Annotated in this window: 92 protein-coding genes, 1 tRNA gene and 1 pseudogene (2 of these 94 only partly in view); 50 read left to right on the plus strand and 44 right to left on the minus strand. The window is 63.0% G+C overall.

Annotation, left to right across the window (positions count from 1 at the left end; translation table 11 throughout):
• On the plus strand, window positions 1-539 hold the final stretch of the coding sequence (locus ACIOVF_RS10280; protein ID WP_401289207.1) for an aldehyde dehydrogenase family protein. The gene continues 895 nt to the left of window position 1, outside the view; only the last 539 of its 1,434 coding nucleotides appear in the window; its start codon lies off the left edge, out of view; its stop codon occupies window positions 537-539.
• Window positions 540-631: 92 nt separating this feature from the next.
• Here the strand turns inward: ACIOVF_RS10280 and ACIOVF_RS10285 are convergent, their stop codons facing one another.
• Window positions 632-1,561: an AraC family transcriptional regulator gene (locus ACIOVF_RS10285; protein WP_045197533.1), complete on the minus strand. Its 930-nt coding sequence runs from the start codon at window positions 1,559-1,561 to the stop codon at window positions 632-634.
• A gap of 203 nt (window positions 1,562-1,764) precedes the next feature.
• Between ACIOVF_RS10285 and ACIOVF_RS10290 the strand changes: the two genes are divergently transcribed.
• Window positions 1,765-2,073: an antibiotic biosynthesis monooxygenase family protein gene (locus ACIOVF_RS10290; RefSeq protein ID WP_045197535.1), complete on the plus strand. Its 309-nt coding sequence runs from the start codon at window positions 1,765-1,767 to the stop codon at window positions 2,071-2,073.
• A gap of 38 nt (window positions 2,074-2,111) precedes the next feature.
• Window positions 2,112-2,354 carry a hypothetical protein gene (locus ACIOVF_RS10295; protein ID WP_045197538.1) on the plus strand — a complete coding sequence of 81 codons (243 nt, stop codon included), beginning with the start codon at window positions 2,112-2,114 and terminating at the stop codon, window positions 2,352-2,354.
• Here ACIOVF_RS10295 and ACIOVF_RS10300 read toward each other — a convergent pair.
• A complete protein-coding gene (locus tag ACIOVF_RS10300; protein WP_401289212.1) occupies window positions 2,344-2,955 on the minus strand; it encodes a flavin reductase family protein in 612 nt (203 codons plus the stop codon). The two genes, ACIOVF_RS10295 and ACIOVF_RS10300, sit on opposite strands and share 11 nt — an antisense overlap.
• Window positions 2,956-3,071: 116 nt before the next feature.
• Window positions 3,072-3,317: pseudogene (locus ACIOVF_RS10305) on the minus strand (hypothetical protein); the annotation flags it as partial.
• A 322-nt stretch (window positions 3,318-3,639) separates the two neighbouring features.
• On the opposite strand from ACIOVF_RS10305, the gene ACIOVF_RS10310 reads away from it, so the two are divergent.
• On the plus strand, window positions 3,640-4,395 hold the full coding sequence (locus ACIOVF_RS10310; protein WP_045197544.1) for a membrane protein: 756 nt from the start codon (window positions 3,640-3,642) through the stop codon (window positions 4,393-4,395).
• 69 nt (window positions 4,396-4,464) lie between these two features.
• Here ACIOVF_RS10310 and ACIOVF_RS10315 read toward each other — a convergent pair whose 3' ends face one another.
• The 4 genes from ACIOVF_RS10315 to bglX form a co-directional block, all read right to left on the minus strand.
• Window positions 4,465-5,784, minus strand: coding sequence for an MFS transporter (locus ACIOVF_RS10315; RefSeq protein WP_045197546.1), 1,320 nt, complete (start codon window positions 5,782-5,784; stop codon window positions 4,465-4,467).
• A gap of 184 nt (window positions 5,785-5,968) precedes the next feature.
• Window positions 5,969-7,303, minus strand: coding sequence for a sigma-54-dependent transcriptional regulator (locus ACIOVF_RS10320; protein ID WP_401289216.1), 1,335 nt, complete (start codon window positions 7,301-7,303; stop codon window positions 5,969-5,971).
• Window positions 7,297-9,054: an ATP-binding protein gene (locus ACIOVF_RS10325; RefSeq protein WP_093379981.1), complete on the minus strand. Its 1,758-nt coding sequence runs from the start codon at window positions 9,052-9,054 to the stop codon at window positions 7,297-7,299. The genes ACIOVF_RS10320 and ACIOVF_RS10325 overlap by 7 nt, the downstream gene beginning before the upstream one ends.
• Before the next feature lie 60 nt (window positions 9,055-9,114).
• The gene (gene bglX / locus ACIOVF_RS10330) at window positions 9,115-11,406 is read right to left on the minus strand and encodes a beta-glucosidase BglX (RefSeq protein WP_401289220.1); all 2,292 of its coding nucleotides are present in this window, start codon (window positions 11,404-11,406) and stop codon (window positions 9,115-9,117) included.
• A 182-nt stretch (window positions 11,407-11,588) separates the two neighbouring features.
• Here bglX and ACIOVF_RS10335 point away from each other — a divergent pair, with 182 nt between their 5' ends.
• From ACIOVF_RS10335 to ACIOVF_RS10350, 4 genes are all read left to right on the plus strand, one after another.
• Window positions 11,589-12,191 (plus strand): LemA family protein, encoded by a 603-nt coding sequence (locus ACIOVF_RS10335; RefSeq protein ID WP_045197554.1) that lies wholly within the window; start codon window positions 11,589-11,591, stop codon window positions 12,189-12,191.
• A complete protein-coding gene (locus ACIOVF_RS10340; RefSeq protein WP_045197556.1) occupies window positions 12,191-12,928 on the plus strand; it encodes a YgcG family protein in 738 nt (245 codons plus the stop codon). Before ACIOVF_RS10335 ends, ACIOVF_RS10340 begins: the two co-directional genes overlap by 1 nt.
• A gap of 26 nt (window positions 12,929-12,954) precedes the next feature.
• Window positions 12,955-13,572 (plus strand): TPM domain-containing protein, encoded by a 618-nt coding sequence (locus ACIOVF_RS10345; protein ID WP_045197558.1) that lies wholly within the window; start codon window positions 12,955-12,957, stop codon window positions 13,570-13,572.
• 109 nt (window positions 13,573-13,681) lie between these two features.
• Window positions 13,682-14,899, plus strand: a complete 1,218-nt coding sequence (locus tag ACIOVF_RS10350) for an SAM-dependent methyltransferase (RefSeq protein ID WP_045197560.1) — start codon at window positions 13,682-13,684, stop codon at window positions 14,897-14,899.
• A 24-nt stretch (window positions 14,900-14,923) separates the two neighbouring features.
• Here ACIOVF_RS10350 and ACIOVF_RS10355 read toward each other — a convergent pair whose 3' ends face one another.
• The 5 genes from ACIOVF_RS10355 to ACIOVF_RS10375 form a co-directional block, all read right to left on the minus strand.
• Window positions 14,924-15,817 (minus strand): DMT family transporter, encoded by an 894-nt coding sequence (locus tag ACIOVF_RS10355; RefSeq protein WP_045197562.1) that lies wholly within the window; start codon window positions 15,815-15,817, stop codon window positions 14,924-14,926.
• Between the two features lie 95 nt (window positions 15,818-15,912).
• A complete protein-coding gene (locus ACIOVF_RS10360; RefSeq protein ID WP_371128669.1) occupies window positions 15,913-18,468 on the minus strand; it encodes a TonB-dependent hemoglobin/transferrin/lactoferrin family receptor in 2,556 nt (851 codons plus the stop codon).
• A gap of 114 nt (window positions 18,469-18,582) precedes the next feature.
• On the minus strand, window positions 18,583-19,536 hold the full coding sequence (locus tag ACIOVF_RS10365; protein ID WP_195884914.1) for a FecR domain-containing protein: 954 nt from the start codon (window positions 19,534-19,536) through the stop codon (window positions 18,583-18,585).
• Window positions 19,533-20,072 carry an RNA polymerase sigma factor gene (locus ACIOVF_RS10370; protein ID WP_045197566.1) on the minus strand — a complete coding sequence of 180 codons (540 nt, stop codon included), beginning with the start codon at window positions 20,070-20,072 and terminating at the stop codon, window positions 19,533-19,535. The genes ACIOVF_RS10365 and ACIOVF_RS10370 overlap by 4 nt, the downstream gene beginning before the upstream one ends.
• 86 nt (window positions 20,073-20,158) lie before the next feature.
• Window positions 20,159-21,181 carry a DUF4917 family protein gene (locus ACIOVF_RS10375; RefSeq protein ID WP_045197568.1) on the minus strand — a complete coding sequence of 341 codons (1,023 nt, stop codon included), beginning with the start codon at window positions 21,179-21,181 and terminating at the stop codon, window positions 20,159-20,161.
• A gap of 112 nt (window positions 21,182-21,293) precedes the next feature.
• Between ACIOVF_RS10375 and ACIOVF_RS10380 the strand changes: the two genes are divergently transcribed.
• From ACIOVF_RS10380 to ACIOVF_RS10405, 6 genes are all read left to right on the plus strand, one after another.
• Window positions 21,294-22,364: a glycerophosphodiester phosphodiesterase gene (locus tag ACIOVF_RS10380; RefSeq protein ID WP_401289228.1), complete on the plus strand. Its 1,071-nt coding sequence runs from the start codon at window positions 21,294-21,296 to the stop codon at window positions 22,362-22,364.
• Between the two features lie 69 nt (window positions 22,365-22,433).
• Window positions 22,434-23,072: a LysE family translocator gene (locus ACIOVF_RS10385; protein WP_045197570.1), complete on the plus strand. Its 639-nt coding sequence runs from the start codon at window positions 22,434-22,436 to the stop codon at window positions 23,070-23,072.
• A 77-nt stretch (window positions 23,073-23,149) separates the two neighbouring features.
• Entirely contained in the window at window positions 23,150-23,689 is a 540-nt protein-coding gene (locus ACIOVF_RS10390) for an RNA polymerase sigma factor (RefSeq protein ID WP_045197572.1), read from the plus strand.
• Window positions 23,682-24,650: a FecR domain-containing protein gene (locus tag ACIOVF_RS10395; protein ID WP_045197575.1), complete on the plus strand. Its 969-nt coding sequence runs from the start codon at window positions 23,682-23,684 to the stop codon at window positions 24,648-24,650. Before ACIOVF_RS10390 ends, ACIOVF_RS10395 begins: the two co-directional genes overlap by 8 nt.
• A gap of 70 nt (window positions 24,651-24,720) precedes the next feature.
• Window positions 24,721-27,135: a TonB-dependent siderophore receptor gene (locus tag ACIOVF_RS10400; protein WP_401289233.1), complete on the plus strand. Its 2,415-nt coding sequence runs from the start codon at window positions 24,721-24,723 to the stop codon at window positions 27,133-27,135.
• A gap of 7 nt (window positions 27,136-27,142) precedes the next feature.
• The gene (locus ACIOVF_RS10405; protein WP_401289236.1) at window positions 27,143-28,738 is read left to right on the plus strand and encodes an alpha/beta hydrolase-fold protein; all 1,596 of its coding nucleotides are present in this window, start codon (window positions 27,143-27,145) and stop codon (window positions 28,736-28,738) included.
• A gap of 27 nt (window positions 28,739-28,765) precedes the next feature.
• Here the strand turns inward: ACIOVF_RS10405 and ACIOVF_RS10410 are convergent, their stop codons facing one another.
• A complete protein-coding gene (locus tag ACIOVF_RS10410) occupies window positions 28,766-30,508 on the minus strand; it encodes a SulP family inorganic anion transporter (protein ID WP_401289239.1) in 1,743 nt (580 codons plus the stop codon).
• Between the two features lie 148 nt (window positions 30,509-30,656).
• On the opposite strand from ACIOVF_RS10410, the gene ACIOVF_RS10415 reads away from it, so the two are divergent.
• A complete protein-coding gene (locus ACIOVF_RS10415) occupies window positions 30,657-31,061 on the plus strand; it encodes a DUF2388 domain-containing protein (RefSeq protein ID WP_401289242.1) in 405 nt (134 codons plus the stop codon).
• Window positions 31,062-31,119: 58 nt separating this feature from the next.
• On the opposite strand, the gene ACIOVF_RS10420 is transcribed toward ACIOVF_RS10415, so the two are convergent.
• From ACIOVF_RS10420 to ACIOVF_RS10440, 5 genes are all read right to left on the minus strand, one after another.
• Window positions 31,120-31,193 (minus strand) — tRNA-Gly (locus ACIOVF_RS10420).
• 157 nt (window positions 31,194-31,350) lie between these two features.
• A complete protein-coding gene (locus ACIOVF_RS10425) occupies window positions 31,351-32,235 on the minus strand; it encodes an alpha/beta fold hydrolase (protein ID WP_045197581.1) in 885 nt (294 codons plus the stop codon).
• A gap of 322 nt (window positions 32,236-32,557) precedes the next feature.
• Window positions 32,558-33,250 (minus strand): pseudouridine synthase, encoded by a 693-nt coding sequence (locus tag ACIOVF_RS10430; RefSeq protein WP_401289246.1) that lies wholly within the window; start codon window positions 33,248-33,250, stop codon window positions 32,558-32,560.
• 27 nt (window positions 33,251-33,277) lie between these two features.
• Window positions 33,278-33,499, minus strand: coding sequence for a cysteine-rich CWC family protein (locus tag ACIOVF_RS10435; RefSeq protein ID WP_045197585.1), 222 nt, complete (start codon window positions 33,497-33,499; stop codon window positions 33,278-33,280).
• Window positions 33,496-34,986 carry a sensor domain-containing diguanylate cyclase gene (locus tag ACIOVF_RS10440; protein ID WP_045197587.1) on the minus strand — a complete coding sequence of 497 codons (1,491 nt, stop codon included), beginning with the start codon at window positions 34,984-34,986 and terminating at the stop codon, window positions 33,496-33,498. Before ACIOVF_RS10440 ends, ACIOVF_RS10435 begins: the two co-directional genes overlap by 4 nt.
• A 213-nt stretch (window positions 34,987-35,199) precedes the next feature.
• Between ACIOVF_RS10440 and ACIOVF_RS10445 the strand changes: the two genes are divergently transcribed.
• On the plus strand, window positions 35,200-35,577 hold the full coding sequence (locus ACIOVF_RS10445) for a hypothetical protein (protein WP_195884905.1): 378 nt from the start codon (window positions 35,200-35,202) through the stop codon (window positions 35,575-35,577).
• 8 nt (window positions 35,578-35,585) lie between these two features.
• Here the strand turns inward: ACIOVF_RS10445 and ACIOVF_RS10450 are convergent, their stop codons facing one another.
• Window positions 35,586-36,695: an enoyl-CoA hydratase/isomerase family protein gene (locus ACIOVF_RS10450; protein ID WP_045197589.1), complete on the minus strand. Its 1,110-nt coding sequence runs from the start codon at window positions 36,693-36,695 to the stop codon at window positions 35,586-35,588.
• 126 nt (window positions 36,696-36,821) lie between these two features.
• Between ACIOVF_RS10450 and ung the strand changes: the two genes are divergently transcribed.
• The 4 genes from ung to ACIOVF_RS10470 all read left to right on the plus strand — a co-directional run bounded on the left by ung (window position 36,822) and on the right by ACIOVF_RS10470 (window position 44,138).
• The gene (gene ung / locus ACIOVF_RS10455; RefSeq protein ID WP_401289251.1) at window positions 36,822-37,514 is read left to right on the plus strand and encodes a uracil-DNA glycosylase; all 693 of its coding nucleotides are present in this window, start codon (window positions 36,822-36,824) and stop codon (window positions 37,512-37,514) included.
• Between the two features lie 128 nt (window positions 37,515-37,642).
• Window positions 37,643-39,451, plus strand: a complete 1,809-nt coding sequence (locus ACIOVF_RS10460) for a hypothetical protein (protein WP_401289254.1) — start codon at window positions 37,643-37,645, stop codon at window positions 39,449-39,451.
• A 308-nt stretch (window positions 39,452-39,759) separates the two neighbouring features.
• On the plus strand, window positions 39,760-41,652 hold the full coding sequence (locus ACIOVF_RS10465) for a hypothetical protein (protein ID WP_401289257.1): 1,893 nt from the start codon (window positions 39,760-39,762) through the stop codon (window positions 41,650-41,652).
• 221 nt (window positions 41,653-41,873) lie between these two features.
• On the plus strand, window positions 41,874-44,138 hold the full coding sequence (locus ACIOVF_RS10470; RefSeq protein ID WP_401289260.1) for an autotransporter outer membrane beta-barrel domain-containing protein: 2,265 nt from the start codon (window positions 41,874-41,876) through the stop codon (window positions 44,136-44,138).
• A gap of 45 nt (window positions 44,139-44,183) precedes the next feature.
• Here ACIOVF_RS10470 and ACIOVF_RS10475 read toward each other — a convergent pair whose 3' ends face one another.
• From ACIOVF_RS10475 to ACIOVF_RS10495, 5 genes are all read right to left on the minus strand, one after another.
• Window positions 44,184-45,215, minus strand: a complete 1,032-nt coding sequence (locus tag ACIOVF_RS10475) for an AbrB family transcriptional regulator (RefSeq protein ID WP_401289263.1) — start codon at window positions 45,213-45,215, stop codon at window positions 44,184-44,186.
• Entirely contained in the window at window positions 45,208-46,722 is a 1,515-nt protein-coding gene (locus ACIOVF_RS10480; protein WP_258715674.1) for a tripartite tricarboxylate transporter permease, read from the minus strand. Before ACIOVF_RS10480 ends, ACIOVF_RS10475 begins: the two co-directional genes overlap by 8 nt.
• A gap of 1 nt (window position 46,723) precedes the next feature.
• Window positions 46,724-47,182 (minus strand): tripartite tricarboxylate transporter TctB family protein, encoded by a 459-nt coding sequence (locus tag ACIOVF_RS10485; RefSeq protein WP_045197606.1) that lies wholly within the window; start codon window positions 47,180-47,182, stop codon window positions 46,724-46,726.
• 70 nt (window positions 47,183-47,252) lie between these two features.
• The gene (locus ACIOVF_RS10490) at window positions 47,253-48,233 is read right to left on the minus strand and encodes a tripartite tricarboxylate transporter substrate binding protein (protein WP_045197609.1); all 981 of its coding nucleotides are present in this window, start codon (window positions 48,231-48,233) and stop codon (window positions 47,253-47,255) included.
• A gap of 34 nt (window positions 48,234-48,267) precedes the next feature.
• Entirely contained in the window at window positions 48,268-49,557 is a 1,290-nt protein-coding gene (locus ACIOVF_RS10495; RefSeq protein ID WP_258607877.1) for an OprD family porin, read from the minus strand.
• 201 nt (window positions 49,558-49,758) lie between these two features.
• Between ACIOVF_RS10495 and ACIOVF_RS10500 the strand changes: the two genes are divergently transcribed.
• Together ACIOVF_RS10500 and ACIOVF_RS10505 are read left to right on the plus strand one after the other, a co-directional pair.
• Window positions 49,759-50,430: a response regulator gene (locus ACIOVF_RS10500; RefSeq protein WP_045197613.1), complete on the plus strand. Its 672-nt coding sequence runs from the start codon at window positions 49,759-49,761 to the stop codon at window positions 50,428-50,430.
• Entirely contained in the window at window positions 50,423-51,802 is a 1,380-nt protein-coding gene (locus tag ACIOVF_RS10505; RefSeq protein WP_045197615.1) for a sensor histidine kinase, read from the plus strand. The genes ACIOVF_RS10500 and ACIOVF_RS10505 overlap by 8 nt, the downstream gene beginning before the upstream one ends.
• Here the strand turns inward: ACIOVF_RS10505 and ACIOVF_RS10510 are convergent.
• Complete coding sequence (locus tag ACIOVF_RS10510; RefSeq protein WP_123564656.1) at window positions 51,799-52,605, minus strand: HDOD domain-containing protein; 807 nt, start codon at window positions 52,603-52,605, stop codon at window positions 51,799-51,801. The two genes, ACIOVF_RS10505 and ACIOVF_RS10510, sit on opposite strands and share 4 nt — an antisense overlap.
• Before the next feature lie 55 nt (window positions 52,606-52,660).
• Window positions 52,661-53,602: a YgfZ/GcvT domain-containing protein gene (locus tag ACIOVF_RS10515; RefSeq protein WP_401289270.1), complete on the minus strand. Its 942-nt coding sequence runs from the start codon at window positions 53,600-53,602 to the stop codon at window positions 52,661-52,663.
• A gap of 165 nt (window positions 53,603-53,767) precedes the next feature.
• Here ACIOVF_RS10515 and ACIOVF_RS10520 point away from each other — a divergent pair, with 165 nt between their 5' ends.
• Window positions 53,768-54,022 (plus strand): succinate dehydrogenase assembly factor 2, encoded by a 255-nt coding sequence (locus ACIOVF_RS10520; RefSeq protein ID WP_038607607.1) that lies wholly within the window; start codon window positions 53,768-53,770, stop codon window positions 54,020-54,022.
• Window positions 54,006-54,458, plus strand: coding sequence for a protein YgfX (locus tag ACIOVF_RS10525; protein ID WP_401289273.1), 453 nt, complete (start codon window positions 54,006-54,008; stop codon window positions 54,456-54,458). The genes ACIOVF_RS10520 and ACIOVF_RS10525 overlap by 17 nt, the downstream gene beginning before the upstream one ends.
• Here ACIOVF_RS10525 and nadB read toward each other — a convergent pair.
• Window positions 54,427-56,043 (minus strand): L-aspartate oxidase, encoded by a 1,617-nt coding sequence (gene nadB / locus ACIOVF_RS10530; RefSeq protein WP_045197623.1) that lies wholly within the window; start codon window positions 56,041-56,043, stop codon window positions 54,427-54,429. The genes ACIOVF_RS10525 and nadB overlap by 32 nt on opposite strands.
• 432 nt (window positions 56,044-56,475) lie before the next feature.
• On the opposite strand from nadB, the gene rpoE reads away from it, so the two are divergent.
• The 10 genes from rpoE to pdxJ all read left to right on the plus strand — a co-directional run bounded on the left by rpoE (window position 56,476) and on the right by pdxJ (window position 66,474).
• The gene (rpoE, locus tag ACIOVF_RS10535; protein ID WP_010220971.1) at window positions 56,476-57,057 is read left to right on the plus strand and encodes an RNA polymerase sigma factor RpoE; all 582 of its coding nucleotides are present in this window, start codon (window positions 56,476-56,478) and stop codon (window positions 57,055-57,057) included.
• Window positions 57,058-57,088: 31 nt separating this feature from the next.
• Window positions 57,089-57,679 (plus strand): sigma-E factor negative regulatory protein, encoded by a 591-nt coding sequence (locus ACIOVF_RS10540; RefSeq protein ID WP_401289276.1) that lies wholly within the window; start codon window positions 57,089-57,091, stop codon window positions 57,677-57,679.
• 12 nt (window positions 57,680-57,691) lie between these two features.
• Window positions 57,692-58,657, plus strand: coding sequence for a MucB/RseB C-terminal domain-containing protein (locus ACIOVF_RS10545; RefSeq protein WP_045197627.1), 966 nt, complete (start codon window positions 57,692-57,694; stop codon window positions 58,655-58,657).
• 204 nt (window positions 58,658-58,861) lie between these two features.
• Window positions 58,862-60,259, plus strand: coding sequence for a DegQ family serine endoprotease (locus tag ACIOVF_RS10550; RefSeq protein ID WP_176794323.1), 1,398 nt, complete (start codon window positions 58,862-58,864; stop codon window positions 60,257-60,259).
• 192 nt (window positions 60,260-60,451) lie between these two features.
• Window positions 60,452-62,251, plus strand: coding sequence for a translation elongation factor 4 (gene lepA / locus ACIOVF_RS10555; RefSeq protein WP_045197631.1), 1,800 nt, complete (start codon window positions 60,452-60,454; stop codon window positions 62,249-62,251).
• A 5-nt stretch (window positions 62,252-62,256) separates the two neighbouring features.
• The gene (lepB, locus tag ACIOVF_RS10560; protein ID WP_045197633.1) at window positions 62,257-63,111 is read left to right on the plus strand and encodes a signal peptidase I; all 855 of its coding nucleotides are present in this window, start codon (window positions 62,257-62,259) and stop codon (window positions 63,109-63,111) included.
• 248 nt (window positions 63,112-63,359) lie between these two features.
• On the plus strand, window positions 63,360-64,049 hold the full coding sequence (gene rnc / locus ACIOVF_RS10565) for a ribonuclease III (RefSeq protein WP_010220977.1): 690 nt from the start codon (window positions 63,360-63,362) through the stop codon (window positions 64,047-64,049).
• Window positions 64,042-64,944 (plus strand): GTPase Era, encoded by a 903-nt coding sequence (era, locus tag ACIOVF_RS10570; protein WP_045197636.1) that lies wholly within the window; start codon window positions 64,042-64,044, stop codon window positions 64,942-64,944. The genes rnc and era overlap by 8 nt, the downstream gene beginning before the upstream one ends.
• A gap of 57 nt (window positions 64,945-65,001) precedes the next feature.
• Entirely contained in the window at window positions 65,002-65,685 is a 684-nt protein-coding gene (recO, locus tag ACIOVF_RS10575; RefSeq protein WP_195884894.1) for a DNA repair protein RecO, read from the plus strand.
• Window positions 65,686-65,748: 63 nt separating this feature from the next.
• A complete protein-coding gene (gene pdxJ / locus ACIOVF_RS10580) occupies window positions 65,749-66,474 on the plus strand; it encodes a pyridoxine 5'-phosphate synthase (protein ID WP_401289442.1) in 726 nt (241 codons plus the stop codon).
• 81 nt (window positions 66,475-66,555) lie between these two features.
• On the opposite strand, the gene ACIOVF_RS10585 is transcribed toward pdxJ, so the two are convergent.
• Together ACIOVF_RS10585 and ACIOVF_RS10590 are read right to left on the minus strand one after the other, a co-directional pair.
• The gene (locus tag ACIOVF_RS10585) at window positions 66,556-67,947 is read right to left on the minus strand and encodes a heavy metal sensor histidine kinase (protein WP_045197643.1); all 1,392 of its coding nucleotides are present in this window, start codon (window positions 67,945-67,947) and stop codon (window positions 66,556-66,558) included.
• Window positions 67,944-68,618, minus strand: coding sequence for a heavy metal response regulator transcription factor (locus ACIOVF_RS10590; RefSeq protein ID WP_045197646.1), 675 nt, complete (start codon window positions 68,616-68,618; stop codon window positions 67,944-67,946). The genes ACIOVF_RS10585 and ACIOVF_RS10590 overlap by 4 nt, the downstream gene beginning before the upstream one ends.
• Before the next feature lie 204 nt (window positions 68,619-68,822).
• Between ACIOVF_RS10590 and ACIOVF_RS10595 the strand changes: the two genes are divergently transcribed.
• From ACIOVF_RS10595 to ACIOVF_RS10615, 5 genes are all read left to right on the plus strand, one after another.
• Window positions 68,823-70,076, plus strand: a complete 1,254-nt coding sequence (locus ACIOVF_RS10595; RefSeq protein WP_093380056.1) for a TolC family protein — start codon at window positions 68,823-68,825, stop codon at window positions 70,074-70,076.
• Between the two features lie 37 nt (window positions 70,077-70,113).
• Complete coding sequence (locus ACIOVF_RS10600) at window positions 70,114-71,328, plus strand: efflux RND transporter periplasmic adaptor subunit (RefSeq protein ID WP_093380059.1); 1,215 nt, start codon at window positions 70,114-70,116, stop codon at window positions 71,326-71,328.
• Between the two features lie 13 nt (window positions 71,329-71,341).
• On the plus strand, window positions 71,342-74,506 hold the full coding sequence (locus ACIOVF_RS10605; RefSeq protein ID WP_258594684.1) for a CusA/CzcA family heavy metal efflux RND transporter: 3,165 nt from the start codon (window positions 71,342-71,344) through the stop codon (window positions 74,504-74,506).
• 100 nt (window positions 74,507-74,606) lie between these two features.
• Window positions 74,607-75,935 (plus strand): OprD family porin, encoded by a 1,329-nt coding sequence (locus tag ACIOVF_RS10610; protein WP_401289286.1) that lies wholly within the window; start codon window positions 74,607-74,609, stop codon window positions 75,933-75,935.
• A gap of 98 nt (window positions 75,936-76,033) precedes the next feature.
• Window positions 76,034-76,231: a hypothetical protein gene (locus ACIOVF_RS10615; protein ID WP_045197655.1), complete on the plus strand. Its 198-nt coding sequence runs from the start codon at window positions 76,034-76,036 to the stop codon at window positions 76,229-76,231.
• Between the two features lie 72 nt (window positions 76,232-76,303).
• On the opposite strand, the gene cmoB is transcribed toward ACIOVF_RS10615, so the two are convergent.
• The 7 genes from cmoB to ACIOVF_RS10650 form a co-directional block, all read right to left on the minus strand.
• Window positions 76,304-77,260, minus strand: a complete 957-nt coding sequence (cmoB, locus tag ACIOVF_RS10620) for a tRNA 5-methoxyuridine(34)/uridine 5-oxyacetic acid(34) synthase CmoB (RefSeq protein ID WP_093380066.1) — start codon at window positions 77,258-77,260, stop codon at window positions 76,304-76,306.
• Window positions 77,257-78,000 carry a carboxy-S-adenosyl-L-methionine synthase CmoA gene (gene cmoA / locus ACIOVF_RS10625; protein WP_093380069.1) on the minus strand — a complete coding sequence of 248 codons (744 nt, stop codon included), beginning with the start codon at window positions 77,998-78,000 and terminating at the stop codon, window positions 77,257-77,259. Before cmoA ends, cmoB begins: the two co-directional genes overlap by 4 nt.
• An 85-nt stretch (window positions 78,001-78,085) precedes the next feature.
• On the minus strand, window positions 78,086-78,478 hold the full coding sequence (locus ACIOVF_RS10630; RefSeq protein WP_045197660.1) for a protease inhibitor I42 family protein: 393 nt from the start codon (window positions 78,476-78,478) through the stop codon (window positions 78,086-78,088).
• A gap of 191 nt (window positions 78,479-78,669) precedes the next feature.
• Window positions 78,670-81,090, minus strand: a complete 2,421-nt coding sequence (gene lon / locus ACIOVF_RS10635) for an endopeptidase La (protein ID WP_045197662.1) — start codon at window positions 81,088-81,090, stop codon at window positions 78,670-78,672.
• A 128-nt stretch (window positions 81,091-81,218) separates the two neighbouring features.
• On the minus strand, window positions 81,219-83,627 hold the full coding sequence (locus ACIOVF_RS10640; protein WP_045197663.1) for a glucose/quinate/shikimate family membrane-bound PQQ-dependent dehydrogenase: 2,409 nt from the start codon (window positions 83,625-83,627) through the stop codon (window positions 81,219-81,221).
• Window positions 83,628-83,657: 30 nt separating this feature from the next.
• Window positions 83,658-85,016, minus strand: coding sequence for a carbohydrate porin (locus tag ACIOVF_RS10645; RefSeq protein WP_045197666.1), 1,359 nt, complete (start codon window positions 85,014-85,016; stop codon window positions 83,658-83,660).
• 253 nt (window positions 85,017-85,269) lie between these two features.
• Entirely contained in the window at window positions 85,270-87,330 is a 2,061-nt protein-coding gene (locus tag ACIOVF_RS10650; protein ID WP_258594679.1) for a TonB-dependent receptor, read from the minus strand.
• A gap of 197 nt (window positions 87,331-87,527) precedes the next feature.
• Here ACIOVF_RS10650 and ACIOVF_RS10655 point away from each other — a divergent pair, with 197 nt between their 5' ends.
• Together ACIOVF_RS10655 and ACIOVF_RS10660 are read left to right on the plus strand one after the other, a co-directional pair.
• Window positions 87,528-87,749 carry a VF530 family DNA-binding protein gene (locus ACIOVF_RS10655; protein ID WP_045197670.1) on the plus strand — a complete coding sequence of 74 codons (222 nt, stop codon included), beginning with the start codon at window positions 87,528-87,530 and terminating at the stop codon, window positions 87,747-87,749.
• Window positions 87,750-87,753: 4 nt separating this feature from the next.
• The gene (locus ACIOVF_RS10660; protein WP_401289293.1) at window positions 87,754-88,407 is read left to right on the plus strand and encodes a Pr6Pr family membrane protein; all 654 of its coding nucleotides are present in this window, start codon (window positions 87,754-87,756) and stop codon (window positions 88,405-88,407) included.
• A 9-nt stretch (window positions 88,408-88,416) separates the two neighbouring features.
• On the opposite strand, the gene ACIOVF_RS10665 is transcribed toward ACIOVF_RS10660, so the two are convergent.
• Both ACIOVF_RS10665 and ACIOVF_RS10670 read right to left on the minus strand, forming a co-directional pair.
• Window positions 88,417-89,184: a siderophore-interacting protein gene (locus ACIOVF_RS10665; RefSeq protein ID WP_401289296.1), complete on the minus strand. Its 768-nt coding sequence runs from the start codon at window positions 89,182-89,184 to the stop codon at window positions 88,417-88,419.
• The gene (locus tag ACIOVF_RS10670) at window positions 89,181-89,750 is read right to left on the minus strand and encodes a PadR family transcriptional regulator (RefSeq protein WP_045197676.1); all 570 of its coding nucleotides are present in this window, start codon (window positions 89,748-89,750) and stop codon (window positions 89,181-89,183) included. The genes ACIOVF_RS10665 and ACIOVF_RS10670 overlap by 4 nt, the downstream gene beginning before the upstream one ends.
• A gap of 224 nt (window positions 89,751-89,974) precedes the next feature.
• Here ACIOVF_RS10670 and ACIOVF_RS10675 point away from each other — a divergent pair, with 224 nt between their 5' ends.
• The gene (locus ACIOVF_RS10675) at window positions 89,975-90,469 is read left to right on the plus strand and encodes a C40 family peptidase (protein ID WP_123564633.1); all 495 of its coding nucleotides are present in this window, start codon (window positions 89,975-89,977) and stop codon (window positions 90,467-90,469) included.
• Here ACIOVF_RS10675 and ACIOVF_RS10680 read toward each other — a convergent pair.
• Entirely contained in the window at window positions 90,466-93,600 is a 3,135-nt protein-coding gene (locus ACIOVF_RS10680; protein WP_213603419.1) for a transglycosylase domain-containing protein, read from the minus strand. The two genes, ACIOVF_RS10675 and ACIOVF_RS10680, sit on opposite strands and share 4 nt — an antisense overlap.
• A gap of 437 nt (window positions 93,601-94,037) precedes the next feature.
• On the opposite strand from ACIOVF_RS10680, the gene ACIOVF_RS10685 reads away from it, so the two are divergent.
• Window positions 94,038-95,459 carry an amino acid permease gene (locus ACIOVF_RS10685; RefSeq protein ID WP_401289301.1) on the plus strand — a complete coding sequence of 474 codons (1,422 nt, stop codon included), beginning with the start codon at window positions 94,038-94,040 and terminating at the stop codon, window positions 95,457-95,459.
• A 60-nt stretch (window positions 95,460-95,519) separates the two neighbouring features.
• Here ACIOVF_RS10685 and ACIOVF_RS10690 read toward each other — a convergent pair whose 3' ends face one another.
• Window positions 95,520-96,644 (minus strand): OpgC family protein, encoded by a 1,125-nt coding sequence (locus ACIOVF_RS10690; RefSeq protein WP_213603425.1) that lies wholly within the window; start codon window positions 96,642-96,644, stop codon window positions 95,520-95,522.
• A 261-nt stretch (window positions 96,645-96,905) separates the two neighbouring features.
• Between ACIOVF_RS10690 and ACIOVF_RS10695 the strand changes: the two genes are divergently transcribed.
• The 3 genes from ACIOVF_RS10695 to ACIOVF_RS10705 are packed head-to-tail and all read left to right on the plus strand — an operon-like array spanning window position 96,906 to window position 99,755.
• Entirely contained in the window at window positions 96,906-97,280 is a 375-nt protein-coding gene (locus ACIOVF_RS10695) for a GtrA family protein (RefSeq protein WP_045197682.1), read from the plus strand.
• On the plus strand, window positions 97,277-98,242 hold the full coding sequence (locus ACIOVF_RS10700; RefSeq protein WP_045197683.1) for a glycosyltransferase family 2 protein: 966 nt from the start codon (window positions 97,277-97,279) through the stop codon (window positions 98,240-98,242). The genes ACIOVF_RS10695 and ACIOVF_RS10700 overlap by 4 nt, the downstream gene beginning before the upstream one ends.
• A complete protein-coding gene (locus tag ACIOVF_RS10705; protein WP_401289306.1) occupies window positions 98,229-99,755 on the plus strand; it encodes a glucosyltransferase domain-containing protein in 1,527 nt (508 codons plus the stop codon). Before ACIOVF_RS10700 ends, ACIOVF_RS10705 begins: the two co-directional genes overlap by 14 nt.
• A gap of 12 nt (window positions 99,756-99,767) precedes the next feature.
• Here ACIOVF_RS10705 and ACIOVF_RS10710 read toward each other — a convergent pair whose 3' ends face one another.
• Window positions 99,768-101,387 (minus strand): FMN-binding glutamate synthase family protein, encoded by a 1,620-nt coding sequence (locus tag ACIOVF_RS10710; RefSeq protein WP_401289309.1) that lies wholly within the window; start codon window positions 101,385-101,387, stop codon window positions 99,768-99,770.
• A 201-nt stretch (window positions 101,388-101,588) separates the two neighbouring features.
• Between ACIOVF_RS10710 and ACIOVF_RS10715 the strand changes: the two genes are divergently transcribed.
• A complete protein-coding gene (locus ACIOVF_RS10715; RefSeq protein WP_045197685.1) occupies window positions 101,589-101,852 on the plus strand; it encodes a type B 50S ribosomal protein L31 in 264 nt (87 codons plus the stop codon).
• Here the strand turns inward: ACIOVF_RS10715 and ACIOVF_RS10720 are convergent.
• On the minus strand, window positions 101,845-106,161 hold the full coding sequence (locus ACIOVF_RS10720; protein WP_401289312.1) for a DEAD/DEAH box helicase: 4,317 nt from the start codon (window positions 106,159-106,161) through the stop codon (window positions 101,845-101,847). The two genes, ACIOVF_RS10715 and ACIOVF_RS10720, sit on opposite strands and share 8 nt — an antisense overlap.
• A gap of 118 nt (window positions 106,162-106,279) precedes the next feature.
• On the opposite strand from ACIOVF_RS10720, the gene ACIOVF_RS10725 reads away from it, so the two are divergent.
• Both ACIOVF_RS10725 and ACIOVF_RS10730 read left to right on the plus strand, forming a co-directional pair.
• Window positions 106,280-106,693 (plus strand): NUDIX domain-containing protein, encoded by a 414-nt coding sequence (locus ACIOVF_RS10725; RefSeq protein WP_045197688.1) that lies wholly within the window; start codon window positions 106,280-106,282, stop codon window positions 106,691-106,693.
• 22 nt (window positions 106,694-106,715) lie between these two features.
• Window positions 106,716-107,354, plus strand: coding sequence for a LysE family translocator (locus ACIOVF_RS10730; RefSeq protein ID WP_045197690.1), 639 nt, complete (start codon window positions 106,716-106,718; stop codon window positions 107,352-107,354).
• 3 nt (window positions 107,355-107,357) lie between these two features.
• On the opposite strand, the gene metR is transcribed toward ACIOVF_RS10730, so the two are convergent.
• Complete coding sequence (gene metR / locus ACIOVF_RS10735; protein ID WP_045197692.1) at window positions 107,358-108,275, minus strand: transcriptional regulator MetR; 918 nt, start codon at window positions 108,273-108,275, stop codon at window positions 107,358-107,360.
• 110 nt (window positions 108,276-108,385) lie between these two features.
• Between metR and metE the strand changes: the two genes are divergently transcribed.
• Window positions 108,386-110,695, plus strand: a complete 2,310-nt coding sequence (gene metE, locus ACIOVF_RS10740; protein WP_401289317.1) for a 5-methyltetrahydropteroyltriglutamate--homocysteine S-methyltransferase — start codon at window positions 108,386-108,388, stop codon at window positions 110,693-110,695.
• Window positions 110,696-110,737: 42 nt separating this feature from the next.
• Here the strand turns inward: metE and ACIOVF_RS10745 are convergent, their stop codons facing one another.
• Window positions 110,738-114,386, minus strand: partial view of a dermonecrotic toxin domain-containing protein gene (locus ACIOVF_RS10745; protein ID WP_401289320.1) — the 3' portion only. 1,763 nt of this gene lie beyond the right edge of the window; only the last 3,649 of its 5,412 coding nucleotides appear in the window; its start codon lies off the right edge, out of view — the gene reads right to left on this strand; its stop codon occupies window positions 110,738-110,740.

The following is a 114,386-nucleotide window of genomic DNA, read 5'->3' on the forward strand; positions in this document are numbered from 1 at the left end:
TCGACGCCTTGAAGGCCCGTGCCGAATCGATTCGCGTCGGCGAGCCGTTCAGCGGCGACAGCGAAATGGGGCCGCTGGTCAACCAGGCCCAGTACCAAAGGGTGCAGGCGCATATCGCCGCAGGCCTGCAAGCAGGGGCGCAGTTGCTGTGTGGCGGCTCACGGCCGGCGCAGCTGCCTTGCGGCTATTTTGTCAGCCCGACGGTGTTCACCGAGGTGCCACTGGACAGCGCCTTGTGGCGAGAGGAAATCTTCGGTCCGGTGCTGTGTGTGCGCTCGTTTGCCACCGAAGCCGAGGCGCTGGCGCTGGCCAACGACACCGAGTTCGGCTTGGTGGCCAGTGTACTCAGCCGGGACTTGCAGGCGGCTGAACGGGTCGCCAATGCCTTGCAGGCAGGGCTGGTGTGGATCAACGCGCCGCAAGTGATTTTCCCGCAGACGGCCTGGGGTGGCTACAAGCAGAGCAGCCTGGGACGGGAGCTGGGGCCTTGGGGCTTGAGTGCGTTTCAGGAGATCAAGCACGTAGTCAGGGCGGTGTAAAAGCGGGGCTGCGTTGCAACCCATCGCTGGCAAGCCAGCTCCCACAGGTTTGATGGTGAACCGGTGGGAGCTGGCTTGCCAGCGATAGCTATCTAGAGCGCACTGCGCAACCTGGCCAAATCCCGCACCGGCGGCGCCCCATACAAGCGGCTGTACTCGCGGCTGAACTGCGAGGGGCTTTCATAGCCCACCCGATAACCCGCCACTGCCGCCTCCAGCCCGTCATTAAGCATCAGCCGCCGCGCTTCCTGCAGGCGCAGCTGCTTCTGGTACTGCAGCGGGCTCATGGACGTCACCGCCTTGAACCGGTGATGCAGGGTCGAAGTACTGAGGTTGACCTCGCGCGCCAGTTCGTCGATGCGCAATGGCCGATCAAAGTGCTGGTTGAGCCATTCGATGGCCTGGCACACCCGGTGGGTCTGGCTGTTGGCCATGGCAATTTCATACAGCCGGTAACCCTGCGGCCCTCGGAGCAGCCGATAGAGAATCTCGCGCTGGATCAGCGGTGCGAGGATCGGGATGTCCTTGGGTGAATCGAGCAAACGAATCAGCCGCAGCAACGCATCGAGCAACAGCGGATCGGTCCGTTCCACATACAGCCCGCGCCCCGACGGCAAGCTCGGTACGCCCAGCGGGCCGGCATCGGCCAGCAGGTTGTTGATCTGCGCCGGGTCGATGTTCAGGCGTACGCCCAGGCTGGGGTTTTCCGGGCTGGCCTCGAGCAGTACGCCGCTGATCGGTAGTGCCACCGACACCACCATGTAATGCAACGGGTCGTACATATAGCGCTCGTCGCCCAGGCACACCTCCTTGCTGCCATGGGCCAGGATGCACAGCGCAGGCTCCGCCAGGGCCGGCATGGAGCGCACGCTTTCTTCGTAGCGCACCAGAAACAGGTCTTCAACCGCCGACTCGACGCCAGCCTGGCGTGGTGCATGGCGCTGGATGAGATCGGCCAGCTCCTGGCGCTGGCGCTCCAGGGCAGGGTCGAGGATCAAGCGGTTGGGGTCGGTAGCGGACATGGGAGCGATTCCTCGGAGAACAACTGCAGGATAGGTTTGTGCAAGCCACGGCGCTAGTCGAAAGCTGCCGCCTGCTTGCCTGATCCTGCAAGGCGCGCAGGATCAGGCAAGCGCTCGACAGGAATCGCCTAACCGCCGCGCAGGCGCGTGGCCTAACCTGTGCAGCCTGGCAATTTCATCTGGCTGCACATGGAGAAACGCTCATGACCTCGGCACAATCGGTCACCCACCTTGCTTTTATCCGCGCCAGCAGTGGTCGTTCAGACGAACTGGGCGAGCGCCTGCGTGATCTGCTGGAACCCTCGCGCCAGGCCCCCGGCTGCCTGAAATTCAGCCTGCAACGCTCCCAGGCCGACGCCGACCTGTGGCTGCTCAGCGGCTTCTGGCGCGATCAGCAATCGATGAGTGGCTACTTCGCTTCACCGACCCTCGAGCTGTTCGGCGAGTTGGTCCAGGCGCGGGTGGTCGACAGCCTCGACCTGCATACCTTCGGCGAACCATCGGCAGGTTAGAATGGCGGCTTTCGGCAATTGATGTGGATTCAAGGCACATGGCACGTAAAGAGTTTTCCCAGTTCGAAGCAGTATCGGCAGCCGTGCGCGGCGACGACGGCTACCACGCCGCCATCGCCGTCAAAGGCCTGGGCGCCTCCGGGGCGCCGCGCTTTCACAAGGTTTTGCTCGAGCAGACCTTCAAGACCGCATTGGCCGCTGATGAAGCAGCCTGCGCCGAACTTGAACGCCTGCAGGGCGTCGATGACGACGCCGAGCTGCTCTGGCAACTCAGCTGTTGACCTGCGGGCGGGCCATCTTGAACAGGTTGCCCAGCTCGAAGTAATCCGCCGGGCCGCCGCCACGCAGGATCGGCTGGCCTGCAGCGGTATCGTAGATACCGTCCTTGAGCAGATGCTCGGCGATATGCACTGCCACCACTTCACCCAGCACCAGCCAGCTTGGCAACAGCGTCTGGTCGGCACTTTGCAGCTGGATAATCTGGGTCACCTTGCACTCGAACGACACCGGGCTTTCTTGCACCCGCGGCACCGCAATCACCTTTGACGCGACGGGCGTCAGCCCGCTCAGGGCGAACTCGTCGACCTGCGGCGCAACCGCAGCGCAGCTCTGGTTCATGGCCTCGGCCAGCGGCAGGGTGGCCAGGTTCCAGGCGAACTCGCCGGTCTGCTCGATGTTGTTCAGGCTGTCTTTACGCCCGACGCTGGAAAAACCAATGATCGGCGGAATGTAGTTGAAGGCGTTGAAGAAGCTGTAGGGCGCAAGGTTCAGGCGACCTTCGGCGTCCTGGGAGGAAATCCAGCCAATCGGGCGGGGGCCGACGATGGCATTGAACGGATCGTGGGGCAGGCCGTGGCCTTTTGCCGGTTCGTAGTAATACATCTGCGCTGGCCCGAAGGCCTTCCCTGTGAGTAAGCCTCTAGTGTGCCAAGGCTTGGCCTTGCTGAAAATGACTAAGCCCGGCCGAAGCCGGGCTGACTGCGTCGCAGCAGGGGTTAGCTGATGCGGTGGGCCTGGGTGCGATCGAAGCCGTCTTCAGCGAATTTGGCGCCGCCAGTGCGATCGAAACCGTCTTCGGCAAATTTGGCCGCGCCGGTGCGATAGAAACCATCTTCTGCATAAGAGGCCGACTGGCTTTGCACGGCGCTGAAGTTGTGGCCGTTGGTGCGGTCGAAGCCGTCTTCGGCGAATGCGTTGGCAGCCAGTACCGAGAAGGCCAGGGTCAGGATCAGTTTGCTTTTCATGGTCGTTGCTCCGAGGTGGTGAGGAGTTGTTTGTTTCTATGGGTTTAATGCTACGCCGATTAAATTGATTAAAAAGCGCAAAAAATAGCGTATAAAAATCGAATAACTAGATGTATTTGGCGACAGTCCCGCCTTTATCGCGCACCTGTGGGAGCGGGCTTGACCCGCGATGCAGGCAACCCGATCTCCCATGGGTGAACAATGCCCCCCCAGGATTAATCAGTCGTTAAACCGGCCAAAACACTTTTTTCATCAGCCCACTACCGATTTTTCATCGGCGCTTGCGCAGTCTCTGCCGCACCTGACACTGGAGCGCTACCCGATGAATAAACTCCCCCAGATCACCTTGGCCTTCTGGGTCATGAAGATCTGCGCCACCACCCTCGGCGAGACCGCCGGCGACCTGCTTTCAATGACATTGAACGTGGGCTACGCCATGAGCTCGCTGATCCTGATCAGCGTGTTTCTCGCCACCCTGGTCACCCAACTGTTTTCCAGGGCCTACCACCCAGTGCTGTACTGGCTGGTAATCCTTTCCACCAGCACCGCCGGCACGACCATGTCCGACTTCATGGACCGCACGCTGGGCCTGGGCTACGCCACCGGCTCGGCGATCCTGATCGGCATTTTGTTGCTGACCTTTGCCCTCTGGCGCCTGAGCGGCAATCCGCTCAACGTCAATCACATCAAGACGCGCAAGGGCGAGCTGTTTTACTGGGTGGCGATCCTGTTCTCCAACACCCTGGGCACGGCGCTGGGCGACTACCTGGCAGACGATTCGGGCCTGGGCTTTGCCGGTGGCGCCTTGCTGATCGGCAGTGCCATCGGTTTGGTGGTGCTGGCCCGGTACTGGACCCGGCTGTCCGGCGTGGTGTTGTTCTGGATCGCCTTCGTGTTGACCCGGCCGTTTGGTGCGACTTTGGGCGACTTCCTCACCAAACCCCATGAAAAGGGCGGCCTGGACTTCGGCACGGTAGGCTCATCGGCGGTATTGGGCGGTATCTTGCTGGCGATGATCGGCCTGGCCTATTACTACAACAATCGCAATCAGCGCCAGGCACTGGCCGAGTTGTCCTGAACCGGGTCATGCAAAAAAGGGGCGTCCATTGCTGGACGCCCCTTTTCATTTACAGCGCAAAGTTGGCTGTCAGTCAGTGGTGATCCGCGAATGCTTGCGGGTGTCCTTCATGAACACATACACCAGCAACGAGCAGGCGATACAGGCAGTCACATACCAGTAGTAGCCGGTCTCCATGCCGATGCTCTTGAACCACAGCGCGACGTATTCAGCCGTACCGCCGAAGATCGACACGGTCAGGGCGTACGGCAGGCCAACGCCCAGGGCGCGGATTTCGGTCGGGAACAGCTCGGCTTTGACCACGGCGTTGATCGAGGTGTAGCCGCTGACGATGATCAGCGCCGCCATGATCAGGAAGAACGCGCCCCACCAGGTTTCGATGGTGTGCAGGGTGGTCAGGATCGGGACCGTGCACAGGGTGCCGAGCACGCCGAAGGCGATCAGGATCGGGCGTCGGCCGATCTTGTCGGAGAGGCTGCCGATGACCGGCTGCAGGCACATGAACAGGAATAGGGTGGCCGCCGAAATGGTGGTCGAGTCGGAGATGCTCATGCCCACCGTGTTCACCAGGTACTTCTGCATGTAGGTGGTGTAGGTGTAGAAGGCCAGGGTGCCGCCCATGGTCAGGCCGACCACGGTAGCCAGCTCTTTCGGATGGCGCATCAGGGTGCGCATCAGGCTTTCCTTGGACTTTTCCTTCTTGGTGAAGGAGGCGGTTTCTTCCATGCCGCGACGCAGGTACAGGGCAACCACCGCGCACAGTGCGCCGATCACGAAGGGTACGCGCCAGCCCCAGGCATACAGCTGCTCGGTGGTCAGAGTCTGCTGCAGGATGATCAGCACCGCCAGGGCGATGAGCTGGCCGGAGATCAGCGTCACGTACTGGAAGCTGGAGAAGAAGCCACGGCGTTCCTTGGTGGCCATCTCGCTGAGGTAGGTGGCGGAGGTGCCGTACTCACCGCCTACCGACAGGCCTTGCATCAGGCGGGCGATGACCAGCAGTACCGGTGCGGCGACGCCGATGGTTTCATAACCCGGGGTCAGGGCAATGACCAGCGAGCCTGCGCACATCAGCAGTACCGAGGCCATCAGTGCGGCCTTGCGGCCCTTGCGGTCGGCGTAGATACCCATCAGCCAGCCGCCGATCGGGCGCATCAAAAAGCCCACGGCGAAGATCGCAGCGGTGTTGAGCAACTGGGCAGTGGTGTCGCCAGCAGGGAAGAAGGCTTTGGCGAAGTACAGGGAAAACGCGGCGTAAACGTACCAGTCGTACCATTCGACCATGTTGCCGATCGAACCGCTGAAAATCGACTTGAGTCGGCTTCGGGTGGTTTTTTCCGCGGCGGGCGCAACGGCCGCCCCGGCGGGCAGGGTGGTGGAGTTATCCATCGAAGGGACCTTCATAGTTGTTTTTGTGGAGCGCGCCGAAACGCAGCCTGCCAGGGCTATAGCAGAAGCTGTGCCAGGTGCTGGAAGCCCGGTCTAGAAGGGTTGTATGGATGTGGTGAGCGGAAATCCGCCTATTCAAACGGGTGGGTCGGCGAAAATCCGCTTATGTTGATCGGCGTTTCGATCAAGCAGGGCCGAGAAAATCTTCACGCAACAGGCCGTGGCGTTGCATCTTCTCGTTGAGGGTGCGCCGCGGCAGTTGCAGCTCTTCCATGACCGCCTTGATCTCGCCCTTGTGCCGGCTCAAGGCGGCGCGCAGGCACTGGGCCTCGAAGGCCTCCTGCTGGGCGGCCAGCGACTGCCCGGCTTCGATGGGCGCCGCTGCCGGCTCGCCCAGGCCCAGGGCATGGCGTTCGGCGGCGTTGGCCAGTTCACGGACGTTGCCCGGCCAGTCGTGCCCCAGCAGCTTGCCCAGGTGCGCGCCACTGAGTAACGGCGCGTTGCGGCCAACGCGCTCGGCGGCCAGGCGGGCGAAGTGGTTGAACAGCAGCGGAATGTCTTCACGGCGCTCGCGCAACGGCGCCAGGCGCAATTCGGCGACGTTCAGGCGGTACGCGAGGTCTTCGCGAAAGCGTCCGGCGCGGGCTTCTTCGAGCAGGTCGGGCTTGGTTGCGGCGATGATCCGCAGGTCGACGCTGATGCTCTGGTTGGCGCCCAGGCGTTCGAGCTTCTGCTCCTGCAGCACGCGCAGCAGCTTGGCCTGCTGGGCCAGCGGCATGCTTTCGATTTCGTCGAGGAACACCGTGCCGCCGTTGGCGTATTCAAGCTTGCCGATGCGCTTGCCCTGGGCGCCGGTGAAGGCGCCGCTTTCATGGCCGAACAGCTCGGCTTCGAACAGCTGCTCGGGGATTGCCGCGCAGTTGAGGGCAACGAAAGGCTTGCCGGCGCGCGGGCCGAAGTCGTGCAGGCAGCGTGCGACCTGCTCCTTGCCGCTGCCGGTTTCGCCGCGAATCAGCACATTGACCGGCAGGCTGGCGAGGTCCAGCACCTGCTTGCGCAACTGCTGCATGCCCTGGGACACACCCAGCAGGTTCGCCTCCAGGCGCACCTTGAAATCGGCCTGCTCATGCAGGCGGCGGTTCTCCAGCACCAGCTGGCGTTTTTCCAGGGCGCGGCGCAGGCTGCCGAGCAGGGCTTCGGGGCTGAAGGGTTTTTCCAGAAAGTCGTAGGCGCCGTTGCGCATGGCTTCGACCGCCATCGGCACATCGCCGTGCCCGGTGAGCAGGATCACCGGCAGGTCGGCATCGCTGGCCTGCAGCTTTCCAAGCAACTGCAGGCCGTCCATGCCGGGCATGCGCACGTCACTGAGGATCACCCCGGGGAAGTGCCCGGGCAGTTGCTCAAGGCAGTCTTCGGCGCGGCTGAACAGTTGCACGTTGAAGCCCGACAGGCTCAGCCACTGCTCTACGGCGGTGCGGATGCTGGCTTCATCGTCGACGACCATTACTGAGTTCAACATGCAGGTTCCGGGTCCATAGGCAGGGTCAGGCTGAAACGGGCGCCGCCGGGCTGGTTTTCAACCTGCAGGCGGCCACCGGCTTCGTGAATGATGCCATAGGAAATCGCCAGGCCCAGGCCCAATCCTTCGCCCACCGGCTTGGTGGTGAAGAACGGGTCGAAGACACTGCCCAGGTGTTCGGCGGGGATACCGCCGCCGCTGTCGAGCACGCTCAGGCGCCAGTGCTCCTGCTCGGCATCGATGCGCACCTCAAGGCGTTTGTAGCTCTTTTCGGCCATGGCATCCAGGGCGTTGCGCAGCAGGTTGATCAGCACCTGCTCAAGGCGGATCGCATCGCCGCGTACCCAGGCCGGGCGGGCCAGGTACAGGGCGACGCTGACGTCTTCGGCGCGGATCCGCGCATCGAGCAATTGCAGTGCCTGGTCGACCACGGTGGCCAGGTCCAGGCGTTCGCGCAGGCCGCTGGGGCTGTTGCGGGCGAAGGTCTTCAGGTGCCCGGTGAGCGCCGCCATGCGCGTCAGCATCTGCTCCAGCGGCTCCAGGGCCTGGCGCGCTTCGTCCAGGCGCTGGTTGTCGAGCAGCAGGCGCAGGGTTGCCAGTTGCATGCGCTGGGTGGTCAAGGGTTGGTTGATTTCGTGGGCCAGGGCCGCCGACATCTGCCCCAGCGCCGCCAGTTTGGCCGATTGCACCAGGCCTTCCTGGGCGGTGCGCAGGTCGCGGGTGCGGGCCTCGACCAGGCGTTCGAGCTCTTCGCGGCTGCGTTGGCGCAAGCGCGCCAGGCGCAGGCGCTGGCTGATGAACAACAGGGCGAACACCAGGCTTAGCCACACGGCAGCGGCGGCCAGCGCGGCGTTGCGCCCGTCATCGCTGACCTGCGGCTTGCGCAGCAGGTGCAGGGTCCAGCCTTCGGCCTCCAGCGGCAGGCTTTCCCACAGGTAATCGGTGCTGCCCTCGGGGCCCTGCACGCGCATCAGGTGGCTGTTGGCGTCGAAGCTGCTGAGGATATGGTGCTGCAATGGCACCAGCGGTTGCTTGTCGTACTGGCGGGTAGCGGCCAGTTCCGCGCGGTCGGCGCTGCTCAATGGTTGCAGTTCGCGGTAGCGCCAGCCGTCCTGGTTGGCGATGAAGATGATCCCGCGGGCGTCGCTGACCAGGAGGATATCGCTGCCCTGGCGCCATTCGCGCTCAAGCTCGGGGAACTCCAGCTTGACCACCATGGCGCCGAGAAAGCGGCTGTTTTCATCATGCACGGCACTGGACAAGAAATACCCCGGCACGCCGCTGGTCACGCCCACCGCATAGAAGCGGCCGCTGCCCTGGCTGCGGGTCTGCTTGAAGTACGGGCGAAAGCCATAGTTGGAGCCGACATAGGTGCTGGGCAGGCGCCAGTTGCTGGCGGCCACGGCCAGGCCGGTGCGGTCGAGCAGTTCCAGGGTCGAGGAATTGGCCGCGCCGTTGATGCGTTCCAGTTTGCGGTTCAGGGCGTCCTGCACCGGGCCTGCGACTGGCCCGCGCAAGGCGCTGATCAGTTCCGGGTCGAGTGCCAGCACGGCGGGCAAGGCGCGGTAGCGCTCGATCAGGGTGTGCAGCGACGTGGCATACAGCCCCAGTTGCTCATTGGCCCGGCGGGCATCCTCGACCATCGACTGGCGCTTGGCATGGTGCATGGCCCAGCCTGCGGTCAGCAGGGTACCGGCAAGGATGAAGAACAGAATCAGGCCCAGACGCAGGGCGCGAAAGGAAGAAGGCATGGTGCAAGTCCCGGCAGTGGGGAAGGCCTCCTGGCCTTCCCTTGGAGCATGGCAACGTTGTTACAGCAGCTCGAAGCTCTGTTGTTGCACGGCCTGCGAATCGAGGCCGACCTGGACCCGGAACTCGCCCGGTTCCGCCGCCCATTGCAGCTGGCCGTTGTAGAACTTCAGGTCGTCGGCTTTGATGGTGAAGCGCAGGGTGCGTTCTTCGCCAGCCTTGAGCATGACTTTCTGGAAGTTCTTCAGCTCCTTGACCGGGCGGCTCATGGACGCGGTGACGTCCTGCAGGTACAGCTGCACCACGGTTTCGCCATCACGCTTGCCGGTGTTCTTGACCACGATGCTGGCTTCCAGGTCCTGGCCCTGTTTGACCGTCTTGCTCGACAGCTTCAGGTTCGCCAGGCTGAAGTCGCTGTAGCTCAGGCCGTAGCCGAAGGGGTACAGCGGGCCGTTTGGCTCTTCAAAGTACTGCGAGGTGTAGTTGCCTGGCTTGCCTGGGGTGAACGGGCGGCCGATGCTCAGGTGGTTGTAGTACATCGGGATCTGCCCGACCGAGCGCGGGAAGGTGATCGCCAGCTTGCCCGACGGGTTGTAGTCGCCGAACAGCACGTCGGCAATGGCGTTGCCGCCTTCGGTGCCGCTGAACCAGGTTTCCAGAATCGCATCGGCCTGCTCGCGTTCCCAGGCCAGCGACAGCGGCCGGCCGTTCATCAGCACCAGCACCAGCGGTTTGCCGGTGGCTTTCAGGGCCTTGATCAGCTCGCGCTGGGCGGCGGGGATTTCCAGGGTGGTGCGGCTGGACGATTCGTGGGACATGCCACGGGACTCGCCCACCACCGCCACCACCACGTCGGACTGCCTGGCAGCCTTGACCGCTTCATCGATCAGCACCGCGGCAGGGCGCGGATCGTCGATGATTTCCGGGGCATCGAAGTTGAGGAAGTTCAGGTAGTCGAGGATGGCCTTGTCGTGGGTGACGTTGGAGCCTTTGGCGTAGATCACCTTGGCCTTGTCACCGAGCGCCTGGCGCATGCCTTCGCGCACAGTGATCGATTGCTGCGGGCGGCCGGCGGCGGCCCAGCTGCCCATCATGTCGATCGGCGCATCGGCCAGCGGGCCGACCAGGGCGATGGTGCCGGCTTTTGCCAGCGGCAGGGTCTGCTGGCGGTTTTCCAGCAAGACCAGGCTGCGGCGCGCGACGTCACGGGCCTCGGCGCGGTGCAGGCGGCTGTCGGCATAGGTGTCGGCCGGGTCGTCGCTGGCCTTGCCGATGCGCCGGTAGGGGTCTTCGAACAGGCCCATGTCGTACTTGGCGCCGAGCACTTCGCGCACGGCGTTGTCGATATCGGCCTGCTCGATTTCACCGGCCTTGAGCAGGCTGGCCAGCTCTTCGCCGTACAGCGAGTCGTTCATGCTCAGGTCGATGCCGGCCTTGATCGCCAGCTTGGCGGCTTCGCGGCCATCGCGGGCGACACCGTGACGCACCAGCTCGGTGATCGCCCCGTGGTCGCTGACGGTCACGCCTTTGAAGCCCCAGTCCTTGCGCAGCAGGTCGTTCATCAACCAGGTGTTGGAGGTTGCCGGTACGCCGTTGATCGAGTTCAGCGCCACCATGACCCCGCCGGCGCCGGCATCGATGGCGGCGCGGTAGGGTGGCAGGTAGTCGTTGAACATCTTGGTCGGGCTCATGTCGACCGTGTTGTAGTCGCGCCCGCCTTCCACCGCGCCGTACAGGGCGAAGTGCTTGACTGCGGCCATCAGGCTGGTCGCCTCGGCCGGGCTCGGGCCCTGGAAGGATTCGACCATCACCTTGGAGATGCGCGAGACCAGGTAGGTGTCTTCGCCGAAGCCTTCACTGGTACGGCCCCAGCGCGGGTCGCGGGCGATGTCGACCATCGGTGCGAAGGTCATGTCGATGCCGTCGGAGGCGGCCTCGGCGGCGGACACCCGGCCAACCTTGGCGATCGCTTCCATGTCCCAGCTGGCGGCCAGGCCCAGGCTGATCGGGAAGATCGTGCGGTGGCCGTGGATCACGTCGTAGGCGAAGAACATCGGGATTTTCAGCCGGCTCTTGGCTACGGCGTCCTGCATCGGCCGGTTTTCTGCGCGGGTGATCGAGTTGAAGGTGCCACCGATGCGGCCGGCGGCGATTTCCTTGCGGATCATCTCGCGGGGCATTTCCGGGCCGATGCTGATCAGGCGCAACTGGCCGATCTTTTCATCCAGGGTCATCTGCTTGATCAGGTTGGCGATGAACGCCTGCTTGTCCTGCAGCGGGGCGGCAGAGGTGTCGGCAAAGGCCGATTGACTGGCCAGGCTGACAACCAGACCCAGCAAACACAGCTTGTTCATGAATTCTGTTCTCAAGGCTTGCGGCAGTATTCACGGTGATACTGCCCAGCCGAAGTTGGGGAAGCGGCTATTGTTGTAGTTTGCTGGGGCATCTTTTAGCCGATTGGGCGATCCCGATCCAGCGGCGACGACGGATTATGCCTCAAGTCCGGTGAATCACGGCGATCAAGGAGCGTAGCGACATGCAGGTAATTCAATTCAAGGGCGTACGCCTGTGGCTGCTGCTGATGCTCGGCAGCCTGCTGGCCGGTTGCGGGATCAACAACATCCCCAACTACGACGAGCAGGTAAAGGCCGCCTGGGCCCAGGTGCAGAACCAGTACCAGCGCCGCGCCGACCTGATTCCCAACCTGGTCGAAACGGTCAAAGGCTACGCCAGGCAGGAGCAGGAAACCCTGACCGCGGTCATAGAAGCCCGGGCCAAGGCGACCTCGATCCAGGTCGATGCCAGTACGCTGGACGATCCACAAAAGTTGCAACAATTTCAGCAGGCGCAGTCGCAGCTGACCGGGGCCTTGAGCCGCTTGATGGTGGTGTCCGAGCGTTACCCGGACCTCAAGTCGAACCAGAACTTCCTGGCCTTGCAGTCGCAACTGGAAGGCACCGAGAACCGCATCGCCGTGGCGCGCAAGGATTTCATCGCCGCCGTGCAGCGCTACAACACCGAGATTCGCACCTTTCCCGGGCGCCTCTGGCACAGCGTAATGTACAGCGACCTGCCGATCCGCGAGAACTTCGAGGCCACCAGCGCCGATGCCGAAAAAGCGCCTGAAGTGAAATTCTGATGCGCCTGTTCAAGCTCGCGCTGCTGCTAGCGCTGCTGATCGCCACGCCGCTGCGCGCCGAGCTCAGCTTCCCGGCGCTGAGCGGGCGGGTGGTGGACAACGCCGGCCTGCTCGACGGTGCCAGCCGCAGCCAGCTCGACAACATGCTCAAGGCCCATGAGCAGGGCACCGGCGAACAGGTCGTGGTGGTGACCCTGGCCGCCCTACAGGGGCAGAGCATCGAAGACTACGGCTACCAGCTCGGCCGTCACTGGGGCATTGGCCAGAAAGGCAAGGACAACGGCGCGCTGTTGATCGTCGCCCCCCAGGAGCGCAAGCTGCGCATCGAAGTCGGCTATGGCCTGGAAGAGCGCCTGACCGATGCGCAGTCGTCGGTGATCATCAACCGCATCATCACCCCGGCGTTTCGTCGTGGCGAGTACAGTCAGGGCATCGTCCAGGGCACGGCGGCGATACTCCAGGTGCTGGGCGGCAACCCCTTGGCCGAGCCTTCGCGGGCGCTGGGCAACGATGGCCAGGACGGTGCGCCGGCCTGGGGCATCGGTTTGTTCATCCTGCTGATCCTGGTGGTGTTCGCCCTGCAGTCGCTGGGCCTTGGCGGCAGCGGGCGCGGCGGCATGGGCGGCGGTTTCGGCGGTGGCTACGGCGGCGGTGGTTTTGGCGGCGGCGGTGGCGGAGGGGGCTTCAGCGGTGGCGGGGGCAGCTTCGGCGGCGGTGGGTCGTCGGGGGGCTGGTAAATGAACAACAACGGGTAGCGCAGCGCATGACTTTGCTCACTGAACAACAACAGCGCCAGGTCGCTGAAGCCATTGCCCGGGTCGAGCGGCATACCGATGCCGAACTGGTCACGGTGCTGGCCAGCCGCGCCGACGACTATGCCTATATCCCCTTGCTGTGGGCCAGCCTGCTGGCCCTGGTGGTGCCGGGCGTCGTCCATTACCTCAGCGGCTGGATGAGCGTGCACAGTTTGCTGATCGTGCAGTGGCTGACCTTTATTGCCTTGTGCCTGCTGTTTCGCATCCCGTCGCTGACCACCCGCCTGATTCCGCGCTCGGTGCGCCACTGGCGCGCGGCGAACCTGGCCCGCCGGCAGTTTCTCGAGCAGAACTTGCACCACACCGTGGGTGGCACCGGCATGCTGATCTTTGTCAGCGAGGCCGAGCGCTATGTCGAGATACTCGTCGATGAAGGCATCTCCCGGCACCTGGACAACAAGGTCTGGGACGCGATCGTCAAGCGCTTTACCGTACAGGTGCGCCAGGGCCAGACACTGCAGGGGTTCGTCAGTTGCATCGAGGCCTGCGGCGAGCTGCTGCGCACCCATGTGCCGCAGACTCACGAGCGCAACGAGCTGCCCAACCGCCTGGTGGTGCTCGGTTAGCCGCGGCGACATCGGTCGACAAAAGCTGTGCAGGGAAAGCGCATCCACGTAAAATTCCCGGCACTGCGCATCCCTGCGCCCCCTCCGCAACCCGAGGCAGCCTTTCCCGATGTCCGATTCCCCCACCGCCCAGGCCGCGCCGGATGCGCGTGCGCAGTTTCTGAGCCTGCTCGCCACCAGCCTGGAACAGAACGCCCTGATCAAGCTGGTGCTGGCGCGCCATGTCGGCAACGAAGAAACCCTGCAGCGCATCATCGCCAAGCCGCTGACGGTCAAGGGCCAGGCTTGCGTGTCGTTCGTCTACCGCTACAAGACCCGCGACATCACCCGCAACCTGGTCAACGATGAAGCCCTGGCGCTGGTCGATGAGCTGCTGCCGGCGTCGTTTCGCAACGCCCATCTGCTCAGCCTCAGCGACGAAGCGCAGCTGGAATTCAGCAAGAAGGGCAAGCCGATGCTCCATCGCAGCGCCGTGCAGCAGGCGCGCCAGGCGCCGGCCGGGGAGCATGACCGGGAGAAAAAGCGCTACCTGGAGCTGAGCCGGCCGTTCTTGCACGACCTGGGCGTGACCGACAAGCAGCAGGCGCTGATCCCGGCGATGTCGCGCAAGTGGAAGCAGATCAACAAGTTCATCGAAGTGTTTTCCCATGCCCTGAATTCGGCGCCGCTGGCCGCCGACCAGACGCTGCGGGTGGCCGACTTCGGCTCGGGCAAGGGCTACCTGACTTTCGCCATCCACGATTACCTGCGCAATACCCTGCAGCGCGAGGCGCAGGTTACCGGCGTCGAACTGCGCGCGGACATGGTCGAGCTGTGCAACGCCGCGGCCTCGCGCCTGGAGCACCCGGGCCTGGTGTTCGAATGCGGTGACGTGCGCAGTGTGGTGCCCAGCGCCATCGAGGTGATGATCGCCTTGCATGCCTGCGATATCGCCACCGATTACGCGATTCATACCGGCATTCGTTGCGGCGCGGCGATCATCATGTGCTCGCCGTGCTGCCACAAGCAGATCCGCCCGCAACTGCACAGCCCAGGCTTGCTCAAGCCGATGCTGCAGTACGGATTGCACCTGGGCCAGCAGGCCGAGATGCTCACCGACAGCTTGCGCGCCTTGTACCTGGAAGCCTGCGGTTACGAAACCAAGGTTTTCGAGTTCATTTCCCTGGAGCACACCAACAAGAACAAGATGATTCTGGCGGTCAAGCGCCAGGCACCGGTTGAGGCTTCAGCATTGCTGGAGAAGATCCAGCAGCTCAAGGACTTCTACGGGGTCAAGGAGCATTGCCTGGAGACCTTGTTGCGCGCCGATGGCTTGATTCCTGCCTGAATCATCGCGGGGCAAGTCGAGGCGTCAGCCCAGGCCCCGCACAGGCGCAGGCTGCACCCGGGTCTTGCGCCCCAGCACCACCGTGGCAATCACCCCGGCGGCAAACAGCCAGGTAATCGGCTCGACCTGCTCGCCAAAGAACAGCGCCGAAAAGGCGATGGTGAAGAAAATCTGCAGCAGCTGGATCTGGCTTACCCGGGCAATGCCGCCCAAGGCCAGCCCGGCGTACCAGGCAAAGAAGCCGATGAACTGCGAAAACAGCGACACATAGCCGAACGCCCACCAGGCCTTGGCACTTACCGGCCCCTGGTGCTGCAAGGCCAGGTAGATCACCGGTCCGAGCAACAGCGGCGCCGACAGCACCAGCGCCCAGCAGATCACCTGCCAACCGCCCATTTCCCGCGCCAGCCGGCCGCCTTCGGCATACCCCAGGCCGCCCACGGCAATCGCCGCGAGCATCAGCAGGTCGCCGGCCTGGATCTGCCCGGCGCCCATGATCATCGCGTAGGCCAGCACCAGCGCACTGCCCAGCGCGGCGCAGGCCCAGAAGGCTTTCGATGGCCGCTCATGAGACAACCAGGCGGCGTACACCGCCACGCATAAAGGCTGCAGGCCGTTGACCAGTGCTCCGTGGGACGCCGGCACGCTTTGCATGGCCCAGGCCGAGAACACCGGAAAGCCGAGGATCACCCCCAGAGCCACCAGGCTCAGGCCCTTGATCTGCGCCCAGGTTGGCCATTTTTCCCGGCGCCAGAGCAGCAGCGCCGCAGCCGGGATCGCCGCCAGCAAGGCCCGCCCCAGGCCGTTGAGCAAGGGGTGTAGCTCCTGCACGACGATGCGCGTCATGGGCAGGGTCAGGCTGAAAATAATCACACCGAGAAGGCCAAGGGCCATCCCGGTGTTTTCGCGGCTGGACATACGGAGCGCCTGTGGCAGATAAGTGCTTTCATTGAGCCACAGGGCGGACGGATGATCTTGTTACAGTTGCTGACAAGTTCATCCGTACAGTTGCCTCAGAAGAAGCGGGTGATGCTGACCTTGGCGTTCCGGCCCTGGCTGTAGGCGTACTCGCCACTGAGCTCGGAGCGATAGTCCTTGTTGAACAGGTTGTCCACCGTCAGATTCACCTCGGTGCCTTTCAGGTAAGGCTGCTGCGGCTTCCAGTTGGCGAACAGGCCATGGATCTGATAGTCGTCGTTGGCATAGTGGTCGTAATAGCGATCACCCAGGGCGCTGGCCGGGCCTTCGCGGTAGTTGTCGCTCGGCAGGCGGTCGGTCTTGCGCACGAACTGCGCCTGCCAGCCGACCTTGGCGTCCCAGCTGGGGATCTTCACACCCAGGGTGGTGATCCATTTCGGTGCCGGAATGTCCTTGGCCCAGACGTCCGGCCCCCAAGGGTTGGTGTAGGCGCCTTCATGGCGGCCGGTCATCCACGAGTAGGACACCGAACCGAACAGGTAGGTCGAGTCGTAGAAGCTTTCGACCTCGAAGCCCTTGATGGTCACACCCTTGAGGTTGCGGTAGTTGGACATCAGGCCTTTACCGCAGGCGTCGGAGATGCTTTCGCCCTTGGCCAGCTGTGCTTCGCAGCCGATGCCGGTGGCCTTGAAGATCTCGTCCTTGATCTCGTTACGAAACAGCGTGGTGCGGATCTGCATGCTGTCGTCAGCGGTGAAGACGTTGGCAAAGTCGGTGACGTTACCAGCGCGCAGGGCGGTGATGCGTTCCGGGTCGAGGTTGCGGCTGCTGGCGGTGCGGCTGCCGATACCCTGGACTTCGTATTGCTCATCGAGCACCGGGGCGCGCCAGGTTTTGCTGTAGTCGGCAAAAAAGGCGGTGTTGGCGGTGGCTTTCCAGAACACTGACAAGCGTGGCGACCAACCGGTGTAGGTTTTCTCGCTGTAGTCGTGGCCGTTCTCGGCAACGTTGTAGTACGGCGCCTGGTTTGGCTTGCCCTTGTTGGCTACATGGTCGTAGCGCAGCGACGGGGTGATGGTCACGTCACCGAGGGTGATAGCGTCCTGAATGAAGTAACCCTGGCTGTCGACGGTGCCGCTGGGCATGAAGTACGGCTGGTAGTGGCCGTTGTTGTACTTGGGAATCTCGTAGCTTTTGCCGGGCATCCACATCTGTGTGTCACGGTCGTGGTGGCGGATCTGAAAGCCGCTGGTGAAGGCGTGCTCCAGCGGGCCGGTGGTAAACAGGCTGGTGTTGCGCACATCGAGCATCTGGTCCTGGTATTCGGTGTCCATCTTGCGCCCGCCGGTGGACGGCTGGAAGAACGCCGTGGCATCGCGCTCGTCGGTCTGCTTGGTGTCGGACTCGGAGTATTTGACCTGCAGGTCGATCAGCGGGTTGTTCACCGGCTGGTACTTGTAGGTGGTCGACCAGGTGGTGTCGGTGGTCGTGCGATTGGCCAGGAAGCGCTTGAGGGCATCCTTGTAGCCGAACCTGTTGATGTCCGACTGGGTCGGCGGCGTCGGGTAGGCGGTAGAAGAGAACGGCGCCCAGCGCTCACTTTCCGAGCGCGACCAGGAGAAGCCCAGGCTGTGCTCGTCGGTAAAGTGCATGTTGGCCTTGAGCAGTGCGCCGTCCAGGTCCAGGGCACTGTTGGGCAGGCGCTGGGGGTTGATCGGGTAGCGGCCCTCGGGGTCGGGCAGGGTACCGGCCAGTTTCATGTCATCGCCGTCACGCTTGGTCAGGTACACCAGGGCGTCCATGCGGCCATCGTCGGTGCGACCGAACAATGCCGAGCTGTAGACCTGCTGATGGTCGTTGCTGGCATAACCATACTTGAGCATGGCGCCGCTGTTGCGACCTTCCTGGAGCAGGTCGGGGGCGTCCTTGGTGGTCATGTTGACGCTGCCGCCGAAGCCGCCGTTGCCGGTGTAGATCGAGTGCGGGCCCTTTTCAACCTCGATGTTCTTGATCAGCTCCGGCTCGATGAAGATGGTGCCTTGCTGGTAGCGCTCGAAGCCGCTCTTGGTCGCGCCATCGACGGTCATCGGCACGTCTTCGGCATCGCCCAGGCCCCAGATGTTGATGGTCTGGCCACCGGGTTTGGCCGAGCCGCCCATGTTCACCCCAGGCAGGGTCGCCAGCACGCTGGGGATGTTGCTCGGCTGATAGCGGTCGATGTCTTCCTGGGTCAGGGTCGAGCGGCCGACGGTGCTCGGGTCGACCTGCTGGCCGTTACCCACCACGCTCACCGCGCCAAGCTGGATGCTGTTGTCGGCGGTCGCATCGTTGTCTTCACGCAGGCGCACCACATAGGTGTTGCCGACCTTGACCAGGGCAAAGCGGCTGTTGTGCAGCAACTGGCTGATTGCTTCGAGCGGTTCGTAAGCACCTTGCAAGGCCGGGGCCTGGACGCTGTTGAGCAAGGATTCGTCAAACAGCAGTTGCAGCTTGGCCTGCTGCGCCAGCTGGCTCAGCGATGTCGCCAGCGGCTGCGCCGGCAGGTTCAGTTGCACCGGTGCGGCCTGGGCCTGCAGGCTCAGGGCCAGGCACGCGGCCAGCAGCGAAGGACGAACAGACAACGGCTTGAAAGGAGCAAACGCACGCAAGATAAAACCCCCCAATACGGCAACAAAGGCCAGAAAAGGCCTGCAGTGATTACGCAGACGGGAGGAAGACGCAGGGCTGCGGAAAACCCTCACATGCGAATGAAAAATATTCTCAAATTACTGTTTGCGTTCGATCCGCACCCGACCGTCGGCAAGGTTCACCGCCTTGATCGGCAGCAGCACTGGCAGCGCAGTGAGCAGGGCGTCAGGGTCGTTGACGTCAAGATTGCCCGAGACCTTGTAGCGGCCCAACGAGGGATCGGCGAGCAGCACCGGTGCCGTACGGTAAAGCGACAGTTCGTCGATCAGGCTGGCCAGTTCGCGGTTGCGAAAACTCACGTGGCCGCTGCGCCAGTCGGCGATTTCTGCAGCGCTCAGGTTGTGCACGTTGAGGCTGCCGCGGGCCAGGTCATAAACCGCTCGCTGGCCGGCGCTCAATAGCAGCGGCGGGCGATTCTCGCCGGGGGTTTCCAGCGCTACCTGGCCGTGGGCGACGCTGAGCACCAGCTCCTGCTGGCCACGGCGCAGGTCGAAACCGGTACCCACCACGCGTACCCGGGCGTTGCCGGCATCGACGAACAGCGGCCGCTCCTTGTCGGGCGCCACTTCGATGTACAGCTGGCCCTGGTCGAGGCGAATCAGCCGGCGTTCGTTGTCAAAACTCAGGCTCAGCCGGGTGCGGGCGTTGACGTCCAGCTGGCTGCCATCGGGCAGGGCCAGGTGTTGTGGGCGTTCGCTCTGCGCGGCCAGCTGTTGCTGGTGATGGCGGTTCGGCAGGCCCAGGTTGGCCGCCAGCAGCGCACACACCAGCCCGGCGGCGATGGCCAGGGCCGGGCGCCAGCGCAACGGTTGGCGGCTGGGCAGAGCGACCGGTTTGTTCAGGCTCTTGAGCGCAGCCAGGTCGTCCCAGAGCTGTTCGAACTGGGCATAGGCGCGGGCATGCTCGGGGTTTTGCAGCCACTGGGCGAAGGCCTTGCGGGCTGCGCGCGAGTTGTCGTTGCGGTTACGGGTAAACCAGCTGGCCGCCTGGGCATCGATGCTGCGCTTATCGATTTCAGGAGTGGGGGTCATTCTGGCTGCTCCATGCCGTTGTCACTGTCCAGGCGATGCTTGCAATGCAGCAGGGCCGCGGCGATGTGCTTTTCCACCATGCTTACGGAAATGCCCATGCGCGTGCTGATCTGCGCCTGCGTCAAACCTTCAAAGCGGTGCAGCATAAGGGCTTCGCGGCGGCGCGGCGAGAGCTCGGCGAGGACAAGTTTCAATTGTTCCAGGCGTTGTTGCTGCTGGGCATGCTTGAGCGGGTCGCTGGCGGTGCCGGCCGGTGTCTGTTCGCTGGCCTGGGCATCTTCGTCGAGCACGCTGTGGCGTACCTTCTGCCGACGCCAGTGATCGCTGAGCAGGTTGCGCGCCATCTGGAACAGGAACGCCCGTGGTTGCTCGACCCGCGCCCGGTCGCGATAGCCCAGCCACTGGGTGAACACGTCCTGGGTCATGTCTGCCGCATCGTTGGCATTGTCCATGCGCTTGCGCAAAAAATGCAGGATATCGGCATAGAACCCGCGGCAGGTGTCGTGGGCCAAAGGGTCGGGTTTGGGGCGCGGCATGCAAGCTTTCCAGGACGGACCGGAGAGAAAGGTTGCGAATGGTATCGAGAATAATTGTTATTTACCATGCCTGTTTTTATCGCCGGTCAACGCCGCTTGCGAATTGGTACCGGCACCGCGACTTCCAGTCCGGGCGCTCCCAGCGGGTGGCTGCTGGCATCGAAGAAGTGCAATTGCAGCGCGGGCATATCGGCAAAGCGCTGCACGTAGTGCTGCTTCTGGCTGATGATCGAGGCTGCGCTTAACGGCCGGATGGCGATGGCCAGGTGCGCCGGGCGTGCTTGCTTGATCGCCTCCAGCAGGTGGCGGTCGGTGCTGTCCAGGTGCTGGCCGAAAATGCACAGGCCGCCTTGATGGCCGGCCAGTTCACCAAGCGCCCAGCTTAAGTAATCGGAACTGCGGATGGCCTTGAGCTTGTCGTCGCTGCTGCTTTCGTTGACGAACAGCGGCACATCACCGGGGGTGTTGACGGCAAAGCCGTCGAGCAACTGGCCGTCGCTGGCGCTGCGCTGGCGTGTGCTGCCGTCCTGCTGCTTGAGCAGGTGCAGGCCGCCGTGCAGGTACAGCAGGCGCGTGCCCGGGCCGCGAGTGCGGCGGATATCGAAGTTGCCGTCTTCGTCGAACAACTGCTGGAAACCTTCCGGCTTCTGGCTGGCGGCCCAATGGCAGATCAGGTCGTAGTTGCTTGAGTAAACGCTCTGGTAGTTGCCCAGCTCGCGGTTGATCAACTGCAAGGTCTGGCTTGGCAGCATGCGCCAGGGAATGTGCACGCTGCGGATGGCGTGGATCAGCGCTTCCTTGATCGCGTAGTAACGGTTCAGCGGCGCCGAGGAGCTGATCGCCAGCGCGGCGTTGATCCGCACCGTGGTGTTCAAGGCACTGAGCACCGGCTCGAACAGCTCGCTGCCCAGCGACTTGAACAGCGCCTGATCGCTCAGGTTCAGGGGCTTGTGCCGCACCCGCTGGGCCTCCTCGAACAGCGAGAAGTAGCTGAACGGCCGCCACAGTGCACGGCTGGCGCCATTGCCCAGCAGCAGGCCGCTGCAGGGGTGACTGGCGTTCAGGTCTGGCCAGTGGTTGAGGCTGGCGTCGAGGTCGGCGTGGGGCATCGGGCATCTCTGTGGCAGGGCAGGCAATCGCCGGCGACTTTAGCATGCAACCGGTCTGTCATCAGCGTTGGCGACTATGCTGGATTCGCTGCGCAGCAAAGGAAGCCTGAAGATGTTCAAAACCGTTAAACATGTATGTTGCCTGGCGCTATTGCCGCTGGCGGCGCTTGCCGAGGCCGGGCCGGGCACTGAATTGGCCAGGGCGCAGGGCATTGCCTACCCGGCGGTGATCGCCCATCGCGGCGCCTCGTATGATGCACCGGAGTCCACGGCGCCGGCCTACCGGCTGGCACGGGAGCTGGGCGCCGATTACCTGGAGCTGGACCTGCAACGCTCCAGCGACGGCGTGCTGGTTGCTGTGCATGACGATAACCTGCTGCGCACCAGCGACGTGGCCGAGCGCTTTCCCGAACGCCAGGACCAGCCGGTGAGCGCCTTCACCCTGGCCGAGCTGAAATCCCTGGACGTCGGCAGCTGGTTCAACAAGGCCTACCCCGAACGTGCCCGGGCAAGCTTCAAGGGTTTGAAAATCCAGACCCTCGATGAAGTCATGGACATCGCCGCGGCCAATCCGCAGCGCCAGCCCGGCTTGTACATCGAAACCAAGGTGCCGAACCTGTTTCCCGGTATCGAAGCCGACCTGAACAAAGCCCTGCAGGCCCGTGGCTGGCTCGAACGGCCGGGCAGGGTGGTGCTGCAGAGCTTTGACCGCAACAGCCTGGCGCTGCTGCACCAGCACATGCCCCAGGTGCCCAAGGTGCTGTTGCTGTGGATCGGCAAGGGCAGCATCGAGCCCGCCTCGCAGCAGACCTTCGCCGAATCCGGTGAAGCCGACAAGGCCGCCTTCTATGCCCGTCAGCAACCCCGGGACAAGGCCGAGTTCGTGCGCTGGCTGGATTACGCCAAGGCCGCCGGCGCCATCGGCACCGGACCGTCGGCGGCGCTGGCCGAGGGCGGCGCGCAGAGTTACGCCGACCTGGTGCAGCCGTGGATGAACCAGCTCAGCCACGACAAGGGCCTGCTGGTGCACGTGTACACCGTCGATGAACCGGTGGATTTTCGCCAGGTGCTGGAGGCGGGTGTGGACGGTATCTTCAGCAACCGCAGCGGCCAGCTGCTGCGCTATCTGGGCCGCCCCAGTGCCCGCAGCCAGGCGCAGATCCTGCGTGCCGAGGGCTACTGAGAGGCTGGCTGGCGCCGCGCGGCTGCCGTAGACTTCGCGCCTTGCACGGACTTTCAGGACACTGCCCCGATGACCTTTTCGCTGCTGCTCGCGGTAATCGCTTCCGGTTTTATCTACGGTATTACCCCGGGCCCCGGCGTGCTGGCGGTGCTCGGCATTGGCGCCACCCGCGGGCGCCGCGCCGGCGCGGGGTTTCTTTGCGGGCACTTGCTCGGCGATGTGCTGTGGTGCAGTACCGCATTGGTGGCGATCGTCGGTGCCCGGCAAATCGGCAGTTCGGTGTTCGACATCCTCGGTGTGATCAGCGGCCTGTACCTGTTCTGGCTGGGCATGCGCGCCTTGCGCAGCCGCCCGGGCAGTGGCGACGGCGAGCAGGGGCCGGTGCGCAAGCCGTTCTGGCATGGCGTGGTATTTGGCCTGACCAACCCCAAGGCCTACCCGGTGGCGGTGGCGACGTTCACCGCCTTGCTCTCGAGCCGCGCCGAAGCGCTGGACTGGTCGATGCTGCCAGCCTTGATCGCCCTGAGCTTTGTTGGCGGCTTGCTGGCCTACCTGATTCTGATCGGCGTGGTCGGTGCCCGTCATGTGCGCACCCTGTACACCCGCTACGAGCTGTGGATCACCCGCGCCTGCGGGGTGATGTTCATTGGCTTTGCCGTCAATGCCCTGGCCCACGCCTTGCCGGGGCTGCTGCCGCGCAACAGCTGAGGGCTGGCAGAAGGCCGCACAGGTATGTGAGAATGATATGAATTCCTATTCATGTTTATCTTCCACGCCGGACCTTCATGACTTCGCTTTCCATGCCCTGGACCGCCGCTGCTCCGGCCCTGCAGGCGGTCGTCGACGATCTGCTGGCCAATTACAGCGACCTGCGCCGTTACCTGTGTGGCCGCCTGCGTAACCCGGATGATGCCGCCGACATTGCCCAGTCAAGCTTTGCCCAGGCTTACGCCCATGCTCTGAACGCGCCAGTGGTCAACGCCCGGGCGTTGTTGTTCCAGGCCGCGCGCAATCTGTGCATCGATCAGTACCGGCGGCGCAGCAACGAGCTGGCGGCGCTGGAAGACTGGCTGAGCCGCGCCGATATGCTGAGCCCCAGCGTCGAAGACATCATCATCGCCCGCGAGCAGTTGCAGCAATTGATCGAGCGTATCGAGCGCATGCCGCGCCTGCGCCGCGAGGTGTTCGTCCGTGTGCGTCTGCACGGCCAGCCCCATCGCCAGGTATGTGCTGAACTTGAGCTGTCGGCCAAGGCCGTAGAGCTGCACATCGCCCGGGCGGTGTTCGATTTGTCCGAGCTGAGCCTGGCGGCACGGCATGTCTGAGTCGTCGCCGGTTTCTCCACGCAAGGTGCAGCAAGCCCTGACCTACCTGGCCGCGCTGAACAGCGACGACCCGCAGCGGGTGCAGCAGACACGTGGCCAGCTGGAGCGTTGGCGCGGCAAAAGCAGTGAGCACGAACGGGCCTGGCAGGAGGCCGAACAACGCTGGCAACTGGTGCATCGGCTGACCCCGCAACTGCGCACGGCGGTAACGCCGGAGCCGGTTAATCTCAGTCGTCGGCGTCTGCTGCGCCAGGGCGGCGGCTTGCTGGTGGCGGTGGCCGGGGCCAGTTGGCTGGGCTGGTTGTGGCGGCGTGCGCCGCAGTTCGATCGCCTGCTGCAAACCGTGCATGCCGAGCCGCCGCGGCAGGAGATTCTGCCCGATGGCAGCCAATTGTTGCTGGCGGCCGAAACCAGCTTGCGCATCGAGTACAGCAACGGCTTGCGCCAGGTGCGCCTGCTGCAGGGCAATGTCTATTTCGATGTGGCGCGCGAGCGCATGCGACCGTTTCTGATCAGCACCCGCCTGGGCGAGGTAGAAGTGCTGGGCACGGCCTTCAGTGTCAGCGATCGCGGTGGCGAGATTCAGGTCGCGGTGGCTCGCGGGCGGGTCGAGGTGCGTGGCCTGCGTGAGGGCTCGCAGGTGTTGCAGGCGGGTGAGCGCATCAACCTCGACGCATATGGGCGCCTGCTCGCGCGCAGGGCTGATGCGCATGCTGCAGCGAGTCTTGAGCATTGGCAGCGGGGCTGGTGGTCGTTTACCGATACGCCGCTGGCCGAGGTAATCGCCGAGGTCAACGCCTATGCCCTGCAACCGGTGACCCTCGCGGCTAGCGCCGCCCAGTTGCACCTGACCGGTAGCTTCCCCAGCAACCAGCCGGAAATGCTCCTGCAGGCGCTGCCGAAAATCCTCCCGGTGAGCCTGGTCAACCAGGGGCAGCAGCGCACCCTGCAACGGCGCTGAAAATAATTTTGAGGGGTAACGCCGAGGTGGCCCGTCTTCATCGCTGAACCCACCTCTGCAAGGACAGATCATGTCGCTTCCCCATGCCCGCCCGGCACACCCTGTGGCTTTTCCCGGCACCCTGCGTCGATTGGCGCTGGCCTGTGCCCTGGGCAGCGCCAGCCTGTTGCCGTTGAGCGCGGCCGATGCCGGCGCTCTGGCCGCCGATGCGCAGGCCTTGAGCCTGAACCTGCCGGGCCAGTCCCTGGAAGCCGCGGTGCATGCCCTGGCCCGCGAAGCCGGGGTGGCCATCGCCGCCGACAGCCAGTTGCTGGCTGGCCGTAATGCCCCAGCCTTGCAGGGTCGGTTCACCTTGCAGCAGGCCTTGCAGCGCTTGCTGGCCAACAGTGGCCTGGTGGCCAGCGAAGAGAACGGCGTGATCATTCTGCGCAGCCTCGACAGCGATGGCGCCCTGACCCTTGGCGAGCTGAACATCAACGCCAACAGCAACGCCAACGGCATCCCCGAGGCCTACAGCGGTGGCCAGGTCGCCCGTGGCGCGCGGCTGGGCATGCTGGGCAATCGCGAGGTGATGGAGACGCCGTTCAACGTCACCGCCTATACCGCCCAGCACATGGAAAACCAGCAAAGCGGCACGGTTGGCGCGGTGCTGCGCAACGACCCGTCGATCCGCTTCAGTACCGGCGAAGGCCACGCCTACGAGAACTTCATGATTCGTGGCTACTCCCTCGATTCCACCGAACTTGCGCTGAACGGCCTGTACGGCCTGGCCCCGGACGGCCACGTTGCGACCGAGTTTCTGGAACGTGTCGAGGTGCTCAAGGGGCCTGGTGCCTTGCTCAACGGCATGGCGCCCAACGGCGGTGTCGGCGGGGTGATCAACCTGGTGCCCAAGCGCGCCGGCGAAGCACCGCTGACGCGCCTGACCAGCAGCTACGTGTCCGACGGTTATGTCGCCAACCATATCGACCTGGGCCGACGCCTGGGCGATGAGCAGCGTTTCGGCATCCGCTTCAACGGCGTCTACGGCAGCGGCGAAACCGGTGTCGACCAGCAGTCCAAGGACCGCACCCTGGCGTCACTGGGCATGGACTATCGCGGCGATGGCTGGAAGCTCGAGCTGGACGCTTACGAAAGCCATGAAAAGCTCGAAGACGGCAGCCCGATGATGGCCGGCTTCAGCAAACTTGGGCATGTCACCAAGGCGCCGAAACCGGACACCAACATCCTCGACGGCATCTCCGCCAAGCAAGTCAGCAAGGCCGTGGTGCTGCGCGGCGAATACGACCTCAACGACGACTGGACCGCCTACGCCAGCGTCGGCAGCGCCCGCACCCGCTACAAGGGCTTTCTCAATGGCACCCGGGTGATCGTCACCGGCGCCAACGGCGATGCCAGCGGCGAGACCTACAACCAGGCCGGCTACACCCACAGCCTGTCCACCGAAGCCGGGGTACGTGGCAACTTCGTCACCGGCCCGGTGAACCACCAGGTGGTGTTGAGCACCACCTTGCTGCACCAGGACATCGGCCGCGCCGCCACCGTCACCAGCAAGAAATACGTGACCAACATCTACCACCCGGGCAAGCCGATCATTGCCGGCGATATCGGCTCCAGCGACAAGACCGGTGACAACACCCTGTCCAGCTTCGCCGTCGCCGACACCCTGGGCTTTATCGACGACAAGGTTCTGCTGACCCTGGGCGTGCGCTCGCAACGGGTACGGCAAAAGATGAGCAACCCGGCCTACGACGAACGCGCCCTGACCCCGGCCCTGGGCCTGGTGCTCAAGCCCTGGGACGCGCCGGTGTCGCTGTATGCCAACTACATTGAAGGCCTGACCCAGGGCGGCATGGTCACCGACCTTGCCGCTGCCAACTACGGCGAGCAGTTCGCCCCCTACAAGGCCAAGCAGATGGAGGCCGGGGTCAAGTGGGACCTGGGCGACTTCACCCACACCCTCAGCGTGTTCCAGATCGAGAAGCCGAGCATGCTTCTGGACCGCGCCAGCAACCGTTACACCGACGATGGCGAGCAGCGTAACCGTGGCGTGGAATGGAACCTGTTCGGCTCGCTGACCCCGAGTGTGCGCTTGCTCGGTGGCGTCACCTACACCCGCGCCGAACTGACCCGCACCGCTGGCGGCAGCTTTGACGGCAACACCGCCCGTGGCGTGCCGGCCTGGTCGGCCAACCTCGGCGCCGAGTGGGACACCCCCTGGATCGAGGGCCTGACCCTGACCGCGCTGGGCATCCACAGCAGCTCGCAATACCTCGATAGCGCCAACGACCTGAAGATCCCGCAGTGGACCCGCTATGACCTCGGCGGTCGCTACAGCACGCGTATCCTCAGCAAGGACGTGGTACTGCGCGCAAGCCTGGAGAACGTCGAGAACCGCGCCTACTGGGCCGGAGTGTTCAACGACGGTTACGCCACGGTCAGCGAGCCGCGCACGCTGAAACTCTCCGCCAGCATCGATTTCTGAGGTGACCATGCAAATATTCAATCAATGGCGCTGCGCCCTGGCGCTGGCCCTGTGCATGAGTGGCAGCGCGATGGCCAGTAGCGGCAACCTCCTGCAACCTGGGCAAACCGTCAGCGCCAGCTTTGCCCAGGGCCAGCAATCGGTCTGGACCTTGCAGCTCAAAGCCGGCGACCTGGTTCGGGGGCGGCTGCAGGGCGATGCCAGCCTGCGTCTGCTCGATGCCCAGGGCCAACCTGTACGGCTGCTCATCGATGGCCAGGACCAACCGCGCGAGTTCATTTTCATCGCCGAGCGCGATGGCGCCTACGGCCTGCGCGCCGAGGCGCTGGCCAGCCGCGCGCAAGCCACTTATGCACTGACCCTGAAGCAAGTAATCGCGGCCAGCGAGCAGACGCGCACGGCCGCCCCGTTGCCAAGCCCGACCCTGCGCGAGTTGCAGCAACAGCTGGCTCATGGCGCGAGTACCGAAGCCTTCTGGCAGGCCCGTCAGCAGCAGGGCACGCCGATGGTCGAAAGCGTGGCAGACCAGCCCGGCATGGCCCTGGTGACCTTCCTCTGGCGCGGTGCGCGGGACAACGTGCGAGTGTTCGGCGCGCCCTCGGGCAATCATGATGAGCTGCAACGCCTGGGCGACAGCGACGTGTGGTTTCGCAGCTATCTGCTGCCGGCGTCTGCGCGCCTGAGCTACCAGATGGCCCCGGATGTGCCGGCCTCGGATGATCGGCGGATGATCCTCGCCAGCACCCGCCGCGATCCACTCAACCCCAACGGCTTTGCCGATGGCAGCGGCGACCCGTTCCTCTCGCGCTCACGCCTGGAATTGGCGGCAGCGCCTGCGCAACCCTGGGTTGCCGAGCGTCCCGGTATTGCTCGGGGCAGCCTGGAACACAAGGTGTTGAGCAGTAAATTGCTCGGCAACGAGCGTGACGTTTACCTGTATCGCCCGGCGCAGTGGCAGCCGGGCGCCAAGGGCCAGGGTTTGCTGGTGCTGTTCGATGCCCACGCCTATACCCGCCAGGTGCCGACCCCGACGATTCTCGACAACCTGATCGCCGATGGCCTGATCGCGCCGACTGCGGCGCTGATCATCGCCAACCCCAGTGACCTCAGCCGCCAGCAGGAACTGCCGCCCAACCCGCAGTTCGCCCGCTTCATGGCTGAAGAACTGATGCCCTGGGCGCGCCGGCAAGGTCTTGCGGCAGCGTCAGAACGCACGGTGGTGGCCGGTTCCAGCTACGGCGGCCTGGCGTCGGCCTACCTGGGTCTCAAGCACCCGCAGCTGTTCGGCAATGTCTTGAGCATGTCCGGTTCCTACTGGTGGGGACGTGAGGGCGAAGAGCCGGGCTGGCTCACCCGCGAATACGTCAAGGCGCCCAGGCAAGCGCTGCGCTTTTACCTGCAGTCGGGCTTGTTCGAAGGGCCGAAAATCCTCGACACCAACCGCCATCTGCGTGACGTGCTGCTGGCCAAGGGGTATGCGGTGGAGCAGGTCGAGTACCCGGCCGGGCATGATTACCTGCAGTGGCGGGGCAGCTTGCCGTGTGGCTTGATCAGCTTGATTGGCAACGTTACGCAAGTGCCCGAGGCCTGTCAGCTCCGGTAATGGCTCGATCGCGGGGCAAGCCCGCTCCTACCCATCTGTAGGAGCGGGCTTGCCCCGCGATGCCGTTTCCATCCCCGGCACCGTTGCCCTGCGACTGCGATTGCGCCACAACCGATACGCCCGGATCCCCGAACGCACCGAGCCAAACAGCAAGCCGTTCTCCATCTCCCGGGCGATCCCCGAGCGCACCAGCATGCGCAAGAAGCGCCCGCGTGCCCGGGCGATACCGAAGTAGATGCCGCGGGCTGTCAGGGTATCGCGCACTTCGCGCAGGGCAGCAATGCCGCTGACATCGATGGAACTGACCGCTTCGGCATCGAACAGCACCGCGCGTGGTTGCTCCTCGCGCTGCACCGCCTCGAGCAAGCGCATCTTGAAGTAGTCGGCGTTGAAGAACAGGATCGCATCGTCAAAGCGATACACCACCAGCCCCTGCACCGTGCGCGCATCCTGGTGGCGGCGGATGTCGACCTGGCCTTCGATGCCCGGCACCCAGCCGAGCACCGCATCGGTGGGCTGGTAGATGCTGTAGAGCAAACGCAGGATCGCCAGGGTCACAGCGATGATGATGCCCGGCAGCACACCGACGCCGAGCACGCCGACGGTAGTCAGCACGCACAGCCAGAACTCGAAGCGGCTGAGGCGGTAGATTTTTTTCAGCGACTGCACATCGATCAGCCCCCAGCCGGCCATCAGCAAAACCGCACCGAGGGCAGCCTGGGGAATCCAGGCCATGGGCGTGGTGAAGGCCAGCAGGATCAGGGCGATGACCAGGGCGGCGATAATCCCCACCAACTGGCTTTTGCCGCCGACCATGTCGTTGACCGCGGTGCGCGAGTCGGCGCCGCTGATGGCAAAGCCCTGGGAAACCCCAGCGGCGATATTGGTGACCCCGAGAGCAAGGAACTCATGGTTGGCGTTGATCGCATAGCCATGGCGGGCAGCAAAGCTGCGGGCAGTCAGCATGGCGCTGCAAAAACTCACGGTGGCGATACCCAGGGCGTCGCGCAACAGGCTTTTCATTTCTTCCAGATTGGTTTGCGGCCAGGCCAGTTCCGGCATGCCGGCCGGCACCGGGCCGAGGATCGCCACGCCAAAGCGGTCGAGGCCAAACAGCCCGACTACCAGGGTGGCCACTGCCACGGTGACCAACGCCGCTGGCAGGCGCGGGTAGCGGCGCGGCAACCAGATCAGCAAGCCCAGCCCGGCAACGCCGATCATCAGGGTCAGCCAGTGGATTTCGCCCAGGCGCTGCAGCAGGTTGATCAGGCTGAGGACAAAGCCGTTGCCCTCGATCTGAAAGCCCAGCACCTTGCCCAGTTGCCCGGCCAGCAGGCTCAGGCCGATACCGTTGAGGTAGCCGATAAGGATCGGTCGCGAGAAGAAACTGGCAATGAACCCGGCCCGCGCCAGCCCGGCACCGATCAGCATCAGGCCAACGAGGATGGTGACAATCACCGACAACTGCGCCAGCCGCGCCGGATCGCCCATGGCCAACGGCGCAATGGCCCCGGCGACCATGGCGCAGGTGGCGGCATCCGGGCCGACCATCAATTGCCGCGAACTGCCGATCAGCGCATAGACCATCATCGGCAGGATGCACGCATACAACCCGTACTGCGGCGGCAGGCCGACGATCTGCGCATAGGCGATGGCGATGGGAATCTGGATCGCCGCCACCGACAGGCCGGCCTGCAGGTCATGACGAAACCATTCGCGGCGGTACTGCAACAGATTGGCCAGGCCAGGCAGCCAGCGGGAGAGAAACATGCACGGATCCTTTCGAGTGTTTCGCGGTGGGCTATTAAAGCGCAGCGCGCGGCGCCTGGGCAGGGCGCCAAGTCAAAAACACTGCTGTTAAGTCTGGCTCAAGCCGTGGAGAATGCCGGGCGATTACAGGGACAGTGAATGGATACCGATGGAACGCATGATCAATCGCTGGAAAAAGCGCGCAATGTTGCTGAGCCTGGCCTGGTGCTGCAGTGCCCAGGGCCAGGGCGACATCTTTGGTAGCGGCGGCGACGTCGATGGCATGTTGACCCTTGGAGCCACGTTTTATCTACCTTTCATGCTCACTGGCGCAACCACCTATGGACCCACCATGGCCTCTGAGGCCAGTTCCGGCAAAGATGGCAAACGCGTGATGGCGCAGGCTCGCGACGATGCTGCGGCGTTCATTGCCAGCGACGGGGCTTACCGGGGTGTCTATCTGGAATCGGCGTTGAACTGGTTGCGTCGCGAAGGGCGTGCGCCAGGCGCAACGGATCGCGACCTGGCCCAGGGAATACTGGTGCTGGCAGCAGTTGAAGCGAAGGGGATCTAGCGAAACAGCCACCAGAGTGGTGGCCAGGGCCTCAGCGGCGCTGAAACCTGAAGGAAGCTGGAGCGGGTGAAGGGAATCGAACCCTCGTTATCAGCTTGGGAAGCTGGAGTAATGCCATTATACGACACCCGCTTTCAGGGCTGACTTTGTACCAGAACTTCGTCGCGATTTGAAGCCCTATGTTGCTTAAGCGTCATCTGCCGGTGGCCAGTAGCGCGAGGTCGTGCATCTTCTGTTCAGCCTTTTGGGCCGTTGATGCAGGAGGCTGCGCTACCGGCGACCGTGTCGCTCAGATAGCCAGTGCATGATGCTCCTGGGTGTAGCTGTAACGCGGGCGCGATTCCTTCAGGGCCGGTTTGAGAAAACCCAGCAGGGCTTCGCGGGTATCGCGGCAGGCGGCCTTGTGTTCCATGTCGAGGAAGTGGCCGGTGGCGCGGATCTCGCGAAAGTGGCTGTTGCGCACGTGTTGGCCGAACTGGCGGGCATCTTCGGTGGTGGTGTATTCGTCCCACTCGCCATTCATGAACAGCACTGGAATGTCGATCACCCGCGCCGCCCGCAGGGCATTGCCCAGGTCGTGGTCGAGCACCTGGTTGATGTGAAAGTGCATCTGCGCGTATTCGTGGTTGTCCAGGCTGCTGACGTGGCGGTAGTTGAAGCGCTTGAACAGCGACGGCAGGTGCTTGCCGATGGTGTCGTTGACCAGGTTGCCGACCCGGTAACGATCGCAAGCGCTCAGGTACTGGCAGCCGCGTTCGAGGTAGTCGCGCATCGGTTCGTTGATTACCGGCGAGAACGAGCTGACCACCGCCTTTTCGATGCGCCGCGGCTTGTGCGCCAGGGCCAGCAGGGTGCAGGCGCCGCCCCAGGAGAAGGACATGACGTGATCGGCGCCAAAGTGGTCGATCAGCTCCAGGAGGATCTGCCCTTCGGTTTCCTTGGTCAGCAAATGTTCGTTGCGGTTGTGCGCCTTGGACTTGCCGGCGTAGGGCTGGTCATACAGCACCACGTTGAATTGCGGGTGCAGGTTGCGCACCGTCTGGGCAAACGAGGCCGTCGTGGCCAGCGAGCCATTGATCAGGATGATCGTCTTCTCAGCGGCATCTGCGCGATAGAACTCCGTGTAAACCCGATACTGACCTTGTATATCAAGCACAGCGATTTCTGGCCTCATGTCGTCGACTCCTGGCGCAAAAAGGGTGTTCGCACATGCAAGGATGCGCGTTCTTTATGACAGGTAGGCATACGCCTTGAAGAGAAGCTGAGGGCCCTGGTCGATCCATGTGGCACGTTGGTCGACCGGTATTGTTCTAGGAGGGCAATCTGCCGGACGCCGGGGCTTCGAGGCACTGGTCGCTGGCAAAAAGGTGTCTTGGACTACGATCGTGACTGGCTGGTCACATGCAGACCGACGATTGGATTCAAGCAGGCACCCGGCCAACCCGCAAGTGCCTTTCGGGCAATTGACGAAAATTTTCCGCCAGGCGGTCGCTGGCTCAGATCGCCCGGATTTCTTCAGGGTAGAGCGCGCGGTACTGACCGGGCTGCAGGTTGGGGTCCAGCTGCAACGGGCCCATGCGTTCGCGGTGCAGGCGCACGACCTTGTTGTCGAAGTGGCCGAACATGCGCTTGACCTGGTGGTAGCGGCCTTCGACGATGCTCAGGCGCGCGCTGCGTGGGCCGAGCAAGGTCAATTCGGCGGGCAGGGTGGTGAGGTCTTCAAAGGCGAAGTAGAAACCCTGGCGGAATTTCTCGATGTAGTGCTCGCCGATCTCCTGCTCGGTCTCGACGTAGTAAACCTTGGGCAGCTTGGTCTGCGGCTGGGTCAGGCGCCGCGACCACAGGCCATCGTTGGTCAGCAGCATCAGCCCGGTGGTGTTGAAGTCCAGGCGCCCGGCGATGTGCAAATCTTCGGTGTCGGCTTGGTCGATCAACTCGATCACCGTCGGGTGCTGCGGGTCCTGGGTGGCGCTGACGCAGCCTTGGGGCTTGTGCAGCATCAGGTAGCGCAACGGGCGCCCGGCCTGCAGCAGTTGCTCGTCGACCTCGATGCGGCTGAATTCGCGCACCTGGAAGCGTGGATCGCTGACCTGCTGGCCATCCACGCGTACGCGCCGTTCGACCAGCAGCAAACGCACGTGCTGACGGCTGAAGCAGGGCAGGTTGCTGAGGAAGCGATCGAGACGCATACAAAACCAGGCGCAGGGCGCGACAGTTTAACCGGCTGGCGTGGCCTTGGCTGCCTGCAATTGCGCCTCGACCTCGGCGCAGCGCGGGCACAGGCAGGCCTGGTTGCGCAGTTCGGCGGGCAGGGCTTCGAGTACCTTGGGGTCGATGCTCACGCCGTAGCACCAGCAGGCCTGGGCGGCCGTGCGCGGGTCGGCCAGGCTGCAATCGTTGCTGGCGCCGCAGGCGGGGCAGCGGCGGCTGTCATTCATGATCGGGGCTGTTCATGGTCGGTTCGGGGTATCTCGCTGCAGACACGGTTGCGCCCACTTTGTTTGGCCCGGTACAGGGCACGGTCGGCGCGGGCGATCAGGCTGTGCAGGGTATCGTCGGCCTGCAGGTTGCTCAAGCCGATGCTGGCGGTCAGGTGGATCGGCTGCTCGGCATAGGTAAAGGCCAGGGCCTCGGTCTTGCTGCGAATCTTCTCGGCCACCGCCGCGGCGTTCTGGCTGTCGGTGTCCTTGAGCAGCACGATGAATTCCTCACCACCCCAGCGGCAGATGATATCAGCATGGCGCAGGCATTCCTCCAGCACCTGGGCGAACTGGCGTAGCACTTCGTCGCCGGCCAGGTGGCCATGGGTGTCGTTGAGCGCCTTGAAGTGGTCGAGGTCGATCAGCAGGGCGATCAGCGGCTTGGGTTCGCGCTGGGCTTCCTGCAGCGCTTGCGCAGCCAGCAGGTCGAAGCCACGGCGGTTGGGCAGGCCGGTGAGGCTGTCGAGGGTGGCCAGGGCTTCGATGTTGTCCTGATGGCGCTTGACCATGGCATTGAGCAGCGACAACACCACCAGGGTGATCATCGCGCAGATCGCCAGGTTCAGGTACAGCGACTGGCGAATGGCATCCATGGCGCCGTCTTCGCGCTTGTCGACGAACAGGTACCAGTTCAGCTCCGGCACCAGGCGCACGTTGAGGAAATGACTATGGCCATCGCTGCTGTTGTATTCATGGCTGCCGCTGACCGGTTGTGGCATTTGCCCGAGCCCGTCCAGTTCGACCAGCGGCTGCCCGGTCCTGGCGCCATGGGGACCGCCATTGGAGCCGGTAAGTACGATACGCCCCTGCGGATCGACGAAGAACACCTGGCGCTGATAGCGCTGCTGGTAATCGTCGATCAGGCGGATCACCGCCTCGACCGTCAGGCCGATGCCGGCAACGCCAATGAACTTGCCGTCGTAATCGAACACCCGGTAGTTGATGAACACCGTGAGGCGGTCCTGGTTGGCCATGTCGAGGTCGACGTTGATCTCGTAGGGCGTGTTCATTTTCAGTACCCGCTGGTACCAGGCATCACGGGGTTCTTGCGGGTCGATTTTCTTCAGAACGCCTTTGGTCTGGTAATAGATACCGCTGTTGCTGGAGACGAAGAACGCCGTATAGGCGTGGTGCTGGCGCATGATTTCGTCCAGGTAACGGGTGACCTGGGCGGTGTCGCGCTCGCCGCCCAGGGCCCAGTCGCGCAAGAAGGTGTCGTGAGCCATCATCGACGAGATCAGGATCGGGCGTACCAGGTCTTTCTGGATTTCCGAATAGACCGTATCGGAGGTCAGCGGCAGCTCGGTGTTGACGATGTTGTCGCGAATCGAGCTGCGTGAGGCGAAGTAGCTGAGCAGGGAGGTCGCCAAGAAGCCGCAGGCGAGCAACAGCAGTAATGTCAGGATCAGCGAGCGCTGCGAAAACAGGGCGGAACGAGGCGGCATGACATTCCCGGTCTGTAGGCCAATGGCCTTCATTCTAGTGGTGTGGCAGAAAAATAACTTTACGATTTTTAAGGGTATCGGCCTTGTATCAATTTATTGCAGCAATGGCACCGGACCTGGTTTTGACAGTCTTATTCAATGTCGATGAACACTTGCCGATCGACGCCGACCAGCGCCGCTGGGATGGGCAGTTTCGCGGTCCGGGAGGCCGCCATGTATCGCCGACTTTTGCTGCTTGCAGTGTTGGGTTTGCTGACCACCGCCTGTGTCCCCTATGGAGGTAACGGTTACTACCGCACCGAGGTCTACACCGCCGATCGCTATGGCTATCCGGGTTACTACCGGCCGTCGTATCCCTACAGCCGCGGCTATTACCTAGCGCCGCAGCCGCGCTACTACGTGGCACCACCGCCGCGTTACTACGCGCCGCCACCGCATTACTACCGTCCGGCGCCCCACGGCTATTACCGGGAAACGCCGCATAACTACTACAAGCCTTACCCGGGGCGCGGCCATGACCGCTACCGCCAGGGATCGTCACGTCACGAGCGCAGCCGTGACGGCTGGCCGGATCGCAACTGGCGCCGCTGAGGCGCCATTCAGGCCAGGTCCGCCAAGGGGTGACGACCTTCCCACGCCTTGCTGAAATGCGCTTCAACCACCGCCGTTGGCACCTGGGCGATATCTGCCCAGTGCCAGCGCGGTTTCTGGTCCTTGTCGATCAGCCGCGCGCGCACCCCTTCGCTGAACTCCGGATGCTGGCAGCAATTGAGGCTCAGGGTGTATTCCATCTGGAACACCTGGGCCAGCGACAGGTACTTCGCACGCTGGATTTGCTCCCAGACCAGGTGCGCGGTCAGCGGGCAGCCTTCGAGCATGGTCTGCGCGGCCTTGGCCAGCAACGGGTCGGCGTGGTTGCGCAGCTGGGCGATGGCACGCCAGGCGCACACCGGGTCGGCGACATCGAGCAACGCGTCGATCTGCTGGCGCCTGGGCAGCCACTGGGCTTCTGGCCTTTGCGCCTGGGCGCCGTTCTGCTGGGCCTTGAGCAGGCTGTTGAGCTGCAGGGCGGTCTGCTCCTGCCAGTTCAATTGCAGCAGGTCGTCGAGCAACTCTTCCTGCTGGCTTTCGCCCAGCAGACGGTCGGCCAGGCCCAGGTCGAGGGCATCGCTGGCGTTGATCGGCGCGCCGGTAAGGCCGAGGAACAAGCCCAGTTTGCCGGGCAGGCGCGACAGAAACCAACTGCCGCCGACATCCGGATACAGGCCGATGCTGATCTCCGGCATGGCCAGGCGGCTGCTGGGAGTGACCACGCGTACACTGGCCCCCTGCAACAAACCCATGCCGCCACCCAGCACATGGCCGTGGCCCCAGCAGATCAGCGGCTTGGGGTAGGTATGCAGGCGGTAGTCGAAGCGGTATTCGGCGGCAAAGAACTGCGCCGCCAGGGGCGGTACCCGGCCGGGATGGTCAAGGCAAGCCTGGGCCAGGCTGCGCACCTCGCCACCGGCGCAGAAGGCCTTGGCGCCTTCGCCGCGCAGCAGCACGCAGACCACATCCGGGTCATCGGCCCAGGCCTTGAGCTGTTCGTCGAGTACCTCGATCATCGGCAGCGACAAGGCATTGAGGGTTTGCGGCGTATTGAGGGTGGCAACGCCGATGCGCGCGCCGTCGACGCCGGTGAGTTCTTCGCACTGTACTGCAGCCATGGGCGACCTCGTGGTTGATCCGCACAAGTATGGCCGCTGCTGGCGATTTCGGCGGTCGCCGGTCGGATCGATTGACAAGCGCAGGCAGCTTTCCTAGTGTCGCGCCATTGTTTTACGGACCCGACCATGACTGACGACGATCGCATCAAACTTGAACCGAGCTGGAAAGAGGCCCTGCGCGCCGAATTCGACCAGCCCTACATGCACCAGTTGCGCGAGTTCCTGCGCGAAGAGCACGCTGCCGGCAAAGAGATCTACCCACCTGGCCCGCTGATCTTCAACGCCCTCAACTCCACCCCGCTGGACCAGGTCAAGGTGGTGATCCTCGGTCAGGACCCGTACCACGGCCCCGGCCAGGCCCATGGCCTGTGCTTCTCGGTGCAACCGGGGGTGGCAACGCCGCCGTCGCTGGTGAACATCTACAAAGAGCTGCAGCGTGACCTCAACATCGAAATCCCCAAGCACGGCTGCCTGCAGTCCTGGGCCGAGCAGGGCGTGTTGCTGCTCAACACCACCATGACCGTCGAGCGCGCCAACGCCGCGTCTCATGCCAACAAGGGCTGGCAGTTCTTCACCGACCGCATCATCGAAGTGGTCAGCGAGCACCAGCCCAACAGCGTGTTCCTGCTTTGGGGCGCCCATGCCCAGAGCAAGCAGAAACTGATCGATGCCACCAAGCACCTGGTGCTCAAGTCGGTGCATCCATCGCCGTTGTCGGCCTACCGTGGCTTTCTTGGTTGTGGTCATTTCAGCCAGGCCAACCGCTTCCTTGAGCAGCGCGGACTGACCCCGATCGACTGGCGTTTGCCGCCGGCTTGAAGCTGGCTACCTAGCATTTTTGTCAGTTTCGGCCGATTTGAAATAGGCATCTAATACTTCCAGGTTTTCCACCGCAGCCAGCTACAGGCTGGCTGCCACGGTCCTCTTCGCTGGAAGGAACTGTCGCCATGGCTCACGATGCTGACGATCCTGTAAATCCCCGGGAACGCTACGCCGCGCCGGTCATCCCGGCCGCAATGGAGCTGACGGACGATGATTTATTGGGGCATTTGGTCCGCAAGGAAGATCAGCTACGCCCATTGGAAATCAGGATCGAGGAGATTTGGGCTGATTACAGTGCCGCTCCTCCGAACGTGGATACGAAAGTTGAGTTTCTCTGGCGAAGCGATGTGGTTGAAACATTTACCTTCACTCAGCCAGTGATTCCGGAAGATGTGATCCCGGTTGTCTGCAAGATGCCCTCGGAGTACATGGCGGCGCCTGGCCCCGCCCGGGTCGAGTACCGCGTTACGGTATCGTTGAACCCGTCCACTTCGCACGCAACGCACCTGTTCATCGATAAGCAGGCGCCCAATGGCGACGAAGAAGGGTCACCCCTGCAGTTTGACCAGGAAGTCCTGATCAGCGGCGTTACCGAGGATTATCTCAGCCGGCACGACACGGTCGATGCCCGGGTCGAGCCTTGGCCAGATATCAGGGTGGGCGACCTGCTGACCTACTACTGGGAAAAGTTGCCCGTTATCGATACGGATGAGCAATCACGCGAACTGCCCTATGCCGGTGAACTGCGCATTACCGATGTCAATGCGCCGATAATTGTGCAATACGATGCAATGCTGGTTCGTGAGAGCGGTTCAGGCCTGCATGAAGCCTACTATCGCCTGGAAGATCGAACCGGTAACCGCGGGCCAAAATCCGAGGTCCAGCCAGTTGAGGTAGTGCTGGATGAATTGCCGGGCGACCTGCCTGACCCTCGGGTGCCCAGGTTCGATATCGATGGGCTGATTGACCTGGAAGATGCCCGCGCAGGTGTCGAGGTTCACATCGACGTCATCAGCGATGCACAGCAAGGCGATCAGGTTCAGGTCTACTGGCGTAGTTTGGCGCTTCGCCTTATCACCATTGCCGAGAACCAGCAGTGGCCTTTGAGGGCCCCGGTCAGTTGGGCAATCCTCGCGGCGGGAGGCTTTGCTGCACCTTTTGTTGATCGGGTGCACTACACCTGGCGACGCGGTGGGGCTTCGCTCACCTCTTCGACCTTATGGGTAGACATCGACCTGACGGTGGCCGGTCCGCCTCCCGGTCCGGATCCGGTCAACCCCTTGTTGCTACCGGCTGTAGTCAAGGGCACGACAGCCGATAATGTGCTCACAGGCGCCGATGCCGGGCAGGACGCGCGCGTCGAGATCCTTCTGTATGACAACCCGCAATTCGGTCAGGTGCTGGAACTGTTCTGGGGCAGTCATCCGCAGGCGGTGGATCGCTACGAGGTGAAGGTTGAGGATGTTGGCGGGCAATTGATCGTGCTGAGGGTTCCTTGGGCGATTATCCATAGTGTCGGCAATTCACCTGCCCTGCCGATGCAGTACACCACGTTCAATGGGGTAAACCGGCAACGGTCGCCTATAACATCCGTGCGTGTCGAGGTGCGAGTCATCGAAGGCCTGGCGCCCGCCACCTTTCCAGATGCCAAGACCAATCAATGGATACGTTGCGAAGAACAGCCATGGTTGGGCGTTCGGGTAGAGATCCCCAAAGACCCGCAACTGCAGGTGGATGACAAGCTCATCCTGCTTTGGGAGGGCGACTACAACCAATCGGGCAATAACCCGATCCCTGGAACCCAGGGACGTTTCGAACATGTTCTGACCCGCGAAGACCTCGAGGCCGAGCATGGCTACAGGTTTACCGTATTGCCCTACGACCCGCTGATCAAGTTGGCGGCTCGAAGTGCGCCGGGTGGGGGGGGGCGGTAATGTCCGGTATCGCCTGGAGAAAGGCGACGGTAGTGGTGTGGGGGAGTCGGGGTTGGCCCGTGCGAGGTTGTCAGTCATCGATCTGAGTACGGGCCTGTATTGTGATCTTGAGGCGTGAATACTGTGTTCAATGATGTTGACTCAATACGCTGAAGTGATTGCGCAGTTGCAATAAACAAGACGACGTTTTGCTCTGAAAAAAGGTTTGGCTTCGCCCCCGCAATGCCGTTGCTTGGCAGGACGGCGGCTGAGTCGACTGAGGTGCTGATGGTGTTCCAAGCCTATTTCTATTTGCAGGAGATACCAAGATGACCAAGTTTGAAACGACAACCAAGGTGTCAGCCGAAAAAGCCAAAACGCGGGCCCCGAAGCCTAGAAATTTTCGAAACTTGTATAATCCGCCGGTGCCTACTAACACAGAGCCGAATATTCCCGGGGGGCAAATTAATTTACTGCGAACACCGAAAATTCCAGAAGGGCTCAAGGTGGAAATTCCGGCTTTCCCTACCGTGGGGCCGCCTACATCGATCGATACGGTAACCGTTTATATTAACGAAAGGCCGGTTTATACCTTTGAGAAACCTGTGCCCCATGCAGACTCTAACCCCACTCCCGTGACGCTGCAAGACCCGGTGCTTGAGTCACACGGTGAGAAAATTGTCCATTTTGAAGTCGTCAACTCCAGAAACCCCAATAATGGGACTTCGCAGAGTCTTAGGGTAACAGTAGACAGGCTCAATCCGACTCATGGTGGTTTCCCGGAGGCCATCATTCTTCCGCTGGATCTGGAGGATGCTACGGTGACGCCCGAGTATCTGGAAGCGCACGACAATAAGTTAGTGTTGCAGATTCCAGACTACCTTGATCCGCAAGTGGGTGACTATTGGGCAATCCTCTTTGGCGATGAGCAGTCCCAACCCAACAAGGGCGCGGTGGTCAGCGAAAGACCTATCATTGTAGAGATGACAAAGGACGAGCTGCTCCTTGCCGGGCCTGGCCTCAAGCGGGTGACCTATATACTGGAAGACCGGGCCGGCAATCCGACTAGCCTGGCGCACCGCCAGCAAGTGTTCGTCATCCTTGAACCAACACCTATCGACTTGCTGGCACCCAGGGTGGATGCTGCGCCCATTGATATTGTCGAGGCACGTGAGGGCGTACTGATTGAAGTGGATGAATATACCAATGCGCTGGCGGGTGATTTGGTGCGCGTCTACTGGAATAATAATTATGTGGATCAGATTACTCTGCCGCCTACCCCCAATTGGCCTTTACCGTTTACCGCACCGTGGGCAGTTATCTCCAGTGGGGTCGAGGGGACCGCGCATACGGCCCAGGTGCGCTATGAAGTCATCCGTACCAAGACCTATCCCTCCCCTGTACTGGACGTGGAAGTAGATCTGGAGTTGATTGGGCCACCTAATCCAGGCGAACCCGAGCCGGTCAACCCGACGCTGGATGTGCCGCTACTGACCTCGTCGACGGGTGAAGAGAATCTTCTGCGCCCAGAGGATGAAGGCCAGCCTGCCGATGTCAGTTTTGCTCTTTATGACCCTGCGCAAATGGGAGAGGTTATTCGGCTTTATTTCGGTACAGAAAGTCTGTTGGTGGCCGAATACATAGTGAAGGGCACAGACAATCCCGGTGACTCGATCCCGTTGCAAATCAGCTGGGACGATATTGTCACGGTTGGTAATGGAACAGACATTCCACTGTTCTACAAAATTTTTGCCAATGCCACTACCACCAATTATCAGTCGTCGGGTAGTCAGTTGGTGGATGTCAGTGCCATTCCATTGGCAGAGGTCAACGAGCCAACGTTAACCGTGAAATATCCCGGCGCTATTGCTTGCGAGGACGCGCCGTGGAATGGTGTAACTGCCAAGATTGTTGATGCTCAAAATCTTCAAATAGGCGACACCGTTACGGTGTACTGGATAGGTCTGGAAGGCTTTGTTGACAAGCTGCCTGTCGAATCGACGCGTTCGTCATTTTCACGGGAGGTGCTCAATCAGAACGAAATTGATACTGGGGTAAACCTTACTATCCCGTGGGTTCCCTGCATGGAGCCGCTGCGCAGCGGATATGTCGAGTTGTATTGGATTCAGGAACGTGGTGGCCAGGCTATCGGCCGTTCCCCAGTGAAATCTTACGATTACTATGGCGAACAGGGGACCGGGCTCTGCCCAGGAAGGCCATAAGCTGAGTGTTTGATAACGAATGAAGCCGAGCAATGCTCGGCTTTATTTTTTCTATATGGACGCGACACCGCCTGTTGATAGCGCCTACTTCTTATGAGGAATATTCCTACATAAGATTTTGTCAGAAGTTTCTATTCTGAGCTCCGAACAAACGGGGCTTGAACTAGTTGGCTCTGTTTAATCCGGAACTGAATAGTCTCAATGCTGCGGAGTAGAATCTCATGACCAAGCCAAGCATCTTCAAACCCTCGGCGCTTTCGTGCGCCTTGCAGGCAGCCCTTGTCGCACCTTTGGTGATGGCATCGGCTCAGGCCCTGGCTATCACCCAGGTTGTCGAAAGCAACCAGACCTTTACCGCTACCTCGGGGACGCCGTCCTACAACTATCGCGTATTGGAAAATGCCACTCTGAATGTCCAGGGTGCGCGTACCGAGCACATTCAAGTGCGCAAGGGCCAACTGAACATCGAGGGTGGCACCGTCACTGCCGTCGGCTCGAACAACGCTGTTGCCCTGGTGAGCAGTACCGCCCGTATCGCCAACGCACGTATCGATAGCGCTCAGGGCAACGGCCTGACGGTTGGCCGATTGCTCGATGGTTCGGCGACCGGGTCCGAGGTCCAGGTCCAGAGCAGCGAAATCAACGGTGGCCGATTCGGTGCAACCCTCAGCGCCTATAGCAATCTGTCGCTCAAAGACTCGAGCCTGACCGGTGCTACGGCTGATGGTCTGTTGATGATCGGCGGCCAGGCCCAGGCGCACAACAGCGTGATCAAGGGCGCCGAGAGCGGTGTGCGTTTGTCTCATGAATACTATGGCTCTGAAGCCAACGAGCAGGCGCCGACTTTGCTGCTGGACAACAGCAAAGTGATCGGGGAAGCAGGGCCGGCCCTGGTGGTGGATTCTGCAACCACCGCCCGTATCGACGTACTCAATGGTTCGAGCCTGGAAGGCGCCAATGGCACCCTGCTTGAGCTCAAGAACGGTGGTTCGGCAAAGATGCAGATTGGCCGCAGCGACCTGGTCGGCAATATTCAGGTAGGCGATGGCAGCACTGCGCAACTGACCCTGAGCAATGCCAGCCTGGAAGGTGATGTGATTGTCGCCACTGGCGGCGCGGCGCAACTGAGCCTGAACGATCAATCGCTGTTCAAGGGGCGCCTGGAAAACGTCGACGCACTGGCGCTCAACGGCGACAGTACCTGGGCGCTGGTGGGTGACAGCCAGGTTGAACAATTGAGCCTGCAGGGCGGCCATGTGCAGTTTGGCGAGCCTGGCCAGTTTTATCGCCTGGACCTAGGCGAGTTGGCTGGCAACGGCACCTTTCATATGTCGGCTGACTTCGCCACTGGCGAAGGCGACCTGCTCAATGTCAGCGGTCAGGCCAACGGTCAGCACACCCTCGCCATCAGTGCCAGTGGTCACGACCCGGCCGCTGTCGAGCGGATCACCGTGGTCACTACCGGCGGCGGCGATGCCGAGTTCAGCCTGGTGAACGGCCCTGTCGACCTGGGCGCGTTTTCCTATGACCTGACCAAGGAAGGCAACGACTGGCACCTGGACACCGAGAAGAAGGTCATCAGCCCCGGCACCCGTTCGGTCCTGGCGCTGTTCAATACCGCACCGACCGTGTGGTACGGCGAGCTGTCGTCGCTGCGTACCCGCATGGGCGAGTTGCGCTACAACGAAGGTAAAAGCGGCGCCTGGGGCCGGGCTTACGGTAGCAAGTACAACGTTGCCGAGTCGTCTGGCACCGCCTACAAGCAAACCCAGCAGGGCTTCACCCTGGGTGCCGATGCCCAGGTGGGCGACAGCCAGTGGCTGGTGGGTGTGCTGGCCGGTCATAGCAAGTCCGACCTGGACCTGAGCCGCGGTACTACCGGTACGGTCGACAGCTACTACGCCGGTGCCTACACCACCTGGCTGGACCAGGACAGCGGTTACTACTTTGACGCGGTGGCCAAGGTCAACCGCTTCGACAACAAGTCCAAGGTGGCGATGAGCGACGGCAGCCAGGCCAAGGGCAACTACAAGACCAACGGTGTGGGTGCATCGGCTGAGTTCGGTCGTCACATCAAGCTCGATGACGGCTACTTCGTTGAACCTTTCGCCCAAGTGTCGGCAGTGAGCATCCAGGGTGCGTCCTACGACCTGGACAGCGGCCTGAAGGCTGAAGGTGACCGTACTACCTCGGTGCTCGGCAAGGCCGGTGCCACGGTGGGTCGCAACTTTGATCTTGGCGAGGGACGCTTTGCCCAGCCGTACCTGCGCGCTGCCGCGGTGCACGAGTTCGCCAAGAACAACCAGGTCAAGGTCAACGACAACGTGTTCAACAACGACCTGTCCGGCTCGCGTGCCGAGGTCGGTGCCGGTATTGCCGTGTCGCTGTCCGAGCGCCTGCAGTTGCATGCCGATATCGATTACAGCAACGGCGACAAGATCGAAAAGCCGTTCGGTGCCAACGTCGGCGTGCGTTTCACCTGGTAAGCGCGTAACTGAAAAGAGGAAGCCTTGGCTTCCTCTTTTTTTGTTTCAGTCGCAGCGTTTTTCCCAGTGCCTGAATAACGGTTCGGCCAGAAACAGCACGAACAGCAAACGCATCACCTGTAGCGCCGTGACCAGTGGCACCGACAGTTGCAGGGTTTCGGCGGTCAGGCTCATTTCGGCGATGCCGCCGGGCATCATGCCCAGGGTCAGCGAGCGCAGGTCGAGGTTGGTCATGACACTGAGCACACCCGCCGCAAGGCCTGCGATCAACATGGTCAGCGCCGTGGCAATCAAGGTGCGGCCGAGAAACGACGGTGCCCGGCGAAAGAACGCGCGGTTGAAGTGACAACCCAGACCGCTGCCGATCAGCCATTGGCCGATCTGGCTGGCGCCATCGGGCAGGGCCACCTGCAGGTTGGCGCTGACACTGGCCACCGCCGCCACCAGCAACGGCCCGAACAGCCACGGGTTGGGTTGTTTCAAACGCTGCCAGCCCAGGGCCAGCAACACCCCCAGCGGGCAGATCACTACCAGCCAGCCCCAGTGCACGCTCCCGGCGTGGGTCAGCGGCACGCCATTGCCGAGCAAAAACTTGAACAGCGCCGGCACACACAGCACCACCGCCAGCACCCGCAAACTCTGCGCTGCCGCCACCTGGCTGAGCACCGCACCGTTACGGGCGCCGAGGTTGACCATCTCCCCGGAGCCACCGGGCATGCTGGAAAAGAACGCTGTGGCGCGGTCTTCGCCAGTACGGCGCAGCAACCACACCCCGACCACACTGGAAACACTGGTGATCAGCGCCCCGCAGAAAATCAGGCCGAAGTTGCTCGCCACCTGCTCGACCACCGCCGGGGTGAAGTGCAGGCCGATCCCGATACCAATGATCCACTGCCCGCACTTGCGCCCGCCGGGGATCTCGCTCAATTGCCAGGGCGTCAGGCAACGCACGAGGATGATCGCCAGCAACGAGCCGACCATCCACGGCAGCGGCCAGCCGACCCTGCTGGCGAGGTAACCGCCGGCCAGGCCGACCAGGCCGGTGGCCCAGTACAGTTTCAAGCGGCCATCAGACATCGGCCAGGGCACGACGCTGAAGGCTGCGCTTGCGCCAGATGCGCAGCAGCGGCAAAAGCATCATGGCGATGGTCAGGCCCCACACGCTCATGCTGATCGGGCTCGACCAGAGGATGTCCAGGGCACCATTGGAAATCGACAGCGCCCGGCGCAGGTTCTGCTCCATCAACCCGCCGAGGATGAAGCCCAGCAAGATTGGCGACAGCGGGAAGTCCAGCTTGCGCAGGATGTAGCCGAAGATACCGATACCGATCATCAGGAACAGGTCGAAGGTGGTGGCATGCACCGCGTACACACCGATCGCGGTGATGATCGCGATCACCGGCACCAGCGCCCAGTTCGGCACGGCGAGGATGCGGGTGAAGATGCGGATCATCGGGATGTTGAGGATCACCAGCATGATGTTGGCGATGAACAACGACGCGATCAGCCCCCAGACGATGTCCGGTTGCTGGGCGAACAGCATCGGCCCCGGGGTGATGTTGTACAGAGTCAGGGCGCCGATCATCACCGCGGTGGTGCCCGAGCCGGGTACGCCGAGGGTCAGCATTGGCACCAGGGCGCCGCAGCAGGAGGCGCCGATGGCGGTTTCCGGTGCGGCCAGGCCGCGCTTGTCGCCCTTGCCGAAGGTGCCGCTGGCACCGGCGATGCGCTTTTCGGTCATGTAGGCCACGGCGCTGGCCAGGGTTGCGCCGGCACCGGGCAGCACGCCCATGATGAAACCGAGCAGGCCGCAGCGAATGTTGACGACGAATACCGAGGCCGCTTCCTTGAAATTGAACAGCATGCGCCCGGTGGCTTTCACCGCTTCGTGGCCATGGTGGGTTTTTTCCAGCAGCAGGAGAATCTCGCTGATGGAGAACAGCCCCAGCACCAGCACCACGAACTGAATGCCGTCGGCCAGGTGCACGCTGTCGCCGGTAAAGCGGTACACGCCGCTGTTGGCGTCGATGCCGACACTGGAAAGAAACAGCCCGATCAGCGCGGCGATGAAGGTCTTCAACGGCCGGTCGCCGGCCATGCCACCCAGGCAGACAATGGCGAACACCATCAGCACGAAATACTCCGCCGGGCCGAAGGCAATCGCCCATTTCGCCAATAGCGGCGCGAACAGCACCATGCCGCAGGTAGCGATAAAGGCGCCGATGAACGAACTCCAAGCCGACAGCGACAGCGCCACCCCGGCCAGGCCCTGGCGGGCCATGGGGTAGCCGTCGAGGGTAGTCATCACCGTCGAAGCTTCACCGGGGATATTGAGCAGGATCGAGCTGATCCGCCCGCCGTATTCGCAGCCCAGGTACACCGCTGCCAGCAAAATCAGCGCCGACTCCGGCGGCAGGCCGAGGGCGAAGGCAATCGGAATCAGCAGCGCCACGCCGTTGATCGGGCCCAGGCCCGGCAGCAGGCCGACCACGGTGCCGATCAGGGTGCCGCACAGGGCGGTGACCAGATTGTAGGGGCTCAGGGCGACGCCGAAGCCCTGGCCGAGATAACCAAGCGTATCCATGTCAGTTCTCCAGAACGTCGAGCAGGCCGAGGGGCAGGGGTACATCCATCACGCGGTCGAACAGCCAGTACAGGGCGATGCTCATCAGGCCGATGATCACCACGCTGGGTAGCCAGCGCCCACCATACAGGCGCGCCATCGGCACGCCGATAAGAATGCTGCTGACAATGAAACCCAGCGGCTCGAAGGTGGCGGCGAAGACCAGCAGCAAGGCGACGCAGAGGCCGATCTTGTTCAGGGTTTCGCGGTCTAGTTCGGGTTCGTCGTCCTTGTGCACGATCGGCGTGGGACGAAAGGCCAGGTACAGCAGGCCCGCAGCCATCAGGCCGAGCATCAGCAAGGGATAGGCACGTGGCCCGACCGGTTCGTAGGAAAAGGCTGCCTGGTAGGGCCAGGCCATTACGGCCAGGGCGGCGCACAGCGCCAGCAAAAACAGGGCGAAGAGACGTTGCAGGATCATTGGGGAATCCTCTATTCGCGGGGCAAGTGGGAGCGGGCTTGCCCCGCGATGCGTTCGAAAGGGGAGAGGCTTATTGAATCAAGCCAAATTCCTTGGCCAGGGCCTTGTAGTCAGCCACCTGCTTCTTGACGTAGGTGTCCAGCTCGACACCGGTCATGGCGAAGGGGAACAGCTCGCGCTGATCGCGCAGCTTGGCGAACTCTTCGGAGGCCAGCAGCTTGTCGAACGAGGCTTTCCACCAGTCGTACTCTTCATCGGTGACTTTCGGCCCGAGGTAGAAACCGCGCACCACCGGCCAGACGATGTCGTAGCCTTGTTCCTTGGCGGTGGGGATGTCCTTCATTTCCGGCTCGTCCAGGCGGGTTTCGGCGAACACCGCAAGCAGGCGCATGTCACCGCTCTGGATGTGCGGCATGGAGTCGGAGATGTCGGTGCTGCCGACCTGAATGTGCCCGCCGAGCAGCGCCGTGGCGATTTCGCCGCCGCCTTCCAGGGCCACGTAGCGCAGGTCGCGCGGGTTGATCCCGGCGGCCTTGGCGATCAGCGCGGTCTGCATCCAGTCCTGGCTGCCGACGGTGCCGCCGGAGCCGATCACCACCTTGCTCGGGTCTTTTTTCAGCGCCGCGACCAGGTCGTCGAGGGTCTTGTAGGGCGAATCGCTTTTCACGGCAATGGCACCATAGCTGGTGCCTACCGCCGCCAGCCAGCGCACGGCGTTTTCATCGAAACGGCCGAACTTGCCCTGGGCCAGGTTCAGCAACGAACCACTGGACCAGGCCACCAGGGTGCCGGCATCGGCCGGACGCTGGGCGACCACCGCGTTATAGGCCACCGCGCCGACACCGCCGGGCATGTAGGTGACGCGCATCGGTTTGCTGAGGATCTTTTCGTTGACCAGGGCGCTTTGCACCAGTTTGCAGGTCAGGTCGAAACCGCCGCCGGGCGAAGCCGGGGCGATGCATTCAGGGCGTTTCGGTTCGCCCGCCAGAACGTTGCCGGCCAGCAGCAGGCAACCGGTGGCGAGGGCAATGCGGCGCAGTGAAAAAGTCATTGTGTCTCTCCGTGAACGTTATTGTTATCAGGGATTACCACAGCGCAAGGCTGTAACTCACCAGCAGTCGCACTTCGTCGGCATCGCGGGCGAAGTTGGAGCGGAAGGTGGCGTTGCGCAGGCGCACGGCGACGTTTTTCAGGGCGCCACTTTGCACCACGTACTTGAACTCGGTGTTGCGTTCCCACTCCTTGCCCTCGCCACCATTGGCCAGGCTGACATTATCGCCGCTGATGTAGCGGCTCATGAAGGTCAGGCCGGGGATGCCGAGCTTGCTGAAGTCGTAGTCGTAACGGGCCTGCCAGGAGCGCTCGTCGGCGCCGGCGAAGTCGTTGATCTGTACGAAGTTGACCAGGTACGGGTCGGCGCCATCGACATAGGGGAAGGCGGTGTCGCCGGACAGGTGCTGGTAGCCGGCGCTGAGCTTGTGGCCGTTCAGGCCGTAGCTGAGCATGCCGTTGAGCGCGGTGTTGTCGATGTTGCCACCGCGGGCCTGGCCCTGGTCGTCACTGAAGGCCATGCGCAGGTCGGCGCCGAAGGTGCCCGGGCCCCACGGCTGGGAGGCGATCAAGCCGACGAAGTGCTGGCGGTAGACGTCATCGAGCTGGGCCCAGTGGTAGCTGCCGGTAATCTTGTCGGTGAACCTGTAGTCCAGGCCGGCCATGTCGAAATGGTTGCCGGCGACGGTGCCAAGGAATCGGCTGTTCTTGTTGTTGAGGGCGATGTCCTCGTTGTTGGTGCTGTCGCGGTCGCGGGCTTTTTCCAGGCGCCCGCCGGTGAAGGTCAGGTTGCTGATTTCACCCGAGGTCAGCAGGCCGCCCTCGAAAGTCTGCGGCAGGATGCGCCCGTCGTTTGGCTGCAGGGTCGGCAGCTCCGGGATCAGCGTGCCGATCTTGAGTTCGGTCGCGGAGATCTTCACCTTGCCGGTCAGGCCGAGCTTGGAATACTCGTCGGCGGCGCGGCCATCGTCGTGGGTTGGCAGCAGGCCGGTGCCGGTGCGGTCGGGGCTTGAGTCGAGCTTGATACCGAGCATCCCCAGGGCATCCAGGCCGAAGCCTACAGTACCGTCGGTATAACCTGACTCGAAATTGAGCATGAAGCCCTGGGCCCATTCGTCACGCTTGGATTGCTGGGCGCTGGTGCCATCGCGAAAGTCGCGGTTGAAGTACATGTTGCGGGTTTCGAAGCTCGCCTTGCTGTCATCGAAGAAGGCGGCCTGGCTCAACGGGGCGACGCCGGCAAGGGCGAGGGCGCTGGCAACTGCGGTCTGGCGGGAAGGTAGACGTCGGGTAGGCGCGTACGCCTGCGGCTGCATGGACAGCATCGTGGAGTGACTCCGTTATTGTTCTTATTAGTTCGGACCTTGGGTCCGGTTTTACGGCAAGCAGAGTGAGCCGTGAGAGGATGCTAGGGCGTGAACCTTTCGCTAACCTTTCAGCAGCTTTTGATTGCGCCGAAGGCTTCACAGGCGGGCTGTCGGTTGTACACTCCGCGCCATTGAACGCGACGCAAAGGGGAGAAATCGATGCGTGTGCTGCTCGTCGAAGACCATCTGCAACTGGCCGAAAGCGTGGCCCAGGCCCTGAAAAGCACCGGCCTGACCGTGGATGTGCTGCATGATGGCGTGGCCGCCGACCTGGCCCTGGCCAGCGAGGAATACGCCGTGGCGGTACTCGATGTCGGCCTGCCGCGGATGGACGGCTTCGAGGTGCTGGCGCGCCTTAGGGCCCGTGGCAAGACCGTGCCGGTGCTGATGCTGACCGCGCGCAGCGACGTCAAGGACCGGGTCCATGGCCTGAACCTGGGCGCCGACGATTACCTGGCCAAGCCGTTCGAGCTGACCGAGCTTGAGGCGCGGGTCAAGGCCCTGCTGCGCCGTAGCGTGCTCGGTGGCGAGCGCCAGCAGCGCTGCGGGCCGCTGGTTTACGACCTCGATACCCGGCGCTTCACCCTCGGCGAAGAGCTGCTGACCCTGACCTCCCGCGAGCAGGCGGTGCTCGAAGCACTGATTGCGCGGCCCGGGCGGGTGATGAGCAAAGAGCAGCTGGCCGCCCAGGTGTTCGGCCTGGACGAAGAAGCTAGTGCCGATGCTATCGAAATCTACGTGCACCGCCTGCGCAAGAAGCTCGACGGCCATGCGGTGGCGATCGTCACCTTCAGGGGGCTCGGCTACTTGCTCGAGCACAAAGATGCGTAACAGCGACAGCCTGCGCGGGCGACTGCTATGGAACCTGGCAATCCTGCTGGTGGTGCTGATGCTGGCCAGCGGCCTGAGCGCTTACTGGAACGGCCGTGAAGCCGCCGACACGGCCTACGATCGCACCTTGCTGGCCTCGGCACGGACCATCGCCGCGGGCCTGTCACAACGCGACGGCACCCTCAGCGCCGATGTGCCCTACGTGGCCCTGGACACTTTCGCCTACGACAGCGCCGGGCGAATCTACTACCAGGTCAACGATATTCACCAGCGCTTGATCTCCGGCTACGAAAACCTCCCGGCGCCGCCGCCCAATACCCCGCGCACCGACGATTACCCGGCCCTGGCGCGCTTTTACAACGCCCGTTATCTGGGTCAGGACGTGCGCGTGGTCAGCCTGCTCAAGGCGGTCAGCGAGCCGAACATGAACGGCATGGCCGAAATCCGCGTGGCCGAAACCGAAGAGGCGCGGGTACGCATGGCCCGCAGCCTGATGGCCGATACCCTGCTGCGCCTGGGTATGCTCGCCCTCGGCGCGCTGATGCTGGTGTGGTTTGCCGTCAGCGCCGCCCTGCGCCCGCTAGAGCGCTTGCGCAGCGCTGTGGAAGAACGCCAGCCCGATGACCTGCGGGCCTTGCCGGTGGTCCAGGTGCAGCGCGAGCTGAGCCCGCTGGTGCGCGCCCTGAACCACTTTACCGAACGCTTGCGCGGCCAGTTCGAACGCCAGGCACAGTTTATCGCCGAGGCCGCCCATGAACTGCGCACGCCGCTGGCGGCGCTAAAGGCGCGGGTCGAACTGGGCTTGCGCTCCAACGAGCCGCAAGTCTGGCGCGAAACCCTTGAGGCCGCCGCGCAAGGCACCGATCGCCTGACCCACCTGGCCAACCAGTTGCTGTCGCTGGCGCGGGTCGAGAACGGCGCCCGGGCGATTGCCGAAGGCGGCGCGCAATTGCTCGACCTCAGCCAATTGGCCCGCGAGCTGGGCATGGCCATGGCGCCGCTGGCCCATGCGCGTGGCGTCGCCCTGGCGCTGGAGACCGAGGGGCCGGTGTGGGTGCGCGGCGAGCCGACGCTGCTCAATGAGTTGCTGAGCAACCTGGTCGATAACGCCATGGCGTATACGCCCAAGGGCGGCGATGTGATTCTGCGCGTGGTTGAGCCGGGCATTCTCGAAGTCGAAGACGACGGCCCGGGGATTCCTGAAAGCGAGCGCGAAAAGGTCTTCGAGCGCTTCTACCGGCGCGGCGCCCAGGGCACTGGCCTGGGTCTGGCGATTGTCGGCGAGATCTGCCGCGCGCACCTGGCGCAGATCAGCCTGCACGATGGTGAGCGTGGCGGCTTGAAGGTGCGGGTCAGCTTCAGCGCTGACTAGCGGAACATTGCCTTGGCATTGAGCAGGTCGCTGGCCTGCAGTTCAGTGCCGGTAGGCAGGCCAAGGTGGCGGTAGGCGGGCAGGGCGGCCAGCGGTCGTTCCTTGCTGTTGTTGCTGAGCACCTGGGCGATCTGCACGATATCGACGTAGTCGACCTTGTCGGTGCCGCGATCCAGGTCCTGGATCAGCCCGGGCAGGTGCACCAGTTGCTCGGGGAACTCCCAGACGCTGAGGATCTTGTCGCCCAGTGCCGGGTGAATCTGTTCGATTACATAGTTCAGGCTGACCGGGTCGGAGAGCAGCTCGTTGTGCTCTTCGGCATACAGCAGGATCGGCAGCGCGCCAATCTGATGAACCAGGCCAGCGAGGGCTGCCTGGTCCGGCTTGAGCTGGGTGAATCGCAGGCACAGCTCATAGCTGATGCCAGCCACTTCGAGGCTTTTTGACCAGATCTCGCGCATTTTTTGCTCAACCACATCCGAGCGGGCATGGAAGATCTGCTCGATCACCAGGCCGATCGCCAGGTTGCAGCTGTAGTTGATGCCCAGGCGGGTGATGGCCGTTTGCAGGTCGGTGACCTCGGTGGCGGCGCGCAGCAAGGGGCTGTTGACCACCTTGATCAGGCGCGCCGACAACGCTGCATCGCGACCGATCACCTTGCTCAGGGTACTGACGCTGATCTCGCTGTCTTCGGCGGCTTCGCGAATGCTCAAGGCCACTTCCGGCAGGGTCGGCAGCACCAGGTCATCGTTGTCGATGGCGCTCAGCAGGTGGGCCTGGATCATCTCGGCCATCTTGTTCATGGTGATTCTCTACCGCAATTGACGAGTGCCCCGCCCGTGCAGGGCGGGCGCAGGCTCAGCGCTGGATTTCGCGATCGCGGTCCAGTTCGTAAGGAAGCGTCAGCAGCTCCAGGCGCGGACCTTCGGCGCTGCCCAGGTGCAGGTTGTTGTCGGCAACCGCGTCGGCGGTCAGCACGGCCAGCAGTTCGCAGCCCTGTTCACTGCGGGCCGCCAGTACCACTTCACCAACGGAGGAGTTGTGGGTGGGCGAGAACACTTCGGTACCGGGCTGCGGCAGGTCACCCTCGGCCAGGGCCAGGCGGTACTGGCGGCGCTTGAGCTTGCCCAGGTACTGCATGCGCGCGACGATTTCCTGGCCGGTGTAACAGCCTTTCTTGAAGCTCACGCCACCCACGGCCTGCAGGTTGATCATCTGCGGAATGAACAGCTCGCGAGTTTGCAGCATGACCTGGCCGATACCGGCGCGGATCTGTCCGAGCAGCCAGTCGTTGAGGTCAGCCTCGGCCAGCTGCGCCGCCAGTTGCGCTTGCACCGCCGGGGCCTGCTCGGCAGGTACCCATAGCTCGATGCGCCCAGCCGATACGGCAATGGCGACCAAGCCGTTGTGACGGGTGACCGCGTCAGTCTGCACCGGCACTTCCAGGCCCAGGGCCGTCAGCGCGGCTGCACCGTCGTGCAGGCCGAAACGCACCCAGGCAGCGCTGTCGTCGGTCAGCTTGGCCTTGGAGAACACTGCGTACTTTTTAAGGTCGGCCAGTTGCGGTTCGAGCAGTTCGCGGGTCATCGCCAGCAGGTAGCCATCGCCTTCGGGGAGGATGCGAAAGCTCGACTGCATGCGGCCCTTGACCATGCAGCGGGCGCCGAGGCTGGCGGTATGCTCGTTGAGGTAACTGATGTTGCAGGTCAGCTGGCCTTGCAGGAACTTGCCGGCGTCCGAGCCGCGGACGGCGAGAACGCCTTCGTGGGAAAGGGTGCAGAAAAAAGCGGAATCGGCCATGGTTTATCGCAAGGTGATAGGACTGGGGCCCATGATAGAGCGCTGTCGGCAAAATAGGTAGTTGAGTACAGGCCTCTGTCATTATTTGCTCACATGTCCGGACCAACGTCGCGTGTCCCCCGGGCGCTGGCTCTGTATACTGGCGGCCTATTTTAGGAGGGCTTCATGGTCGAACAAACTGAACTCAACCGGCTCTTTTGGCACAGCCGCCGCGGCATGCTCGAGCTTGATGTACTGCTGGTCCCGTTCAGCGCGGAGGTCTACCCGACCCTGAGCGAGGCCGACCGTGAGCTGTACAAGCGCCTGCTGAGCTGCGAAGACCAGGACATGTTCGGCTGGTTCATGGAGCGCAGCGAGTCCGAAGACCCGGAGCTGCAACGCATGGTTCGCATCATCCTGGACCGTGTCCAGCCCAAGTGAGCGTTTCGAATGTCGCTGGCAGGGCTCAAGGGCACTGTTGGCGGCATACCTGGCCAGCCTGCTGCTGGCCTTGCTGGCCCTGAGCCTGCTGGAGGTGCCCCTGTGGTTGCGCCTGGCGGCCATTGCCCTGTGCCTGCTGCATGGTGCCTGGGTCATTCCCCGGCGCATCCTGCTGACCCACCCCAACGCCATTACCGCCCTGCGCCGGGATGCCCACGGCTGGCAGTTGTTCAGCCGCGCCCAGGGCTGGCAGGCGGTGCAACTCAAGCCCGACAGCCTGGCCTTGCCCGGATGCGTGGTATTGCGCTTTCGCCGGGCCGGGCGGCGTTTCAACGAGGGCCAGTGCATCGCCTTCGACGCGCTGGAGCCGGTGCAGCACCGGCGCCTGCGTTTACGCCTGAAATTCAGTCGGCGTAGGTGGGTGGCTGCAGGATAGTGTCGCGGGCCTCTGTGAGCATGCCCGGGTAATCCAGGGTGTAGTGCAGGCCGCGGCTTTCCTTGCGTTGCATGGCCGAGCGGATCATCAGTTCGGCGACCTGGGCCAGGTTGCGCAATTCGATCAGGTCGCGGCTGACTTTGTAGTTGCTGTAGAACTCGTCGATTTCATCGAGCAGCAGGCGTACCCGGTGTTCGGCGCGCTGCAGGCGCTTGTTGGTGCGCACGATGCCGACGTAGTCCCACATGAAGCGCCGCAGTTCGTCCCAGTTGTGCGCGATGATCACGTCTTCGTCCGAATCGGTCACCTGGCTGGCATCCCAGCACGGCAGCGCCCGGGGCATTGCGGTCTGGTCCAGGCGGGCGACGATGTCGTTGGCGGCCGAGCGCCCGTAGACAAAACATTCGAGCAGCGAATTGCTGGCCATGCGGTTGGCGCCGTGCAGGCCGGTAAAACTGGTTTCGCCGATGGCGTACAGGCCCGGCACGTCGGTCAGGCCTTGTTCGTCGACCATCACTCCGCCGCAGGTGTAATGGGCGGCCGGTACTACCGGGATCGGCTGGCGGGTGATGTCGATGCCAAAGCCCAGGCAGCGCTCGTAAACGGTGGGGAAGTGGCTTTTGACGAATTCGGCCGGCTTGTGGCTGATGTCCAGGTAGACGCAGTCCACCCCCAGGCGCTTCATTTCATGGTCGATGGCGCGGGCGACGATGTCGCGCGGGGCCAGTTCTTCACGCGGGTCGAAGCGCGGCATGAAACGCTCGCCATTGGGCAGCTTGAGCAGGCCGCCTTCGCCGCGCAGGGCTTCGGTGATCAAAAAACTCTTGGCCTGCGGGTGGTACAGGCAAGTCGGGTGGAACTGGTTGAACTCAAGGTTGGCCACCCGGCAACCGGCGCGCCAGGCCATGGCGATGCCATCGCCGCAGGCGCCGTCGGGGTTGCTGGTGTAGAGGTAGACCTTGGCTGCGCCGCCGGTGGCGAGCACGGTAAAGCGCGCGCCGAAGGTGTCGACTTCGCCGCTGGTGCGGTCCAGCACATACGCTCCCAGGCAGCGATCGCCGTCCAGGCCCAGGCGCCGTTCGGTAATCAGGTCGACCGCTACCCGTTGTTCCAGCAGCTCGATATTCGGCCGCAGCCGCGCTTGCGCCAGCAAGGTGGTGAAGATCGCCGCGCCGGTGGCATCAGCGGCGTGGATGATGCGCCGATGGCTGTGGCCGCCTTCGCGGGTCAGGTGGAACTCGAAGCCGCTTTCTTCATCGCCGGCGTGTTCGTCGCGGGTAAAAGGCACGCCCTGGTCGATCAGCCACTGGATCGCTTCGCGGCTATGCTCAACGGTGAAGCGCACGGCGTCTTCGTGACACAGGCCGCCACCGGCATTGAGGGTGTCTTCGACGTGGGACTGCACCGTGTCGGTGTCGTCCAGCACCGCGGCCACGCCGCCCTGGGCCCAGAAGGTCGAGCCATTGGCGAGGTCGCCCTTGCTGAGCACGGCGACGCGCAGGTGACCGGGGAGGGTCAGGGCCAGGCTGAGGCCGGCGGCGCCGCTGCCGATCACGAGAACATCATGTTGGAATTGTTGGCTCATGTCAGGACACTAGTATCTGAAGGGGGGGATCGGCACAATAGTCAGGCGCTTATGGCATTGTGAAACTATCGTGAATCTGGACCGGCTGCCTTTATAGCAGCCCCAAGGCCCTGATTTCCAATGGCGCTTGTGCAGTCCAGGGAGCCTTTTGTGGGAACTTTCCGTGATGTACGGATATCCATAGAAGGATGCCCGCACGCCACAATGCCGCGGCGACGCATGGCAGGCGCCCCTTGAAGGCACTGTTTGCGTATTCGAGACCCGATTATCGACGCAGCCGGCCGTGACCGCGCTGCGTTTTTCGTGCGAGCCGACCAAGGGCCGCAGGAAACTTGCTTGGAGGGGAGAACTTTTGCGCAAAGCCCGAGTCTATGGTTGCAAGCCTGAACGATGGCAGGTGCAACGCTCCTTCGAGTTCACTGAGGAGTGTTCATGCTAACCCAGGAAGAGGATCAGCAGCTTGTCGAGCGCGTGCAGCGTGGCGACAGGCGAGCGTTCGATCTGTTGGTGCTGAAGTATCAGCACAAGATTCTCGGGTTGATCGTGCGTTTTGTCCACGACACCCATGAAGCCCAGGATGTGGCGCAGGAAGCTTTCATCAAGGCTTACCGGGCGCTTGGTAATTTTCGCGGGGACAGCGCCTTTTATACCTGGCTGTACCGCATTGCCATCAACACGGCAAAAAACTATCTGGTGTCCCGCGGTCGGCGGCCACCAGACAGCGATGTAAGTTCCGAGGATGCGGAATTTTACGACGGCGATCATGGCCTCAAGGATCTGGAGTCCCCCGAGCGCGCGTTGTTGCGAGATGAGATCGAAGGCACCGTCCATCGGACCATCCAGCAACTGCCAGAAGATTTGCGTACGGCGTTAACTTTACGTGAATTCGATGGTCTGAGTTACGAGGACATTGCGAGCGTCATGCAGTGTCCGGTGGGTACCGTGCGCTCTCGAATCTTCCGCGCTCGGGAGGCCATAGACAAAGCCCTGCAGCCGTTGTTGCAGGAAACCTGAGACAGCGGCGACAGCCAAGAGAGGAACCGCCATGAGTCGTGAAGCTTTGCAGGAATCGCTGTCCGCGGTGATGGATAACGAAGCGGACGAACTGGAATTACGACGGGTGTTGAATGCCGTCGATGATCCCGAAACCCGTGCCACCTGGTCGCGTTACCAGGTAGCCCGTGCAGCCATGCACAAAGAGCTGGTACTGCCACAGCTGGATATCGCCTCGGCCGTATCCGCAGCCCTGGCCGATGAACCCGCTCCCGCCAAGGTCTCCCGTGGACCCTGGCGCAGCCTGGGCCGCCTGGCCGTTGCCGCTTCGGTGACTGTCGCGGTACTGGCCGGTGTACGCCTGTACAACCAGGACGAAATCAGCGGTGCCCAGCTGGCTGCCCAACAACCGGCGCAGCAAGGCCTGAGCTTGCCACAAGCACAGGGCCCGGCCGTATTGGCAGGCTATAGTGAAAGTGCAGAACAGCCAGGCCCGATGGCCAATGGCGTGCTGCAGGGGCAAACCGGCTGGCACGACCAGCGTCTGCCTGGCTACCTGCGTCAGCATGCTCAGGAAGCAGCCCTCAAGGGTACCGAGAGCGCTCTGCCGTATGCACGTGCAGCCAGCCTGGAAAATCGCTAAGTAAGGAGGATCATGCGCGCGCTACCTCTCATACCGCTGCTGCTGGGTGGCTGGTTGACGCTACCGGCCCTTGCCGCCAACTCCTCTGCGCAGGCAGGTGACTGGCTCAAGCGTCTGGCCCAGGCCGAGCAACAGCAGAGTTATCAGGGTACTTTCGTTTACGAGCGTAACGGTAGCTTCTCCACCCACGACATCTGGCATCGCGTCCAGAGCGGCAAAGTCAGCGAGCGGCTGTTGCAGCTCGATGGCTCGGCCCAGGAAGTCGTGCGTGTCGACGGGCAGACCCAGTGCGTAAGCGGGGCCCTGGTACCGGGAGTGGCCAACACGCCGGAGTCTGCGGCGCGAGTGCTTGATCCTCTGAAACTGATGAGCTGGTACGACCTCGGGGTCGCCGGCAAATCTAGGGTGGCCGACCGTGAAGCGGTAATCGTCACCCTTACCCCGCGTGATCAACACCGCTATGCCTTCGAGCTGCACCTGGATAAAGACACCGGGCTGCCGCTCAAGTCGTTGATGCTCGACGACGGTGGGCGATTGCTCGAGCGTTTCCAGTTCACTCGCCTGAATACCGCCGTCGCACCAAGCGATGAACAGCTCAAGGCCAGTGGCATCTGCAAGCCGGTTGCCCAACTGACCGCGCAGGCTGCACAACCTGTCACCGGCTGGCGATCGGACTGGTTGCCACCTGGATTCGAGCTGATCACCAGCTCCGTGCGCAAGGACCCGCAAAGCAAGAATGCCGTCAGCAGCCTGATGTACGACGACGGCCTGGCGCGCTTTTCGGTGTTCGTCGAAGCCCTCGACAAAGGCTCGGCCGCCGATATCCGCACGCAGCTGGGCCCGACGGTCGCCGTCTCGCGGCGCCTGACCACGCCCCAGGGCGAAATGATGGTGACTGTGGTGGGCGAGATCCCTATCGGCACCGCCGAACGCATTGCGCTGTCCATGCGCGCCCAGGATGCCCAGGCTAAAAAATGAGGCGCAGGCAATGAGGCTGACAGGTCGAGGATTGCTTGGCTGACATGATTGGCAAGCTTTGCAGTTTGCAAAAACTCCAGAATTTTTCTATAGGTCAGTCCTTTCGGGGGCTGGCCTTTCCTGCTTCTGCAGGTCCCTACTGCTAACCACGCTCGTTGTGACGGGAGCCGTATGTCAATACCACGCTTGAAAACCTACCTATCGATGGTCGCCGCCGTGTTCATGCTCGGTCAGGTGCTCACCGCCCAGGCCGAAGCCCTGCCGGACTTCACCACCCTGGTCGAGCAGGCCTCGCCTGCGGTGGTGAACATCAGTACCAAGCAGAAACTGCCGGACCGCAAGTACGCCGCCGGGCAGATGCCTGATCTTGAAGGCCTGCCGCCGATGTTCCGCGAATTCTTCGAGCGCAACATGCCGCAGACGCCGCGTTCGCCGCGCGGTGACCGCCAGCGTGAAGCGCAATCGCTGGGTTCGGGCTTCATCATCTCCAGCGACGGTTACGTGCTGACCAACAACCATGTGGTCGCCGACGCCGATGAGATCATCGTCCGCCTGTCGGACCGCAGCGAGCTGCAGGCCAAGCTGGTCGGCACCGACCCGCGCACCGACGTGGCCCTGCTCAAGGTCGAAGGCAAGGACCTGCCGACCGTCAAGCTGGGTGACTCCGAGAAGCTCAAGGTCGGTGAGTGGGTGCTGGCCATCGGTTCGCCGTTCGGCTTCGACCATTCGGTGACCAAAGGTATCGTCAGTGCCAAGGGCCGTACCCTGCCCAACGACACCTACGTGCCATTCATCCAGACCGACGTGGCGATCAACCCGGGTAACTCCGGTGGCCCGCTGTTCAACATGAACGGCGAAGTGGTGGGTATCAACTCGCAGATCTTTACCCGTTCCGGTGGCTTCATGGGCCTGTCGTTCGCCATCCCGATCGATGTCGCGCTGGATGTTTCCAATCAGCTGAAGAAAGACGGCAAGGTCAGCCGCGGTTGGCTGGGCGTGGTGATTCAGGAGGTCAACAAGGACCTGGCTGAGTCCTTCGGTCTCGACAAGCCGGCCGGTGCCCTGGTCGCCCAGGTGCTGGAAGATGGCCCGGCCGCCAAGGGTGGCCTGCAGGTCGGTGACGTGATCCTGAGCATGAACGGTCAGCCGATCGTCATGTCTGCCGACCTGCCGCACCTGGTCGGTGGCCTCAAGGATGGCGCCAAGGCCAAGCTCGACATCATCCGCAATGGCAAACGCCAGTCGCTGGACATCACCATCGGCGCACTGCCGGATGAAGATGCCGACATCACCACCAACGCCAATGGCGGCGTCGAGCGCAGCAGCAACCGCCTGGGTGTGTCGGTGGCCGACCTGACCGCCGAGCAGAAGAAGTCCCTCGAGCTCAAGGGCGGCGTGGTCATCAAGGAAGTCCAGGACGGTCCGGCAGCGCTGATCGGCCTGCGTCCGGGCGACGTCATCAGTCATCTGAACAACCAGGCGATCCTTTCGGCCAAGCAGTTCACCGAAATCGCCAAAGAGCTGCCGAAGAACCGTTCGGTGTCGATGCGCGTCCTGCGTCAGGGCCGCGCCAGCTTCATCACCTTCAAACTGGCTGAATAAGCCGGCTTGAGCAGAAAAGGGCAGCCTCGGCTGCCCTTTTTTCTGGGCGCCGCGCAGGTTTTCCGGGGCATGCACCGATTTCCCACAATCGCGGTACCCACAGTTCACGTGACGCCAACGTCAAGCTTCAGGTACAATTCCCGGCTATTTTTCGGTGGGCGTCCGGCCCGCAGCCTTTTTGAGTGTTGACCCGTGAGTGATTTGAGTCATATCCGCAATTTCTCCATCATCGCCCACATTGACCATGGCAAGTCGACCCTGGCCGACCGCTTCATTCAGATGTGCGGTGGCCTGACTGCGCGTGAAATGGAGGCCCAGGTACTCGATTCCATGGACCTGGAGCGTGAACGCGGTATCACCATCAAAGCCCACAGCGTCACCCTGCACTACAAGGCGCAAGACGGCAAAACCTATCAGCTGAACTTCATCGACACCCCCGGCCACGTTGACTTCACCTACGAAGTCAGCCGCTCGCTGGCGGCCTGTGAAGGTGCCTTGCTGGTGGTCGACGCCGGCCAGGGTGTAGAAGCCCAGTCGGTCGCCAACTGCTACACCGCCATCGAGCAGGGCCTTGAGGTCATGCCGGTACTGAACAAGATGGACCTGCCCCAGGCCGACCCGGACAAGGTCAAGGACGAGATCGAGAAGATCATCGGTATCGACGCCACCGACGCCGTGGCCTGCAGCGCCAAGAGCGGCATGGGCGTCGACGAGGTGCTCGAGCGCCTGGTGCACACCATCCCGGCGCCTACCGGTGACATCGAGGCGCCGCTGCAGGCGCTGATCATCGACTCCTGGTTCGACAACTACCTGGGCGTTGTCTCCCTGGTGCGTGTCCGTCACGGCCGGGTGAAGAAGGGCGACAAGATCCTGGTCAAGTCCACCGGCAAGGTCCACCTGGTCGACAGCGTCGGTGTGTTCACCCCCAAGCACACCCAGACCGCCGATCTCAAGGCCGGCGAAGTAGGCTTCATCATCGCCAGCATCAAGGACATTCACGGCGCGCCGGTGGGTGACACCCTGACCCTGAGCACGACCCCCGAGGTCGAGGTGCTGCCAGGCTTCAAACGTATTCAACCGCAGGTGTATGCCGGTCTGTTCCCGGTCAGTTCCGATGATTTCGAAGATTTTCGTGATGCATTGCAGAAACTGACCCTGAACGACTCGTCGCTGCAGTACCTGCCGGAAAGCTCCGACGCCCTGGGCTTCGGCTTCCGTTGCGGCTTCCTCGGCATGCTGCACATGGAGATCATCCAGGAGCGCCTGGAGCGCGAGTACGACCTGGACCTGATCACCACCGCGCCGAGCGTAATCTTCGAGGTCAAGCTCAAGACCGGCGAAACCATCTACGTCGACAACCCGTCGAAGCTGCCGGATGTGTCCTCGGTCGAAGACTTCCGTGAGCCGATCGTTTCGGCCACCATCCTGGTGCCGCAGGAGCACCTGGGCAACGTCATTACCCTGTGCATCGAGAAGCGTGGCGTACAGCGCGACATGCAGTTCCTCGGCTCGCAGGTGCAAGTACGCTACGACCTGCCGATGAACGAAGTGGTACTGGACTTCTTCGACCGCCTGAAGTCCACCAGCCGCGGCTACGCCTCGCTGGACTATCATTTCGACCGCTACCAGTCGGCTAACCTGGTCAAGCTCGATGTACTGATCAACGGTGACAAGGTCGACGCCCTGGCGCTGATCGTGCACCGCGACAATGCGCACTACAAGGGCCGCGCATTGACCGAGAAGATGAAGGAACTGATTCCTCGGCAGATGTTCGATGTGGCAATCCAGGCCGCCATTGGCGGACAGATTGTTGCGCGTACGACTGTCAAGGCGCTCAGAAAGAACGTACTGGCCAAATGCTACGGTGGTGATGTTAGCCGTAAGCGCAAGCTGTTGGAGAAGCAGAAGGCCGGTAAGAAACGCATGAAACAGGTCGGTAACGTGGAAATCCCACAAGAAGCCTTCCTCGCCGTGCTCAGGTTGGATAGTTAGGTCCTATGTCGCTAAATTTCCCGCTGTTGCTTGTCATCGCCGTCGCCGTCTGCGGTCTGTTGGCCCTGGTCGACCTGCTGTTCCTGGCCCCGCGCCGGCGTTCGGCGATCGCCAACTATCAGGGCAGCGTCAGCCAGCCAGAAATGGCAGTGGTCGAGCGCCTGAACAAGGAACCGTTGCTGGTCGAGTACGGTAAATCGTTCTTCCCGGTGCTGTTCATTGTCCTGGTGCTGCGCTCGTTCCTGATTGAGCCGTTCCAGATCCCTTCGGGGTCGATGAAGCCGACCCTGGAAGTGGGCGACTTCATCCTGGTGAACAAGTTCTCTTACGGGATCCGCCTGCCGGTGATCGACAAGAAGGTCATCGAGGTGGGTGATCCGCAGCGTGGCGATGTCATGGTGTTCCGCTACCCGAGCGACCCGAACGTCAACTACATCAAGCGTGTGGTTGGCCTGCCGGGCGATCAGATTCGCTACACCAGCGACAAGAAGCTGTTCGTCAACGGTCAGGCGATCGCCGAGCAGCTGGTCGGCACCGAGCCGGGTACCCTGGGCAGCGCCGAGCTGTACAAGGAAAAGCTCGGTGAAGCCGAGCACCTGATCCGCAAGGAAATGAGCCGCTACCGCATGCCGCCTGACCAGCAATGGACAGTCCCGGCCGGCCATTACTTCATGATGGGCGACAACCGCGACAACTCCAACGACAGCCGTTACTGGGATGACCCCAACATTCCCAAGGAACTGCACGGCATGGTCCCGGACCAGAACATCGTCGGCAAGGCCTTCGCGGTCTGGATGAGCTGGCCAGAGCCTAAACTGAGCCACTTCCCGAACCTGTCGCGGGTCGGCCTGATCAAGTAACACTACAACGGCGCTGTCCTGGGACAGCGCCGAATGCGTTTCTGGCATAGGCTGTGTTCAGGGAAGCCTGGATGCAACCGATCACCCCGGCCAGCGAGCATGAGCCAAACAGTCTTTCAGGATGTTGATTTGAACAATGCGTTAAATCCGACGGTAGCCCCGATGGCGGCGTACCGAGTTGCAAAGTGTGAGCCCCGCGCCCAGGCGTGCGGGCTGAATTTCGGCCACGAACTGCGCGTGGGTACACTGTGAGCGTTTCCTTGAGCCGCCTCGAGCGCCAGCTCGGCTACACCTTCAAGAACCAGGAGCTGATGCTGCTGGCCCTGACGCACCGCAGTTTTGCCGGGCGCAACAACGAACGCCTCGAGTTCCTCGGCGATGCGATCCTCAACTTCGTCGCCGGTGAAGCGCTGTTCGAGCGCTTCCCCCAGGCCCGCGAAGGCCAGCTGTCGCGCCTGCGTGCGCGGCTGGTCAAGGGCGAGACCCTGGCGGTACTGGCCCGGGGCTTTGACCTGGGCGAATACCTGCGCCTGGGTTCGGGCGAGCTGAAAAGCGGCGGTTTTCGCCGCGAGTCGATCCTGGCCGATGCCCTGGAGGCGCTGATTGGCGCCATCTACCTGGATTCGGACATGCAGACCGCTCGCGAGCGGGTACTGGCATGGCTGGCGGGTGAATTCGAAAGCCTGACCCTGGTCGATACCAACAAGGACCCGAAAACCCGTCTGCAGGAATTCCTGCAGTCGCGGGCCTGCGAACTGCCGCGCTACGAAGTGGTGGATATTCAAGGTGAACCCCATTGCCGGACGTTTTTCGTCGAATGCGAAGTGACCCTTTTGACTGAAAAAAGCCGAGGGCAAGGCGTCAGCCGGCGTATCGCCGAGCAAGTCGCGGCCGCCGCAGCACTGATCGCCCTGGGCGTGGAGAATGGCAATGACTGATACCAACACTACCCGCTGCGGCTATGTCGCCATTGTCGGCCGCCCGAACGTCGGCAAGTCGACCCTGCTCAACCACATCCTCGGGCAAAAGCTCGCAATCACCTCGCGCAAGCCGCAGACCACCCGCCACAACATGCTCGGGATCAAGACCGAAGGTGATGTGCAGGCGATCTACGTCGATACCCCGGGCATGCACAAGAGCAACGAAAAGGCGCTCAACCGTTACATGAACAAGACCGCTTCGGCCGCCCTCAAGGACGTCGACGTGGTGATCTTCGTGGTTGACCGCACCAAATGGACCGACGAAGACCAATTGGTGCTTGAGCGCGTGCAGTACGTGCAGGGCCCGGTGATCCTGGCGATCAACAAGACCGACCGGATCGAAGAGAAAGCCGACCTGATCCCGCACCTGCAATGGCTGCAGGAGCAACTGCCGAACGCCGAAATCGTGCCGATCTCGGCCCAGCAGGGGCACAACCTCGAAGCGCTGGAAGGGCTGATCGCCAAACACCTGCCGGAAAACGAGCACTTCTTCCCGGAAGACCAGATCACCGACCGCAGCAGCCGCTTCCTGGCCGCGGAACTGGTGCGCGAGAAGATCATGCGCCAACTCGGCGCCGAGCTGCCGTACCAGATCACCGTCGAGATCGAAGAGTTCAAGCAGCAGGGCAAGATCCTGCACATCCATGCGCTGATCCTGGTCGAGCGTGACGGCCAGAAGAAGATCATCATTGGCGATAAGGGCGAGCGGATCAAACGCATCGGCTCCGAGGCGCGCAAGGACATGGAAGTGCTGTTCGACGCCAAGGTCATGCTCAACCTCTGGGTCAAGGTCAAGGGTGGCTGGTCCGACGACGAACGCGCCCTGCGTTCGCTGGGCTACGGCGACCTCTGATCGCTCCAGGCCCGGTAGCGTGCGCTGCCGGGTCGAACCTTTTCTGAAGCGCCGCTCATGGAACTGCCAGTTGGCCAACCGGCCTACGTGCTGCACAGCCGGGCCTACCGTGAAACCAGCGCGCTGGTGGATTTCCTCACCCCGCAAGGACGCCTGCGCGCGGTCATGCGCCGTGCCCGTGGCAAAGGCGGCAGCCAGGTGCGGCCGTTCGTCCCGCTTGAAGTCGAGTTTCGCGGCCGCGGCGAGCTGAAGAACGTCGGCCGTCTGGACAGCGTCGGTGTCGCTGCCTGGCTGCATGGCGATGCGCTGTTCAGCGGGCTGTACCTCAACGAGCTGCTGATTCGCCTGCTGCCGGCTGAAGACCCGCATCCGGTGGTATTCGAACACTATGCGGCGACCTTGCAGGCGCTGGCCGCCGGTCGCCCGCTGGAGCCGCTGCTGAGGGCGTTCGAGTGGCGCCTGCTGGACGAACTGGGTTATGCCTTCGCTCTCGATCACGACGTCAACGGCGATCCGCTGGTGGTCGATGGCCTGTACCGCTTGCAGGTCGATGCCGGGCTCGAGCGCGTCTACCTGTTGCAGCCGGGGCTGTTCAACGGTGCCGAGCTATTGGCCATGGCTGAAGCCGCCTGGGAAATCCCCGGTGCTCTGGGCGCCGCCAAGCGCCTGATGCGCCAGGCCCTGGCCGTACACCTGGGCGGTCGGCCGCTGGTCAGTCGCGAACTGTTTCGCAAGCGCTGAACAACGTCGTATGCTGTGGGGCTCAATCTTCAGGAGAGCCTCTTCGTGACTCAAAGCAACCGCATGCTGCTCGGCGTGAACATCGACCACGTGGCGACCCTGCGCCAGGCGCGTGGTACCCGCTACCCGGACCCGGTCAAAGCCGCGCTGGACGCTGAAGAGGCCGGTGCCGATGGCATTACCGTGCACTTGCGCGAAGACCGCCGCCACATCCAGGAGCGTGACGTGCTGCTGCTCAAGGATGTGCTGCAGACGCGCATGAACTTCGAAATGGGCGTCACCGAAGAAATGATGGTGTTTGCCGAGCGCATTCGCCCGGCGCACATCTGCCTGGTTCCGGAAACCCGTCAGGAGCTGACCACCGAAGGCGGCCTGGACGTCGCCGGCCAGGAAGCACGGATCAAGGCTGCGGTCGAGCGCCTGTCGCGTCTGGGCGCGGAAGTGTCCTTGTTCATCGATGCTGACGAGCGCCAGATCGAAGCCTCGCGCCGTGTCGGTGCGCCGGCCATCGAGCTGCACACCGGCCGTTATGCCGATGCGCAAACCCCGAGCGAAGTGGCTGAAGAGCTCAAGCGCGTGGCCGATGGCGTAGCCTTTGGGCTCGGCCAGGGCCTGATCGTCAATGCCGGTCACGGCCTGCATTACCACAACGTTGAAGCGGTGGCGGCGATCAAGGGCATCAACGAACTGAACATCGGCCATGCGCTGGTGGCCCATGCGCTGTTCGTTGGCTTCAAGTCGGCGGTGGCGCAGATGAAGGCGCTGATTCTGGCGGCCAGCCGGCACTGAGATTGTCCGGGGCTGCTTTGCAGCCCATCGCCGGCAAGGCCAGCTCCCACAAAGTAAGCAACCCTGTGGGAGCCGGCCCGATCAGCCAACCTGATCGGCAAACACCAGGCTAAACCGCGTCACCCCCTGCAGCTCGCTCTGCACCTCAACCCGCCCGCCATGCACCTGCATGATCGAGCGCACGATTGCCAGCCCCAGCCCGGTACCGCCTTCCAGGCGCGAGCGCCCCGAGCCCACGCGGTAAAAGCGCTCGAACAGGTGCGGCAAATGCATCGCGGCAATACCGGGACCGCGATTTTCCACTGATACCCACACCGAGCCGTCGCGGCGTTCAATCGCGATGTTGATCGGCTGGCCCTCATCGCCATGGCGAATCGCATTGCTGAGCAGATTCGACAGCGCCCGCTGCACCATCAAGCGATCACCCAGCACCGTGCCCCAGCCCTGTACGCGCAGGGCAATACCTTTTTGCTCGGCGTTGCATTCGAACAGTTCGCAAACCCGCTGCACCTCGTCGGCCAGCACCACCGGCTTGAGCGGCACCTGCGCCTGCGGCTGGCTGACCTGGGCGAGGAACAGCATGTCGTTGATGATGCGATTCAACCGGGTCAGCTCTTCGATGCTGTTTTCCAGCGCTTCACGGTATTGCTCGTTGGAGCGCTCGCGGGTCAGGGTGACCTGGGCCTTGCCCATCAGGTTGCCGATGGGCGTGCGCAGTTCATGGGCAAGGTCGTCGGAAAACTGCGACAACCGCTGCACGCCGTCGTCCAGGCGGTCGAGCATGATGTTGATACCACCCGCCAGATCGCCCAGTTCTTGCGGCAGGCCGGTTTCCGGCAGGCGGTGGCTGAGGGTTTGCGCCGAGACCTGTTCGGCCACCCGGCGAAAACGGCGCAATGGCAGCAGCCCGCGCTGGACCAGCTTCCAGGCGCCCAGGCCGATCAGCACCAGCAGCAGCGGCAAGGCCCACAGGGTCGAGCCCAGGTAGGCCTGGAGCAGGGCATGGTCGTCGGCACGATTGACCGTCAGCAGCACCCGCACCAGGGTGCCATCCTGCAGGCGCATAAGCCGCGAGGCGGTGAGCAGGTGTTCGCCGTCCTGGTCGCGCCAGGGGCTGAAAGCCAGGTGCGGGCCGCTTTCAATCTGCAGCAAGGCGTTGGCTTCCAGGGCCGGGCCCAGAGTGAGCAGGGCTGAGTGACGGCCGGTCAGGGCAATGACGCTCAGGCTCAGGTTGTCGTGGCCCATGACCACATCCAGCAACGGATGCACCGGCGTGCCCAGGTCGGCGGCCTTGAGGTCAATCGTCAGGCTGTGTTCGATCTGCGCCATCTTGTTGGCCAGGTGCTTGCGTGCACGGCTGTCCAGCTCATGGTCGAGGGCAAATACCGCAAGGCATGCGAGCAGCAGCACCAGCGCCGCGCCCATCAGGCTGACGCTCAGGCCCAGGCGCAGCGACAGGCGCGCAGGTTTCATTCGCGGGCCTCAAGTACGTAGCCGACGCCGCGCAGGGTGTGGATCAGCTTGTTGTCGAAAGGATCGTCGATTTTCGCCCGCAGGCGGCGGATCGACACTTCCACCACGTTGGTGTCGCAATCGAAATTCATATCCCAGACCAGCGAAATGATCTGTGTGCGCGACAGTACCTCGCCGCTCTGGCGCATCAGCAGGTGCAGCAGGGCGAACTCCTTGGCGGTCAGGTCGATGCGCTGGCCGCTGCGGTAGGCGCGGTGGCGGCTGGGGTCCAGCTCCAGGTCGGCGACCTTGAGGGTATTCGGTTGCAGGGCCTGGTCGTTGCGCCGCAACAGGCTGCGGATGCGCGCCAGCAGTTCGGGGAACTCGAAGGGCTTGAGCAGGTAATCGTCGGCGCCCAGGTCCAGGCCCTTGACCCGATCGGCCAGGCGGCCGTGGGCGGTGAGCATCATGATCCGCGTGCTGGACTCGGCCCGCAGGCGCTGCAGCACGGTCCAGCCATCGAGCTCGGGCAGGTTGACGTCGAGAATCACCAGGTCATAGGCCTGCTGGCGCGCCAGGTGCAGGCCGTCGGCGCCAGTGTGGGCGCAATCGACGATGTAGCCGTTTTCGCGCAGGCCCTGTTGCAGGTATTCGGCGGTGCGCAGTTCGTCCTCGACAATCAGTAGACGCATGGGATGACTCGTTGGCAGTGAAAGGCGCTGATTCTCAACCCTGTAGTAACTGTAAGGTCAAGCGCTGGAGTGCATTGAGCGGCGGATACTAAGCCATCCGCGCCTGCGGTTTGCCTGGATTACAGATTTGTAATACTTGAGTCATCCTGGCGATAAACCCCGATTACTAGAGTGCGGGCTCCGATCACGACGCAGGAGTCCGCCATGTTTTGCACCCTGGAGCGGCCAGGCACAGGCCCTGGCCGACTATTGCTGGCCCTGTTGTTGCTGGCCTTGCCGTCGCTGGCCCTGGCGCAGGAGCCCGTATTAACGCTGGAATCGGCGCTGCAGACGGCCCGTGACAACAACCCCGAGCTGGCTGCGGCGCGTTGGGGCATCGACATTGCCGAAGGCGAGCGGCGCCAGGCCGGTGTACTGCCCAACCCGCAACTGAGCTGGGAAGTGGAAGACACCCGCAAAGGCTCGCAGACCACCACCGTTGGCGTCAGCCAGCTGTTCGAGCTGGGCGGCAAACGGGGGGCGCGCCTGGACGTTGCCGGCCGCGATGCCGAGCTGGCGGCGCTGGAACTGGAACGCCAGCGCAACGTGCTGCGGGCCGAGGTTATTGCTGCCTTCCAGGCCGCTGCCCAAGCCCAGGAAGGCTTGCAACTGGCCGAGCAGTCGTTGCGCCTGAGCGAGCGTGCGCTGCAAGTGGTGCAAGGCCGGGTCAGGGCCGGCAGCGCCTCGCCGGTCGAGGCTACCCGCGCCCAGGTGCAACTGTCAGAAGTGCGCCTGGAGCAGGGCCGCGCCGAGCAGGCGCTGACCGTTGCCTACCAGCAACTGGCCGCCGTCACCGGCGCTGCCAGGGTGCAGTTCAGCCGCGTTGACGGCGGCCTGCAGGCGAACAACGACATCCCCAGCCGCACACTGCTGCTCGATCGCCTGGAGCAGACGGCCGACTTGCGTCTGGCCCGCCTGCAGATCGACCAGCGCGAAGCCGCCCTGGGCCTGGCCCGCAGCCAGCGTATTCCCGACCTGACGGTCAGCGTCGGCAGCCAGTACAGCGAAACCGACCGCGAGCGCATCAATGTGGTCGGCTTGTCGGTGCCGATTCCTTTGTTCGACCGCAACCAGGGCAATGTGCTGGCCGCTGCCCGGCGCGCCGACCAGGCCCGTGACCAGCGCAATGGCGCCGAACTGCGCCTGCGCAGCGAAGTGGTCCAGGCCCTGGCGCAGTGGAGCACGGCGGCCAGCGAGGTGCAGACCTTCGACCGCTCGATCCTGCCTTCGGCACAGCAGGCGCTGGATGCCGCCACCCGCGGCTTCGAGCGCGGCAAGTTCGCCTTCCTCGATGTACTCGACGCCCAACGCACCCTGGTGGCTGCGCGCCTGCAATACCTGCAGGCCCAGGCCCAGAGCAGCGAGGCGCGGGTGCGCCTGGAACGGATCTTTGGCGACCTGAGCCTCGCCAGTCGCTGATCGCGACCATCACCCGACACTTTGCTGAGGAACCTGCATGAACAACAAGTCCATCACGCTGCTGGTCGCGGCCCTGCTGCTCGGCCTGGGCCTGGGCGTGCTGCTGGCGCGCCAGGGCGGCCCGGTTGCCGCCGCCCCTGCCGCCGCCCACGCCCATGCCGAAGGCGATCATGAAGAAGAGGAACATGGCCAAGCGGAACAAGCCGAAGAAGGTCATGAAGAGGAGGGCGCGCTGACCCTAAGTCAGGAGCAGATAGATCTCGCCGGTATCGAGCTGGCCGCCGTTGCCCCGCGCCAACTGCAGCGCAGCCTGGCGCTGCCCGGCGAGATCCGTTTCGACGAAGACCGCACCGCGCACCTGGTGCCGCGCGCAGCCGGGGTGGTCGAGTCGGTCGCCGTGGTGCTCGGCCAGCAGGTCAAGGCCGGCGATCTGTTGGCGGTGATCGCCAGCCCGCAGATCTCCGAGCAGCGCAGTGAACTGGCCGCCAGCCAGCGCCGCCTGGAACTGGCGCGCAGCAGCTACCAACGCGAGAAGGACCTGTGGCAAGAGGGGATTTCCGCCGAGCAGGATTACCAGCAGGCCCGCCAGACCCTGCAAGAGGCAGAAATCGCCCAGGCCAATGCCCGGCAGAAGATCAGCGCCCTGAGCGGCAGTGTGGTGCTGGCCGGCGGCAACCGCTACGAGTTGCGCGCACCCTTTGCCGGGCAAATCGTCGAGAAGCACTTGGTGCCGGGCGAGGTGGTCAACGAAACCAGCGCCGCCTTCACCCTTTCGGACCTGTCGCGGGTCTGGGCGACCTTCGGCGTGGCGCCCCGTGACCTGCCCAAGGTGCGCGCCGGCATGCCGGTGACCATCGTTGCCAGCGAACTGGGCCAGCAAGTGAGTGGCACGGTTACTCATGTCGGCAGCCTGCTCGGTGAACAGACCCGTACCGCTGCGGTGCGCGTCACCCTCGACAATCCGCAAGGAGCCTGGCGCCCCGGCCTGTTCGTTGCCGTGCAGGTGCCCACCGAGCAGTATGCCGCCGCCCTCAGCGTACCGGACCAAGCCCTGCAGACCCTGGAAGAAAAGCCCACGGTGTTCGTGCGCACTGCCGAAGGCTTTATCGCCCAGGCGGTTGAGCCGGGCGCCAGTGCCAACGGTTTCGTCGAGATTCGCAAGGGCCTGCAAGCCGGCCAGCAGGTGGCGGCGCAGGGCAGCTTCATCCTCAAGTCGGAGCTGGGCAAGGCCAGCGCCGAACACGCCCACTGACCGGGAAGCTCACATGTTCGAACGCCTCATACAATTTGCCATCGAACAGCGCCTGATGGTGCTGCTGGCGGTGCTGCTGATGGCTGGGCTTGGGGTTGCCAGCTACCAGAAGCTGCCGATCGACGCCGTGCCGGACATCACCAACGTCCAGGTGCAGATCAACACCCAGGCCGCGGGCTTTTCGCCGCTGGAAACCGAGCAACGCATTACCTTCGCCATCGAAACCGCCATGGCCGGCTTGCCGGGGCTGGAACAGACCCGTTCTCTGTCGCGCTCGGGCCTGTCGCAGGTGACGGTGATTTTCGAAGAAGGCACCGACCTGTTCTTTGCCCGGCAACTGGTCAACGAGCGCCTGCAGCAGGCACGTGAACAATTGCCCGAAGGCGTTGAAGCGGCCATGGGGCCGATCTCCACCGGCCTTGGCGAGATTTTCCTGTGGACCGTCGAAGCCGCTGACGATGCGCGCAAGGCCGATGGCAGCCCGTACACGCCGACCGACCTGCGCGAGATCCAGGACTGGATCATCAAGCCGCAACTGCGCAACGTGCGCGGGGTGGCGGAGATCAACACCATCGGCGGTTTCGCCAAGGAATACCAGATTGCCCCGGACCCCAAACGGCTGGCGTCCTACAAGCTGACCCTGGGCGACCTGCTCACCGCCCTTGAACGCAACAACGCCAACGTCGGCGCCGGCTATATTGAGCGCCGTGGCGAGCAGTTGCTGATCCGCGCGCCGGGGCAACTGGCCGGTCTCGATGACATTGCCAATATCGTCCTGGCCAACGTCGACGGCACGCCGATCCGCGTGCGCAATGTCGCCGAGGTCGGTATCGGCCGTGAGCTGCGCAGCGGCGCGGCGACCGAGAACGGCCGCGAAGTGGTGCTCGGCACGGTGTTCATGCTGATCGGCGAGAACAGCCGTACAGTGTCCCAGGCGGTGGCGCAAAAGCTGGTGGAGATCAACCGCTCGCTGCCGCAAGGGGTGAGTGCGGTCACCGTCTACGACCGCACCAACCTGGTCGACAAGGCCATCGCCACGGTGAAGAAGAACCTCATCGAAGGCGCGATCCTGGTCATCGTCATTCTGTTCCTGTTCCTCGGTAACATCCGTGCGGCGCTGATCACCGCCATGGTCATTCCGTTGTCGATGCTGTTCACCTTCACCGGCATGTTCAGCAACAAGGTCAGTGCCAACCTGATGAGCCTGGGCGCGCTGGACTTCGGCATCATCGTCGATGGCGCCGTGGTGATCGTTGAAAACGCGATCAGGCGCCTGGCTCATGCCCAGCAGCATCACGGCCGCCTGCTGACCCGTTCCGAGCGCTTGCACGAAGTCTTCAATGCCGCCCGCGAAGCGCGCCGGCCGCTGATTTTCGGCCAGCTGATCATCATGGTGGTGTACCTGCCGATCTTTGCCCTGAGCGGGGTCGAGGGCAAGATGTTCCACCCGATGGCCTTCACCGTGGTCATCGCCTTGCTCGGCGCCATGCTGCTGTCGGTGACCTTCGTGCCGGCGGCCATCGCCCTGTTCGTCACCGGCAAGGTCAAGGAAGACGAAAACCTGCTGATGCGCAGCGCCAAGCGTGGTTATGCGCCGCTGCTCAAATGGGTCATGAGCCATCGCCCGCTGGCGTTCTCCCTCGCCGCGATTACCGTGCTGCTTTCGGGTGTGCTGGCCAGCCGCATGGGCAGCGAGTTCGTGCCGAGCCTGAGCGAGGGCGACTTTGCCCTGCAGGCCCTGCGTGTGCCCGGCACCAGCCTGAGCCAGTCGGTGCAGTTGCAGCAGCGCCTGGAGCAAAGCGTGCTCAGCCAGGTGCCGGAGGTAGAGCGGGTGTTCGCCCGCACCGGTACCGCCGAAATCGCCTCGGACCCGATGCCGCCGAATATTTCCGACAGTTACGTGATGCTCAAGCCACAAGAGCAATGGCCCGATCCGGGCAAGAGCCGCGAGCAACTGATCGCCGATATCCAGCGCGCCAGTGCGCGGGTGCCGGGTAGCAACTATGAACTGTCGCAGCCGATCCAGTTGCGCTTCAACGAGCTGATTTCCGGGGTGCGCAGTGATGTCGCGGTGAAGGTGTTTGGCGACGACATGGCGGTGCTCAATAGCACTGCGGCGAAGATCGCCAGTACCTTGCAGGCGGTGCCGGGCGCCTCGGAAGTGAAGGTCGAGCAGACCTCGGGGCTGCCGGTGCTGACCATCGACGTTGACCGCGACAAAGCCGCGCGCTATGGGCTCAACGTCGGCGATGTGCAGGACACCATCGCCGTGGCCGTTGGCGGTCGCCAGGCCGGGACCTTGTATGAAGGCGATCGGCGTTTCGACATGGTGGTGCGCTTGTCCGACACCCTGCGTACCGATATCGACGGCCTGTCGCAGTTGCTGATACCGGTGCCGGCCAGCAGCGGCAGTGGCGGCCAGATCGGCTTTATCACCCTTGGCGATGTCGCCAGCCTTGAGCTGGTGCAGGGCCCCAACCAGGTCAGCCGTGAAGATGGCAAGCGCCTGGTGGTGGTCAGCGCCAACGTGCGCGGTCGCGATATCGGCTCGTTCGTCGACGAGGCGGCGGCGCGCATCGACAGCCAGGTGAGCATTCCGGCCGGTTACTGGACCCGCTGGGGCGGCCAGTTCGAGCAGTTGCAGTCGGCGGCGCAGCGCCTGCAGGTAGTGGTGCCAGTGGCGTTGCTGCTGGTGTTCGGCCTGTTGTTCATGATGTTCAACAACCTCAAGGACGGGCTGCTGGTGTTCACCGGCATTCCATTCGCCCTGACCGGCGGGGTGGTTGCCCTGTGGCTGCGGGATATCCCCCTGTCGATCTCGGCGGGCGTGGGCTTTATTGCCCTGTCTGGGGTCGCGGTGCTCAACGGCCTGGTGATGATTGCCTTTATCCGCGGCCTGCGCGAGCAAGGTCGTTCGCTGCACCAGGCGATCGACGAAGGCGCACTGACGCGTTTGCGCCCGGTGCTGATGACTGCCCTGGTGGCATCCCTGGGCTTTATCCCCATGGCCCTGGCCACCGGCACCGGTGCCGAAGTGCAGCGACCGCTGGCCACTGTGGTGATCGGCGGCATTCTCTCGTCGACGGCGCTGACCCTGCTGGTACTGCCGGCGTTGTATTACTGGGCGCACCGCAAGGATGAAGAGCAGGAGGTCGCATCCGAGGTGACGAAACTGTAATTCGCCGCTCATCTTCGGGTTATTCAGCCCTTGTCAGGATACCCAAGGCGCCCGCATTGCGGGCGCCTTGCGTATCTCTGCCAATAATCAGGAGTTGAAGATGGGGAACACATCCACAGCCTGTTTTACCGGCGCCCTGGCCCTGGCCAGTTGTGCGACCGCCAATGCCGTCAGCCAGCCCGCAGGCGGAGGCTTTGTCGAAGACAGCAGCCTGACGGTGCTCAGCCGTAACTTCTATTTCAACCGCGACTACCGTAACGGTGAGCAATCGCCTACCGGCAAGGCCGGTTACGCCGAAGCCTGGGCCCAGGCCTTTATCGCCCGCTTCGAGTCAGGTTACACCGAGGGCACGGTCGGTTTTGGCCTGGATGCCCACGCCATGTTCGCCCTCAAGCTCGACAGCGGCGATGGCCGCAGCGGCGGGCGCAGTTCGTTCGACATGCTGCCGGTGGACCGCAATGGCGATACCGCCAGCAACTTCAGCAAGCTCGGTGGCGCGATCAAGGCGCGCTTGTTCGACACCGAGCTCAAGTTCGGCGACGTGTTCCCGACCACCCCGGTGGTGCATTTCGGCGACTCGCGGCTGTTGCCGGAAAGCTTCACCGGCTGGACCCTGGAGAACACCAGCCTGGCTGGCCTGAAAGTGCAGGGCGGGCGCCTGCATGCCATGAGCCAGCCGCTGTCGAGCAACAACCGCGACGGTTTCGTGACTTTCTACGCCGGCCCCGTGGATTCGCCCTGGCTGGGCTATTTCGGCGGCGATTACCAGGCCACCGACAACCTCAGCCTGAGCCTCTACAGCAGCCGTCTGAAGGATGCCTGGGACCAGTACTACGCTGGTGTCAGCTACAAATACCCGATTACCCGCGACCTCACCGGCTTTACCAGCTTCAACTACTACAAGGCCAAGGATGAGGGCCAGCAACTGCTTGGCACGTTCGACAACGACATCTGGAGCGCCCGCGTCGGCGTCAGCTATGGCGCCCATACCCTGGCCCTTTCGCACCAGCGCAACCAGGGTGACAATGACTTCGACTACCTGCGTCAGTCCGACTCGATCTACCTCGACAACTCGATCCAGTACAGCGACTTCAACTCGCCGAAAGAGCGCTCGTGGATGCTCCGTTACGACCTCGACATGGCCGCCTATGGCGTGCCGGGCCTGTCGTTCATGAGCCGCTACGGGCGCGGCAGCGGCATTGATTACTCCGATGCCAACGGCGTGTACATGCGCCGCGATGCCGAGGGCAACCCGCTGACCGGGCAGAAGCGCTGGGAGCGCGATATCGAGGCGAAGTATGTGGTGCAGTCCGGCAGCCTCAAGGACCTGTCGCTGCGCGTGCGCCAGGCCACGACCCGGGCCACGGCATTCGAATCGGACCTCGATGAGGTGCGCCTGATTGTCGAGTATCCGCTGAGCGTGCTGTAAGGCGAATCTTGCAGCACTGTAATGTCCGCCTCACCTTGGCGTTAGCTTGCCCCCCGTAAGATTGAACTGTCCTGAAATTCAATCACGAGGTGAGCAACATGAGCCTGAACAAGTATGTGCTGATGGCCGTATTGGCCCTGGGCAGTAGCGCGGCACTGGCCGAAGGCGGGGCGGAGCGTTCCAGGCAGTTCTGGGAAAACTTCCGCCTCAGCCAGGAGCAGATTCACGGCAAGAAGGACCAGGCCGTGGCGGAGTCCGAGCGTGAGAGCAAACAGAAGCAGGTCGCCAAAGAGTAGCTCCGTTCACCTTGGAAGCTCCCCAGCTCCTTTGGAAAGGTGAATCTTCGGCGCCCGTTACGGGCGCCTGTTTTATTTGCGCGCCACCAGTACGGCGCGGCGCGGCGCTGGCAGGCCTTCGATGGTGCGGCTGTGGTCGTCGGGGTCGAGGAAGTCGCTGAGCGACTGATAGCGCATCCACTCGGTGCTGCGTTGTTCTTCGATGCTGGTGGTGCTGACATCGACGCAGCGCACATCGCTGAAACCGGCGCGGCGCAACCAGCGCTCCAGGGCCGGTACCGATGGCAGGAACCAGACGTTGCGCATTTGCGCGTAGCGGTCTTCCGGCACCAGCACCTGGTTTTCGTCACCTTCGATCACCAGGGTTTCCAGCACCAGTTCACCGCCCTTGACCAGGCAGTCCTTGAGCGCCAGCAGGTGCTCGATGGGCGAGCGGCGATGGTAGAACACGCCCATGGAGAACACCGTGTCGAAACCTTCGAGGTTGGCCGGCAGGTCCTCCAGGGCGAACGGCAGGTGCCAGGCCGGCAGCTGCGGCAGGTAGCGCTGCACCGCCTGGAACTGGCAGAAGAACAGCCAGTTGGGGTCGACGCCGATGACGCTGTCGGCTCCGGCGCCGAGCATGCGCCACTGGTAGTAACCATTACCGCAACCGACATCCAGCACCCGCTTGCCCTTGAGGTCCAGGTGCGGGGCGACGCGCGACCACTTCCAGTCCGAGCGCCATTCGGTGTCGACGTGCACGCCGAACAGGTCGAACGGCCCCTTGCGCCACGGCGACAGGCCCATCAGTGCCTGCTGCATGCGCGCGCGGGTGTCGTCGTCGCAGTCGCAATCGAGGTTGAGGCCGTTCTGCAGATCGATGCGCGTGGGTTCCAGCACTGGCAAGGCATCCAGCGCCGCTTGCCAGCGTTCCAGGTCGCCATGACCTTTTGCCATCTTGGCGTCGAGTTGCGCTTGCAGGCCTTGCGCCCATTGCGCCAGGGGGGTGCCCGCCAAGCGGCGGACCAGGGGGGACAGATCAATCATGGCAGGGCAATCAACGAGGCAAAGTTAAGGCATTGGAACCAGGGCACAACCTTGGAGAAACCAGCCGCCAGCAGGCGCTGGCGGTGTTCTTCGAGGCTGTCGGGCTTCATCACGTTCTCGATGGCGCTGCGCTTCTGGGCAATTTCCAGTTCGCTGTAGCCATTGGCGCGCTTGAAGGCCACGTGCAGGTCAGTGAGCAGCGCGTGTTCATCAGCGTCTTCGAAGCGCAGCTTCTCCGAAAGGATCAGCGCACCGCCCGGCAGCAGCGCCTGGCGAATACGTGTGAGCAGCTCCAGGCGTTGTTCGGGGGCGATGAACTGCAGGGTGAAGTTCATCGCCACCACCGAGGCCGGCTGGAACTCGAGGGCAAGGATGTCGCCTTCGATCACCTCGACCGGCAACAGCTCCTGGAACATCGAGTCCTGGGCATTGAGGTACTGCCGGCAGCGCTCGACCATGGCCGCCGAGTTGTCGATGGCAATCACCCGGCAACCATCGCTGCGCACATGCCGGCGCAGCGCCTGGGTCACCGCGCCGAGCGAGCTGCCCAGGTCATACAGGGCGGTGTTGGGCTGGGCAAACTGGGCGGCGAGCACGCCGAGGTTCTCGACAATGGTCGGGTAACCGGGCACCGAACGCTTGATCATGTCCGGGAACACCCGCACCACGTCTTCGTTGAAGGCGAAGTCGGGCACCTGGCCAAGGGGCTGGGCGAAAAGGCGGTCGGGTTCTTTGCTCACGGGGGCAATCCAGGCGTTGGGCGGTAAAAGGCCGGCATTTTAGCCAAACTGGCGCCAGGATGCATGGCCCGCTGACCAGCGCGGCCTACTTGACCGTGATTGCGCAGTCGAAGGTCTGCACCGGGCGCACTTCCGGGGCCCAGGGTTGCTGGTAGACCAACAGCAGATGGCCTTCACCGGCGCCCTGGGCCTGGAAACGCCACACCGATTGCCCGGCGCTACCGACGATGCCGGCATCTTCCGGGTGGCTGTAGACCTCGGGGCCGAGGCTACGCAGGATGCCTGCGGCCGGGTTCTGCACCAGCCAGCGATAGCCGGTGCTGGGGTTGCTCGGTAGGGTCAGGGTGAGGTTCTGGCCGTTTTGCAGTTGCAGCGGGCAGTCGGCCTGGTTGTCCAGTTCGACGTTGTGCACAGGTTTTTGTGCGCAGGCAGCTAGCAGGGCAAGGCCCAGGGGAACGAGCAGGCGGGCGGCAGTCATGAAAGCTCCGGATAGGCGACGATAGCGCAGCATAACCGAAGATGATCGCAGGGCAAGGGCCTGCATCGTCTGTGGGAGCGGGCTTGACCCGCGATGAGGCCGGTACAGCCAGCACTCCAGGTGAAGCCTGAATTGCGCCCGCTGCGCGCCCGATCGCGGGGCAAGCCCGCTCCCACATCTATGGTCCGGGGTTAGAACAGCACCTTCGCCACATCACTGAAGCGCTTGGCAAAGTGCACGCTCAAACCCTCCTTGAGGTAATCCGGCAATTCTTCGAAATCACCGCGGTTGGCTTCCGGCAGGATCAGCTCGAAAATTTTCTGCCGCCGCGCCGCAATCACCTTCTCGCGCACCCCGCCAATCGGCAGGACCTTGCCGGTCAGGGTCAGCTCGCCGGTCATGGCCACGCCTTTCTTCGGCGCCTGGTCGCGCGCCAGCGACAGCAGCGCACTGGCCATGGTCACCCCGGCGCTGGGGCCGTCCTTGGGCGTGGCGCCTTCGGGTACGTGCAGATGAATGAAGGCCTCGTTGAAGAAGCTCGGATCACCGCCATATTGCTTGAGGTTGGCGCTGACGTAGCTGTAGGCAATTTCAGCGGACTCTTTCATCACCTCACCCAACTGGCCGGTGAGCTTGAAACCACGATTGAGGGTGTGGATGCGCGTCGCCTCGATCGGCAGGGTGGCGCCGCCCATGCTGGTCCAGGCAAGGCCGGTGATCACGCCTTTGCCGGTCAGCACCTGTTCGCTGCGAAACACCGGCATGCCCAGTGACGTTTCGAGGTCCTTGGGGCCGATCTTGATCTTTTTCTCGGGATCTTCGAGCAGTTGCACCACGGCCTTGCGCACCAGCTTGCCCAGCTGTTTTTCCAGCTGGCGTACCCCGGCTTCGCGGGCATAACCCTCGATCACCGTGCGCAAGGCGCTGTCGCTGATGCTCAGGCTGGTCTTGGCCACCCCGGCCTTTTGCAACTGCTTGGGCCACAGGTGGCGCTTGGCGATGGCCAGTTTTTCTTCAGTGATATAGCCGGACAGGCGGATCACTTCCATGCGGTCGAGCAACGGCCCGGGGATCGAGTCGAGGGTGTTGGCGGTGCACACGAACAGCACCTTGGACAGGTCCAGGCGCAGGTCCAGGTAATGGTCGAGGAAGTCGACGTTCTGCTCCGGGTCGAGGGTTTCCAGCAGCGCCGAGGCCGGGTCGCCCTGGTAGCTCTGGCCCATCTTGTCGATTTCGTCGAGCATGATCACCGGGTTCATCACCTCGACGTCTTTCAGCGCCTGCACCAGTTTGCCCGGCTGGGCGCCGATGTAGGTGCGGCGATGGCCCTTGATCTCGGCCTCGTCGCGCATACCGCCGACGCTGAAACGGTAGAACGGTCGGCCCAGGGATTCGGCAATCGACTTGCCGATGCTGGTCTTGCCAACCCCCGGCGGGCCTACCAACAGCACGATGGAGCCGCTGATCTCGCCTTTGTAGGCACCCACGGCGAGGAACTCGAGGATGCGTTCCTTGATGTCATCGAGGCCGGCGTGATGCTGGTCGAGCACCTTGCGCGCGTGCTTGAGGTCGAGCTTGTCCTTGCCGTAGACACCCCAGGGCAGGGCGGTGGCCCAGTCCAGGTAGTTGCGGGTGACGGCGTACTCGGGCGAGCCGGTCTCGAGGATCGACAGCTTGCCCAGCTCTTCGTCGATGCGCTTTTGTGCGGCTGCGGGCAGGGTCTTGCCTTGCAGGCGCTGCTCGAATTGTTCGAGGTCGGCACTGCGGTCGTCTTTGGTCAGGCCCAGCTCCTGCTGAATGACCTTGAGCTGCTCCTTGAGGAAAAACTCGCGCTGGTGCTCGCCGATCTGCCGGTTGACCTCGGCGGAGATCTCGTTCTGCAGGTGCGCGACTTCGACCTCTTTACGCAGCATCGGCAGGACTTTTTCCATGCGCTTGAGCATCGGTACGCAGTCGAGCACTTCCTGCAGCTGATTGCCGGTGGCCGAGGTCAGCGCCGCGGCAAAGTCGGTCAGCGGCGACGGATCGTTGGGACTGAAGCGGTTGAGGTAGTTCTTCAGCTCTTCGCTGTAAAGCGGGTTGAGCGGCAGCAGCTCCTTGATCGCGTTGATCAGGGCCATGCCGTAGGCCTTGACCTCGTCGGTCGGCTCGCTGGGTTGATGCGGGTACTCGACCTCGACCAGGTAAGGCGGGCGATGGTGCTTGAGCCAGGTACGGATGCGCACCCGGGTCAGGCCCTGGGCGACGAACTGCAACTTGCCGTTCTCGCGGCTGGCGTGGTGAACCTTGACCAGGGTGCCGTACAGCGGCAGGGCCGAGGTGTCGAAATGACGGTGGTCTTCCGGCGGCGTGTCCATGAAGAACAGAGCCAGGGAGTGGTGCGGGGTCTTGGCGACCAGGTCCAGGGTTTCGGCCCAGGGTTCTTCGTTGACGATCACCGGCAATACTTGCGCGGGGAAGAACGGGCGGTTGTGGATCGGGATGATATAGACCTTGTCCGGCAGCTGTTGGCCCGGCAAAGCAAGGTTATGGCCGCTGTTTTCGGCGGCTTCAAGATGCTCGACTTCGGCGTTTTCCTCGGGACGTTCCGGTAGATCCTGCTGATCGCTCATGGCGCACCTGCTCAATGACTATGGTGCTTAGATGGGGCGGGTGGAGCAAAGATTCAAGCTTCAAGCTACAAGCCGCACGTGAGGAGCGCGGTGCTTGCAGCTTGAAGCTTGTAGCTGGCAGCTAAGGCCTACTCAGCCAGTTTGTAAGCGATTACGTAATCGCCCATCTTGGTACCCAGCGAGCCGTGACCACCGGCGGTCACCAGCACGTACTGCTTGCCGTCCTTACCGGTGTAGGTCATCGGCGTGGCCTGGCCACCGGCCGGCAGGCGCGATTTCCACAGCTCTTTGCCGGTGTTGCTGTCATAGGCACGCAGGTACTGATCCAGGGTGCCGCTGAGGAAGCCCAGGCCGCCGGCGGTGACGATCGAGCCGCCCATGCTTGGCACGCCAATCGGCAGGCCGATCGGGATCGGCGAGCTGTCGCGGCTGGTGCCGTTCTTATGCTTCCACACCACCTGGTTGGTGGTCAGGTCGATACCGGCCACGTAACCCCAGGCTGGCGCCTGGCACGGTACGCCCAGTGGCGACATGAACGGGTGCATGATCACCGCATAGGGTGCGCCGGTGTTCGGCTGCACACCGCTGGTTTCGCTCTCGCGCTTGCTGCCGGCGGCGACTTCGGCGCGCGGCACCATCTTCGAAACGAAGGCCATGTAGTTGGGGCTGGTGAACAGCAACTGGCGGACCGGGTCGACCGAGACGCTGCCCCAGTTGAACACGCCGACGTTACCTGGGTAGACCAGGCTGCCCTGCACCGACGGTGGGGTGTACTGGCCTTCGTAACGCAGTTCGCGGAACTGGATGCGGCAAAGCATCTGGTCGAACGGGCTGGCGCCCCACATGGCCTGTTCGGTCAGGTCCGGGCCGAGCAGGTTGAGGTCCGAACGGGCCTGGGTCGGCGCGGTATGATCGCCTTCGACCGCACCTTGCGGTACCGGGATTTCGCGGATCGGCACGATCGGCGTACCGTCGCGACGGTCGAGCACGTACAGGCTACCTTGCTTGGTCGGGGCGATCAGCGCTGGTTTGACGCCGTCTGCGGTCTTCAGGTCAAGCAGGGTTGGCTGGCTGCCGACGTCCATGTCCCACAGGTCGTGGTGGGTGAACTGGTAGTTCCAGCGGACTTTGCCGTTGGCAAGGTCCAGCGCAACGATACCGGCGCTGTACTTCTCGGCGCCCGGGGTGCGATCAGCGCCCCACTGGTCGGGGGTCTGGTTGCCCAGCGGGAGGAAGACCATGCCCAGTTTCTCGTCGACACTGGCCAGCGACCACATGTTCGCCGAGTTGCGGCTGTAGGTCTTGCCCGGCGCCAATGGTGCGGTGTCGTCCGGGTTGTTGCTGTCCCAGTTCCATACCAGGCGGCCATCGTGCACGTCGTAGGCGCGGATCACCCCGGACGGCTCGTTGGTCGACTCGTTGTCGGTTACATGGCCGCCGATGATCACCAGTTCGCGGGTGATCGCCGCAGGCGAGGTGGAGTAGTAACCGCCGGCGGTGAACGGGCCGATGCCGGTGGTCAGGTCGATCACGCCCTGGTTGCCGAAACCTTCACAGACCTTGCCGGTGTCGGCGTTGAGGGCGATCAGACGGGCGTCGGCAGTCGGCAGGTAGAGGCGACGCGGGCAGGCGACGGCAACGGCCTGGCCGGCATCGCTGATTTTCGGCGCCGGGCTGCCGTCAACGTTGACGTAGTTGTTTTCGTCGTAATACGACACACCACGGCAGGTCATGTGGGCGAAGCCCTTGAAGCCCACCGGGCTCTTGATCTGCGGGTCGAAACGCCAGATTTCGGCACCGGTGTCCGGGTCCAGGGCCAGCACCTTGCTGTGGGCGGTGCAGGCGTACAGCTTGCCGTTGACCTTCAGCGGGGTGTTCTGGTTGGTCAGCTCGACCGGGTCGTTGTCGGTCGGCAGGTCGCCAGTGCGGATGCGCCAGGCTTCCTGCAGCTTGTGCACGTTCTGCGGGGTGATCTGGCGCAGCGGCGAGTAGCGGTCGCCGAATTCGGTACGGCCGTAGGCCTGCCACTCGCCATCCGGCATCTGTGGCGCAGTGCTGCTCATCTCGGCGCTTTCACGGCCCAGCTCGCCCTTGATTTCACCCGGGTGGGTGAACTGGCTGGCCACTGCAGTAGCGCCCGACAGCACTACGGCCAGGCTCAGCAGGCCGCTGTTGACCTTGGACGGGTTGCCCAGCAGCGGGCGGCGTGCCCACGGCAGCAGCAACACCACACCCAGGGCGAACCACAGGGCCAGGCGCGGCACCAGCTGCCACCAGTCCAGGCCGACTTCCCACAAGGCCCACAGCGTGCTACCGAGCAGCACCAGGCCATACAGGCCCAGGGCGTTGCGGCGCAGGGCCAGCAAGAGGATGCCGGACAGGGCAAAGCCGATGCCGGCGATCAGGTAATACAGCGAACCGCCCAGCTGGCTCAGTTTGATACCGCCAGCCAGCAGGGCCAGGCCCATCAGCAACAACAGCACACCGATCAGTCGCGGCAGCCAGCGGGTTCTACTCAAGGCACCATCAGTGCTCATCGTGTGTTCTCCGTTAGGTGAAAAGGGTGGTTAGAAACTGCTCTGGATCTTGATCCCGCCGATCAGCGCGTCATCGACCTGGCTCACGCCACCGGGGTGGCGGATGTATTGCAGGTTCGGGCGCACGGTCAGCCAGTCGGCCAGGTGGATGCCGTAGTACAGCTCGGCGCTGTATTCGGTGTCCTGGATCGGACGGAACAGGGAGTCGTTGAAGTCGCTGACGTCGCGGGCCTGGTTGATGGCCTGGGCGTTCTTGCGGTAGGCAGGGTTGACGTGCACGCGTGCCAGGGCGAAACCGATGTCGTCCTTGGCGCGGGCATCGAAGGGCCCCTTGTACACCACACCTGCCTGAACATAGTTGTCGATGGCATTGGTCTTCTTGTCGTGCAGCGTGGCGTTGGCGAATACGCTCAAACCACGCGAATGGTCAGATGCCAGCGACGTCACCTGTTGCTGGGCACCGAGCCAGAAGCCGTGCTTGCTCGAACTGCTGCGGTAAGCCTGGCCGCTCAGTGCTGCCGGTTGATCGTTGCTGTCCTTGTAGACATCGCTTGCCTTGGCATTACTGTAGTAGTAACCGGCGCGATATTCCCCTTTCAGGCCATTGACCGCCGGGCTCCACACCAGTTCGACCGGAATCACCGCGCCCTGGGTGCCGCTGCCGCTGAGCTTGAAGCCGTTGCCGCGATCAAGGTTGGAAGGGTTCTGTTCGTAGGCGCCGATCTGCGCGTACAGCTCGGGAGTCAGGTTGTACTTGACCCGCAGGGCCCACTGGCTGACCGGCCAGTTGTACCAGATGTCACCGACCCAGTTGCCCACCTGCGAGCCGCAGAACGCCAGGTTCTGGAAGTCGCACGGGAAGCTGTTGAAGTCCTCGCCCTGGCCGAAGCGGCCGAATTTCACATCCAGCGCGCCGTCGAAGTATTTTTGCTTGATCCACATCTGCGTCAGCCGCCAGGTCTGGCCACGTCCCCAGACTTCCTGGGCCGAGGTAAAGCCGCCAACGCGCGGGTCGTTGATGCGGTCATTACTGATGTTGTTGCCGTGACGCTCGGTGACCGTCAGCTGGAACTCGGCATCATGCCAGCCAAGGATCTTCTGCAGGTCCAGGTGGGTGCCGAGGGCGAACTGGTCGCTGTAGCGCGCGGTCTTGTCGTTGTCATGGCCGCCGTGCAGGTTGGCGCCCATCTCGCCGGTATAACCAAGGGTGAAGTCGTAGCCGCGTTCAGCCAGCTCCGTGCGGGTGCCGCCCCAATCGCCAAGCATCCATGGCGAGTCGCTGGCGAACATCGCCGCGGCCTGGGCGCAAGGCGCGAGGCTGGCGATGGCCAGACCCGAAAGCAGTGTCCGGGTGGCGGGGGAAAAGCGGAAACGATCGTTCTGAGGCATGAGATAGCGCTATCTTTTGATTATTGAAAAAACGGCAAGGCCACCGAGTTCCGAGGATCATCGGCGATAAAGCTGCAGGGAAATAGACTGAAGCGGTTCAGCTTGCGGCGGGGAGGATATAGCTGAACTTGTAAGAAAAAAAGTCAATTCAGCAAGAGGCACCGTTGCCGGATTGGTAACAGTGCGGTTGAGGCAGGCGACTCTGATCCGCTGTGGGAGCCAGCAAGGCCGGCGCCCACAGGGGGCTATTGCTTTAGAAGGTGGTACGCAAGCCGACTTCGACACTGCGCCCTGGTGCCGGGGCGATGTCACGCAGGATCGAACTTGAGTAGCGCACGGTCTGGTCGGTCAGGTTCTCGCCCCGGACGAAGGCCAGCCACTGGCTCTGGCCGATATCGAAGCGGTAGCCGACGCTGGCGCCGAGGGTGGTGTAGCCGTCGGTGCTGGTCTCGTTGGCCGGTTTCTTGTGCTGAGCGCTGGCGTGCTGCACGTCCACCCGCGCCTGCCAACGGTCCAGTTCCCACAACAGGCCGCTGTTCAGGCGCAGCGGGGCGATGCGCGGCAGGTCTTCGCCGGTGTCGAGGTTCTTGGCCCGGGTGTAGTCGCCGGACAGTTCCAGGGCAAAGCTGCCATAACGGTTCTGCGCCAGTTGCCAGCGGTCCTGGGCCTCGATGCCGTAGAAGCGCGCGCGAACCCCGTGGTAGAGGTATTCGGGTACATCGCCGCCGTGGTCATGATCATGGTCGTGATCGTGGTCTTCATCGCCGTGATCATGGTCGTGGTCGTGGCCTTCGCGCAGGTTGCCGCTGGCCAGCAGGCCGATGTAATTACGAAAGTGGCTGTAGAACACACCGACGCTGCCCTTGTGCGTGCCGTTGTCGAAGCGCAGGGCCAGGTCGCTGGAGATGGCTTTTTCCTTGCTCAGGTTCGGGTCACCGACCTCGTAGGTGCCGGTGGCGACGTGGGCGCCGTTGGCGTACAGCTCGTAGAAGGTCGGAGCACGCTCGGTGTAGCCCAGGGTCGCGGCCAGGGACCACACCGGTGTCAGCTCGTAGACCGCGCCGGAGGACAGGCTGGCGGCGGTGAAACTGCTTGAACGCTCAGCCTCGGCAAAACGTTCGCTGCCCTTGCTGTCGGGTTCGACCCGGGTGTGCTCCAGGCGCCCGCCGAGGCTCAGGTTCAGGCGTTCGGTGGCTTGCCACTGCTCGAGCATGAACAGCGCCAGGCTGTTGGTGTCGGTGTGCGGTACGAAAGCTTCTTCGCCGAGGGCGGAGAACTCGTTGCGGCTGACCTGGGCGCCAATTACCCCTTCGACCGGCCCCAGCGGCTGATGCCGAGCCTCGACCCGCGCCTCGTAGCCTTTGTTCTTGAAGGTGGTGTGCACCTCGCCGCTTTCCAGCTCGCGGTGCTGGTAGTCGGTATAGCCAAGGTCGACCTTCACCGAGCTGAACGGGCCGTCGAGGTCGCGCAACTCCGAGGCGAAGCCGTAATGATCCTGCTGCATGTCCAGGCGCACGCCCGGCTCGGCCACCGAGCCGTAGTTGGAGTCATAGCGGCTGTAGGAAAGGCCGGCATAGCCGTGGTCCCAATGGTAGGAACCGCCAACGGCACCGCCGTCCTGGCGACCGTCGCTGTTTTCCAGGCGATGCTTGCTGCCCGGTTCGTCGGCGTCGCGCACTTTCGAGCTGCGGGCGTAGCCGGGAATGCGCAGGTCATTGAACTGGCGGCTGTTGGCGTCCAGGTGCAAGGCGAAGCGGCCGTCACCGGCCTCCAGCTTGCCGGCGCTGCTGCGGGTGGTGTCGGCGCCGCCATAGCGCAACTCGCCGGCGCCGTGAATGCCGTCGATGGGCGAAGTCGGAATGCGGTTGTCGAAGCTGTTGACCACCCCACCGATGGCGTTGCCGCCGTAGAGCAGGGCGGCCGGGCCGCGGACGATTTCGATACGCTCGACGGTGGCCGGGTCCAGCGGCACGGCGTGGTCATAGGACAGCGACGAGGCATCCAGGGCGCCAACGCCGTTGCGCAAGATGCGGATCCGGTCGCCGTCCAGGCCGCGGATCACCGGGCGGCTGGCACCGGGGCCGAACCAGGTCGAGGCGACGCCAGGCTGGTTGTTGAGGGTCTGGCCGAGGCTGCCTTTTTGTTGCAGGGCCAGGTCGTCGCCATCGAGCACAGTGGTGGGCGCAGCCAGCTCGCTGTTGCCCAGCGGGTTGGCGGTGATCACCTGGGGTTGCAGTTCGACGGCCTGGCTCACGGGGGACGCAAGCCAGAGCGCAGCGGCAAGGGGAGAGAGGCGCAGGGGTAAGTGACGCATGAAGGGAAGGGGTCCTTGGCAGTGTTATAGTGCTGATACAATATAACATTACCATTAAAGATAAAACGCCCGAGCGCTGGCTAGAGCCTTTGCCCACACTAGAATGTCTGTAAGCAGCACCTTGAAGGCGAAAAGTCTGAAGACTTGCAGCCGTGGCTCGGCTAAGGTGCGCACCTTTCGTTGGCTGGAGCACAGGCATGACCGCCGCTAATCAAAACCCGCTGCATGGCGTGACCCTGGAGCAGATCCTTACCGCGCTGGTCGCGAAGTACCAATGGGACGGCCTGGCTGAGCGCATTGATATCCGTTGCTTCAAGAGCGACCCGAGCATCAAGTCGAGCCTGACCTTCTTGCGCAAGACCCCCTGGGCCCGCGAGAAAGTCGAGCGCCTGTACCTGAAAATGCAGCGCGGCCGCTGAGCCGGTGAGCCGGCGCAGGCTGTTGATTGCCCTGGCTGCGTGCCTGGGCTGGAGCGCGCTGGCAATCCAGATGTACCTGCTGTTGCTGGCACGCTGGCAGGAGCAGGCCAGCCTGCTGGGCGGCCTGGTGACCTTGTTCAGTTTTTTCACCGTGCTCAGCAATACCCTGGTCGCGGTGGTGCTGAGCCACGCGGCATTCGGCCGCGAGTCGGCGCTGCGGCGCTGGTTTCTCGCGCCCTGGGTCAGTTCCGGTATTGCCGCGAGCATTATCCTCGTGGGCCTGGCCTACAGCCTGTTGCTGCGGCACCTGTGGCACCCGCAAGGCTGGCAATGGCTGGCGGATGAACTGCTGCACGACGTCATGCCGCTGCTGTTCGTGGCCTATTGGTGGTGCTGCGTGGAGAAGGGCAGCCTGCGTTTCAGGCATCTGCTGGCCTGGCTGCTGTATCCGCTGGGGTATTTTGCCTACGCACTGCTGCGCGGGCATGTGATAGGTGTCTATCCCTATCCGTTCATCGATGTGGCCGAACTGGGCTATGGCCAGGTGCTTCTTAACGCGCTGGCGATTCTCGCCGGGTTTGTCGCCATCAGTCTGCTGTTGCTCGGCCTCGATCATTGGCAGGGCGGGCGCCTGGCCAAGGCCAGGACGCAACCCTGAGGCAGCCGTTCATTCGTCGTGCGGGTCGAGCTGCCAGTACGAGGCGGCCTTGATCAGATCTTCCTTGACGCCCTTGTCATCGATCAGCAGGCGCTTGGCCTTACGCATCAGCGATTTTTCCAGGGCTACCCAGGTATATAACTGACCGCTTGGCAGGGGCAGATCCTTCACCACTTCAAGCAGATCCTGCTGCTGGCGCAGAACCCAGATCACTTCGACCTGCGCGGCGCTGGCCAGTGTTTGTTGCTCCTGGGCATTCTCGATCTCGATCACTACCAGTACCTTGCGGCCGGCCGGTAGTTCTTCCAGGCGCCGGGCGATGGCCGGGATCGCGGTTTCGTCACCGACCAGCAGGTAGCTGTCGAAGATATCCGGGACCACCAGCGAGGCCCGTGGCCCAGCCATGTTGAGCACCTGGCCGACTTGCGCCTGGGCCGCCCAGGTCGAAGCAGGGCCGTCGCCGTGCAGGACAAAGTCGATGTCCATCTCGCCGCCGGCCAGGTCGATACGCCGCGGCGTGTATTCGCGCATGGTCGGGCGCAGGCCGTCGCGGCTGAAGTCGAGGTTGTCGAGCACGGCCTGTTCTTCTGCCGAGCAGGCGAACATCAGTTTGACGTGATCGTCGCTGCCAACGCTGGTAAAGCCCTGCAGTTCTGGCCCGCCGAGGGTGATGCGGCGCATGCGCGGGGTCAGCTCGGTAACCCGCAGCACGTTCAGGCGGCGGTGCTTGATCTCGTGGTTGACGCGGTGAATGGTGGCGTTTTCGCTAACAGTCATTCGGCTTGCTCCGTTGAGGTCGCAATGGGCCCTGCGACGATGGCTTTGGCGGTGTCGTTGAGCAGGGTGCGGACCCGCTCGATTTCTGCCGGGTTCCAGCGCCCGCTGTGCATCTGCAGGGCATGGCGCAGGTTGTGGACCGCTTCGTGGATCTCGGCCGGGCGGTCGTGGCCGCGCAGCGAACGCTTGCTGACTTCAATGCGCATGCGCACCCCGTCCAGGGCGATGGCCTGGTCGGCCAGGGATTTCTCCCCGGCTGCGGTAATGCCGTAGAGGCGCTTGCTGCCCTGGGTCTGGCCGCTGATCAGCTCGGCTTCTTCAAGAAAATTCAAGGTCGGGTAGATCACCCCGGGGCTGGGGCTGTAGCTGCCATCGAAGAGGCTTTCGATCTGGCGGATCAGGTCGTAGCCGTGGCAGGGCTGCTCGGCCAGCATCGACAACAACAGCAGTTTCAGGTCGCCTGGGGCAAACACGCGGGGGCCGCGATCGCCGCGTTCACGGCCGTGACGGCGTTCAAAGCCGTCATGCCGGTCGCCATGCTCGCGGTGGGGATGATGATCACGCATGGGGGATCTCCGTTTGCGTTAGATGTATCTTCAGATATTACTCAAGATATATCTTAAAGCAAGCGCGAGAATAAGAATATTTCTCATGATCAACGTAGGACGTGCTGAATTCGTGTAGGAATGCTTAAGGTTTTTCCTACAAGTGCCTCAGATTGGCTTGATCTACACCCACGGAAATCACCCCTAAGATTCGCCACGTTTTCTTCACCTGTGAGTATCTCACCGTGGCGCGTTCATTTTTTTTCATCAGCCTGCTCTGGGGGCTGTCGTTTTTTGCCCAGGCCAATTTCTCCGTTACCCAAATCGCTCGCGAGCACACGGTACGGCACGAGCTGGAAGCCAACCTCGATCGTCTGGTCGAGCGTGCACACGAGTTGATCGGCGTGCCGTACCGCTGGGGCGGCATGTCGGTCAAGGGCGGGTTTGATTGCAGCGGCCTGCTGGTCTACCTGTTCCGTCACGAGGCCGATATCAGGATTCCGCGTACCACCGCGGCGATGCTCAAGTCCGGTGCCCGGACCATCAAGCAGAGCCAGCTAAAACGTGGCGACGCGGTGTTCTTCAACCGTAATGGCCAGGGCCGGATCGGCCACGTCGGCCTGTACATCGGCGAAGGGCGTTTCATCCACGCCCCACGGACCGGCAAGAACATTCGTATTGACTCGCTGAGCAACAGTTACTGGGCCAAAAGCTACACGACCGCCAAGCGCTTCCACTAACGCTGGACCATCCGTGGCGGCTTGCACAGGGTGTGGCTGCCTGGTTCCAGGTAGGGCATCAGGATTGGCGCCATGCCCTTGAGCACCTGCACCGGCAAGGCCGAGGTAAAGCGGAAGGATTCCGCCGCACGGCCAGGTACGAAGGCGGTGAGGGTGCCGAAGTGGTTTTCGCCGAGGTAGAACACGAAAGTCGCGGTGCGGTTCAGCGAGCGTGAGCCGATCAGCCGCCCGCCGGCACCGAAGCTTTCGATGCGGTTATCGCCGGTACCGGTCTTGCCGCCCATCACCAGCGGGGTGCCGTCGGCCAGTTTGAAGCTGCCCGACACCCGCCGCGCAGTACCGGCGTCGACCACTTGCGAGAGGGCGCCGCGCAGGGCCCGGGCAACTTCCACCGAGAGCACCCGCTGGCCGAGGTCGGGGTCGCTGGTCAGGCGGGTTTCATACGGGGTATCGGCGGCGAAGTGCAGGGTGTCGATGCGCAGCACCGGCAGGCGTACGCCATCGTTCTGGATGATCCCGATCAGCTCGGCCAGGGCTGCCGGACGGTCGCCGGAGCTGCCGATGGCGGTGGCCAGCGACGGCACCAGGTGGTCGAACGGGTAGCCGACACGTTTCCAGCGCTGATGAATATCGAGGAAGGCTTCGATTTCCACCAGGGTGCGGATACGGCTGTCGCGTGCGCCCTTGTGCCGGCTCTTGAACAGCCAGCCATAGACTTCCTGACGCTCGAAGTGACCGGCCTCAGCCGCCTCCTGGAAGGTGGCGCTGGGGTGCTGGAGCAGGTAGCCAAGCAGCCACAGGTCCAGTGGATGGACCTTGGCGATAAAGCCCTGGTCGGGCAGGTCGTAGGCGCCCGGGCGGTAGGCTTCGTACAGCTCTTGCAGGCGTTTCTCGGTGACGGTGTTCTGCTTGGTCGCCGGGGTCTTGTTCTCGACCCGGTCCTTTTTCAGGTGCGCCTGGACGAACGCGTTGAAGGTCGCCTGGTCAGCCTCGGGAAACAGGTAGCGGTGCACTGCGGCCAGGCGGATCGGGGTGACCCGCAGGCTGTCGAGGAAGGTATCCAGGCGCTGCTGCGACGTCTTGCGCTGGTACTTCTTCCAGAACCTGCGCATGTAATCGGTGCCTTCCTTGTCGGCAAAGCGTGCCAGGTACTCCTGGCGGCGCGGCTCGGCATCGTCCTTGAGCAGGCTGGCGCTGTTGCCCGGCTGCTGGTAGGTGCTATAGCGCACCAGGTCGCGCATCAGGCGAATGAACGGCAGGTTGATCGACTCGCGCAAGGCGTCTTTGAGGGTAGGGATACGGCCGTTGTCTTCCTTGCGAAAGTTGTTGAACACATGCAGGCCGCCGCCAGTGAAGAAGGCTTCGCCGGGGCTGGCGGAATACTTGCGCTCAAGGGCGGCGTTGAGCATGGCGCTGAGGTCGCGGTCCTTGTTCTGGATCAGGTAGTCGATGGCCCAGCGGGTAATGAAGTCCAGTTCCGCCACCGGGACTTTTTTCAGCTCCGCAGCCGGGGTGTTGGCGTACTTGTCGTGCAGTTCGCCGATGATTTCCAGGTAGCTGGTCAGCACCCGCAGCTTGGCGGTCGAGCCCAGCTCGAGCTTGCTGCCTTCGTTGATGTCGAACGGCTGGTCGGTGCTGTCGGTCTGCACCCGCACCCTTGAGCCGTCGGCGGTGCGTTCGAGCAGGGTGAAGCTATAGCGCACCTGGGTGGTACTGGTCGGGGTCAGCAGGCGTTCGCCGAACAGGCCCATTTTTTCCGCAAAGGCCGGGTCGGCGAGGTCCTTGAGGTACTGGCTGACCTGGCCCTGCAAATCCGACTGCAGGGTGCTGGTGGCCGACAGGTCGAGACGGTCGAGGTCGTACAGTGGCCGGCCGAGGGCCGAAGACAGCCGGCTGCGGGCAACGCTGATGCCTTTGTTGGTGACGATTGGCTGAATGGTCGGCTGGGCCACCCAGTCGCGGTAGATGGCCTTGCTGGCCAGGGCGGCGTCCGCCAGCGGCTTGTCGATGATGTTGCTGGCCGCGAGGATGCGGATGTGGCTGTCGGTCAGCAACGCCAGTTCCGCCCGGCCCTTGGACAAAAAGTGCGAGGGCCGGCGTTGAGCGATCATCAGCGACAGCACCTGGCGCAGGGCCAGGCCACGGGCGGCGAGGCTGGCCGGGTCGGTGTCGGTGGACGACAGGGCCTGGTTGACCTGGGCGAAGTCGGCGCCGTACCAGACCCGCAAGCCTTCGGCCATGCCATGTACTTCACCATGCCCGGGAACCGCCGACAGCGGCACGCTATTGAGGTAATCACGGACGATGCGCTGGCGGGCTTCCAGGGTCTGCGGGCCATCCTGATAAGCGCGCACGCTGGCGGAAATCATCTGGCGAATCTTCTCGCTGCCCGAGGCGGTCAGGCCGTCGGGCGAATGCCGGTATTTTTCCAGTTGGGTCGCCAGGGTACTGCCGCCTGCCGACTGGCCGGGCAGGGCCAGGTACTTGGCCACCTGGGTGTAGGCCGCTTTGGCGAAGCGCGGCCAGTCCACGGCGGGGTTGTTCAGTGGGTCGTCGGGGTCGAGCAGGTCGCGGTTCTCGATGAACAGCAGGCTGTGGACGATGACCGGCGGGATCGAGGCGAAGTCGGGGTACAGGTGCTGCGGGTAATGAAACTGGTACAGGGCGTCGCCCTTGCAGTCGGTAATCGACAGGCCTGCCTGAATCTTCTCGGCATAAGGCACGAAAAAGCCATGATCGACGTAGTCCATCAATGCGGGCGAAAAACGCGTCTGTTCATTGATGACGTAGTCCCGCTTGAGCAGGCGCGGCAGGAACTCCCCCAGCGAGCTGTAGCCCAGGCGCTTGTCGAACGGGCCGTCGCCAGGGTAACGAATGGCATCGCTGGGGCCGGGTTGCATGGAATAACTGAGGGTCGCGGCGAACTGGCTGAATTCTCGCGCCTGCAGGCGCGAAGTGCGCATTTCTTCGGAGGCGGCATAGCCCAGGGCGATCAGGGCGAGCAGCAGCACCAGCCACAAAAGGCGCCACCAAAGACGGCGCTGGCGTGGGCTTTTCGGCAATGGCGAAGGTTCGAGGTGTTCAGAGGGAGCTTCCGTACTGTTCGGTTCCGATTGCCACAATGCGCCCATAGTCTTCAGCCCGGCTACGTATTTTCGTCTTGCTTGCCTGAAGCTTAGACGGTGGCCGGGTTTGGTGAAAAATTTGTAGTCAGTTGCCGGGCATTTCCTAAAAACGTGTCAGAAATGCGCCTTTGGTGGAGCTTGAATTGCCCCGTTTTGGTGCTATGTTAGCCGCCCTGTTTCCTGCAGAGGCTCTAGCACGGGGAATGCCCCTCCGTAGAAGCGGTTTTTGCCGAGAGTTCTCGCCAAATATCGCGCTTTATACAGTGAAATGCCCTGCAGGGGCCTTTCTATACTGCTCGCCCCTTTCGCTCTGCCGGTTTTGCACACCCGGCAGACGGGTCCGCTCACAAGGTGGTGCCCGGCGAGGCAGCGCATCCAGCCTATCGGCGGTGCCAGGCCTGCACGAATGGTCATATCCAATAACAAAATGAGGTTGTATTTCTATGCCAGTCGGCAACCACCCTTCTCATGGTGAGACCGCCCAGGGCGGCCCACTCAAGCGAGAACTCGGCGAACGCCACATTCGCCTGATGGCGCTGGGCGCCTGTATCGGTGTCGGCCTGTTCCTCGGTTCGGCCAAGGCCATCGAAATGGCCGGTCCGGCCATCATGCTGTCGTACATCATTGGCGGTCTGGCGATCCTGGTGATCATGCGCGCCCTTGGCGAGATGGCCGTGCACAACCCGGTAGCCGGCTCGTTCAGCCGCTACGCCCAAGACTACCTCGGCCCGCTGGCGGGTTTTCTCACCGGCTGGAACTACTGGTTCCTGTGGCTGGTGACCTGCGTGGCGGAAATCACCGCGGTGGCCATCTACATGGGCATCTGGTTCCCGGAAGTGCCGCGCTGGATCTGGGCCCTGGCGGCTCTGGGCAGCATGGGCGCGATCAACCTGATCGCGGTCAAGGCCTTCGGTGAGTTCGAGTTCTGGTTCGCCCTGATCAAGATCGTCACCATCATCGCCATGGTCCTGGGCGGCGTCGGCATCATCGCCTTCGGTTTCGGCAACGATGGCGTGGCCATGGGCATCTCCAACCTCTGGAGCAACGGCGGCTTCATGCCCAATGGCGTGACCGGCGTGCTGATGTCGCTGCAGATGGTGATGTTCGCCTACCTGGGCGTCGAGATGATCGGCCTGACCGCCGGTGAAGCGCGCAACCCGCAAAAGACCATTCCCCAAGCCATCGGCTCGGTGTTCTGGCGCATCCTGCTGTTCTACGTCGGCGCCCTGTTCGTGATCCTGTCGATCTACCCGTGGAACGAAATCGGCAGCCAGGGCAGTCCGTTCGTGATGACCTTCGAGCGGCTGGGCATCAAGACTGCTGCCGGTATCATCAACTTCGTGGTGATCACTGCCGCGCTGTCGTCGTGCAACGGCGGCGTCTTCAGCACCGGGCGCATGCTCTACAGCCTGGCGCAGAACGGCCAGGCGCCGGCCACCTTTGCCCGCACCTCGAGCAACGGCGTACCGCGCAATGCCTTGCTGCTGTCGATCGCAGCCTTGCTGCTGGGCGTGCTGGCCAACTATCTGGTGCCGGAGAAAGTCTTCGTCTGGGTAACCGCCATTGCCACCTTCGGCGCGATCTGGACCTGGGTGATGATCCTCCTGGCCCAGCTGAAGTTCCGCGCCGGCCTGAGCAACGCCGAGCGCGCTGCCTTGAAGTACCGCATGTGGCTGTGGCCGCTGAGCTCCTACCTGGCGCTGGCGTTCCTGATCCTGGTGGTCGGCCTGATGGCCTACTTCGAGGAAACCCGCGTAGCCCTGTACATCGGCCCGGCGTTCCTGGTGATGCTGACCGTGCTGTACTACGTGTTCAAGCTGTCGCCAAACAGCGTGGAACAGCGCGCGGCAAGTTCGGCGTCCTGATCCTCGCGTAAGTAAAAAAGCCCGCATCCTTGGATACGGGCTTTTTTTTACCTGCGCGAATCAGGTAGCAACCGCCCGCATCGGCTGGGTCAGGCGCTTGTTGAAGTCCAGCCAGGCGCCGAGCAGGGCCATGATCGCGACGCCCACCAGGGCGGTGAATACCTGCATGGCAAAGGCATCGCCGGCCATGGCATTGATCATGTCCGCCAGCGGCGCCAGCAGTACCCCCAGGCAGAATACTTCAAGCGAATAGCGGCCCATGCGCCCGGTTTGCTGCGCCAGCCAGTTCTGCGTCCAGCCGCTGCCGGGCAGCAGCTTGGCGGTGACGTAGGCCAGGGCCAGGAAGTGCAGCAAGCGCACCGGCGACAGGTCGGTCTTGCTGATCGGGTACAGCAGGTTGTTGAGGCTGGCCGGCATCCACGCATCGTGAATCTCTGGCCAGCGCCAGGACAGGGTAATGATGCCGGCTGTCAGCGAATAGGCGGCAGCTGCCAGGAACAGTGGCTGGCGGCGCAACGGTCGGGTTTGTGCTGGCCGCGCCTGCTGCCCGTACAACGCCGCGGCGCCGCCCAGCACGAACAGGAACTGCCAGGTGACCGGGTTGAAGTACCACACGCCATCGGAAAAATTCGCCAGGTTCCAGCCCATGCCGGGGGCCGCCAGGTACACCGCCATCGATACACCGACCACCGCCAGGGTGTTGCGCATCAGCAGCCCCAGCCCCAGCGCCAGGCCGGCCAGTAGCACGATGTACAGCGGCAGCGGGTCCATCAGGTTGGGTTTGAAGCGCAACAGCAGCTCGTCGGTCAGGGCTTGCTGAGGGTTGGTGACGAAGTGGGTAAGACCCATTTCCTCGACCAGGTCGCGAGTTTCTACATGGCTGTTGGCAAAGAACACGATGCCCATCAGCATCGCCAGCAGGAAGATATGCACCACATACAGCACCCAGGTGCGGCGCAGGATTTTCACGCAGGCGATCAGATAACCGTCGCGCTGCAGCACCTTGCCGTAGGCCAGCACTGCAGCGTAGCCGGCAAGGAAGACGAAAACCTCGGCGGCATCGCTGAAGCCGATGTTACGCAGGGTGATCTGGCCTAAAGGGTTGTGGGGGACGTGATCCCAGAAAATGAAGATCAACGCCAGGCCTCGAAAGAAATCGATGCGCGGGTCGCGTCCGTTAAGCATGGCAGCGGGCTCTTGAACAGTGGGTTTAATAGTGACAGGCAGACGCCGGCAAACACACGCGCCGCACGTCGGGCGGGGGGCAGGGTGGCGGTATTGGCAGCGAATTGCAAAAGTTGCGTATTACCGGATGTCTCGATTGTCCCTTGAGCAACAGACCGTTGGTCGTAAATCGTCCGTTCCTGTCATTAGTATCAGTAGACGAACCGCCAATGGCGTGGCCTGCTGAGCCCAGGCGCAACGGTCAGCGAGGCGTGACAGGCAATGGCCAACCTATGGAAAGGATTTTCCACCTACAGCGTAATTGGCATTGCCAATACCCTGGTTCATTGGCAGCTGTTTTTCGTCCTGCGGGTCGAGTTCGACCTGAGCCAGGCCCTGAGCAACCTGCTGGCGTTTTGTGTTGCCGCGAGCCTTTCCTACTACGTCAATGCGCTCTACACCTTCGCCGTGCCGCCCTCGATCGGCCGCTACCTGCTGTTCATGCTGTGTCTGGGCACGGTCAGCCTGGCGGTGGGTTGGCTGGGCGACCACTGGCGGCTGCACGGGATGATCACGGTAGTGAGTTTTTCCCTGATCAGCCTGACCTGCGGCTTCCTGCTGGCCAAATGGCTGGTGTTTCGCGGGGCCGAGTCATGAACGTCTCGCTGATCGTGCCGGTGTTCAACGAAGAACAGGCGCTCAGACTGTTTTACCAGGCTGTGCGTCAAGAACCCTCGTTGCAGGCACACTGCATTGAAATCGTCTTCATCAACGACGGCAGCAGCGACCGCACCGCCGAGGTCGCCCGTTCGCTCGCGCTGGCGGACAGGGACGTGGTGCTGATCAACTTCTCGCGCAACTTCGGTAAGGAACCGGCACTGTTCGCCGGCCTGGAGTACGCCAGCGGTGACGCCGTGGTACCCATGGATGTTGACCTGCAAGACCCGGTAGCGGTGGTTGCGCAGTTGATCGACGCGTGGCGCGACGGTGCCGACGTGGTCCTGGCCAAGCGTCGGGATCGCTCCAGCGATGGTTACCTGAAGCGTCGCAGCGCCTCGCTGTTCTATCGTCTGCTTAACCGTATTGCCTACACCCATATTGAAGAAAACGTCGGCGATTTTCGCCTGATGGACCGCAAGGTGGTGGACGTGATCAAGACCTTGCCCGAGCAGCAGTTGTTCATGAAGGGGGTGCTGTCGTGGGCGGGGTTCAACGTCGCCATCGTCGAATACGACCGCGCGCCGAGGGCGGTGGGGCGCAGCAAGTTCAACGTCTGGCGGCTGTGGAACCTGGCGCTGGACGGCATAACTTCGTTCAGCACCTGGCCTTTGCGCTTGTGGAGTTATGTCGGCGCATGCATCTCGTTGTTGGCGTTGCTGTACGCCGGTTACCTGGTAGTGGACAAGCTACTGTTCGGCAATGAGGTGCCCGGATATCCGTCATTGATGACAGCGATACTGTTTCTGGGCGGGGTGCAACTGATCGGTATCGGCATATTGGGGGAGTACATCGGCCGTATCTACATGGAGGCCAAGCATCGACCCCGGTATGTGGTCAAAGAGATCGTCAGGGCCAATGGCACGAGCTATCGAAAGGGGGCCAAGCGTGTTGGCGAGTGAACGGGTGTTAAGCCCCCAACAGGTGCTGTTGTTTTTTATTGTTCTGTCCCTGGCTTACGTGTTTCCCATTGTTCATGCCGACTACGCCTATGTGGATGACAACTGGCGGGCGTTGCTGCAGGCCCAGGGCGCCTGGCGCAATCAAGGCAGAATTCTGCTCGAGTGGCTGTACAAGGTACTGACCTTCAGCCAGGCAACGATCAATATCTTCCCGATGCCCTTGCTGATCAGCATTGTTGCCCTGGCCATGGCCATGGCGCGCCTGACGTTGTGGCTGTTTCCTCGCCCCGGGATTACCAGATGCCTGGTGATCCTGCCAGTGCTATGCAATCCGTTTTTCCTCGGCAATCTGACCTATCAATACGACGGTCCGGGGATGGTGCTGGCGCTGGTCGCGGTGATCTATGCAATAACCTGCCGGGTTGAACATCGCACTATTCGCACGCTGCTGGCGGCCCTGTTGATTGCCGTAACGCTGAGCCTATATCAACTGAGCATCAGCCTGTTTATTGGCTTGTGCATTGTCGAGTTCATCCGCGGGGTAAGAGACAAGGTTGCGCTGCAGGCAGTGCTGGTGATGCTTGTGGAGCGGCTTGTGCAACTGGTAGTCGGTGGCCTGATGTATTTTCTTACCGCCTACCCACTGGCTGTCGATACCCGCGGCAGCCACCTGCCCGTTGATCAGCAGTGGCTCGGTGTGGTGTGGCAGAAGTTGTGCGTTTCAATGCAGATGCTGGGCTTGCTGATGGCCTCTGCGGGCAATGTGCTGACGCTTGCCCTGCTATTGGGGGCAGGTGCCGGTTTTGTATTGCTCATGGGAAACATTCGCCAGATGCACGGGCGGCCGTCCGCCAGGTTTGGCGTTGCGCTGCTGTACCTGCTCAGCCCGGTGGCCCTGGTCTGGAGTGTGCCGGGCATGATGCTGTTTCTTGCCGAGCCCAACCTTGAGGCTCGAAACTTCATCGGCTTTTCGCCAGTGCTGGTTTTACTGTTGTTGTTCAGTCACGAGTTGCTGGGGCGGGTCTGGCCGGGATTGCGCTGGCTGTTGATCTTGCCAACGCTGTTCATGTTTGCCTTCAGCTATGCCTATGGCCAGGTGATCATCGCCAAGAAAGAACTTGAATCAGCCATGGCGCACTACATTGCCAATGACCTGGTATCACGCAGTGAGCTGCGCGACGTAAACAGGTACAACTACCTGAGGGCACCCGGTGACGGTAACTGGTTGCCCAGAGGACATGGCGCCATCACCCACATGCCGCTACTGAGATACATCCTCAGCGGCTCCAATTCGGTGTTGCATGCGCAGTTTTTTCCCCGGCTGGGGATCAATAATGTCATTGGCGGTGAACGCTCGGACTTTGAGCGGTTGGTGGCGGCAGGGGGCATGGGCGCGCCGCTGGTGGACAACCGGTTCTATTCGATCTACGTCACCGGTGAGCAGGGCTTCATTGTCATGAAGCCCATCCTGGAAGATGAAAACTACAATCACAACTGGCCCCGCGTCCCCTAGCGTTACCGATTTTCAGGCCGCCGCCACCTCTTGCGGCTCGAAGCTGTCCGCCCGCGCCATCTGCCACATCCGCGAATAGAACTCGCCGTTGACCTCGCCGCTGAGCAATTCACCCGGCTTGAGGAACACATGCATCTGCGAGAACAGCTTGATCTCGGTGGCCGAGATGCGCCGCACCAGGTGCTTGGCTTGCAGTTGCGAGGGGTGATCGAGGCCGGCGGCGGCGAGCATTTCAGCCAGGGCCTTGAGGGTGTTGTGGTGAAAGTTGTGCACCCGCTGGGCCTTGTCGGGCACCACCAGGGCGCGCTGGCGCAGCGGGTCCTGGGTGGCAACGCCAGTCGGGCACTTGTTGGTGTGGCAGCTTTGCGACTGGATGCAGCCGATGGCAAACATGAAGCCGCGCGCCGAGTTGGCCCAGTCGGCGCCGATGGCCAGGACGCTGGCGATGTCGAAGGCGCTGACGATCTTGCCGCTGGCGCCGAGCTTGATCTTGTCGCGCAGGTTCAGGCCCACCAGGGTGTTGTGCACGAACAGCAGGCCTTCGCGCAGTGGCACGCCGATATGGTCGGTAAACTCCACCGGCGCCGCGCCGGTGCCGCCTTCCTTGCCGTCGACGACGATGAAGTCAGGCAGGATGCCGGTTTCCAGCATGGCCTTGGCGATGCCCATGAACTCCCAGGGGTGGCCGAGGCAGAACTTGAAGCCCACCGGTTTGCCACCTGACAGTTCACGCAATTGGGCGATGAACTGCATCATCTCGATCGGGGTAGAGAACGCACTGTGGCGTGACGGCGAGATGCAGTCTTCACCCATCATTACCCCGCGGGTTTCGGCGATTTCGCGGGTGACCTTGTGCTTGGGCAGGATGCCGCCGTGGCCGGGTTTGGCGCCCTGGCTCATCTTGATTTCGATCATCCGCACTTGCGGGTTGCGCGCCTGCTCGGCAAAGCGCTCGGGGTCAAAGCGCCCGTCCGAGGTGCGGCAGCCAAAGTAGCCGCTGCCCAGTTCCCAGGTCAGGTCGCCACCGTGTTCGCGGTGGTAGGGGCTGATGCTGCCTTCACCGGTGTCGTGGGCGAAGTTGCCCAGCTTGGCGCCCTGGTTCAGGGCACGGATGGCGTTGGCGCTGAGTGAGCCGAAGCTCATCGCCGAGATATTGAACACCGACGCCGAGTACGGCTGCGTGCACTGCGGGCCGCCGACGATTACCCGAAAGCTCGACGGGTCGCTGAGCGGCGCCGGGCGCATGGAGTGGCCGATGAACTCGAAACCGGACTGGTACACGTCGATCAGGGTGCCGAAAGGCTTGTCCGAAGCTTCGTTCTTGGCCCGCGCATACACCAGCGAGCGCTGCGCCCGGGAAAACGGCAGGGCATCGCTGTCGGCTTCAAGCAAGTACTGGCGGATTTCCGGGCGAATGCCTTCGACCAGGTAGCGGATATTGCCCAGGATCGGGTAGTTGCGGCGCACCGCGTGACGGCTTTGCAGCAGGTCGCCAAGGCCGATCAGGCTGAGCACGGCGGTCACCAGGGTGAACGGCCACAGCCATTCGTGGTGGAGGAAGGGCAGGCTGACCAGGGTGAACAACACACAGGCAGCGAAGAAGGCGTAGCGGCTGAGAAGTGACAGGCTCATACGGTTTCCTTGCGATGGCACGGTCAGGCTCAGGGCCTGGACAAACCCCGACCTTAGCCCGGTTGGGGTTTCCAGCGCCAGCCCGCAGCGCGCAAGGGCTGCAAGCTTCATCTTGGAATCGAAAATCATTTGTATTTGCGAGCAATTGATATGTTATATAGTATCAGTTCTTGTTCGTTCATTTTCCCAAGAGGCTTGGCCATGAAACCCGGCATTCACCCCGACTATCGCCCCGTGCTGTTCCACGACACTGCCGCCGATGTGTACTTCCTGATCGGCTCGACCGTCGACACTGACCGCAGCCACACCCATAGCGACGGCAAAACCTACCCCTACGTGGCCCTGGATGTTTCCAGCGCCTCGCATCCGATCTATACCGGCCAGCAACGCAAGACCACGGTCGAAGGTCGGGTGGCCGGTTTCAACAAGCGCTTTGCCGGGTTCGCCGCGCCGCAGGTCAAGTGACCAGAGCAGCATCGCGGATCAGGCGCTCGCGCCATTCGCCATGCGCCGCCAGTTCATCTTCTGCATTGAACTGGAGCTTGCCGGCAATCAGCGTCGCCACCGGCACACCATCGCGATAAAGCAGGCGATTGCCGCTGACTGCAGGCACCTTGCTGCCCGGCAGCAGGGTGCCGACCAGGTTCAGCGGGTCGCTGGCGCTGATCGCCACCAGGCTGCCATCGAGCGGGCGCCGGCGCACTTCGCGTAGCAGTGCCACGGCCTCGGGCAGGGCGAACTGCTCGCCGGCCAGGCCGCTGATAAAGCGCCCGCCACGGATTTCGCCGCGGGCTTCCAGGCGGTGGTAGCAGCGCAGCAGCTCGCGCCAGCTGGGCAGCCAGTCGGCCTCGCGATCCAGCAAGCGCCAGCACATCACGCCATAGCGGCGCAGCAAGGTGCGGGCGATGTGTTCAAGGTCCTCGTCACGCTTGGCAGTGGGGTTGCGCAACAGCGCCCAGCGCCCGGCGTCTTCCATACCGCCGAACAACGGCCCGCGACCGCGGCGATGGCTACGGCCCTGGCGTTTGCTCGCCGGGGTAATCAGTGCACGCAGGCCGGCAAAGCTGTCGGCGCTGATCAAACCGGCGGCCACCAGCTCTTGCAAGGCGTTTTCCAGTTCGCTGGGCAGCAGGTGGGCGTCGTGCACCAGCTCATCGAAGAACAATGCGCCGTGTTCGCTCAACACCGTGTGTACGCGTTGGGCACGCAGGCCCAGTTCGCTGCTGTCCAGCGCCGGGCTCAGGGCCCGCCACAAGCCCAGGCGGGGGCGTGGCAACAGCACCAGCGGCGTGCTGCGCAGGGTGCTCGCCGCGGCGCTCGGGGCCAGGCGCGCCCAGGCATATTTGCCGGCGCGGCAGGCTTCGTCGAGCCAGCGCGGGCTGTAGTCCTTGAGCCGGGTGGGCAGCAGGTCGCTTTCCCAGGCCGCCGCCGCTGCGGGGTAACCTTCGAACTGATCGAGCACGGCGCTCAGCGCGGCCTGGCCTTGCAGGCGCGAGCCGGGTGCCAGGTGCTGCCAGTCGAACAGAAAGCGGGTGAAGTCCTGCAGGCTGACCGGTTCGATTTCCCGGCGCAGGCGCTTGATGGTGTAGCGATGAATCCGCGCCAGCAGGTGCCGTTCGCACCATTGCAGCGCTTGCTGGCCCGGTTGCTGGTTCGGTTGCTGATTTGGTTGAAAGTAGTACCCGCGCATCACGTAGCCTTCGCCTTCCAGGCGGGCCAGGGCCTGCTCGATGGCGCTGACCGGCAGTTGCAGCGGCGCGGCAATCTGCTCGGTCGTCAGCGGGCCGAAGCCGCTCAGGCGTGCGCGCAGCAGCTCGACCAATGCGGCTTCGGCGTCCATGGCCTGATCAAAGCCGGGCAGGGCGCTGACGTCGGGTGTCAGGGGCGCGTTTGGGTACAGGGCGCGCAGCAGCATCAGGCGTTCGCGGGCCAGCCACAATGCTTGGCCACCGCTCAGTTGCAGGCGGCAGGCGCGGCCTTCATTGCCCAGCGCCGCCAGCCACTCTTGCCAGCCGTCATTGGCCTCGGCTTCGGCCTGGCTGATGCAGGCCAGGCTCATCAGAGCCTCATGCATTTCATCGCTGCGGGTGGGCGTCGGCCACGCCTCGCTTTGTACGGCGGCGATGGCCTGCGGGTCGAGCGCGCCGAGGTCATCGCTGCTTTGCGCCTCGTTCCAGCGGCGATTGAGTACGGCCTGGGTGCGTCGTTCTTCTAGCGGCGCATCATCCAGGAAGGTATAGGGCCGGGCGTTGAGAATGGCCGAGGCCAGCGGCGAAGGCGCGGGCAGGTCACGGGCAATCAGCGTGATCTGGCCGTGCTCGATACGCCGCAGCAGCGCCAGCCAGCCTTCGCTGTCCATGGCTTCGTGCAGGCAGTCGTCGAGGGTCTGCTCGACCAGCGGGTGATCGGGAATCTGCCGCTCGCCGGCGAGGTTTTCCAGGCAGGCGATCTGGTCGGGGAACACTGCGGCTATCAGGTCTTCGCTTTTCATCCGCTGGATTTGCGGCGCCACCTTGCGCCCGCCGACAAAACGCGGCAGGGCCAGCGCGGTGCCGGCATTCCAGCGCCAGCGCACGCCGAACAGCGGCGCATCGAGCAGGGCCTGAATCAGCACCGCCTCGGCGCTGTTGCTGTGCAGGTAACGCCAGACCTCTTCGAGGGCAAAACTGTGGCTGGCCGACAGCGACAGGACAATCGCATCTTCGCTGGCCGCCGCCTGCAGCTCGAAGTTGAAGGTACGGCAGAAGCGCTTGCGCAGGGCCAGGCCCCAGGCGCGGTTGATGCGGCTGCCGAACGGTGAATGGATGATCAGCTGGGTGCCGCCGGACTCGTCGAAAAAGCGCTCCATCACCAGGGTCTGCTGCGAGGGCAGGGCGCCGAGCACCTGGCGAGTATGGGCCAGGTATTCAAGCAACTGCTCGGCGCTGTCCAGGCCCAGGCTCAGCTCGGCCGTCAGCCAGTCGAGCAGCGGTTGCAACTGGCCGTCGGCAGCGCCCAGGCGCTGGTCGATCTCGCCTTGCAAGCGTGCCACGCCTGCCGACAACTCGTCACTGCGCCCCGGCGCTTCACCGAGCCAGAACGGGATGCTCGGCGGCAGGCCCTTGGCGTCCTCGACCCGCACCCGGCCGCTTTCCACGCGCAGGATGCGGTAAGAGGCGTTGCCCAGCTGGAAGATATCGCCAGCGATGCTTTCCACCGCGAAGTCTTCGTTGACCGTGCCGATGTTCAGGCTCTGCGGTTCGAGCACCACGCTGTAGTCGGCGTTATCGGGGATGGTGCCGCCGCTGGTCAGCGCCGTCAGTTGCGCGCCACGGCGCCCGCGCAGGGTACCGTTGACCGCATCGCGGTGCAGATAGGCGCTGCGGATACCCTGGCGACCGTTGAAGCCTTCACCGAGCATGCGCAGCAGCGCCTGGTAGTGGCCTTGATCCAGCTCGGCGTAGGGCATGGCCCGGCGCAGGCAGTCGAACAGCGCCTGTTCATGCCACTCCTGGTTGCTGACTTCGGCGACGATCTGTTGCGCCAATACGTCCAGCGGTGCCTGCGGCACCTGCAGGCGGTCGAGCTCGCCGCGGCGCACGCAATCGAGCAACGCTGCGCATTCGATCAGGTCATCGCGCGAGAGCGGGAACAGCCGGCCCTTGGGCGTGCCCTCGACCTGGTGGCCGGAGCGCCCGACCCTTTGCAAAAACGCCGCAATTGAGCCAGGCGAGCCGATCTGGCAGACCAGCTCGACCTCACCGATATCGATGCCCAGCTCCAGCGAGGCGGTGGCTACCAGGACCTGCAGCTCACCACGCTTGAGCCGTTGCTCGGCGTCCAGGCGGTACTCCTTGGCCATGCTGCCGTGGTGCGCGGCCACGGCGTCGCGGCCCAGGCGTTCACTCAAATGGCGGGTCAGGCGCTCGGCCAGGCGCCGGGTGTTGACGAACACCAGGGTGGTGCGGTGCTCGCGGGCCAAGGCCGCCAGGCGATCGTAGACCAGGCCCCAGACATCCGTGGCCATCACCGCACCAAGCGGCACCGGCGGCACTTCCAGGCCCAGGTCGCGGGGGCGGGCATGGCCGATATCGACAATCGCGCACTCGCGCCCCTGGCCCACCAGAAACTGCGCCACGCGCTCGACCGGGCGTTGCGTGGCCGACAGGCCGATGCGTCGCAGCGGCCGCCCGCACAGCGCTTCAAGGCGTTCCAGGCTCAGGGCCAGATGGCTGCCGCGCTTGTTGCCGGCCAGGGCGTGGATTTCGTCGACGATTACCGTGTGCACGCTGGCCAGGCCCTGGCGCCCGGAGGCCGAGCCGAGCAATACATACAGCGATTCGGGGGTGGTCACCAGAATATGCGGCGCCTGGCGGCGCATGGCTGTGCGCTCTTTTTGCGGGGTATCGCCGCTGCGCACCACCGTGCGGATTTCCAGCGGCGCCAGGCCTTGCTCGGCCAGTACCGCGTTGATCCCGGCCAGCGGCGCCTGCAGGTTGATCTGGATATCGTTGGACAGCGCCTTGAGTGGCGAGACGTAGACCACCTGGGTCTGGTCCGGCAACTGGCCGGCGGCCAGGCCCTGCACGAACAGCTCGTCGAGGATGGCCAGGAAGGCAGTGAGGGTTTTGCCCGAGCCGGTAGGCGCTGCCACCAACAACGATTGCCCGCTGCCGATCAACGGCCAGGCCCGGGCCTGGGCGGCGGTGACCGTCGGGAACTGGCGCTCGAACCAGGTGCGGACCGCGGGGTGGAAGGCGTCCAGTTCCGGGTGCTTGCAGGCGGGTAGGTTCATGGCCTGTTTATGCGGCCAATGGCGCGGGCTTGCAAGGGGCGTTCGTCAGACCGGCCCAGGATTGAAAGGCACCTGCCAACATGTGATCCTTGCGCGCTTTCCTGTTCACGAGCGTCCCATGAGCAAAACCATCCGCATCGCCGCCGCCCTCCTGCTTGACCCGCAAGGCCGTACCCTGCTGGTGCGCAAGCGCGGTACCCAGGCGTTCATGCAGCCTGGTGGCAAGATCGAGGCCGACGAGCAGCCGGTCAGCGCCCTGGCCCGCGAGCTGTTCGAGGAGCTGGGCTTGGCGATCGAGGCGCAGGACGCCGAGTACCTGGGGCAATTCAGTGCCCCGGCCGCCAACGAGCCGGGTTTTGTCGTCCAGGCCGAGATTTTCAAGGTGCACACCGCCATGCCGGTCGAGCCTGCCGCGGAAATCGAAGAGGTGGTCTGGGTCTCGGCGCGCAAACAACTGACCCTGGAGCTGGCGCCGTTGACCCGGGACTTGATTCTGCCGCTGTACCGGCAGTTAACTACAGCACCTGCCTGATCTCACTTGCAAAGGAATGCCGATGATCCCCACCCATGAATGGCTGCTGTTTATCGGCGCCGCGCTGCTGATGGTGCTCACCCCCGGGCCAAACATGATCTACCTGATTTCCCGTTCGATCTGCCAGGGCCGCATGGCCGGGGTGACGTCGCTGCTGGGGGTGGTCGGCGGCTTTCTGGTGCACATGACGGCCGCAGCCATTGGCCTGACTGCATTGTTCATGGCCGTGCCGCTGGCCTACGACCTGCTCAAGTGGGCCGGTGCCGGCTACCTGCTGTGGCTGGCCTGGCAGGCGGTCAAGCCGGGTGCCCGTTCGCCGTTCGAGCCTCGTGAGCTGGCGCCGGACTCGCCGCGCAAACTGGTGTTGATGGGTTTTCTGACCAGCGTGCTCAACCCCAAGGTGGCGGTGTTCTACCTCTCGGTGCTGCCGCAGTTCGTCTCGCCGGAAAACGGCTCGGTGCTGCTCCAGAGCCTGGCCCTGGGCCTGACCCAGATCGCCGTAAGCTTTTCGGTCAACCTGCTGATCGCATTGTTCGCCGCCGGCATCGCCGGTTGGTTTGTGCGCTACCCGCTGTGGCTGATGCTGCAGCGCTACGTGATGGGTTTCGTCCTGGCCGGCCTGGCGTTGCGCCTGGTGCAGGAGCAACGCCGGGCCGTGTAAGGCTCAGCGTACCGCGCTGACGCCATCGAGGGTCGAGAACGAGGTGTCCTTGGCGGTCAGCAGAAAATCGCGCATGTACGGCGCATCGAGCATGTCGCTGCGCACCGCCGCGTAGAGCGTGGCGAACAGGCCTTTCTCGCCCAGGCGCTTGGCCTTCACGTAGCCGCGCGAACTGTACTCGTGCAAGGCCCAGTGCGGCATGCCGCAGACCCCGCGGCCGCTGGCCACCAGTTGCATCATCATCACCGTCAATTCGGCCGTGCGCACCTGCGCGGGCTCGACGTCGGCCGGCTCCAGGAAGCGGGTGAAGATATCCAGGCGGTCACGTTCTACCGGGTAGGTGATCAGGGTTTCCGTGGCCAGGTCTTCCGGCACCATGTACGGCTTGTGCGCCAACGGGTGCTGGTTGGCCACGGCGAGCATGGCTTCGTAGGTAAACAGCGGCACGTAGGTGATGCCGCTGAGCTCCAGCGGGTCGGAGGTCACCACCAGGTCGAGGTCGCCGCGGGCCAGCGCCGGCAGCGGGGCGAAGGCAAAGCCCGAGGCCAGGTCCAGTTCGACCTCCGGCCAGGCATCGCGGAACTGGTCGATGGTCGGCATCAGCCACTGGAAGCAACTATGGCATTCGATGGCCATGTGCAGGCGCCCGGCAGTGCCGCCGGCCAGGCGGGCGATGTCACGCTCGGCGCCGCGCAACAATGGCAGGGTGGCATCGGCCAGCTGCAGCAGGCGCAGGCCGGCGCTGGTAAAACGCAGCGGCTTGGTCTTGCGCATGAACAGCGGCATGCCCAGGCGCTCCTCGAGCTCCTTGAACTGATGGGACAGTGCCGACTGGGTCAGGTGCAGGCGTTCAGCGGCCTCGACCAGGCTGTCGGCTTCGCGCAAGGCGTGCAGGGTTTTCAGGTGGCGAATTTCCAGCACCGAGGGGCTCCATGAGTAAATTTTGAGATGAACACGAATTTATTGAGTTTGTCTCATGTTGGTCTGGCTGTCGACAATAGCGTCATCTTTTACAGGGAGGACGTTTTCTCATGGCACTGGCCCACAACCTTGGTTTCCCGCGCATCGGCGCTGACCGCGAACTGAAAAAAGCACAAGAAGCCTACTGGAAAGGCGATCTCGATCAGGCCGGCCTTGAAGCCGTTGGCCGCGAACTGCGTGCCCGTCACTGGCAGGTGCAGAAAGACGCCGGGATCGAGCTGCTGCCGGTTGGCGACTTTGCCTGGTACGACCAGGTGCTGACTCACTCGCTGACCTTCGGTGCAATTCCCGAGCGCTTCGCCCAGGTTACCGGTGATAACGGCCTGCCGACCCTCGATACCCTGTTCGCCATGGCCCGTGGCGCCAGCACCTGCTGCGGTGCCAGCCACGGCCAGACGCAATATGCGCAAGAGCTGACCAAGTGGTTCGACACCAACTACCACTACCTAGTCCCGGAATTCAGTGCTGACCAGCGCTTTCTGCTCAGTTGGGAGCAACTGTTCGAAGAAGTCGCCGAAGCCCAGGCCCTCGGCCACGCGGTGAAACCGGTGCTGATCGGCCCGCTGACCTACCTGTGGCTGGGCAAGGCCAAGGGCGGCGAGTTCGACAAGCTCGACCTGCTTGAGCGCCTGCTGCCGGTGTACGGTGAAATCCTCAGCCGCCTGTCGCGCCAGGGTGTGGAGTGGGTGCAGATCGACGAGCCGATCCTTGGCCTGGACCTGCCGCAGGAATGGAAGAACGCCTTCGAACGTGCCTACCACATCCTCCAGTACTCGCCCCTGAAGAAACTGGTCGCCACCTACTTCAGTGGCCTGGAAGACAACCTCGGCCTGGCCGTCGGCCTACCGGTGGATGGCCTGCACATCGACCTGGTGCGCGCCCCGGAACAACTGCCGGCCGTGCTCGATCGCCTGCCAACCTACAAGGTACTGTCGCTGGGTGTGGTCAACGGCCGCAACGTCTGGCGCTGCGACCTGGACAAGGCACTGGAGCAGCTGCAACAGGCCCAGCAGCGCTTCGGTGCCAACCTCTGGGTCGCCGGTTCCTGCTCGTTGCTGCACAGTCCCGTGGACCTCTCCCGTGAAGACAAGCTCGATGCCGAGCTGAAAAGCTGGCTGGCCTTCGCCGTGCAAAAGTGTGAAGAGATCGCCGTGCTGGCCAAGGCCCTGGATACCCCGCACTTGCCAGCAGTACAAAACGCCCTGAGCCACAGCCGCGCGGTACAGAAAAGCCGTGCCGAGTCGCCACGCATTCACAAGCCGCAGGTCCAGGCGCGCCTGGCCGCCGTCACCGCTGCCGATAGCCGGCGTCAGTCGGCCTTCGCCCAGCGTATCGAAGCCCAGCGTCAGCGCCTGCAATTGCCGGCGTTCCCGACCACCACCATCGGTTCTTTCCCGCAGACCTCGGCGATCCGTCTGGCGCGTCAGGCCTTTAAGCAGGGCAAGCTCTCGGCCAACGATTACACCGATGCCATGCACAGCGAGATTCGCCACGCCGTGCAGGTCCAGGAACGCCTGGGCCTGGACGTGCTGGTGCACGGTGAAGCCGAGCGCAATGACATGGTCGAGTACTTTGCCGAGCAACTGGACGGCTATGCCTTCACCCGCTTTGGCTGGGTGCAGAGCTACGGCTCGCGTTGCGTAAAGCCTGCGATCATCTACGGCGACCTCAGCCGTCCGCAGGCCATGACCGTGGCCTGGATCGAATACGCCCAGCGCCTGACCAGCAAGGTCATGAAGGGCATGCTGACGGGCCCGGTGACCATGCTGATGTGGTCGTTCCCGCGCGAAGACGTGTCGCGCAAGATCCAGGCCGAGCAACTGGCGCTGGCCATTCGTGACGAAGTGCAGGACCTGGAAGCCGCCGGCATCAAGATCGTGCAGATCGACGAAGCCGCGTTCCGTGAAGGTCTGCCGCTGCGCCGGGCGCAATGGCAGCAATACCTGGGTTGGGCGGTGGAAGCCTTCCGCCTGTGCTCAAGCGGCGTGCGCGATGAAACCCAGATCCACACCCACATGTGCTACAGCGAGTTCAACGATGTGATCGAAGCGATCGCGGCCATGGACGCCGACGTCATCACCATCGAGACTTCACGTTCGGACATGGAGTTGCTGGAGGCCTTCGAAGCTTTCGACTACCCCAACGACATCGGCCCGGGCGTCTACGACATCCACTCACCGCGGGTGCCGGACACGGCCGAGATGGTCAAATTGATGAGCAAGGCGGTCAAGCGCATCCCGGCTGAACGCCTGTGGGTCAACCCGGACTGCGGCCTGAAGACCCGCGCCTGGCCGGAGACTGAAGCTGCGTTAATCAATATGGTCGCGGCGGCGCGGCAACTGCGCAGCGAACTGGCGTAGAGCGCGAGCCGGGCATCCTGTTCAAGGATGCCCGGTGTGGTTTCAGAAGAGGTGGGCGAAGACACGTTCGGCCAATGGCCGGCCCAGGTCACCTCGCCAGATTTGCACTTCTTCGATCTGGCTGCTTTGCCATTCTGTGCCCAGTTTGCGCTGGGCCGGTATTTTCAAATGGGCTTTGTCGAACTCGGCAAAGCGCGGCTTCTGCTTGTTGTAATGGAAGTGCGCATACCAGAGGGTACGTCGCGGTTGATGGGTGCGATCATAGATGACGTACTCCTGCAGAAAGTCCGGACGTCCATCGGGGCGTTTTCTTAGTTCCACAAGGCCGCCAACCTTTTCGATCTCCACCACACCCCGTTGATTCTCTAAGTACTCAAGGTGGCCGCCGTTAGGCTGTTTGGTTTGCAGAATTTGCTGGACGCGCAGTTGACGTCCATCGTTCACCAGCTGTCTTGCGGCTTCGCGCAGTTCGTTGATCAAGTCGTCGGTGGGGCTTAGGCGTTCGATTGTGTTGGCGGCAGCATTCAGGTCGTCGGCCCGTTTGAGCATCAAGTCCTCAAGGCTGGCGGGTTCCAGGTTTTGAGTGGCATAATCATCGACTTTGTTGCGAAACGCAGTGGATCCGTCGAGAAATTTGCGTGCCTCGGAGCGGCTTTGTGAAAGCGATGTTTGACTGGCTGACCCCGCAGACGTTTGGGGGTTTTGCAGGATGAACCTGCCGTCGGCGCCTTGAGTGTAGATTTCGTCACGACCATTGATGCCCGTGAGTGTGTAGGTGTTGCGCTGTTGTGTGGGAGTACCAATAAGGTAAAGGTCGTCAGTGGTTTGAAACACCCGAGCGCTGCTAGGCTGGTTTCTCTGCACGGTCGGAAGGTTTTCGGTGGGTGTCTTCAAGTAGCGGCTGTAATAATTGATGCTATCGTCGAGGCTACTTTCTAGTACCTTTACAACGGCGGCGTCGAAGTACTCATCACTGCTGATGCTCCAGTAACGCAGATTGTTTTTGAAGGCGTGAAGTTCATCGATTCCTTGTTTGAGTATTGCACTGCGTTGCACTCTGCTATGGCTGACCGAAGCAAGCTGGCTCAGGGCATAGAGCATCCGGTCAAGGCGCTTGCGCGGTGCTGACAATTTTTCCTGAAGACGAGCCCAACCTAGGTCGAAACCGCTTAGCGGTTTACTGATCAACTCTTTGAGCTGGTCGATTCGCAGGCCGTTGAGCACCACGGGTGTGAGGTTTTCGGTCACGCGATCGATGTCGCTGATAAAGTCTCTTCGGTCAATGCCCCGGGTGATTTTGAGTTTCCAGGTCCTCATGTTGTCGATATGGCGTGCCATCAGTTCAAGTGCGTCGAGAATGTTGCGGCGAAGGGGCAGGACCTGATTTCTCTTCTGCGCCAGCTGACGAGTAAGGGTGTAAAAAGCCTCTCCTGTGGTTCCGTCCGGCGCTAGGGTTTGCGCGATTCCCTGGGCCAGTCTCTTGAGCTCCAGGCCGATATTCTCTATTTCGGTATAAATAGATTCGACGCGTGTTATGGCGTTGTTCAATCTGAGATGGTAGCGGCTGGTCAGCATTTTCGCTGTGACGCTCATTTGATCTTTTGTTGACTGGGCGTTGGAGCGTGTTGCCAGTGCCAGGAAGTCTTCGTAGGTTGAGTACAGCGCAAGCCCGTCCGTGATGTCCTTTTCGATCTCCTGCTCTGTAATTGCTAGCCCTTGGCGGTGTTTGTCATTGACTCTACGTGTTTGCAGTTGAAAGGCTTCGCCGTCTGACCTTAATTTGTTTAAAAGCCTTTGGTATTGGCGCTGACGTACATCCGTCCAGGATATCGGTAGCCGCTCGCGAATCGCCGCCGGCCAGTACGGTGCCAGTACATCCGCCAGGTGTCCCAGGACCTGCCCGCCGCCTGCGCCGCCGCCGAGCAGGTGCACGCCATACAGCGCGAAATGGGTGTCCCACTGGCCGTTTTCATTCAGCGCGATATTTTTCCGCCAGGTCTTGAACTGTGTGCCACGCAGACGCCAGGTGTGTTCCGTCTCCAGCCATTGCACCTGGCAGGGGCGGTCGCCCACCAGGATGAAGTCGCCTTTGGCGTGCTGGTAGATGCCTTTGTACTTGCCGTGGCGCCCCGGCTCGATCCCGGCCAGCGACAACGGCGTCTGGTATTCCCAGCCTTCAAAGCGCGACAGGCGTCGGGCGCTGCCGGGCGCAAAGCCTGCCGCCGGGCCTGCTTGCAACAGTTGCAACTGACGCTGGCGGGTCAGCTGACGGGCGCTCAGGGCCTTGAGGGGCAGGCCGGGCGCAAGGTCGATGGCAGCATCGACGAAAGCCAGCAGCACTTGTTGCAGCGCCTCCAGCGCCTTGTACACCTCATCCTGGCGCAATGCGCTGACCAGTCGGGCGCTGGCGTCAAAGAAGTCGTAGACGGCGACGACGGTGCCGATTACCGGAATGAAGCCCAGCGCCATCTTGATGTAGTTAAAGATCATGCCGCTCTGGTAGGCGAAGTTTTCCAGCCACAGGTCGCGGTTCGAGCGCGAGGTGGCGCGATGGGCTTCGAGTATCCGGCCACCTTGGGCGTCGAGCAGGTGCTGGGCCAGTGAGGTGGTCGAGGGCCATGTCGTGCCCAGGCCAATAATGCCGTCGAAGCGATGTTCGATGGCCTGGCGCATCCGCGATCGGTGTGCGTCCGGGTTGCCCAGCAAGGCGCGCCCGGCCAGGTAGTCGATTTCGCCGCTCTGCTTGCTCAGGTTATACAAGCCGGAACGGGCCGCTTCCAGGCTGCTGTACTGGCGCACCAGGCGGGTGGGATGCTCGGGTCGGTAGAGTACAGTGATGCCGCTGTTCTGATCGCTGATGAAGGTGACCCCGGACAGCGTAGTGCCGTAGCTGTCGGTGTCTTTGCCGCCTGCGCTCAGCCGCGCAGAAATCAGTTCAATATCGTGGCCGTCGGCTTGGTAGGCCGCTTTGTTGTCGGCGTCGATGGCGATATTGAAGATCGTCTGGCCCCTGTCATCCAGCTCGCCCTTGGCCCTGGCCTGGGCGCTATGCATGATGAGCATCTGACGGAAAGGTTCACCCAGGCATTGACGCCGATAGGCCCGGGAAAAAGCGCTTTCGTGAGTGCCCCGATACGCCTCGGTGATCTTGTTCTCGTATTGCTGGGCCAGGTCAAGGTCGGTGGCCAGGCCGCTCAGGTAGGTTTTGTCGATGCTGTCCTTGAGCTGTTGAACAAGCGCCTGATTCGATGTGTTGAGCTTCAGCTTGAGAAAACTCAGACGCTCTTTCATGGCCTCGTCGATGTTGTCCAGCAACAAGGCATCCAGCGTCAGGTCGACCCATTTGTTGCTGGCCTTGAGCGTCGACTTGGTGGCAATGCCCTGGGGGCTGGTGCTGTCAACCACAATGGGCACCCACGAGGTGCTCTCTGGCAGGTAGAGGGTGATGGGGCTGTCGTCGTAGCCAGGGAAGTCCTGCTTCAGGCGTTGGCTGATGAGCTGGCGGCAGAACAGTTCGCGGTGGGGCAGGTCGCGGGCGACTAGGGCTTGGGCCCGGTGCATGGCCGCGATGAAGCCGAGGGTGCCGGCCTTGAGCATCGCCCGATCGCTTGCCGACAGCTTGTCCAGCCAGTTCAGGGAAACGCCCGTCAACGTGGCACTGGTTTCCTGCTCCTGGATCAGGTTGAACGCG

It is taken from the genome of Pseudomonas sp. NPDC087612, assembly GCF_044743505.1.
Lineage (GTDB): Bacteria > Pseudomonadota > Gammaproteobacteria > Pseudomonadales > Pseudomonadaceae > Aquipseudomonas.

What these genes read in the sequence shown, in the direction of transcription:
- ACIOVF_RS10285 (WP_045197533.1), bottom strand. Translation starts at nt 1,561, where the DNA reads ATGTCCGCTACCGACCCCAACCGCTTGATCCTCGACCCTGCCCTGGAG.
- ACIOVF_RS10290 (WP_045197535.1), top strand. Translation starts at nt 1,765, where the DNA reads ATGACCTCGGCACAATCGGTCACCCACCTTGCTTTTATCCGCGCCAGC.
- ACIOVF_RS10295 (WP_045197538.1), top strand. Translation starts at nt 2,112, where the DNA reads ATGGCACGTAAAGAGTTTTCCCAGTTCGAAGCAGTATCGGCAGCCGTG.
- ACIOVF_RS10300 (WP_401289212.1), bottom strand. Translation starts at nt 2,955, where the DNA reads ATGTATTACTACGAACCGGCAAAAGGCCACGGCCTGCCCCACGATCCG.
- ACIOVF_RS10310 (WP_045197544.1), top strand. Translation starts at nt 3,640, where the DNA reads ATGAATAAACTCCCCCAGATCACCTTGGCCTTCTGGGTCATGAAGATC.
- ACIOVF_RS10315 (WP_045197546.1), bottom strand. Translation starts at nt 5,784, where the DNA reads ATGGATAACTCCACCACCCTGCCCGCCGGGGCGGCCGTTGCGCCCGCC.
- ACIOVF_RS10320 (WP_401289216.1), bottom strand. Translation starts at nt 7,303, where the DNA reads ATGTTGAACTCAGTAATGGTCGTCGACGATGAAGCCAGCATCCGCACC.
- ACIOVF_RS10325 (WP_093379981.1), bottom strand. Translation starts at nt 9,054, where the DNA reads ATGCCTTCTTCCTTTCGCGCCCTGCGTCTGGGCCTGATTCTGTTCTTC.
- bglX (WP_401289220.1), bottom strand. Translation starts at nt 11,406, where the DNA reads ATGAACAAGCTGTGTTTGCTGGGTCTGGTTGTCAGCCTGGCCAGTCAA.
- ACIOVF_RS10335 (WP_045197554.1), top strand. Translation starts at nt 11,589, where the DNA reads ATGCAGGTAATTCAATTCAAGGGCGTACGCCTGTGGCTGCTGCTGATG.
- ACIOVF_RS10340 (WP_045197556.1), top strand. Translation starts at nt 12,191, where the DNA reads ATGCGCCTGTTCAAGCTCGCGCTGCTGCTAGCGCTGCTGATCGCCACG.
- ACIOVF_RS10345 (WP_045197558.1), top strand. Translation starts at nt 12,955, where the DNA reads ATGACTTTGCTCACTGAACAACAACAGCGCCAGGTCGCTGAAGCCATT.
- ACIOVF_RS10350 (WP_045197560.1), top strand. Translation starts at nt 13,682, where the DNA reads ATGTCCGATTCCCCCACCGCCCAGGCCGCGCCGGATGCGCGTGCGCAG.
- ACIOVF_RS10355 (WP_045197562.1), bottom strand. Translation starts at nt 15,817, where the DNA reads ATGTCCAGCCGCGAAAACACCGGGATGGCCCTTGGCCTTCTCGGTGTG.
- ACIOVF_RS10365 (WP_195884914.1), bottom strand. Translation starts at nt 19,536, where the DNA reads ATGACCCCCACTCCTGAAATCGATAAGCGCAGCATCGATGCCCAGGCG.
- ACIOVF_RS10370 (WP_045197566.1), bottom strand. Translation starts at nt 20,072, where the DNA reads ATGCCGCGCCCCAAACCCGACCCTTTGGCCCACGACACCTGCCGCGGG.
- ACIOVF_RS10375 (WP_045197568.1), bottom strand. Translation starts at nt 21,181, where the DNA reads ATGCCCCACGCCGACCTCGACGCCAGCCTCAACCACTGGCCAGACCTG.
- ACIOVF_RS10380 (WP_401289228.1), top strand. Translation starts at nt 21,294, where the DNA reads ATGTTCAAAACCGTTAAACATGTATGTTGCCTGGCGCTATTGCCGCTG.
- ACIOVF_RS10385 (WP_045197570.1), top strand. Translation starts at nt 22,434, where the DNA reads ATGACCTTTTCGCTGCTGCTCGCGGTAATCGCTTCCGGTTTTATCTAC.
- ACIOVF_RS10390 (WP_045197572.1), top strand. Translation starts at nt 23,150, where the DNA reads ATGACTTCGCTTTCCATGCCCTGGACCGCCGCTGCTCCGGCCCTGCAG.
- ACIOVF_RS10395 (WP_045197575.1), top strand. Translation starts at nt 23,682, where the DNA reads ATGTCTGAGTCGTCGCCGGTTTCTCCACGCAAGGTGCAGCAAGCCCTG.
- ACIOVF_RS10400 (WP_401289233.1), top strand. Translation starts at nt 24,721, where the DNA reads ATGTCGCTTCCCCATGCCCGCCCGGCACACCCTGTGGCTTTTCCCGGC.
- ACIOVF_RS10405 (WP_401289236.1), top strand. Translation starts at nt 27,143, where the DNA reads ATGCAAATATTCAATCAATGGCGCTGCGCCCTGGCGCTGGCCCTGTGC.
- ACIOVF_RS10410 (WP_401289239.1), bottom strand. Translation starts at nt 30,508, where the DNA reads ATGTTTCTCTCCCGCTGGCTGCCTGGCCTGGCCAATCTGTTGCAGTAC.
- ACIOVF_RS10415 (WP_401289242.1), top strand. Translation starts at nt 30,657, where the DNA reads ATGGAACGCATGATCAATCGCTGGAAAAAGCGCGCAATGTTGCTGAGC.
- ACIOVF_RS10425 (WP_045197581.1), bottom strand. Translation starts at nt 32,235, where the DNA reads ATGAGGCCAGAAATCGCTGTGCTTGATATACAAGGTCAGTATCGGGTT.
- ACIOVF_RS10430 (WP_401289246.1), bottom strand. Translation starts at nt 33,250, where the DNA reads ATGCGTCTCGATCGCTTCCTCAGCAACCTGCCCTGCTTCAGCCGTCAG.
- ACIOVF_RS10435 (WP_045197585.1), bottom strand. Translation starts at nt 33,499, where the DNA reads ATGAATGACAGCCGCCGCTGCCCCGCCTGCGGCGCCAGCAACGATTGC.
- ACIOVF_RS10440 (WP_045197587.1), bottom strand. Translation starts at nt 34,986, where the DNA reads ATGCCGCCTCGTTCCGCCCTGTTTTCGCAGCGCTCGCTGATCCTGACA.
- ACIOVF_RS10445 (WP_195884905.1), top strand. Translation starts at nt 35,200, where the DNA reads ATGTATCGCCGACTTTTGCTGCTTGCAGTGTTGGGTTTGCTGACCACC.
- ACIOVF_RS10450 (WP_045197589.1), bottom strand. Translation starts at nt 36,695, where the DNA reads ATGGCTGCAGTACAGTGCGAAGAACTCACCGGCGTCGACGGCGCGCGC.
- ung (WP_401289251.1), top strand. Translation starts at nt 36,822, where the DNA reads ATGACTGACGACGATCGCATCAAACTTGAACCGAGCTGGAAAGAGGCC.
- ACIOVF_RS10460 (WP_401289254.1), top strand. Translation starts at nt 37,643, where the DNA reads ATGGCTCACGATGCTGACGATCCTGTAAATCCCCGGGAACGCTACGCC.
- ACIOVF_RS10465 (WP_401289257.1), top strand. Translation starts at nt 39,760, where the DNA reads ATGACCAAGTTTGAAACGACAACCAAGGTGTCAGCCGAAAAAGCCAAA.
- ACIOVF_RS10470 (WP_401289260.1), top strand. Translation starts at nt 41,874, where the DNA reads ATGACCAAGCCAAGCATCTTCAAACCCTCGGCGCTTTCGTGCGCCTTG.
- ACIOVF_RS10475 (WP_401289263.1), bottom strand. Translation starts at nt 45,215, where the DNA reads ATGTCTGATGGCCGCTTGAAACTGTACTGGGCCACCGGCCTGGTCGGC.
- ACIOVF_RS10480 (WP_258715674.1), bottom strand. Translation starts at nt 46,722, where the DNA reads ATGGATACGCTTGGTTATCTCGGCCAGGGCTTCGGCGTCGCCCTGAGC.
- ACIOVF_RS10485 (WP_045197606.1), bottom strand. Translation starts at nt 47,182, where the DNA reads ATGATCCTGCAACGTCTCTTCGCCCTGTTTTTGCTGGCGCTGTGCGCC.
- ACIOVF_RS10490 (WP_045197609.1), bottom strand. Translation starts at nt 48,233, where the DNA reads ATGACTTTTTCACTGCGCCGCATTGCCCTCGCCACCGGTTGCCTGCTG.
- ACIOVF_RS10495 (WP_258607877.1), bottom strand. Translation starts at nt 49,557, where the DNA reads ATGCTGTCCATGCAGCCGCAGGCGTACGCGCCTACCCGACGTCTACCT.
- ACIOVF_RS10500 (WP_045197613.1), top strand. Translation starts at nt 49,759, where the DNA reads ATGCGTGTGCTGCTCGTCGAAGACCATCTGCAACTGGCCGAAAGCGTG.
- ACIOVF_RS10505 (WP_045197615.1), top strand. Translation starts at nt 50,423, where the DNA reads ATGCGTAACAGCGACAGCCTGCGCGGGCGACTGCTATGGAACCTGGCA.
- ACIOVF_RS10510 (WP_123564656.1), bottom strand. Translation starts at nt 52,605, where the DNA reads ATGAACAAGATGGCCGAGATGATCCAGGCCCACCTGCTGAGCGCCATC.
- ACIOVF_RS10515 (WP_401289270.1), bottom strand. Translation starts at nt 53,602, where the DNA reads ATGGCCGATTCCGCTTTTTTCTGCACCCTTTCCCACGAAGGCGTTCTC.
- ACIOVF_RS10520 (WP_038607607.1), top strand. Translation starts at nt 53,768, where the DNA reads ATGGTCGAACAAACTGAACTCAACCGGCTCTTTTGGCACAGCCGCCGC.
- nadB (WP_045197623.1), bottom strand. Translation starts at nt 56,043, where the DNA reads ATGAGCCAACAATTCCAACATGATGTTCTCGTGATCGGCAGCGGCGCC.
- rpoE (WP_010220971.1), top strand. Translation starts at nt 56,476, where the DNA reads ATGCTAACCCAGGAAGAGGATCAGCAGCTTGTCGAGCGCGTGCAGCGT.
- ACIOVF_RS10540 (WP_401289276.1), top strand. Translation starts at nt 57,089, where the DNA reads ATGAGTCGTGAAGCTTTGCAGGAATCGCTGTCCGCGGTGATGGATAAC.
- ACIOVF_RS10545 (WP_045197627.1), top strand. Translation starts at nt 57,692, where the DNA reads ATGCGCGCGCTACCTCTCATACCGCTGCTGCTGGGTGGCTGGTTGACG.
- ACIOVF_RS10550 (WP_176794323.1), top strand. Translation starts at nt 58,862, where the DNA reads ATGGTCGCCGCCGTGTTCATGCTCGGTCAGGTGCTCACCGCCCAGGCC.
- lepB (WP_045197633.1), top strand. Translation starts at nt 62,257, where the DNA reads ATGTCGCTAAATTTCCCGCTGTTGCTTGTCATCGCCGTCGCCGTCTGC.
- era (WP_045197636.1), top strand. Translation starts at nt 64,042, where the DNA reads ATGACTGATACCAACACTACCCGCTGCGGCTATGTCGCCATTGTCGGC.
- recO (WP_195884894.1), top strand. Translation starts at nt 65,002, where the DNA reads ATGGAACTGCCAGTTGGCCAACCGGCCTACGTGCTGCACAGCCGGGCC.
- pdxJ (WP_401289442.1), top strand. Translation starts at nt 65,749, where the DNA reads ATGCTGCTCGGCGTGAACATCGACCACGTGGCGACCCTGCGCCAGGCG.
- ACIOVF_RS10585 (WP_045197643.1), bottom strand. Translation starts at nt 67,947, where the DNA reads ATGAAACCTGCGCGCCTGTCGCTGCGCCTGGGCCTGAGCGTCAGCCTG.
- ACIOVF_RS10590 (WP_045197646.1), bottom strand. Translation starts at nt 68,618, where the DNA reads ATGCGTCTACTGATTGTCGAGGACGAACTGCGCACCGCCGAATACCTG.
- ACIOVF_RS10595 (WP_093380056.1), top strand. Translation starts at nt 68,823, where the DNA reads ATGTTTTGCACCCTGGAGCGGCCAGGCACAGGCCCTGGCCGACTATTG.
- ACIOVF_RS10600 (WP_093380059.1), top strand. Translation starts at nt 70,114, where the DNA reads ATGAACAACAAGTCCATCACGCTGCTGGTCGCGGCCCTGCTGCTCGGC.
- ACIOVF_RS10605 (WP_258594684.1), top strand. Translation starts at nt 71,342, where the DNA reads ATGTTCGAACGCCTCATACAATTTGCCATCGAACAGCGCCTGATGGTG.
- ACIOVF_RS10610 (WP_401289286.1), top strand. Translation starts at nt 74,607, where the DNA reads ATGGGGAACACATCCACAGCCTGTTTTACCGGCGCCCTGGCCCTGGCC.
- ACIOVF_RS10615 (WP_045197655.1), top strand. Translation starts at nt 76,034, where the DNA reads ATGAGCCTGAACAAGTATGTGCTGATGGCCGTATTGGCCCTGGGCAGT.
- cmoB (WP_093380066.1), bottom strand. Translation starts at nt 77,260, where the DNA reads ATGATTGATCTGTCCCCCCTGGTCCGCCGCTTGGCGGGCACCCCCCTG.
- ACIOVF_RS10630 (WP_045197660.1), bottom strand. Translation starts at nt 78,478, where the DNA reads ATGACTGCCGCCCGCCTGCTCGTTCCCCTGGGCCTTGCCCTGCTAGCT.
- lon (WP_045197662.1), bottom strand. Translation starts at nt 81,090, where the DNA reads ATGAGCGATCAGCAGGATCTACCGGAACGTCCCGAGGAAAACGCCGAA.
- ACIOVF_RS10640 (WP_045197663.1), bottom strand. Translation starts at nt 83,627, where the DNA reads ATGAGCACTGATGGTGCCTTGAGTAGAACCCGCTGGCTGCCGCGACTG.
- ACIOVF_RS10645 (WP_045197666.1), bottom strand. Translation starts at nt 85,016, where the DNA reads ATGCCTCAGAACGATCGTTTCCGCTTTTCCCCCGCCACCCGGACACTG.
- ACIOVF_RS10650 (WP_258594679.1), bottom strand. Translation starts at nt 87,330, where the DNA reads ATGCGTCACTTACCCCTGCGCCTCTCTCCCCTTGCCGCTGCGCTCTGG.
- ACIOVF_RS10655 (WP_045197670.1), top strand. Translation starts at nt 87,528, where the DNA reads ATGACCGCCGCTAATCAAAACCCGCTGCATGGCGTGACCCTGGAGCAG.
- ACIOVF_RS10665 (WP_401289296.1), bottom strand. Translation starts at nt 89,184, where the DNA reads ATGACTGTTAGCGAAAACGCCACCATTCACCGCGTCAACCACGAGATC.
- ACIOVF_RS10670 (WP_045197676.1), bottom strand. Translation starts at nt 89,750, where the DNA reads ATGCGTGATCATCATCCCCACCGCGAGCATGGCGACCGGCATGACGGC.
- ACIOVF_RS10680 (WP_213603419.1), bottom strand. Translation starts at nt 93,600, where the DNA reads ATGGGCGCATTGTGGCAATCGGAACCGAACAGTACGGAAGCTCCCTCT.
- ACIOVF_RS10685 (WP_401289301.1), top strand. Translation starts at nt 94,038, where the DNA reads ATGCCAGTCGGCAACCACCCTTCTCATGGTGAGACCGCCCAGGGCGGC.
- ACIOVF_RS10690 (WP_213603425.1), bottom strand. Translation starts at nt 96,644, where the DNA reads ATGCTTAACGGACGCGACCCGCGCATCGATTTCTTTCGAGGCCTGGCG.
- ACIOVF_RS10695 (WP_045197682.1), top strand. Translation starts at nt 96,906, where the DNA reads ATGGCCAACCTATGGAAAGGATTTTCCACCTACAGCGTAATTGGCATT.
- ACIOVF_RS10700 (WP_045197683.1), top strand. Translation starts at nt 97,277, where the DNA reads ATGAACGTCTCGCTGATCGTGCCGGTGTTCAACGAAGAACAGGCGCTC.
- ACIOVF_RS10710 (WP_401289309.1), bottom strand. Translation starts at nt 101,387, where the DNA reads ATGAGCCTGTCACTTCTCAGCCGCTACGCCTTCTTCGCTGCCTGTGTG.
- ACIOVF_RS10715 (WP_045197685.1), top strand. Translation starts at nt 101,589, where the DNA reads ATGAAACCCGGCATTCACCCCGACTATCGCCCCGTGCTGTTCCACGAC.
- ACIOVF_RS10720 (WP_401289312.1), bottom strand. Translation starts at nt 106,161, where the DNA reads ATGAACCTACCCGCCTGCAAGCACCCGGAACTGGACGCCTTCCACCCC.
- ACIOVF_RS10725 (WP_045197688.1), top strand. Translation starts at nt 106,280, where the DNA reads ATGAGCAAAACCATCCGCATCGCCGCCGCCCTCCTGCTTGACCCGCAA.
- ACIOVF_RS10730 (WP_045197690.1), top strand. Translation starts at nt 106,716, where the DNA reads ATGATCCCCACCCATGAATGGCTGCTGTTTATCGGCGCCGCGCTGCTG.
- metE (WP_401289317.1), top strand. Translation starts at nt 108,386, where the DNA reads ATGGCACTGGCCCACAACCTTGGTTTCCCGCGCATCGGCGCTGACCGC.